Here is a 110,727-nt window from a genome sequence, read left to right as displayed (position 1 = left end):
GGCCGTGATCGGTCCGGCGCTCGCCAGAATGCTGCGAGGCCAGCAGATCATCTCCGTTCTGGGCCTGCGCCGCGACGAAAGCCACAACCGCGCCGCCACCCCGATCGCCAAGGCCGATCTTCGCCATGCCAAGGCCGGGAACCGGCACGGCACCGCGATCACCCTCTGGCACCCGATCGCGTATTGGAACAGCGAAGACGTATTTCGTGCTCACGGCACGCTCGGCATCACCCTGCACGAGGCCTATTCGATATGGGGCGCAACGCGCCTCTCGTGCCGCTACTGCATCTTCGCCTCGCTTCACGACCTGTCGGCTTCTGCCGCAGCCCCGGCGAACACCGAGGCTTATCGCGAGCTCGTCGGCATCGAGGCGCGATCGACCTTTCCATTCCAGCCGACACGCTGGCTCGCCGACATCTCACCGCATCTGTTGAGCGGCGGGCTCCGCGCGGACGTTGAACGCGCCAAGGCCGACCAGCTCGAGCGCCGGCATCTCGAGGCCTCGATGCCGGCAGGCCTCAGATACGTCAAAGGCTGGCCTCCGCGGATGCCCACCCTCGCCGAGGCCGAGGATATCGCCGCGGCACGGCGGCCCATCCTGGCGCGCCACAGGCTCGAGAACCGCTATCCGACAGGATCAGCCGTCCAGGCGCGCTTTGCAGAGCTGAGGGTCGCGGCCGGGCGGCAGATGTCGTCGTGACGACGATCCATGCCGCCGCCGGCTCCTTCCGGATCGTCGCCCGCATCGAGGACCCGCCGCCCCTGGGCTGGCGCTTCTGGATGCTTGCCGGCTTTCCGGGCGATCCACTGGATCCGAGCGCCTATGGCGGCTCGCGCTGCCTCGCGCTTACCGTCGTCGACATCGATGGCAGCGACCGCTGGCTCTGTGCGATGGAGCTCGACCACAGCCTCCGCCTGCTGTGCTCCCATGATCTTTTCCCCTGCCCGAGCCAGGCAGGTGCGGACGCCTTCGCACACGCGATCATCGCCCGCCACGCGCGCCGGCCCGCGCTCCTCTGACCCACGGACCACGTCCCATGCAGACCGACCGCAGCCAGCGCTGGCGCGAACGGCGCGCTCTGTGGGCGCGCGATCTCACGCTGATCGATCCCGGCGCCTACAGCGTCGACGTCATCGATCACGCCGCCGCGCGCGCCTTCATCGCGCAGCACCATTATCTGCCCCGCTATCCGGCCGCGCAGCTCGCGGTGGGGCTGTTCGCGCGCAAGGGCGCGCTCGAAGGCGTTGCCGTTTTCGCCGTTCCGACCACCAGCGCCGTCGTCTCGCGCCACACCGGGTTTGACGATCCTCGCCGCGGCTGCGTTCTCGCGCGCCTCATTCTGACCGACGCCGTGCCGCAGAACGGCGAGAGCTTCTTCGTCGCGCGGGCCTTTCGCCACCTGCGCCGGGAACGGCCTGGGATCGAGGCGGTGGTGTCGTACAGCGATCCAGGGGCGGGGCATATCGGCCGCGTCTATTGTGCGCTCTCGGCCGCCCACCGCGCAGTCACGAAGCCGCGATCGGTCCTTCGGGTCGGCAACATCACGATCTCGGGGCGCACGCTGTCCAAGATCCGCCTGGGCGAGCAGGGCCAAGCCGGCGCAATCGATCAGCTCGTCTCGCTGGGGGTCCCGAGGCCGCGTATCGGCGAGGAGCCGCGAAGCTGGTTGTGGCGGCTCCAGCGCGAGCGCCATCTCGTCACGCATCAGCAGGCTGGGCTGTTCGCCTATTGCTTCGAGCTGACGCGCGAGGCCCGCCGCCGCGGCCGCACCCTTCCGCGCCTGCCGTATCCCAAGGCCCTTCCGCCGCGAAACGCGCTGCTTCCGCTCATTTGGCGCGATCAGGAGACCCTCCATGGCTGACATCACGCAGCTGCCCGTCATAACCGCGGCCGATGCCGAAAGCATCGGCTTCGCCCGCTTCAACGACGTGCCGACGCTTCCGATCGACATCCCCGACGGCAACTTCACGATCAGCGCCAAAACCACCGACGGTCGTCGGATCACGTTCTTCTTCGGCGAATACAAGCGCGGCTCCCCGCCAAGCTTCGTCGACATCCAATATCACGACAACGGGACACGCATCGCCAACGCGAACGGCGGTACGTCACCGACCTTCGACATGCTGACGATCGGCCTGGGCGGCCGGAACGTCTTCGACAGCCGCAGGCTCGGACCCGACGACAAGCCCTCGATCGCCGTGATCCTGATGGGCGAACCGACCGTCCCGGCACCCCAGCACGACACGGCCGCCGGATAACTGGCGAGACCCGCTTTCGAGAGGCGGCCCGAAGACACCCGCCTCTCCGGCGATGTCGCATCGGACAAGCGAGGGGAGGGGGGCCTTGAGTTTGGCGGCATTCAGCCGCGTTCAAGCCCGAGGCCCCTATGATCACCTCTGCCACGCCGAGGCCGGTCGACACCATCATGGTGTGCGCGCCGCCGCCGGTCGTCCTCGCCTATGGTATCGGCGTGGACTCCACGGCCCTGCTCTGTGGAGAATCGATAATCTCATATGGCGCTGGCGGTTGAAGGCGGCATCCAGCGGCCGTCGAGAACCATTAATCTCATCTGCAGAATCGGTTCTCGATTCGCCGGTGGCTTCCGAGAATCGATAATTGATTCCGCCATAGGTTATTCGATGCTGTAGCCGAGCGCGCGATATCCGGCGTGGCGCTTGGCGGCCATGCGCGAGAGCATCGGGACCGCATCATCGGCATAGTCATAGACGAGCACGTCGGTTTTCCCCGCGTGCCGGCGATGCAGGCGCCCTACATACTGGGCGAGCGTCCCTTTCCAGGAGATCGGCATGGTCAGGAACAGCGTGTCGAGACGGTCGTCATCGAACCCTTCGCCGATGTAGCGGCCGGTTGCGAGGATGAGCCGCTCCTCGCTGTCAGGCACACGCAGTGCGGCGTCCGCTACCTTGCGTTCCGCCGCGCTCATTCCACCCCGCAACACCACCAGGTTCCGCACGAACCGGGATAACCGGCCCTGCAGATACTCGAGATGGTCCTTGCGCTCTGTCAGGATTATCGGCGACCGCTTCGCCTCTAGGGCACGCAGCACGTCATCGAAGATAAGATCGTTTCGGGCCTCGTCCTGCGCCAGCGCCGCATAAACCGCGGGCATCGGCGGTCGGTCCATGATGGCGAGCGTCTGCGGCAGCCGGAAGGCCGTGCGCCGTTGCCGTGTGCGATGGGCGATCCCGCGGCGGGCAGCCTGGGTTCGCGCATCCACCCGATAGCGGATCGGGCCGCACTGCATGAAGATGATCGGCTGATGCCCATCCTTGCGCGCAACCGTGGCGGAGAGGCCGAGCACGAACCTGGCCTTGGCGCGCCGGGCTACAAGTTCGAAGCTCGCTGCGGACAGGTGATGGCATTCATCGACGATGAGGTGACCATAGTCGCCAACCAGATCCGAGACCTCGCCGCGCCTTACGAGGCTCTGTATCAGCGCCACGTCGATCACGCCTGTAGGCTTCCGCTTGCCACCGCCGATTGTGCCGATCAGCTTCGGATCGATATCAAGGAACGTTCGCAACCGTTCGACCCATTGGCTGAGCAACTCCTTGCGATGGACGAGCACGAGTGCATTGACCTGCCGTTTTGCGATGAGGTGTGCGGCTACCACCGTCTTGCCGAACGCCGTTGTCGCGGCCAGCACCCCGTCATCATGCGGATCGAGCGCGTCGACCGCCTTTTGCTGGGGTTCTTCGAGATCACCCTGGAACGACAGACCGTCCGGGAGCGGAGTCCCTGCCATTCGCTGGTCGTCGATCCTGACAGTGCTTCCGTGAGCAGCTATAAGCGCGACCAGTTCGTCAAGGCATCCTCGCGGCACCCCGATATGTTTCTGGTGAAGCTCCGCGCAGGAGATGATCCTCGGCTTGCCGAACGTCGGCAGGCGCATGGCCTGCGCCCGATAGAACTCAGGATTCTGGAACGCCGCGAGCCTGACGATTTGCGCGGTTAGCGCCGCCGGCAACCCAGTCCGGTCGATGTAGACCTGATCGCCCAGCACGATATCGAGTGTTCCAGACAGCGGTTCGGCCACAGGCAACAAGGGCGGCCGCCGTGACGGTGTCATCCGCCAGGGCTCGGCGGCATGCTCGTCATCCACCGGTATCCGAACACCCAGCACCCGCCCGCGCATTTCCGCGTCGGCCACCATGCGCGCGGCGTCGTGCACATCCAGCTGCGACAGCGAAGACAGGAACGCCCATTGATCGGGATAGGGGCGCAACTGCTCATCCACGAACAGGCTGTTTCCCCGCCTGCGGGCGTGCCCCTGCAGCGGCAGCGCGATCAGATTGCCGAACCCGCCGAGCGGCATGGTGTCTTGGCTCGGGAAGAAGCGATCATAGGAGCCGAACCCGATCTCCGGACGCCGCTCCATCGTGTCGGTCAATAGCGATGCGCCCAGCGCGCGGGCGGTTCGTGCCGGCACGGCGTCGGCGAAGAAGATCCAGACATGGCCGCCATTGCCGGATCGGGATCGCTCGAGCGCGGCGGGCACCCCTCGCAGGCGGCAGGTTTCCATCATGGCGAGCGCGTCTTCGGCCCAGTTCGCCTTGTCAAAGTCGGCCGCGAGGAATCGGCAGCTCTCGTCCGCAAGCAGCGGGTAAACGCCCGCCACAAAGTCGCCGGCATCCGATCGCGATAACGCCCGCCCACGCAGATGTTTGTCGATCACCTCGTCCGTCACGGGCAGGAACGCCTGGTGTGCGCACTGGCCGCATTTGACCTGCGGCTTGTCGCAGAGTCCGCGTTTCCACTCATTGCCGCAGGCGGGTGCATAGCCACCGCGCCCGGTCTTGCGATTGTCCCAGCGCAGTGGGAAGACATCCTCGCGACCGGCGAACAACCTGCGGAACAACGCGACCTTCTTATCTGTCGGCGATGTCGCGGTCACCGGAGCGTCGGAGAATAGGGAGATCGCGTCAGCTTTTCGGTGCTCGGTCGATTTTTGCGTCGCGACGGCGTCCAGCGCTGCGATCACCGCTGCCCGCTCGTCATCCAGCGCCTTGAGCCGGGCCCGCAGCCGCGCCACCTCATCCGTGCCGGCAGATCCGTTCACATTGCTGCAGTCGTTTCGGGCAACCGATCACGATAGACCCCACGGATCACTTTTTCTGCGCTCTCGCGGTCATAGAAGGGCTGCAGCTTTCGGCTTCCAGCGATCGCCGGCACTAGGCCGGCATTTCGCAGATGGTGATGAACCCTGACGGCATGGGTAGCTTTCCTGGGGATACGCGCTAACTCGGCAGCGCTGACGAAGCGCGCGCCGAACGCTTCGACCTCTGCTCGCCGCAAGGCGGGCATGATCCTGAGCGGCGTCTGTTTCCTGTCGATTGTCAGCCATCCCATTTGCTTGAGCCTTGCAACCGTTGGGATGGTCACGGCGAGGTGCCGCGCAGCTTGCGCCATGAGCATAAACATCGGATCGTCCTCATATTCGAGGCCGGCGATCACCGCGTCGGTATCGACCAGTATCTGCGCAATGCCCCGTTCACAGCGCAAGCGGCCCGTAGCTTTGATCTGGCCACACAGCAGCCCGCCGATAATTGTCTCCGAGGACCGATAACAGATGCGCACGGCCCGCAGGATCGTCTCGCTGCCTGGCGGCGGCGCTGTGACGAAGGGCGCATCGCCGTGCAAAGCAGTAAGGAAGCGGTCGAGATCTGCCAGACGATACTGCGCCGGGATCGACGCTCCACCAAGCGGGAAGGCGCGGGGAAGATAGTGTCGCGCTATGAGCGCCTTGAATAGGCCGAGACCGACGCCAAGATAACGCCGTGCGTCCTCGGGAGAACAGGATTCGCGGAAGAAGGCCGTCAACGGCCCCTCGAGGGATTTCGGCACGACCATACCCCGGGCGTTGCTGGGCAGCGAGTCGATCAGCCTCAATGCCGCAGCTACGGTCGCGATACGTTCAGCGGATACGCCGCAGAGCTTCGCCAGACCGCCTAGCGTGGTGAGATCGCCTTCTGTTGCGGGTTGGCGGAACAACATCGTGCCTGCTGTTATCGGCACATTCTTCACCACATGATTCTTGAGGGTCTCCCGGATTGGGTCGAGAGCCGGATTGGTGGACAGACCGAGCCAGTATTGCAGACGCCCATAGACACCCACGGGCGTCAGACGCTTGAGCGGACATGCTGCCAGCATCCCGTCCAGCATCTTTTCGAACTGGTCGGGGAAGTCCTCGCAGACCGCAAAGCCCGCCGTCATGGTGCGGGCACGCTCCGCAGGCTCCTGCCGGCGCCAGCTGACGATTAATCTGCCCCAGCGTGCGACCGAGCCCACCCATTGCATGATCTCGGCGGCGTCCGCGAACGCCAGGCTGTCGAGGAATGCGTGGGAGATGCGGGGGCCATCACCAAGCCTGCCGACAAGATAGGCATCGCCGATCCTGCCGTCCGACGTGATCGCTTCAGTACATTCCTGCGTCAGATCGTGCCCACACGTGCAACGCGCTGGTGACAGGTTCGAACGGCGGAACGCGTGCCGACAGGCAGGACATATCGCCAGCAGTGCTCGACCATGATGAGGACAACTCGATACCTTCGCCAGATCCCACCAGGAGCGCCGCCACGGCCGACAGGCGACCGGCCCGTGACCCTGCTCGATATCCGATCGCATGCAGTCCGGGCAGATACGGGCGAAGTGACAACTATAACTGATATTGCCGCTGCGGCTCACAAGCTCACCTACAAGGGCGCTCCCACCCTCGGTCTGCATTATCGAGTTACGAAGCAATGTTTCGAGCGGGACGCCGCTGAGCCGCGCGATATCGTGAAAGCGTCGCCCACGCTCCATATCCCGAACGAAGTCGGTCCGATCGACCAGCGGCACTTGACGCGCAAATTCCAGCCGGGTTTCACAGCCATGCCGCAAGGCAAGGCGGTTGAACAGTGCCCAGCCTGGCTCGAACGCTGCCGGCCGCACCCGCAACGCAAGTCGAGTTGCCGATGCTGTCATAATCCCTCGCGCACGAAGGGCCGCAGGGGTTGCGCGCCCCTTCCGCGCAGCTTTGTGACGCGGCTCATGTTTTTGGGCGACGGAGGCACAGAGTCGCGCAGCCAGATTTCGCGCAGGCGTTCGGCCGAACACAGGAAGGGGTTGTCATAGCGGGCCGGGCCGCCGCTCGGAACTGACGGTTCATCCTCAAGGATCGCATCGAAGTCGAGCATATCCCTGACGTCGGGCTCATAAATCGGATGCCAGCCCGCGTGAACCTCTCCCAACAGGTTCAGATCGATCGACCGCTGGCCGATCGCCAGTGCCACGCTCAGGGCCTCGCTCAGATATTTGGAGACGATCCCGATCTCGCCGCCCGTTGCAACATAGATGCGTTTCGCCATCTCGTGCTTCGCGAGGCCGGACGCATCCGGCAACCCCATCATCTTTTCCATGACGCCGAGCACGCCAGAGAACATCGTGCGACCGCTCCGGGTCGCCCAGTCATAGGGCTTGAGGATGATCGTCGGTTGCAACCGACGGCGCAGTTGCATCGTCTTCTCGCCCGGGACGGAGATGTCGAGCAGCCGGGGAAGACCCGCGATCACGATCTGGACTTTCACACGGTTGAGCAAAGACTTGATGAACTCGGTCACTTCCGCCGTCATGTCGGGATTATTCTCGTTCACCATGTGATGCCCTTCATCGATGAAGATCATCTCGGTGCCCGTCTCCTCGGCATAGAAGGCGATCTTCTCGATCACCTCGCTGGTGTTCCAATGGTCCCGCGCACGATAGCCATAGGCGCCGAGGATCGCCCCCACCAGCGCCCGTCGCGTCGTCCGTTCCGGTGCTTCGACGTAAACGATGCGGCGGACATCGGCATCCTCAGTCGCGCTGTCGGGATAGTCGGCCATATAGTCCTCGAGCGCCGTCGTCTTGCCGGACCCAGCAGAGCCGATGATGAGCAGGGCCCGGGCCTTGAAGCGTCGGCTGTCCTCGCGCGGGCGGTATCGGCCATGTAGCTCGCGGATCGCTGCCTTCGCTTCCGTGTGGCGCGAATGTGGGATCACCGTGGTCTCGAACGCAAGCACGGCGTCGGGTGCCGCTGGCCGTGCCGATAACTTCGCGGCGCGAAGATGTGTCATCGCTTCGGGTCCGACCATTGTGCAACCAGAGCCTCGATGTCCGCGTCGAGATCTACGATGGGCGGCGATGGCGCCGGTATCTGCTTCGCCACAGGTGGTGCGGTCTCTACCGCCGGTCCCTGCGTTCGTATTTCAGGCGGTCGTTTCTGGCCTTCGATCGGCGTGAAGTAGCGACCGTCGGTCTCGTACCGCGCCGCCCGCGTCTTGCTGCGGACTTTGCTCGCCTTGCTTTGCAGCTCTTCCGCCGTCTGTTCGGCAAGACCGCGCGCCGCTTCGAGATCGGCGACCGTCACCGGCGCATTTTTCGGCAGGCTTCGCTTTGCTATCGAACGATGGATCTTGTGCTGATATTTGGAGACGCCCCGCGATATGCTCTGGTCGACACACGGGATCATCAGCCATTCGCCGCGCTCGTCGTCGAGCAGCCAGACCTCACCCAGATCATAGGGATCGTAGCGTAACTCCCAGTCCTTCTCCAACCCGCCGCGGCGCGCCAGCAGGGGTTCGAGCTTTTCCCGATCAGCATAGAGCAGTCCCTCATATTGGATGCCGATGTTGGAGATGCGCCGGAAGAAGGTCTCTCCGGTCAGCCGCACAATATGGTCGAAGTCGGGAACCGGGCGCACCGGGTAAAGCGCGCTGAGTTCTCGCCAGCGCTCATAGGGCGTGCATTTCAACGTATCGTGGACGTTGTGATGATAGTCATCGACGATCCACTTGAGGATGCGACTACGCATATCCTCGAGCGACAGTCTCGCCCGCGCCACCGGATCATAGAGATCCATGGTCCGCGACAATGTCGTCCCTTCCTCATGGCTGAACACCTGCACGCCGATGGTCTGGAACACGCGCTCGACCGCGCCCTTCAACCATGGCATTTTCACCGGCAGATTGACGATGCCGATATCGAGCATCCTGGCGGCCGACTGCAGCGATTGCGACCGGAACTCCTTGCCGTTGTCGCAGATCAGCCATTCGGGCACGCCGTGGCACGGCCAGTCATGCTCAATATGGGCGAGCCCGGAGAGATCCTTCTTCCATAAGGAATGCGCAAGCGCTCTCTGAAGTGAGGCATAGGACGGCGCCTCGAAGCTCAGATGCACCCCTACGATCATGCGGGTGGCGCGATCGAGAAGCGCGGTTAGCCAGGGCCGCCCCAAGGCGCGGCCGCTCTCCGGATGCACCACCACCAGATCGATCAGACAATGATCCACCTCCACTTCTTCGAGCGGCCGTTCGGGCGGGCTCCGCCGCTCGAAGATGCCGAACTTCAGCCAAGCGGCGCGCCGGCCGAAGCGACGCTCATATTCCTGCCGCTCGGTATAATTGTCGCGGATAAACACCCGGAAGGTGCGGTCGCTGACCGCAGGAACATCTTGTTCGCGGCACAGATCGACATAGCGGCGATAGGCATAGTTCTTCCGACGCCGCGGCATGCCCAGATACCAGACTTCCACGGCCTGCCGCATGAGCTTGTAGGTATCGGGGTGATCGCCGTCCTCGCGCGCATAGCGGGGTTGGCGTGCCCCGCGTCGATGATAATGCGGAATCAGGAGCCGGACATCCCGGCCGTGCCGGCTCCATACGCTATACCACGCCCGCACTGTATAGGGATTGGGCCGGGTCGCTGCCTTGGTGCGGCGCGGCACGCCGTTCCCTTTTCGCCGCTCCGCGGCCATCCGGGCCGCAAGCGCGGCATCCTCGCGTTCCCATTGTTCATGATGCGCGTCGAACACGGCCTCAGCGGCAGCGGCATAGGCGCCCATGAGTGTCGGATGCTCGCCGCGGATGGCGTCGACCATGCGTACATAGGTGTCCCTGCGCTCGGCCTCGCGGCGGATTTCTTCGGGCCAGAACTCCCAGGTTTTTTCGAGCGTCTCGGCGATCGCCTTGGGCAGGCCGTCCGCATTGCAAGGATGATGCGTCAGCCGCCGGGCACCATAGACGATGTCGATTTCATCGTCGCTCCATGTTCGCGCATCGCTGCCGCTCTGCGGTCGTAGCAGATAGCCACGGCGCTTGCGCTCGATCACCAACCACAGCGCCACCTGACCTTGATCGTCCCGGATCGAGAGCGTGTCGCCTTGCTGGAAGCGCATCGGCGTTGCGTTCATTTTGCATTCCTTCCCCGCATGAGGACGGTGTCGTCATCGAGCGGTCGATCGAGATCCACCGCAAGCTCGCCGACTGCCACCAGGCCGAGCACAATGTTGACATGCACGGGCCGGCCGCCGAGTGCCTCGGCGGCTGCGCCCAGGTTCGACGGAAAGGGGAGGCGGGTGATTATGGTCTGGATTGCGTGGAGGTTTTCTGCCGCCAGCACCGCCACCGTTGCGCGCAGCCGTCGCGCATTCGACAAGCGTGGCTGTCGCCGGATGTCCGTGTCGAGCCACATTTCGTGCCGGGAACCTCGGGCCGCGCACTCGGCTTCAATTGCTGGCAACCGTCCGCCCAATGTGGGGTCTGCCGCCAATCGCGTGGCCAGCTTCACCTGTCGGTAGATGACCTCGCCGCCCACCGTCTCCAGCCGGATATCGGGGGTATAACGCCGCTGTCTGCCCGCTTCCGTCCAAACGAAGGTTTCCGGTTGCACCCCGAACTGGGCAACATCGGGATCGAAGTCGAGAAGCAACAGCGCATCGCGCTCGAGCAGGCTCTCATAAGGTAGCGCATCGCTTGCCTTGATCGACTGATACCAACCCGTGCACGATCTTTGCCCCGGCCGTCGTGCCGGGTTTCGGGCGAACCGCACCGTTGCGCCAGAATGCAAACGGGCAGATTTGTCGGTCACGCTGGCATCCGCTATTTTCCTTACGAGGACGACTCGAATTGCCGGCTCAGTATAACTGCTTCCGCAAAGGGCGCTAATCGGTTCCGCTCAGACCTGCTCGTCGAACTCGATTCGCGGGGCGAGCCGCCGGACTTGGTTCTCACGGCCGATCCCGGCGCCGAGAAGCCTGATACGTACGAGTACCAGAAGTTGATCGCGGCGTGGATGGCCGCGCGGCGCATCCCCTATGAGGTGGTCCGCTACGTGCCGCAGCGCTTCAAGCACTGGCCACCCTATTACTCGATCCTGGCCAACGTGCTCACCAATGCGACGCTCCCCAGCATCAGCCTTGGCCGGCATAGCTGCCTCAAGTGGAAGGTCGCGCCGCAGGACGCCTACCTCAAGCAATGGGCGCCGGCCCAGGCCGCGTGGCAGCGAGGCCAGAAGGTCGTTCGGCTAATCGGCTACGATGCCTCGCCTGCCGACACGCGTCGCTACGCGCATGCGTCCGCGTTGAACGATCCGCTGTTCGAGTGCCGCTATCCGCTGCGCGAGTGGAACTGGAGCCGCGACCGGTGCGCCGCGCGTATCGAGCAGGCCGGTCTTCCGATCCCTCCGAAATCGAGCTGCTTCTTCTGCGGGGCCATCCAGCCGGACGAAGTACGGGCGCTGCCAACCTGGTGCCTCAGGCTGATCGTGCTCATCGAGGCGCGCGCGGAACCTCGGCTGCGCACCGTCGAGGGGCTCTGGCGGCGTTCGACCAGGACGAAGCCCGGCAGGATCACCGACTTCATCCGCGGCGAGCGGCTGCTCCCGGCAGCCGAGATCGAAGCCATTCGCCGCGATGCGCCCACTAATCTCATCCGGTTCCAGGATGCAGCGAGCATCGTACCGCTTTCCGAGCGGCCGACGATGGAAGCCTGGATCGAGACCTTCAACGCTGGCCTGATGGAGGCTGCATGACCGACCAGCTATCCCGCATCGCCGAACTCAACGACCGCTGCCGGCACGGCCTCGATCCGACTGCCCGCGTCGTCATCACTGCGGCTTGCCTCGCCGCATTTGCCGGCGAGCTCTCCGCCCAAGCCGAGCTGCTCTCGGCGATCCGAGGTTACGCATTCACGCGCGACGATGGCCCGGAACGCTCTCGCGGGGAGTTCACCGTCCGTGGTCAGGCCGTCCGTTTCGCGATCGACTATTACGACCGCGCGCTGGAATGGGGATCGGAAGACCCTGGCGATCCGCACGTCACCACGCGAGTCATGACGATCATGCTGCCCGAGGACGACTGATCCTGGGGAAAGGGAAGGGGAAGCGGGTCGGGGCCGTCGGCGCGTGAATGCAAGTCGGACTCTACCCTGCAAACGCCCCGGGCCCGCTGCAGACGCGCCTTTCCGCATCCATCGTCCATCCAAGGGAGAAGCCCATGCGCCGAATCGCCTTCGCCACGCCCGCTGACGGGCACGCCATTGCGATAGCCGTTGAGCGGCTGCGCGAAGCCCGTACCTTGCTTCGCCAGGCCGGAGCGCGTCAGGCTGCGTCGGCCGCCGGCAAGGCGATCAGCAGCGCAGAGGGCGCGGCGCGCCATGTCCAGCATCGTATCCGGAGGACGATGGAATGAGCCGTCACGACCTTCAGCCCAAGCCGGACAGACCAGACGTCGTCCGTGCGACGGTCGGATGGGACCGGCCGCTTCAGACCTTCTTCGCGCAAGTCTTCTTTCGCACCGAAGACGAGCCCGCAGAAGGCGAGCCCCTCGTCTGGATCGGCACGGAGCCGGGCGAACTCCTCTCCGCCGAGGCCGCGATCGCCGTGGTCGCGCCTCATGCCGTCATTCCTCCCGATCTCTGCCGGCAGCTCACTGCCGACATGCAGTCGTCCATCGGCATCGAGGATGGCAGCCAGCAAGTCGCCGCCAAGCGCTACCTGTTCGGCTCGACTCACTGAAGCTGCAATCAGACAGATGCCGGCGCGGCCGAGCCGCTGCCGCCACGATCCTTTCCAAAGCCCGATCATCACCGGTCCCCGCGATCACCGCGTGGTGGCCGAACGTGCGCGCTGCGTCGCGCCCAACCAGAGGAGACCATCATGGCCGACCGGGTATCCGCCTCCATCGTCATCGGCGGCGCGCTTGACGCTCCCGCCTTCGCAGAACTTGCCGAACTCATTGCCGCCGACCGGCTTGCCGTCGAGTGGGACGGCGATCCGTTCGAGCCGGAACATCGCGTCGACGGCGAGCCGCTTCGCCTGTTTGCGCACGAAGTCGCAGGCGGGCGCTTCGAGGAGATCGAGGACTGGTGCATTATGCATCGCGTCCCCTTCGTACGCTGGTGCGGGGGCTATTCCGGGCAGTGGGGACCCGAGCGCGTCGTTGCCATCGGCGACGGCAAGGCGGTGTCCTATGCTGTCACCGAGGACGACGAGGTTGTCATCAGCCGCAGCATCATCACGGCGCTTGGCTCGCTCGATGCGATCTTCGCTCATTTCGATGCAGCGGAATTCGTCGTGCCGGCGCTCGTCGTTGCGGATGCCGCTTCCGCGCTCCCCTCGACTGCCGGAACGCACCATGTCCAATAGCTACACCAAGGCGGCGTTCGACCTGACCGTCACCGTCGCCGAGGCCGGCATGCTACGCCGGGTCATCGCCGCGGTGGAACTGATCGACGACACCGAGGCCGGGAGCGACGTTCGCGAAGCGCGTTATGCCAGCCTTCGCCCGGACTTCGCCGCCCTGTTCCCGCGCGGCGACGAGGACCCGTTTGCGGGACTGCTCGACCTCTTCGAGGATCCGCAATATCCCTATCTCGATTTCCATGTCGCGTTCAGCGAGGCCGACCAGCTCGGCCAGGTGCTCGTGACCTTCTCCGGCGAGCAGTTCGGAATCGATGTCGCGGCCAAGCTGATCCAACGTTGCGCGCGCTCGGCGCTGCCCTTCGGGTTCGAATGGGCGTCGGATTGCGACAGGCTGCGGGTCGGGGAGTTCGGCGGCGGCTATGTCGTCATTACTGAACACCGCGTCAGCTATGGCCACACGACCCAATTGCTCGACCGTGCAATCGCCCGCGCGCGCGACGAAGGCGCCGATGGATTCGTCCTCGCGATCCGCGATCCGCAGCACGGGCTCAGCTTCTGGAACGACGATGCCGGCTTTGACCGATTGTCGCGCGCGCGGGTCTTCAGCGAAGCCGAGGCCGCGAACCATGACGTGCCGCTCGCGCACGACCAGCGCGAATGGCTGGCGATGCCGGAGCCCCTGCGCCTTTGATCCGAACGTCGCGATTGCGCGATCGGCACAGACGTATAGCATCGTGGCTGGAGATGCCGATGACTTCGATACCCACCGATCACGACGCGATGCTGGCGGCGCTAACCCGGCTGATACCGATCGCGATGAGCGATACCGGCCAGGCGCGCCGGGTCGCGAACTTCCTGATGGCGTGGTGGAACGGGCCGGATCTCGGCCATTTCGAGATCGCCGACCTGTTCGGATTGGATGTCGCTGTCGCCAACGATATTGCGACCATCGTCGGCTATCTCGGACAACGCCCCGGCGCTATCTACATCGATGCCCTCGGCTTCGCCGAGGAGATGCAGGACATCATTGCGCTCTGGCGCAAGCCGGTCTCGGCTTCGACCTGACCGGGCCTCCGTACCCGAATTTCTCGAACCGCGGCCGCCACAGACACCCCCCGAGGGGCGCCAAACCTTGCGCGGCATTCATCGCGCGCCATAACGTGAAGTCGTCGGGCGAAGATCGCCAGGGCGTATCCTTTCGTGGGAGGTGCGGTTGCCGGAAGAGAACAACCTTGTCGCGATGACGATCGAAGTCGTCGCAAGTTACGTGGCGCACAATAATATCCGACCCGAAGACGTGCCGGACTTCATCGCCAAGACCCACGCTGCGATCGCCGGCATCGCCAAGGAACCCGAAACACCCGCCGAAGAGACACCGGCGGCCCAGCCCGAGTTCACGCCGGCCGTCTCCGTGCGCAAGAGCCTCGCTTCGCCTGATCACATTCTTTCGATGATCGACGGCAAGCCCTACAAGTCGCTGAAGCGACATCTCAGCAGCCACGGCCTGACCCCTGCCGAATACCGCGTCCGCTATGGTCTCAAGTCCGACTATCCTATGGTGGCGCCCGGTTACTCGGCGCAGCGGCGCGAGGTAGCCAAGCGTCTCGGCCTGGGTCGCAAGCGGCAGGAGCCCGAAGCGCCCGCCAAGGCAGCACCGCCGTCAGGGGACGCCGCGCCCGCTCCGCAACCGAAGCCCCGCGCCCGCCGCGCCAAGGCCGAGGACACGCCCCCCGCCCAGGCCGGCGCCAAGACGCCGCGGCGGCGCAAGCAGCAACCCGCAGACGCTGGAGCAGTCGAAGCCTGAGCCTTAGGGCCGAGGCACCTGCGACGACGGTACGATCCCGACGGCGCCGAAGAGGCGCTCGTCGGAGCGGCGCTGACGCGCCTTACTCGGCCGAACGGCCGAGGAGCTGAGTGGGTGAGAGAGAGTGTTCGGACAAGGGGTTCGAGCGCTCAATCTCAGGAGACTTCCCATGAACATCGGCACCATCACCCAGAACGCCAGCGGCACCTACACCGGCAAGATCTCGACGCTCACCGTCGCGATCGTGATCGCGCTTCGGACGGTCCAGTCGACCAACCCGCGCGCGCCCAAGTTCGAAATCCTCGCACTGTCGGCCGCCCGCCAGTGGGTGCAGGTCGGCGCCCTCTTCGAGCTCGCCTCCAACTCGACCGGCGAGACCTTCCTCAACGGCAAGATCGAGGATCCGAGCCTCGACAAGCCGCTCTACATCTCGGCGTTCCGCCAGGAGGACGGCTCCTACAACATCGTCTGGTCGCGCCCCACCCGCCGCCGCGAGGCGCCCACCGACACGGTCGCAACCGACGACGGCCTGCCGCCGCTGCCGGGGACCGAGCAGCCGGCCGCACCCGTGGGAACCGACGGTCTGGGTGAGTCCTCGGCCGAAGGCGCGTTCGGCGGCAGCGAGCCCGCGCCGGGCGGCCGCCGGCGCCGCACGCCCGAGATGGCGGACTGATCGCCGCCAACCGATTGGCGCGCAGCTCCTCTGCGCGCCGACGCCACGACAGGGCCTGCTTCGCATCACCGCGAAGCGGGCCCTTTTTTTGCCAGCGTGCGACCACGTTCTCTTCCCGTCGGCAACACATCATTGAACAAACCCACCCAGTGATGTATATGCCTATGTATATGCAAAGGAGTCTGCCGTGACGCCCGATCATGAAGCAACGGTCACCAGAGAAGCGAAGCTGTTCCGCAACAACAAGAGCCAGGCAGTGCGCATCCCGGCCGATTTCGAGCTGCCTGGAGATCGGGTCATGATCCACCGGGAGGGAGATCGACTGGTCATCGAGCCGATCCGCCGCCGAAACATCGTTGAGGTCCTTGCGAGCCTCGAACCCCTTGGCCCCGAGGATGAATTCCCGGACATCGACAGCACCTTGCTTCCGGCCAAGGCCATCGAATTGTGACCCAGCTCTACATGCTCGATACCAACATCGTGTCGGAACTCGCGCGAAACCCGCACGGCGCCGTAGCCACCCGGATCGCGCAAGTCGGTGCCGATGCGATTTGCGTCAGCATCATCACCGCGGCCGAGCTGCGCTACGGCTGCGCGAAGAAGGGGTCCCCCAGGCTCCTGGCCCAAATGGAGGCGATCCTCGGCAGCGTGTCCGTGCTTGCGCTCGATGTCCCGGCGGACACTGAATATGGCGGTATCCGAGCCGAGCTGGAGAGCGCGGGCAAACCCATCGGGCCCAACGACCTCTTCATCGCGGCTCATGCCTATGCGCTCGGCGCCACATTGGTGACCGCCAACATCGGCGAGTTCTCCCGCGTCCGGGCCCTCAAGGTGGAGAATTGGCTGAGCGACGTCCATTGAGGCGTTCGCACCGAGTGACGATAGCTCCCCAAAGTCGCCGGTCCTCTCCGTCTGCCCGGCACGCCGTCCAACCCTGTTCCGCTCAACCTCCAAGACATGCCGATCCAACCGCCTCCCGCTGCGCACCCCTCGCTGTTCATGCCCCTGAACCGGCCGCCCCGCGTCCACCGCCCGCCGAAGATCGGCCGCAACGACCCGTGCTGGTGCGGATCGGGCAGGAAGTTCAAGGCGTGTCACGACGGGCGTGAGCGGCTGCCGCAATTCAACCACCACCATGTTGCCGAGGCGTTCCGCAAGGAGCTGCGCCGACGCTACTGCTCCTATGCCGGCGAGGCCGGCGAGCCATGTGGCGCCGAGATCATCGGCGCCCACACTGTCCAGAAGGAAGGCGGGCTGCGGGCGATCTCGCGCGCTGGGAAGGTCTATTCTCTCATCGCGACGATGGGCGGGCTCGAGAAGAATGGTGGCCGCCTCGACCCGCGGCTGGTGGGCATCGGCGACGCTTCGGTCTTCCCGGGCTTCTGCTCGACCCACGACAACGATCTCTTCAAGCCGATCGAGGACAAGGACTGCGCGATCGGCGCCTGGGAGGCGCTGCTCTTCGCCTATCGCGCGGTGTCGTTCGAAGCCTTCTTCAAGCGCGCCATGCTTGCCGTAGCGCCGCTCTTCGCACGGTTGGACGAGGGCCTGCCCGTCGAGGACCAGGAACTCGCCCAAAACATGGCGCGCAATTTCCATCACGGCGCTCTCGCGGGCGAGGCCGGCACGCGCGCCCGGAAGGCGGCCTATGACGCGCGGGTCCGAGCCCGGGACGCGAACGGCTTCTCCTATGCCTGGACACGCTTCAACGGGCTCCTGCCACTGGTCTGCTGCGGCGCGTTCCTGCCCGACAATGATCTGACCGGTCGCCCGCTCCAACGACTTGCCCATGGCACGGGTACGTTCGAACAGGTCACGCTCAACATCACATCCTATGGCGGCCAGTCGGTCATCGTCTTCGGGTGGACCGGCGGGCCCGAGGGCCCGGCGGAGCGCTTCGTGCGGTCCTACCAGGACCTCGGGGACGATGACCACGCCGCCGCCGCGGTCCGCCTTGGTCTCGAATATCTCGAGAACAGCTATCTGAGCCCAGCCTGGTGGGACGCACTGACCAACGCCGAGCGCCGCCGTCTCGTCCGCCATTCGATCGAGACCCACGGTCCGCGTACGGCGGCCGTCTCGCTCGGAGTGCGCCAGCCAGTCCCCCATCTGCACCTCCGCGTCATCGACCGGGGCGGGAGCCTGCCGACCCCGGTCTGAGCCGCCGGCCGGCGGTTGGTCGTTGCAGGGGCGCCGCGTCCCAGGGCGCCGCGGCCTTCCTCCGCCTGTTCCTGCCACCTGCGGCGTGACAGGCCGGCCCCGCAACCCCTGCCGGTCGCCCGTGTTGCCGCTCTCGCGGCTGCCCGCGCCAGCTCCCTTCAGGAGTTCCCCTCCGCTCGCGCTCCGGTGCGGAGCGGGCCTGCACGCCGCTCCCCGGTGGCACCGGCGGAAAGGCCGCTGGACCCAACAAGGAGCATCGCCATGAACAACGTCAACATCGCCGGCCGGGTCGCCAAGGATCCCGACACCCGCGGCAGCGTCACGACCCTCATCGTCGCGACCGACCGCGTGAAGCTCAGGGACGGGAAGACCTATGTCGACGAGGCGACCGGCTATACCGCCAAGGAAACCGAGTTCCACAAGGTCACCTGCTTCAACGGCCTTGGCAAGGCGGCCGCGTCGCGCGAGAAGGGCAATGTCGTCGCAGTGACGGGCCGGCTGCACTATTCGAGCTGGGAAGACCGCGACGGCATCACCCGCTATGGTTGCGAGATCATCGCGGACAAGCTCGACTTCTTCTGAGCGAATGCCCGGGCGGCGCTCCGGCGCCGTCCGGATCGGTCGAGCCCCGCTACCGCGCGTCAGCGTCAACGGGCGGCGCGAGCGGCGACACCGCGCTCGCATGGACCCACGCTCGGGCAAGCTGGCCGGTGAGCGGATCGCGATACACCACCAGGCGCCAGCGCCCCTGCCGCCTCTCGATCGCCAGCGCCATTCCGTCGGGCGCCTTCAGCACCACGGCGCCCTCGCGCCGCGGTTCGCGCCGAAACGTCGCATCCCGGCTCAGCTCGGCCCTTGGAAGGTCCGCGACATAGGCTTCGTCCGCGCGCGCCTCGGCCTCGTGATAGCGACGGGTCTCCTGTTGAAGCGCCTCCACCTTCTGGTTCAACGCGGCGAACGCCGCTTTCTCCTCGGGCGACTGATCAGGATGGAGGGCGGCGATCGCCAGCAACAGGCCGAGAATACCGGCCAGCCAGCCGGACCATTGGAACAGGCCCATCTCGTGCAGCTCGGCGATCGTCCGCGGACCGAGCTGCTGCACGAACCCGACGATGAGGTCGATCAGCCGGCCCTGCAGCTCGGCGCTTTCCTCGTCCGTCGACGCCGCAAGGATCGCTTCGGCGATCCGCTGCGTCTCAAGCACCATCTCGGCCGCGAGCGCCGTCGCCGACTGGACCACGCCTTCGCTCGCGCGAAGCGTCATCGCATCGAGCAGCCGCATCTGCTCGGCAATGGCCCCAAATGCCGACAGGCGCGGCAGCGCGTCCTCGATCATCCGGCGGTAGGTCCCGCCGGTCGCCGCGGCGGCGATCGCGCTCGCCATCGTCGACCGGTTCAGATCGAAGGTCTTCACGGTGTCGAGCAGGCTGCTCGAGAGGCGACGCTGGTCGTCGAGCAACCCTGCGTTCCGGTCGACGATGCTGCGCGCGGTTTCAGAGATCGACAGCGCCCAGGCACTGCTGGTGAGCTGCCGGAAATCGCGCTGGTGCCGACGATCCCGCTCGAGCATATCGAGGACGCCGCGATAGGGAGCGCCGAAGTCCAGAGCCAGCCGCTTTCGCACGTCGGTCGCCTCTAGGATAACCTGGGCGGCGGTGCCGCCGCCGAGCAGCTCGCGGTAGCGCCGGGTGCGATCGCGCTCCTCGCGCAGGAGGCGCTCGACGCTGCTCTCGGGAAAGCCAAACGGATCCTTCATGCGCGCGATCCTGTCAGATCGTCCCCCTCCGCGCGACCGGCAATCGCCGCACCAGAGCATCCGCTGGAGGGCGGCGCATCCCGGCCTTTCGCGCTGCTCAGGCCGGGACCGGCGCTCTACTCGCCTCCGGCTCCCGGAGCCCCGCGATGCGCGGGTCTCCGCCCTTCGGGTGACGATCACCTTGCGGGGGGCCTGGCTGCACCGTGGTGACCAAAAATCTCTCTCTCTGACTTCCTAGATATGACGTGCGGGGATTCGAGCCCGTCAAGGATGAGCGGTCCCCCCAATTTTCACGAGCCCGCAACGCCCGCTGCGCGTCCGTTCCGCGCCCGAGAAAATCGGCTCCCCCGCTCCCCGCTGGCGCGGCGCTAACCGGGGTCCGGCTGCGCCGGCTTCCCGGTTAACGTCCCTGACCGACCCGACCGCCGCACGTCGAAGGAGAAGCCTCATCGAGTGGATGAGATCCAACGGAGGCTATCATGCAGACCACTTTCACCAACTTCGCCGACCTCGCCAGCCACATCGCGGCAAGCCGAGAGAACGAGGAGCTGACACAGACCTACGACGGCGCTTTCATCGAGCCGAACGAGATGGCGAAGCTCAGCATCGTCGACGCGCCGGAGGCACTCGACATGCCCGATCCCGAGCAGGTCCGGGCCGCCGTCGACATGATGATGCAGACGATGTTCGATGTCCTTCGCGACACGCGCATGGAGCCCTTCGCGAACGATCTCGCCTGGGGGTTCGCCAACAGCTTCCACGTCGTTGCCAAGCGGATCGAAGGGCGCGAGGACGATGCCGCCAAGAAGCTCGGCGAACTCGCCCGCAACTACGATCCGTCCGAGATCTACGCGACCGAACTGGAGGACACGCAGCTGCTCTGCCAGACCCTCCAGGGGTGCCGCGAGGCAATGGAATGCATGCGCGATCACGCCGCCGAGGTGTACCGCGTCGAGACCGGCAAGCCCTTCTCGCCGGTCCGCGGCAGCAGGGTCTCCAGCGCCCTCAACGCCTCGATGATCGACGCCCGTGACTATCTCGCCTCGCGCGCGCGGGAACGCCGCGAGCAGTTCGCACCAGAGGGTCCCGTGGTCGCCTTCTCGGGCGGGCAGGTCTGGGAGGATGCCGACCTCCTGTGGAACGGCCTCGACAGCATCAAGGCCCGCATCCCCGAGCTGATCCTCGCGACGACGGCGCAGGCCAAGGGCTGCGATGCGGTGGCACACGCCTGGGCGGCATCGCGCGGCGTCAAGGTCATCCAGTTCCGTCTCGACCGCAGCCAGGGCAACCGCGCGGCCTTCGTCCGGAACGACCGCATCCTCGGCCTGAAGCCGGTCGAGGCGGTCATCTGCGAGGGCTCAGGCATCCAGCAGAACCTCGCCCAGAAGCTGCGCCAGGCAGGCGTGCCGCTGCACATCGTTCGGCTCGCCCACCAGCGCACCGCACGGCGGGCGTGAGGCCCTGGCGGAGAGGCTCCGGCTACGGCCGGGGCCTCTCCTCCTTTTGCTGCGTCACGGGCGGCGCTCGGGGGCATCGAGCCCCCTCGCGCCGCGAGGAGCCGGCGCCGACGCGCCGCCGACCTGCAGTCCCGCGAGGCGGCCAAGGGGAGAGGGATTGGATGGGAGCGTTCAACAGGGGAGGACGAGATGTCCATCACGTTTCGCATCGCCACCGCCGCTGACGACGAGGCCCGCCCGCTGGCGGTCATTACCGCGCGCCAGCTCGCCGCCTTTCGCACCTTCCTGCGCGCCGAGGGCGAGCGGATCGGCACCGTGCTGCTCGACCCGGACGCTCCCGAGGACGCATTTCTGTCCTACCGCTTCGAGGCTCGCGTCTGCCCGCTCTCACTGGCGTCGATCGCCCGCCTCTTCGACTTTGCCACGGACGTCATCACCGTGGTCGAGGAGGCACAGTTTCGCGGGCGGCGCGTCAGCGTCTTTCGCGACGAGGCGGCCGGCACGATCAACCTGGCCGTGGCACTCACCACCGATATGGGGCTCGAACTCGACCTCGCCTCGAGCAACGCGTTCGCGCTGCTCGAGAGCCTCGGCCTCGGCGCCGAAAGTGTGGGCGAGACCGCGATCGAGACCATCCGGGAACGCCTCGCCAGCCCGGCCGTCCGGCGGCACGCGGCCGAGCAGGGCATCGCCCACTATATCGAACGGCTCGAGCGCCTTGTCGCGGCGGCGGCTCCCGACGAATCCTGCCGGCTGGAATGGGCCTAGCCTCACCCAGAACCGGTCGCCAGGCGGGGCGCGCCAGCTCGCTGGCGCGCCCTCAGCGGCTCCGAAAGCCGGGCCTCTCACTCGCGTCAGGATGCCGCCGCACGATCCATCTGCGGAGCCCGCTTCAGCACTGCATCCACGGCGTCGCGGAGGTGCGCGGCAGCCTTCTCCTCGTCCGCCGCTTCCAGCCACTCCAGCGCCTGCCGCATCAGCGCGAGCGCCATCGCTTTCTGGAGCGTCGGGTCCGTATCGAGATCGTCCATTTCGATTGCCCGGGCGCACCTGATCCCAGCGGTCGCGTCGGAGCGCCCCGTCCAACGAACTCCCGCGCGCTGGGCGCGGGAGCCGGGGCTGGTAACACGTCGAGACATGCGCCTACGCTTTTAGTGCCGGGGCACCTGGACATATGCGCAGGCACCCCGGCGTGAGACCACACCGAGTTGCCGTTCTGGACGGGATTACCAGTCCCGGCGCTGCCGCTTTGCAGCGCCCCTGCGGACTAACATAGGCATATCGGCGAACCAACCCGCGACTGCTCGCCGGCTGTTTGCGCCTCCCGGTCAATGATGGTTGGGCGCGCCCGCGCGGCGGCCCCAAGATCGATCAGATCTCGCGGTCCCGCCGCACGTGGCCGGACCATTCCCGCGTGTCAAATCGAGCGCCGCGGTCGAGGCTGCTCACGCCAGCCGTCGCGCCCAGATCAGAGGATGAAATCTCTCACAGACTTCCCAGTGTGTCGTTGAGGGAGACGCCGCGTCAAGAATGAGCGGTGCCCCCAATTTTGCCGCCGCCTGCGCTCCGCTTCGCTCCACTCCGACCACGACAAAATCGGCACCCCCGCTCCCCGCTTCGCGGCTCCGGCTTCGCCTCCGTTCCTGACCCGGCGTCTCCCTCAACGACGGCCATTCCCCTGTCATTCAAGACGACAGGAGGCTCCGATGCAGATCAACCCCACCAGCGCTCACAACGATGCCGCCGCCTACCTCGCCGCCCTCGCATACGCCGAGCGCCGCGCACTCCACAGCTTCTTCGACCAGCACGTCATCGAGGACGATACGCGGGGCTACATCGCCATCGATGAGGGCGACTATGGCGCGCTGCCGATGGCGCTCATCGACCGGGTGGTGCACACGGTCCCGGGCGGCATGTCCGACGAGTTCTGAAACGACAGGGAGGGGCGGAAACGCCTCTCCCTTTTTTTGCTGCCGGGGCATACGGGCATGAGGGGCATCGAGCCCCCCATGCCCGTGCCGCGACTGCGTCGCGGCGGGTCCGGCTCAGGCCGCGAGCCGCCGCTCCACTTCCTCGATTCCGAGCGCCTTGATGCGCTTGGTCAGCGCTTCCAGGCGAGGGGCGGGGAGCCTGAGCAGCCCCGCCTTCTCGATCGTCCTGATCGCCTCCTCGCGCTCGCGTTTCGCGAGCTGCTCGCGGCGCTCCGCCAACCGGCGCTCCTCTTCCTCGAGCGCCTGTCGTTCCTGTTCCAAAGTCCGTGCCATAAGGGCCTCGCTGTTCAAAGCTGATCGGGCCGTGAACGCGGCCTATTGTTGAAGCGCCTTGATCGCGCATTCAAGGGGCTTGGCATGTTTCGGGCGGCTCGGCGGCACCTTCCGGCGCCGCCGCACGGGCTCTACTCGCGTGTCGAAGACACGCTCACGAAGCCGGCACGCGCCGTCTTCGCCCATTCGGGTGACGATCCCTGCCGATCGGGTTCGGCCTTCGCATCCGAGCCGCGGACGTTCCGGACAGCTGGCGACGCAGGCCGCAGGTTCCCCCTTTCGCGCCAGCCGTTCCCCGCGGCGCCGGTTCCGCGCGACGCGCGGCTCCATTCCCGGCCGGAGCCGGGACCCACTCCTGAACGACGATCACCAGGACCGCCCGGGACCTGGAGCAATCCTGATAGATTTAGCACACCCTACGCACCTGGCGGTGCAAGTTTCCTGGGTATGTCAATGGCTTACGAGCAATCTGGTGCGTGCCACGCCGTGGGACGGTCCGGCGCTTAGGGCCGATCCCAGCTATTCCAAAGGCTTAGGCGTCCCACGCGGTCACACGCAGTCCGTGCGACGGCAATACCCTTTGCGCCGAGTGCGGCGATCGACTATAAGGCTCGTCGCCTCTTTCGATCCCCACCAGCCTCTCTGCTAGGAGGCTGGTTTGTCCACTACCAGGCATTGCACGGTTCGGCTGAACCGCCAGCAGCACGATCGCATCCTCGCGCTCGCTACCGAGCAGAATTGCAATCCGTCGGAGGTGATCCGGGCGGCCGTTGATGCCTATCTCGGCACCGCCACGCTCCTCACGTCAAGCCATCGCCGGCTCGCGCGCATCAGCGAGTTCATGCAGCTCGCGCTCGACGTCATCATCAGCGAGCAATATCCCGAGTTCCGCGACCGGATCATCGCCAACGCCGACAAGCGCCTGGAGCAATACCATGGCGCGTAACGACATCCGCACCGACGGCCGGCCGATCCCGCTGACCCACCATTCCGCACGCGGAAAAGTCCAACGCAACTCGGGCAATTTCACCCGCGGCAGCCAGCTCCTGACCCACGAGCTGCTGATGTGGTTCGCCGGCGCAAAACTTCCCTTCGTCGTCTGGTTCTTCGTGTTCCTCGCGGCCTGGTTCGTGATCATGTCGCTCAAACTGGACGAGCACGGCTTCCAACTCGTCTGCATGAAGCTCTACGCCATGCTCTGGGACTGGGTCGGCTTCGACCCGACGAAGCGCGTCAACGTCAGGCTTCCGAGCGGCGAACTCCACCGCACGATCATGGCCGTGGTCCCGTTGATTCCCGAGGTCCAGCGGGCCTGGAGCATCGCCATGCGCGGCCTTCTCGGCGCGCTGCTTTTCTCGGTGTTCCTCACCATTCCCCTGTCGATCTGGTTCGTCGATCTCTCGCGTCGCCGTGGCAAGACGATCCTGCAGGAGCGGCACGAGCGCGGCGCTATGCTGGTCGATCGCGAGGTCCTCGTTGCCGAGGTCTCGCAGCATAACGCGGCCGCCTTCGCGACGGACGTGCGCAAATGCTTCCCGGGCCAGTCGCCCAAGCAGGTGCTCGCGCTTCCCTTCACGGCGCGCAAGCGTGCCGGAATCCACCATCCCTACACGCTCGCCGGCATCCCCTTTCCGCACCGGATGGAGCAGTCGCACACCATGCTGATCGGTACGACCGGCTCGGGCAAGACCACCGAGCTCCGGAGCCTCGTCCGGCAGATGCGCCAGCGCCAGGACAGCGCCGTGATCTTCGACCTGACCGGTGCCTATGTGGAGGCCTTCTACGACCCGGCGCGTGACACGATCCTCAATCCGATGGACCGTCGCTGCCCTGCATGGTCGATCTTCTCGGACTGCCGCACGCACAGCGAGTTCACCGCCGCCGCCGCCGCTCTCATCCCTGCCGATGGCGGCTCGTCCGAGCCGTTCTGGGCGCTCGCAGCGCGGACCCTGTTCATCGAGATGTGCATCCGCCTGGTCGAGCGGGGCCAGACGACCAACCTGGCGCTCTCCGAGAACCTGATGACCGCCGATCTGAAGCGGGTCCATCGCTTCCTCCAGAACACGATCGCCGATCCGCTGACCGCGCCCGAAGCGGCGCGCATGGCGGAGTCGATCCGCGCCGTCTTCAACACCAATGCGCAGGTCCTGCGCTTCCTTCCCGACACGGGCGAGCCGTTCTCGATCCGGGACTGGATCACCGGCGAGAAGCAGCCCGGGTCGATCCTCTTCATCACCTCCAACTACGTCGATCTGCCGATGAACCGGGCGCTGCTGACGCTTTGGATGGACCTCGCGATCAACCGCCTCATGACAATGCCGCGCACGCGTGAGCTGCGGACCTGGTTCATGTTCGACGAGCTCGGCGCGCTGCACAAGCTGCCGGCAATCGAGAACGGCCTCCAGACCGCGCGCGCGTTCGGCGGCGCCATGATCCTCGGCATCCACAGCTTCGAGAAACTGATCGAGGTTTATGGCGAGCAAGGCGCCCGCAACCTCGCCTCGCTTGCGCGTTCCAAGCTGATCCTTGCGACGGCCGATCTCGACACCGCCGAGCAGTGCGCGCGCTACATCGGCAATCGCGAAGTGCGGCAGATGGATGAAGCCTATAGCTATGGCTACAACAACACCCGCGACGCCTCGACACTGACTCCCAGGAAACAGGTCGAGCCGCTCGTGATCGCGGACGACATCACGAACCTGCCGTCGATGCACGGCTTCGTGAAGTTCCCCGACGGCTTCCCCGCCGCGCGCATCCAACTCCTCTGGAATGACTATCCGCAGGTCGCCGAGGGCTTCCTGCCGCGACCCAACCTTCAGCCGGTCCGGTCAAGGCGCGGAGAGGAGGTGTTCGACGATGGCGGGGAGGGCGACGCGGGCGGGCGGGATGGCGCCGGCCAGGTCGTGGAAGAGGCCGTCGAGCCGGTCAACATCGCCAAGGAAATGGCCGCGCGGATCCTTTCCGCGGAGGCAACGGAGGAGCACAACCAAGCGAGCCGCCCGCCAGCCGAGCGCACCGAGGATCGCGGCGAGGAGCAAGCTCCGCGCGCGCACGCCGCCGATCGGGCGCAGGCGGTCCGCAATGCGCCCGATCAGGCGCAGGCGCCAACGGAAGGCCGTGACGATCGCCGCGAGAGTCGCGCTGCCCGAACGGCGCCCACGCCCGAGGATCAGACGCTCGCCGAATTGCGGCAGGACTTCTCCGCGAGCCGCGATCATGACGGCGCAGACATGGGGATCTGACCCATGCTTTCGGTCGCATCGGTCCGTTCCGCGTCCGGCGCCGCCGGCTACTTCGCGAAGGACGACTATTACACGGTCGAAGGCTCGTCGGAGATCAGCGCCTGGGGCGGGGAAGGTTCCGCCGCGCTCGGCCTTTCGGGCGAGGTGTCGAAGGAGGCATTCGAGGGCGTTCTCAACGGAATCTTGCCGGGCGGCGAGGCCGTCGCCCAGGTCGAGAACCGGCGGGCCGGAGTCGATCTCACCTTTTCGGCCCCGAAATCCGTTTCGGTGCTCGCCTATGTCGCCGGCGACAAGCGCATCCTCGGTCCCGACGGCGCCAACATGAAAGCCGTGACCCGCGCAATGGCCTGGGTAGAGAGCAACCTCGCCGAGGGGCGCAAGGACATCGAAGGCCGCAAGGTTCCGATGCGGAGCGGGAACCTCGTCTACGCGCTCTTCCAACACGGCACGAGCCGCGCCCTCGACCCGCAGGCCCATGTCCACGCCGTCATCGCCAACCTGACCAAAATGCCCGACGGCAAGTGGCAGGCGCTCCACGCAGACAAGATCTGGTCTAACAACTCCGTGATCGGCTCGATCTACCATGCCTTCCTACGCGAGGAGCTCGAGAAGCTCGGCTACCAGGTGGAGCTCAAGGGCAAGCACGGCACGTTCGAGATCGCCGGCGTGCCCAAGCCGGTGCTCGACGCGTTCAGCCAGCGCCGCGAGGCGATACTCGAAAAGACGGCCGAGCTCGGCATTGTATCGGCCAAGGGGCGGGACGGCGTCACCACCAACACGCGCGATCCCAAGCTCAACGTCGAGGATCGCGAGGCGCTGCGGCAGGCATGGATCGACAAGGCGGCAGCGCTCGGTTTCGACGGCAAGTCGCTCCTCGACGCAGCCCTCGCCCGGGCGGCGCAACGCGATCCCGGCAGCGCGCTCGAACGCGGCTACCGCGCCGTATCGGAAGCGGTGTCGACGGCATGGGACAAGCTCGGGTCGGCCCTGCGCGCGCACGATCCTCTCGTCGATCGCGGCCTTGCGCGAGTGACCACCTCGCCGGCCGAAGCACGCGCGCAACTGGCGGTCGCCTCCGCCGTCCGGATGCTGTCCGAACGCGAAGCCGCCTTCAGTGTCCACCAGCTTGGCAAGACCGCGCTCGACCTCGGGCTGAAGGGAGTGACAGTCGACCATGTCGAGCGGCGGATCGAGCAGCTTGTCGGGCGTGGCCAGCTCATCGCGGGCGAGGCGCGGATCGGCGACACGCACCCGCGGATGGTCACGACCCGGGAAGCCCTTCTGACCGAGGAACGGATCCTCGGGGCAGTCGAGGAGGGCAGGGGGCTCGCCTCGCCCATCCTCGCCGCGCAGGACGCTCCAGGGCGGCTCCAGGCGGTCGCAGACAGGGAGCTCAACGCCGGCCAGCTCGGCGCGGCCGCGCTGATCCTTTCCTCTGAGGACAGGACCGTCGCGATCCAGGGCATCGCCGGCGCCGGCAAGTCGACCATGCTGCAGGCGGTTGCGCGTGTCGCGGAAGCCGAGGGCCGCTCCGTCATGGGCCTGGCCTTCCAGAACAAGATGGTCGCCGATCTCGCGGAAGGGGCAGGGATCAGATCCCAGACGATCGCCTCGTTCATCCTCGCCAACGAGCGCCACGTTCAGGCCGGGGGGCCCGCATACGACGAAGCCCGCGCCGCGCTCGCCGGCTCGATGCTCATCGTCGACGAAACCTCGATGGTCTCGTCCGACGACATGCTCAAGCTCCACCAGATCGCCGCCGCGCTCGGCGTCGACAAGCTCGTCCTCGTGGGCGACCGCCAGCAGCTCTCTTCAATCGACGCCGGCAAGTCGTTCGCGCTCATCCAGGCGGGTGGAGGCACGATGGCGCGAATGGACGAGAATATCCGGCAGCGCACGGATCAGCTCCGCACCGTCGCGGCGCTCGCCAACCTCGGCGAAGCGTCCAAAGCGATGAAGGTGCTGGGCGAAAGCGTCGTCGAGCATCAGAGTCCGGCGCTCCATGCGGCCGAGATGTGGCTCGGCCTTTCCGCCGCCGATCGCGAGGCGACGGCCGTGTTCGCGTCGGGGCGCGCGGCGCGAGCGGTCATCAACCAGCGGATCCAGGACGGCCTCGCCACCGAAGGCAGCGTGCGAGGGGAGGGCATCCACCTCACGGTGTACGAGCGCGTCAACACCACGCGCGAGGAGCTGCGCTATGCGGCCACCTTTCAGGCCGGGCAGACGCTCGAGGTCGGCCGCGGCGGCGGCCAGGACGTCGGCCTGGCCGCTGGCCGCTATGACGTCGCCAAGGTCCACCCGAACGGCAAGGTCGACCTGAAGCTCGGCAACCGGTCCATACGCTTTGATCCGCAGAAGCTGTCGCCGACCGAAAAGCGCGACCGGCTGCAGCTCAGCGAGAAAAAGGATCTCCACCTGCGTGAGGGCGACCGCATCCGCTGGACCGCCAACGACAAGGAACGCGGGCTCCACAACTCGGCGCTGGCGCGGGTGCTCGCGGTCGACGCCGAGGGCGTGACCGTTGAGACCGCCGGCAAGGAGAGGCTGACGCTCGATCTCGGCGACCCGATGCTGTCGCGGCTCGACCTTGCCTACTCGCTCAACATGCACATGGCGCAGGGCATCACGACCGACAAGGCGATCACCGTCATGTCGAGCCAGGAGCGCAATCTCTCCAACCAGCGCCTGTTCAATGTCGGAGTCACGCGCGTGCGCGATGAGCTCACGATGGTGGTCGACGACAAGGAGAAGCTCGAGCGCCAGCTCGACAACAATCCGGGCAACAAGACGTCGGCACTCGAAACCGTCGGTCGCCTCGACGTTGATCACGAACGCACACGCGGCAAGAGCAGCGGACCCCGCGAGAAGCTTCATGTCGGCCCGGTCGACCTGGCGGACCTGCCGCCGTTGCCGGGTGAGCTGCCGTCCCCGGCCCACACGCAAGGCGCCGCCGCCGCTGCCGGCGCTTCCAAGTCACCGCCCGACCTCAAGCCGGACCGTGGCGACGCTCTGCCGCCGCTGCCGGAACGGAGCCTGGGGCTCGACCTGTGAAGACCGGCCGGCCGGACGCCGGAGCTTGATGATGGAGACGACGATGAGTGGATGGGATTTTGACGAGGTGGGCAAGTTCGGCAGCGCCAAGGCCGCCGAGGATTTTGCCAAGCGCAACGATGTCGATCCGCGGGACATCCGGACGCGCGACACCCGGGACGGTGTCGAACTGGAGATCCGGCGCTCGAGCCTCGACCGGCGCGGGCTCAAGGACAGCGGCGAGGGCCGCCGCGACGGCTGGAGCTGATGAAATCATGCCGGCGCGATCCGCCACGTGGGCCGCGCCGGTGAAGGGGGAGACCTACGTCATGGGCATCGATGATCGTGACTACATGAAGGAACGCTATCGGCAGCGCCAAGGTCTTGCGCCGGGGAGGCGCTTTTGGGGCTTCGGCAAAGCTGCGCGCGAGGCTCGAGCGGAGAGAGCTCGAAAGGAACAGGCCGTACCCCTAGGGAGCGCCTCGTGGATCGACGCCAAGGGGAGAGGCGCGAACGGCGGGCTCTGGTTCGATGCGAAGAACCGGGGGTTCGACTATCAGAAGGGCCGCAAGGTGCGGTTCGGTCCCCACCCCATGCAGAAGTGGATCATTCTGCTCTTCGCCGCCTCCTTCCTTTATCCGATGTACCGGGAAGCGAGGCGCAGTGGCTGGCTCCCCGATCGGGAAGCAGCCTTGCCTTTTCCGCCCTCTGGAAGCGTCACGGTGAACGCGGCCATAGACCCGCACGATGCCACATCGCGCATGCGGGTGGTGACGGCATCGCCCAATGCTGTCGTCCAACTGTTCGACCCCGGATCCGACCACCACGTCATCTCAGTCTACGTTCATGGGGACGATGACGTCACTGTCCCGGTTCCGCCTGGCACCTATCGGATGCGTGTCATCGAGGGCGACAAATGGCATGGGCCCGTGAAGTTCTTCGGACGATCGACGACTTATGAAAGCGTCGTGAAGCTCATGACATTTACGCGACGGCATTTCGGAGGGATAGACCTGCATCGACGCCCCGATGGAACGTTGAAGACCCGGGTCAAGATAGGCGACCCGCCGCCTTTGCTTGCCGCCGAGGGGAAGGGGAGGTGACCCGCCGAGCCGGCGCGGTTCAGCGCTCCCCACCGATGGCGGCATCGAGCGCCGCTTCAAGTCGATCGATCACTGCGGCCCGGCTCGCCATTTTGGGGAGTTCGCGGCGCGCAAAATCCTGGAGCCGCCGCACATCCCGCACTGGCAGGCGCAACGTCAGGATCGTCCGGTCCAGTGCGGACGGATCAATCGCATCCGCCTCTTTGCCGGCTACGAGAAAGTGCTCGAGCAGACGCTTGCGGGCGGCGAAGCTCCAGCCCAGCGCGGCAAGCTCATCCGGCGTGAGTGCGAGGAGCGCGAGCGCGACATCCATGATATCTTCGAAGGGCAGCAGGAGGCGTACGACCCGTCCGCCCCGCTCGCGCCAGCGCCTAAGCGGACCGCGCTTCACTGCAAGGTCGGCCTTGCATCCTCACCGTCCAACGATCGTAGGGCCGCCAGTATCTCGTCGACGGACACGGGCTGTCGGGCCCCTGGCGGCCGGCGGAGCGCCGGCTGGCCCTCGACCGCGACGCGATCGGATGCCCAGGACGCGAGGATGGCGCGCTTCACCTCCGGTTCGAGCGTCGGGTGCCCCGCAACCTCGAACGGATGGAGATATCGGGAAACAGGCTGCGACATGAATACCTCCTTTCGCTTCGTCGCGGCTAGCTTCAGGCTCAGCTTATCGCCGAGATTTGGAAGCGATTTGAACCAGATCAAGAGGCGAGGGCAGGGGAAAGACACGGCTGCGATCCTCTCGGCGCAGGCGCTTGTAACGCCGCTGCCTTAGACGCTGAACCGATGCCTCGGGATGGGAGCCGCGCGCAGCCGATCAACCACGCTTACAGCGCCAGCATCTCCTGGACGGGTCCCGCTCCGATCTCTTCGATGAGGAACGTCCGCGCCGCGGGCGTCTCAAGCAGATCGATCTCCGGCACGCTATGGTCGAGCCACTGCATCACCTGGCGGCGATGGATGATCGCGCCGTGCCGTTCCTGGTAGCGCGCTACCTCAGGGTTCGCGGCGACGGTCACGACACGATAGCAGAGCGGCCAATCGCCCATCGGCGGCTCCCAAACCGCAGCGAGATAGAAGTGGTTGCCGCCGTCGAGCATGACGCGATAGCGCTTCCGTCCGACGGTCATATGGAACTCGCTTGCCGGAATCAGACAGCGATGGGCCGGGAACGTCCGCCCTTCCGCCCGCACGAAGCGGTAGCTGTCGCCGTCGCTGAACCGCGGGTTTGATCCCCAGGTCGCCTCGACCATCTCGATTTCGCTGGCATCGTTCGGATTTCGCCGGATGATGGCGCGGCGAGCGCCCAGCGGCGCGTCCGAATCGAAAGGTATTGGCGGTTCCATGTCAAAGAACATAATGGGAACGATAAAGCGTCGCAAGGAAGGCTGACGAACGGTGTGCAACGATTATCGCCTGGAGGTGGATATCGCCTCGATCGCCGAGGATTTCGACAATCTGAAGATCAAGATCAGTATGCCCGAAGGCACGCCGAACGTGCCGGCACGCGAGGATATCAAGATCAGCGATACCGCGCCGATTGTGCGCAGCGTCGAAGACGAGCGCGGCGCTGGCGAACTGGTCAACCGCAAGTGGAGCTGGCCAGGCCAAGGCGGCAGGCCGGTTTATAATTTCCGCTCGGAGGGCCGCGAGTTCACCAGCGGTCGCTGCCTCATATTGGCCGATGGCTTTTATGAATTCACCGATCCCCAGCCGGGCCAGAAGCGGAAAACCAAGTGGCTGTTCACGATGAACGATCATGACTGGTTCTGCATAGCCGGCATCTGGCGCTCGCACCCCCAGGCCGGCGAAGCCATCACCATGCTGACGATGGAGCCGGGCGAGGACGTGAGGCCGTATCATCATCGCCAGATCATCCCGTTGAAGCGCGATCAATGGGCGGATTGGTTGGACCCGTCGGTGCCGGCATCGGATGTGCTGACCGCGCTTCCGAAAGGCGCCCTGACGGTCACGCGCGTATTCCCGCCCAGCGAGCCGGCACTGCTCTGACGATGCCCGACGCGACCTCCCTCGACCGTTTCGTCGAAGCACAGACACTGGCCTATGCCGGCGCGCTTGCCGAGATCCGTCGCGGCGCCAAGCGTTCGCATTGGATCTGGTACATCTTCCCGCAGCTCGCCGACCTCGGTCGAAGCTCAACAGCAAAGCATTTCGGCATCCGCTCGGCCGATGAAGCGGCGGCATATCTCGATCATCCGGTGCTCGGAGCGCGCTATCTCGAGTGCGTGGCCGCGCTACAGGATTTGCCGACCAGCGACCCCGTAGCGGTGTTCGGCGAAGTCGACGCGATGAAGCTGCGCTCGTCGCTGACCTTGTTCGAGGCAGCCCGGCCGGCGGCATTGCTGGCGGCGGCACTCGACCGCTGGTTCGGCGGCGAGCGTGACGAGATGACGCTACGGCTGCTTGGCGGCGTCTGACTCTGCTTGACGAAGATCGGATAGAGGGGGAACATAGGGCGAACAAATGAGTCGTTAGCTTGCCCGATGTTTGCCCAACCGCCACCTCTCGATCGGCCGCGCGCCGATCAAATCGCTGCGCTTCGCGCACAGCTTGCGCACGCCCAGAGCCGGCACGGGCCGGCGCTGGCGTTCGGGCTGGCGGCGCTCGACGACCGATTAGCCGATCACGGCCTCGATGGTGCAGGCCTCCACGAGATCGCGCCGGCGCGGCCGTCGCTGAGTGACGACGCTGCCGCGACGCTGTTCGCAGCGGGTATCGCCGCCCGCTTCGCATCGCAATCCGGCTTCACCGTGCTGTGGGCGCTCTCGAAATTTGACTTGTACGCGCCCGGCCTCGAACAGGTCGGGCTCGGCCCCGATCGCATCCTCTATGCCCAAGGCCGCAAGGATGCCGAGGTGCTGGCGATGGCAGAGGACGCTCTGCGCGATGGCTCGGTCGCCTGCGTGATCGCCGAAGTCAGGGCGGCGGATCAGACCGCCACACGCCGCCTCCAGCTTGCGGCATCGGACGGCAAGACGCCGATGCTGCTCTACCGCCGACACCGCACTCGCGACCGATGCCCGCTCGATCAGCCCTCGTCGGCGATGACGCGCTGGCGGATCGGCTGTGCGTCGTCGGCGCGGCTGCCCTATCCCGGTGTCGGCCGCGCCCGCTGGTTCGTCGAGCTGGTCCGCCAGCGGAACGGCAATCCTTTTTCCCTCGAACTCGACGCATGTGATGATCAGGGTCGCCTCGCTCTACCTGCCGCAACTGCCCATAGAGCGACTGCGACGGCTGGAGCGGCCAGCCAAGCCGCCTGAGGCGCTGCCGGCCCCATCAAAGCCCATACCTCGAGCGCCGGTCGACGACGATTCCGGCGCCTGCTCGGTGCCGCGCGGCGGCGGCTGGCGGCCGGGCGCGCGATGGGCGCTCGCCAGTCACGGCGGCGCAACCTGGCCGCGCGTTGGCGCGCTGCCTGACAAGCCTAGCCAGGGCGAGAGCGGTGCACTCCCGGCGCACAAGCGGCCGACCATGCGCGAGATGGGACGACGCAGCGAGGCCGCCGACAATCCGTTCAAGGCAATGCCGCCCGACGAAGGCGCGCGCGGCGATGCGCCCGTCGCTGCCGCCCTCATCGGGACATGGGCGCGGCCGACCATCCTGGTCGAACGTGTCGGCCAGCGCGATGTCGTCACCGCCGCCTGTCCGCAAGCGCTGGACCTCGGCTTACGCCCCGGCATGGCAGCCGCGCACGCCCGCGCGCTCGTCGCCGAGCTCGATGTGCGCGACGCTGAGCCCAAGAACGATCGCGGCGTGCTCGACCGCCTCGCGCTGCATGCGGTCGGGCACTGGACACCGACCGCCAGTGTCGCCGGAGCCGATGGCCTGTGGCTCGACCTCACGGGCACGACCCACCTGTTCGGTGGTGAGCAGCGCTTCTGCCGACGGCTGCTCCGCTTCCTGCACCGGCTCGGATTTACAGCGACCATCGCAATCGCCGGCTCGCCTGGCGCGGCGCATGCGCTCGCACGCTACGGCGGCGAACGCGTCACTATCCTCCCGCCCGGCACCGAGACCCAGGCGATTGCCGACCTGCCGCTGGCGGCGCTGCGGCTTGAGCCCGACGCCCTGGCTTCTGCGGCACGCTTCGGGCTGGAGCGGGTGGCCGATCTCTATCCGATCGCGCGCGGACCACTTGCCCGGCGGCTGGGCATGAAGACCGTCACTCGACTCGACCAAGCGCGCGGGCTGGTGGCCGAGCCTATCGTGCCGGTGATGCCGTTTGAGGTGCCGCGCGTCGAGCGCCGCTTACTCGAACCGATCGGCACGGCCGAAACGCTCACGCAGGTCATCGGTGACCTCGTCGACGATCTGGTCTGCGTGCTGCAGGCGCGGGGGCTCGGTCTGAGGGCTGCGGTTCTCACCTGCGTTCGCGTCGATGGAGTCGAACAGCGGATCGGGCTCGGCGCCGCCAAGGCGACGCGGGAGGCCAAGCATCTCAAGCGGATGCTCGCCATGCGGGTCGAGCGGATCGAACCCGATCTCGGTATCGAGGTGATGTCGCTCTCGGCACCGCGGGTCGAGGATTTGATGCCCGTGTCGCTTGGCGCTGGGCTTGCCGAGCCCCGCGTTCCCGATCTGGCGCCGCTGGTCGACCAGCTCACCGTCCGCGCTGGTGATGGAGCGCTGTTCCGCATCGGGGCGCAGGAAAGCGACGTACCCGAGCGCGCCACGCTGCGCGCCGCCGCGCTGGCGTGCCCGGCGGGCTGGCCAAAGTGGAAGCGGCCGGCGCGACTGCTGCGCCGCCCTGAGCTGCTGTCCAGCGTCGTGGCGCTGCTCCCTGATCATCCGCCGCGCCGGTTCGTCTGGCGCGGCCAGCCCTATCGCGTGGTCGCCGGCGATGGCCCCGAGCGCATCCACGGCGAATGGTGGCGAACCGAGCGCGAAATGTGGGCGGTCCGCGACTATTTCCGGGTCGAGGTTGAGGGCGGCGAACGCTTTTGGCTGTTCCGTCGCGGCGATGGCGTCGAAGGCAGCACCGGCGATCTGAGCTGGTACATGCACGGGCTGTTCGGCTGATGGCGACCTACGTCGAACTTCAGGTCACGAGCCATTTCTCGTTCCTGCGCGGCGCGTCTTCGCCGGAGGAGCTGTTCTCGGCCGCCGCGCTGCTAGGTCACAAGGCGCTGGGCCTGACCGATTGGGGCGGCGTGCCCGGCGTCGTGCGCGGCTGGCGCGGCCAGAAAGCGACCGGCGTCCGGATGATTGCCGGAGCGCGGCTCGATCTGACCGATGGCCGCGCCTTGCTGGTCTATCCGACAGATCGGGCGGCGTGGCCGCGGCTCACGCGGCTGCTTTCGGTCGGCAAGGCGCGCGGCGGCAAGGGCTGTTGCATTCTCGACTGGAGCGATGTCGTCGCGCATGCCGAGGGACTGATCGCGGTCCTTGTGCCGGACGTGCCCGACGACACCACCGCCGGGCAACTCGCCGAGCTGCACGAGACGTTCGGGCCGCGTGGCTATCTAGCCCTGTCACTGCGTCGCCGCCCCGATGATGCCCAGCGCCTGTTCGAACTGGATAAGCTGGCCCGGCGCACCGGCACGCGCAGCGTCGCGACCGGCGACGTGCTGTACCACACACCGGCGGCGCGGCCGCTGCAGGACGTGATGACCGCGATCCGTGAGAAGACCACGATCGACGCGCTCGGCTTCCGCCGCGAGCGGTTCATGGATCGTGACCTAAAGTCGCCCCAGGAAATGGAACGGCGGTTTGCCGCATTTCCCGATGCCATTCGGGCAAGCGCCGACATCGCCGCGCAATGCACATTCGACCTCGGCGAAATCCAGTATCAATATCCTTATGAGCAAGCCATGGCCGGCCGTAGCGCTCAGGAGGCGCTGACCTTTCTCACCGAGGAGGCGGCCGCCCGCGCATTTCCCGAGGGCCTGCCGCAACGTTATCGCGATCAGATTACCCATGAGCTGCGATTGATCGATCAGCTCGGTTACGCGCCCTATTTCTTGACCGTCAACTCGATCGTTGCGGAAAGCCGCCGCCGCGGCATTCTGTGCCAGGGCCGCGGGTCGGCCGCCAATAGCTGTGTCTGCTACCTGCTCGGCATCACGTCGATCGATCCGATCAAGCATGAGCTGCTGTTCGAGCGTTTCGTGTCGGGCGAGCGCAAGGAACCACCCGATATAGACGTCGATTTCGAGCACGAGCGCCGCGAAGAGATCATCCAATGGATTTATGAGACCTACGGCCGCGACCGCTCGGCGCTGACTGCCGTCGTGACCCGCTTTCGAACGCGCGGCGCGGTGGCAGAAGTCGGCAAGGCACTGGGGCTCCCTCGCGATCTTACCAAGTTGCTGACCGGCCTCGTCTGGGGCTGGTCGGTCGACGGCATCACCGACGAGCAGATCGCCAGCCTCAACCTCAACGCCGAGGACCATCGGCTGAAGCTCACCCTGCTCCTCGCCCGCCAGCTCATCGGTACGCCGCGGCACCTGTCGCAGCATCCAGGCGGCTTCGTACTCACGCAGGACCGGCTGGACGATCTCGTGCCGATTGAACCGGCGCGGATGGAGGACCGGCAGATCATCGAATGGGACAAGGACGACATCGACGAGCTGAAGTTCATGAAAGTCGACGTGCTGGGTCTCGGCATGCTGGGCTGCATGAATCGCGCCTTCAATCTGCTGCGGGACTGCAAGGGCATCGAGATTGGTGTCAATCGGCCCGGAAAACTGACCCCCTATCGGCGTCCAAAAGTGACCCCCTTGGAATTGGCAGTTCGAGTTGTCCCGGTAGTCCATAGGAGGGACCCGCGGTCGACGCCGCGCGCCGTCAGGAGCGCAGGCGGCGGCGACCGTGGGAGGTACCTGTGGACCCACCGGGTCAACTCGGGGGATGGGGGTCCGGGGGAAGGGGTCAGGCGGCTTCGCGTGTCTTGAAGCGCCAGCTCTCGTTGCCGGTCTCGACAATGTCGCAGTGGTGAGTGAGGCGGTCGAGCAGCGCGGTCGTCATCTTGGCATCGCCAAAGACGGACGGCCATTCGCCAAAGGCCAGGTTGGTAGTGACGATGACGGAGCTCTGCTCATAGAGCCGGCTGACCAGGTGGAACAGCAGCTGCCCCCCGGACATCGCAAAGGGCAGGTATCCGAGCTCATCGAGGATGACCAGGTCGAGGCGCGACAGGTGGTCGGCGATACGCCCTGGTCTGCCAGCCCTGGTCTCGGCCTCGAGGCGGTTCACCAGGTCGACGGTGTTGTAGAAGCGGACCCTGGCGCCGGCGCGGACGCAGGCCCGCCCTATGCCAATGGCGAGATGGGTCTTGCCGGTGCCGGTCCCTCCGACCAGCACGACATTGCGCTGGGCTTCGAGAAAGGCCCCACTGCCGAGTTCGCGCACCAATCCCTCGTTGATGGGCGTTCCGGTGAAATCGAAGTCGGCCAGTTCCTTGGCCAACGGCAGCTTGGCGATGGTCATCTGATATTTGATGGAGCGAGCGTGCTTCTCGTCGATCTCCGCCTTGAGCAGATCCCCGACGACCCGCTGAGCGCTATGCTGCCGCTTCACCGCATCGGCGATGACCTCGTCATAGGCATGGCGCATGCCGGCAAGCTTCAACGTTCCCATCATCTCCAATATGTCGTGGCGTTCCATGGTGGCTCCTCAGGCTGTCATAGCGGGCACAGTCGGCGGCGGGCTCGTGGCGCAGCCGGAGCGCGTCGGGCGTCGTGATGTTGGCGGGTGGCGGCAGCTCGCGCTGGCGTGTCAGGATATTGAGCACCACGTCCCGGCTGACAGGGCCGCCCGCCAGCGCCTCGGCGCAGGCCGCTTCGACCGCCTCCAGCCCATCGGTCGTCACCGCGGCCAGGATGCCGACCATCTGACGGTCACCATCGCTATGGGCCGACAGGCGCCGCCTTATCCGTCCCAGCGCGGCGGGCAGCTCCCAGTCCTTGAACGGAGCGCCGTTTCTCAGCGCGCCAGGCTTGCGGGCCAGCACCGGCACATAATGCCAGGGGTCATAGATGGTCTGGTCGCGCCCGAACCGGCGGGCATGCTCGCCCACCACCTCACCGTCCTGCCGGATAACGATGCGCTGGGCATAGGCGTGGACCTCGACCGGGCGCCCGAGCGCCTTCGCATGGACTGAATATTTGTTGTGGTCGAAGCGGACCAGCAGGGTCCTCGAAACCGACGCCGGCAGCGCATGAAAGCCATCGAACGGCCCCCGGTAGGCTATCAGCGCCGGACGGTCAGCCCCCTCAAATATCTCCCAGACGGTCCGGTCCTTGATCTCCGGGTGGAGCGCCCGCCTGGCATGGGCGACACAGCGGTCGAGCAGCCAGGCATTGAGCTCGTCATAGCTCTTGAAGCGCAGACGCGGCGTGAAGAAGCGCTCGCGCACCAGACCGACCTGGTTCTCGACCTGGCCCTTCTCCCAGCCCGACGCCGGTGTGCATGCCACCGGCTCGACCAGATAATGCCCGCACATCTGTTGGAAGCGCCGGTTGTACTGCCGCTCGCGGCCAAGGAAGATGGCGTCCACCGCCGTCTTCATATTGTCGTAGATGCCGCGCTGGCAGGCGCCGCCGAAGAAGGCGAACGCCCTGTCATGGGCATCGAACACCATCTCCTGGCTCTCGCGGGGATAGGCCCGCACGAAGAACATCCTGCTGTGGCAGAGCCGCATGTGCGCGACCTTCACCGTAGTCGTCACACCCGCCAGCACGACGACCTCGTGGCTCCAGTCGAACTGATAGGCTTCCCCCGGCGCGAAGCTCAGCGGCACGAACGCCGCCGCCGTCATCGCCGACCGCTCGCGCTGCCAGCCCGCCGCATAGCGACGAACCGCGTCATAGCCGCCGCGATAGCCGAGCCCCTGGAGTTCTTCGTAAATCCGTATCAGCGTCAGCCGCTCACGGCGCTGCTTGCGCTCGTTGCTCTCCAGCAGCCGCTCGAGGTCCGCAGACCACGGCCCCAGCTTGGGCAGCGGCTGCACCGCGCGCTCATAGGTGAAGTCCGTTCGCTCCGACCGCACCACCTTGCGCACCGTGTTCCGAGACACCCCAAGGTCCCGGACGATTTCCTTGATGGTCTTGCCCTTGACGAAATATTCGCGCCGGATCCGCGCCACCGTCTCCACGACCAGCATTCTCCCCGACCGCCCTCGCACAAAAGCGACGAGCGTGAACCACGTCAGTTCAGGGGGTCAATTTTGGAAGCCGATCCGCCCTCAACGGGGTCAATATTCCACGCCGATTCACACCCAGGTGGAGCCGGCCGAGTGCCTCATTGACATTGGAGCAATGGAGTGAGGCATGAACAGAATTTTCGAACCGAATACCTATCGGCCTTTCCCGTCGGCCCGGGCCACAACCACGGCCGTCTATGATGAAGGCCTACGCCGGCACATGCTCGGCGTCTATCGCAACATGGCGCTCGGCCTCGGCATTACAGCGCTGGTGGCATTCCTCGTCGCCAGCGTGCCAGCGCTGTACCAGCCAATCTTTGGCACGCCGCTTAAGTGGGTCGCGATCTTCGCGCCGCTGGCATTTGTCATGTTCTTCTCGTTCAGGGTCGAGCGCATGACGACAGGACAGGCGCGAACGGCGTTCTTCGCCTTTGCTGCGGTCATGGGCGTATCGATGGCCAGTATCTTCCTGGTGTTCACGGGCACCAGCATCGCGCTGGCCTTCTTCAGCGCCGCGGCCGTGTTCGCCGCCATGAGCCTGTGGGGCTATACGACCAACGTCGACCTGTCGCGCTGGTCCACCTTCCTGATGGTTGGCCTGATCGGCGTCGTGATCGCGAGCATCGTCAACCTGTTCGTCGGCTCCTCGACGCTGCAGCTCGTCTTCTCGATTGTCGGCGTGCTCGTGTTCACCGGCCTGACGGCCTGGGACACGCAGCGCCTGAAGAGCGAATATCTGGCTTATGCCGGGTCGGAGCGAGCCGAAAAGCTGGCCGTGATGGGCGCGCTTTCGCTTTACCTGAACCTGGTGAACCTCTTCCAGCTGCTGCTCAGCCTGTTCGGGCAGCGGGAGGAATAATCCGGCTCTGAAACGTTGGGCCGGAAGACTAGGCAGCGCCGCCGTCGTCGACGGCAGGCGCTGCTCTTTCTGGTGTGTCCGGCGATCTACGGCCACTTCATCGGTCAGCGATCGCCCTTCAGCATTGCGGAGCGACGATCGGATTCCGATCGTTCAACCGCAGCGGCCTACCTAAGACGTCTGTCCGATAATCTTTCTTATCGGACAGACTTGAGCTTGCCGGGCGGGGGTGGCAATGTCGTTTTATCAAGATCGCCGGAGAATGACGTCCACGCCTCCTCGCTTCACACAAGTTCGCCGGACAGCCGCTCATTCTTATATGGAGATAGCTGGACTTTTCTGAGGATCGCCGGATGTCGCCACATTGCTCCGTTCGGCTGGCGCAACCGTGTTGCGAAATTTTGCCAAATGCCCATGTTGGCGCCGTGATCACGATGGACATTTCGCTGCCCGACACTCTCATGGCGTTCGTGGATGAACAGGTCGCGAGACGTGGCTACGGCACGAGCAGCGATTATGTGCGCGAGCTCATCGGTAAGGACCAAGACCGCCAGCGGCTGCGTCGGCTAGTGCTCGATGGCGCCGAGTCGGTCCCTGGCCCCTCGGCGGACGACGCTTATTTTGAGGAGTTGCGCGCGCGGGCTCGCCACACAGCATCATCGTAAGGCGGGTCCTCCAGCGGGATCAGGATCGTCGCGACGCTGAGGACGCCGTTGATCATTATGCTCGCGAAACCGGACCGGACACCTCGCTTAGCTTTGTCCCGACCGCCTGAGCCGCGTCGCTAGCCTAGGTTCGCACCCTTGAAAGCACCCGGGCTGCGACGTTGCTGCGCGCGGCGAGCTTACGCCCATACCGCAGTGCCGTGCTCGGTGAGCTCCAGCGCAGGGCTTGCGCGATACCAGCGCCATCTTCACCGGCGGCAAATAGATCCTGAGTAAGCCCCACCCGAAGCGAGTGGGTCGACAGGTCCTTCACCGCTTGAAAAACCTCCGCGACCGGTATGTTTACGAGGCCCTTGTCGAACGCGGCCATGGCAACTCGCCGGTAGATGCCGTTGACGCCTTGTCGGGAAAGCCGTGCCGTACCAATCGAGTAAGTCGTACGCGCCAGTTCAGCTGCGCGGCCATCCATGCGCTCTCGCCAGCGCTGCGTGTTCCCGGGAATAGCCTCGTAGGCGACCGGGGCGACGGCAGCGCGTGCACGGCGACGATCGATCCCGATCCGTCGGAACAGCGGCCCATCCCGGACGCCGCTGACCTCAAGCCAAGCCCCTATCCGCCGCATTGTGTCAGGCGACAGCCAAGCCCACGCCCCCTGCCGCTCCTGATCGGTCTTGGACGACGGGATGAGCAGCGTGGCCGAGCCATCCTCTTGTGGCTCGATATGCCGTTCTTCGACCGCCACTAGCTCACTGACGCGCAAGCCAGCGTCGTACCCCAGCGACAGCAATGCCGCATCGCGCAGACCCTGTAGATCGTACGAGCATGCATCGAGCAATGCCTGCAAGGTAAAGCCCGATGAAGCATGCGGATCGAGTGCTTTGCCGAGCCGTAAGGGCGCCGCCTGGCGTTGGGTTGATCCGCGGCGCCGTCGAACGGCTTTCAGCGCCGCGCGCACCATCGGCGCATTGGTCGGCGCACCGTCACCCATTCCCACGAGGCGATGGACCGTCGCCAAGCTGGCAATTCGCCGCGCGAGCGTCGATGGTTTGTGCCCCCGCCGCTCAAGCATCTGGACGTAGCGAACCAGCGTTTCAGGATCAGCCGGCAAGGCTGCGCGCCGCTCGCGCGCGCACCATTCGGTATAGCATGCTAGATCCGAGGCAATTGCCGCCTTGCTGTTGTCTGCCATGGCACTGAGCGAAGCTTCAAACCCAACCTCGCTGACCGGCGCTGCCCCTTCCGGCATCACGCTCGCGATTGCACGGGTCAGTCGCGCGTCGAGTGGCTCGGTCGTTCCCGTCGCGCGTCGTTGCGGCAGCCGGACATCGTCGCGGATGACGAGCATCTCGCCGGCGAGCGAACTATCGATGCTCTCGGCCATGGCGCTTTTCAGGCTCCCCTCCCCGTCGCTCCGACCCCCCTATTGTTACCATAATCTCCCATTATGGTAAGTGACTTTCCGAACTGTCCTGCAGCAGAAGACCACCTTCGCCTGAGCCCTTCGCCCATCGTGCCTCGGCGCTCGCATCGCTTACAACTCGGGCGTTGCCTGCTATCAGCCCTTCACGCCGCGTCGCATCGGCGCGTAATAAATCTCGGGGTACATCGTCGTGTTCAATGACCGGAATCGGGAAATGGGCGTGCCGAGTTCTCGCCTCTTCCGAAACAGAAAGCTGTTCGAGCTCACTGTTGATCGACTGCTGGGCGGCCGCATCAGGGCGGACGGCGCGGCTGCCATCGACCTATGGTGTGCTCTCGCCAACATCGAATGGATAGCTCCGGACGGTGACATCGTCAGCTACAGCCAGCGCGCAGCTGGAGAAATGGTCGCCTGGATTCGCGAGGAAGGCGATTACATAGACTGGTATTGCTCCGGCGTGGGCGGCCAAGTCGCGTCTTGGATCGAAACAGCGCTTGCCGAGGAAGGTTGGACTTGGCGGCTGATGTGACCGGCGGAGTTTTGGGCCGTTTGGAGGCTGACAGCTTCCGGATGCCGATCACTGGTTGGGGTTGTTCACGCGCAGGCTGGGCAGCGCTTCGCGACAGCGCCGATGATGGCGGCCCCTAGCGGCGAGACCCACTAGTGGACGTTCAGCGCGGCTTAGCAGCCACCCGAAATCCGCCCTTCGTTCATGGAAGTTAGACCTCTGCACCGACGAGCGTCAGAAGGTGCTGTGGGCGGCTTGAGATCAAATTTCAGCTACCGCCTTGTATCAGGCTGATACGCCACATCCGCCTTCTTCAACCTTGTGGGACCTAGTGGCGAGCCAGATGACGTGAGGCGGATCGCGTCCTGTACCATCTGGATCGATGCTGAATTCCTCTACGCCGAAGCCCGCTGCCTGAAGCCGGGAGTGGAAGCTGTCGTCGCGAAAGGCCGACCATATCGCCAGGATCCCGCCCGGGCGCAGGGCCGCGTAGGCCGCGCGCAGCCCCCAGTTGCAATAGAGTCGCTCGTTGGCGAGTGCGACCAGTCCTTCAGGCCCGTTATCGACGTCCAGCAGGATCGCATCGAACCCACCTGTCCGATCAACGATGACGTCATGAACGTCGCGTGGTTCGATGGCGACGCGAGGATCCTCGAACACGCCGGCAAACAGGTGTGCGAGCGCACCTCGAGCCCAGGTGATGATGGATGGCACAAGTTCCGAGACGATGATGCGCGCGTCTGCCGGAAGAGCGGATCGTGCCGCTGCCAGCGTGAAGCCCATTCCCAAGCCGCCGATCAGCATTGTCGGCGCAGGCGACGTAAGGCGCGGGCAAACGAGCAGCGCCAAAGCTGCTTCAGAGCAGCTGGCCCAGCTGCCCATCAATTGCTCATCACCGAGCAGGATCTCGTAATCCGAACCGTGGCGGATCAGATAGAGCTTTTCTCCACCGGGAACGTCGCCGCTGTCGATCAGAATGCCTGACGGCTCCGGTGCTACTTGGATGCGAATTCACCGGGCGCTGCGCCGAACTGCTGCTTCGCATGCGTTCGAGCTGCCGTAGCGCTCCTGAACGTCTCAGGCTGCAGTGTCGATGTGACGATCGGATAATTCTGTGAGTTGAAGCGCGTTTGACGGACCGTGATCCGGAACTGGCCTTCCTCATCTTTCGCGATCAGAAACGGTGCGATCGTGGGTCTCGACATAGTTGTCTCCCGCGCGGTCGGCGGCTCTGCCGCCTCAGCTGAACTCAACTGGAGCATTGGCTCACAGAAGACGTGGCGGACACCCGAGCATCCGCCACACTCAATCAGGCGTCCTGCAGGTTCACAGCGGACGTCTTGCCGCGACGGTCGGTCTCCAGCTCGTAGCTCACGCGCTGGTCCTTGTTGAGCGTGCGCAGGCCAGCACGCTCCACTGCCGTGATGTGAACGAAAGCGTCGTCACCGCCGGTCTCAGGCGCGATGAAGCCATAGCCCTTGTCGGCATTGAAGAATTTCACGGTGCCGGTGATCATGAGGATTTCCTCGTCCCATGGTGTCGAGCATGCGCCAAGGCGGCGCATCTCGGCGTCTTGAAGCTAGAAAGGGACAAGGGGAGCCTGAGCGGCCCAATATCCGTCGCAGGCGACGTTCAGCTGAACCCATATAGGGGACCTCCCTGAGAAACGCCAGCTGCTGAGTCGAAGTTTGGTCGCCGGCGCAGTTTGGAGAGATCGCAATCCACGTTCAAATTGGATTGAGCGACTTTTCTTCCTCTCAAGTTGGTACGCATCGCCCTTTACCGGCTGAACCTCCTCGATACATCGCGAGCGAAAGCTTCGACCGGATCCGCGGATGGCGAGTTAGTCCTCTTCAGTCTTTCCGCCCCTCGCCTCCGCTTGATCGATCGTTGCAAGTAGCGCGGCGAAGTCAGTGCCCTCCTGCAGGGAGTAGACGCGGCGGATCCCTGCCCCAAGAACGTCCAGATCGCTGCCGGCGAGCAGGCCGATCGCCACGATCCGCCCGCTTTTTGCTGTCATGGCTTCGTGACCCATCTTGTCGAATGAACCGTTCACCAGCCGATTCGCGTCAGCAGTTCGGCGATCCGCTTTGAACCGACCAGAACGACCGCTTCTTCCCAATTTGAGAGTTGCACTGCGTCAGCACACTCGATCCGAGCAACCGACTGCCGCTCGGCCTCCAGGAAGCTCCAAGCTCGAACACACCCCCGCAGCGTGCCAACTTGGGCTCCCGGTCCCCCTGCTTCGATCAGGCGGGCATTGGACGCCCACGGGATACGCATCTCGTCGCTCAAAGGCTTAGCTGCTTTTCACGGCAGCAGGCGTGCCCTTTGTGGATGGATTCGACGCATTCTGCTTAGGGGGACCAGCCTTCTTGGGCTTGCGTGCTTCCTTGTTACCCTTCTGACCCTTAGACATCGAACAATCTCCATTCTGCTGATCTGAGCGGTACAGCATCAGTTCTCGTGGCGGCGCCGGCTATTCCGTCGGATGCGCCTCGTTGAAGGCGGCCAAGCGTCCCTCTGCCTGTCGAAATATGCGCATGAGGTGCGCCATGCCGCCGCGCGCCGGATCGAGCTTTCCGGTCTGGAAGTCGTCCAACACACGGGAGTGGCGGCGGATTACTGCCTCCTGCAGCGAGTGGCGCTTAGCCTCTATGGCGCGCGAGCTGTTGTCGTTGTTGTGGATCATGAGATCGTTTCCTTGAGCGGAGATGGCGCTGGCGCTGCCGGGCCAGGTAGATTGGCTAGGGCCCTGCCGTCCGCTTTGGAGGAGCCAACCAACTTGTGGCAGTCGGGGCGTAGCCGAGCGGGCCAGTCTCACTTGGCGAGCGCCGAAGAAGCTAGCGGGCCGCAGCCAGCGGCGCGGATCGCTCAAGTTCCGCCGCGTAGAGGCGAGCCATCTGGCGATGGGCATGACGTGAGGCGACACAGGCAGCCGCATCAGCTCGCGTCATTTCGACCTGCTGACGGTGAAGAAGATAGTCGAGGGGCATAGAATGTGCTCCGGCATCAAGCGGGAGCGCATGTGTCTCTCAGGCGCTGGCGAGCTCAGGGACATCTGCCAGCGATAGGAGCTTGTAACACGTGCCGGGAGAAGCGCCTAATCAACACCGCCTACTTTGAATCTGACGGGTAGCGAGGGCATCAGGAGCTCCCTTCATCGCGCCCGGCGTGGCATGCGACTGACCGTGCCAGCGATAACTTTACCTGCATAAGCGTCAGCAATCGTCTGGGCCGCCGCGACGTTCTTCATGACGACGCGAGTGCCGCTAGGATGCAGTGGTTCGATCGAACTGATTGCCATCCTGTGCTCGGCGCAGGTCCGCTCCACGTGGTCCTGCGTAGCGTCGATGTTGATGGCGCGTGACATCCGAAAGCCTTTCTTCGCCGGCGGGCGAACCCCGCGGTGCCTCGGGGCGCGGAGACTGCGCGCCGGGTGATGAAGCATGAGAGGGATGAGGGAGGCTGGAGCTGCCCCGATCCATCGCAGGCGACGATCACGGTGATAGGTGGTGATCGCGGCCGGGTTCTGAAAGGTGAGGCGACGAATAGTTTCCGCGACGGAGTCCATGCGAGCATTGTCATGGTTCCGCGCCGCCGAACCCCCATATAGGCCTTATCGCTCCGCCCTCACGAGCAACGAAGCGACTGAGAGACGCGTCGCGCTCCCGCTCACTCCGAGGATGAAGAAGCATGAGCGAACCCAGCGTCCTAGTGCCTCCCGCGCCAACGGAGCTGTCGGACAGCGAACTGGCCGAGCTCGGTATCACGCGCGTGGCCGCCGAATTTTTCGAAGTTGGACCCTATCGCTACTCGAAACTGGTCGATGCGATTGCACAGGTGCAGCGCCAGCATCGGACCGCGTCTGTCGGATAGCGCCCCGTTCGCGCGGTCGCGCTGGGCGGTGCCCTCAGCGGCAACCGCTGTGACTCTCCGCCTCGCGGCTGGGTGGAGCGCCGTAGCCGTTTTCCTGTCCCCCAGCGGGATCGGCAAGGTTCAGCTGCATCAATCCGCGCTGGGCCCACTCGTCTTTCTATGGCTGCTGGGCGTAATCATCTGGTGCGCGTTCGGGGTTGTCGCCGAGGCGGAGAAGCTGGCTCACCGCCTCGGCGAGCCGATTGGCACGCTGGTGCTAACGCTCTCGATCGTGATCATTGAGGTGGTGCTGGTCGGCGCGGTCATGCTGAGCGGGTCGCACGTCCCGACGCTCGGTCGCGACACGATGTTCGCCGTGCTGATGATCGTCCTCAACGGCGTCGTCGGTCTTGGCCTGCTCGTTGGCGGCATCCGCCACCGCCAGCAGAGCTTCAACCTTGAGGGCGCGACCTCCTATCTCGCGCTGATCATTCCGCTCTCGCTGATCGCTCTGGTGCTGCCGAACTTCACGCTCTCTGCAGCGCACGGCCGGCTCTCGCTTCTACAGGCGCTGTGCTTCTCAGCCTTCACTGTCCTGCTCTACGGGCTTTTCCTGTGGCTCCAGACCGGACGGCACAAGGGCTTCTTCCGCCCGGCGGATGGCGTCGATCCGCTCCCGCCAGTCGCGGCTTCATCCGGAACAGACGCGATCGCCGTCTCGACGGGAAAGAGCGTCCTGTTCCTGCTGCTCAACCTGCTGCCGATCATACTGCTGTCCAAGAGCCTCGCCAAGCAGCTCGACGCCGGCATCTCGCACCTTGGGGCGCCGGCTCCGCTCGCGGGCATTGTCGTCGCGATGATCGTATTTACGCCCGAGGGCATCTCCGCCTTGAAAGCCGTGGCGCGCAACGAGCTCACCCGGGCGATCAACCTCTGCCTGGGCGCGGCCGCCTCTACGGTCGGTCTCACCGTGCCGGCCGTTCTCATCATCGGGCTAATCACCGGCGAGCCGGTGATCCTGGGGTGTGAATCGGCGTGGAATATTGACCCCGTTGAGGGCGGATCGGCTTCCAAAATTGACCCCCTGAACTGACGTGGTTCACGCTCGTCGCTTTTGTGCGAGGGCGGTCGGGGAGAATGCTGGTCGTGGAGACGGTGGCGCGGATCCGGCGCGAATATTTCGTCAAGGGCAAGACCATCAAGGAAATCGTCCGGGACCTTGGGGTGTCTCGGAACACGGTGCGCAAGGTGGTGCGGTCGGAGCGAACGGACTTCACCTATGAGCGCGCGGTGCAGCCGCTGCCCAAGCTGGGGCCGTGGTCTGCGGACCTCGAGCGGCTGCTGGAGAGCAACGAGCGCAAGCAGCGCCGTGAGCGGCTGACGCTGATACGGATTTACGAAGAACTCCAGGGGCTCGGCTATCGCGGCGGCTATGACGCGGTTCGTCGCTATGCGGCGGGCTGGCAGCGCGAGCGGTCGGCGATGACGGCGGCGGCGTTCGTGCCGCTGAGCTTCGCGCCGGGGGAAGCCTATCAGTTCGACTGGAGCCACGAGGTCGTCGTGCTGGCGGGTGTGACGACTACGGTGAAGGTCGCGCACATGCGGCTCTGCCACAGCAGGATGTTCTTCGTGCGGGCCTATCCCCGCGAGAGCCAGGAGATGGTGTTCGATGCCCATGACAGGGCGTTCGCCTTCTTCGGCGGCGCCTGCCAGCGCGGCATCTACGACAATATGAAGACGGCGGTGGACGCCATCTTCCTTGGCCGCGAGCGGCAGTACAACCGGCGCTTCCAACAGATGTGCGGGCATTATCTGGTCGAGCCGGTGGCATGCACACCGGCGTCGGGCTGGGAGAAGGGCCAGGTCGAGAACCAGGTCGGTCTGGTGCGCGAGCGCTTCTTCACGCCGCGTCTGCGCTTCAAGAGCTATGACGAGCTCAATGCCTGGCTGCTCGACCGCTGTGTCGCCCATGCCAGGCGGGCGCTCCACCCGGAGATCAAGGACCGGACCGTCTGGGAGATATTTGAGGGGGCTGACCGTCCGGCGCTGATAGCCTACCGGGGGCCGTTCGATGGCTTTCATGCGCTGCCGGCGTCGGTTTCGAGGACCCTGCTGGTCCGCTTCGACCACAACAAATATTCAGTCCATGCGAAGGCGCTCGGGCGCCCGGTCGAGGTCCACGCCTATGCCCAGCGCATCGTTATCCGGCAGGACGGTGAGGTGGTGGGCGAGCATGCCCGCCGGTTCGGGCGCGACCAGACCATCTATGACCCCTGGCATTATGTGCCGGTGCTGGCCCGCAAGCCTGGCGCGCTGAGAAACGGCGCTCCGTTCAAGGACTGGGAGCTGCCCGCCGCGCTGGGACGGATAAGGCGGCGCCTGTCGGCCCATAGCGATGGTGACCGTCAGATGGTCGGCATCCTGGCCGCGGTGACGACCGATGGGCTGGAGGCGGTCGAAGCGGCCTGCGCCGAGGCGCTGGCGGGCGGCCCTGTCAGCCGGGACGTGGTGCTCAATATCCTGACACGCCAGCGCGAGCTGCCGCCACCCGCCAACATCACGACGCCCGACGCGCTCCGGCTGCGCCACGAGCCCGCCGCCGACTGTGCCCGCTATGACAGCCTGAGGAGCCACCATGGAACGCCACGACATATTGGAGATGATGGGAACGTTGAAGCTTGCCGGCATGCGCCATGCCTATGACGAGGTCATCGCCGATGCGGTGAAGCGGCAGCATAGCGCTCAGCGGGTCGTCGGGGATCTGCTCAAGGCGGAGATCGACGAGAAGCACGCTCGCTCCATCAAATATCAGATGACCATCGCCAAGCTGCCGTTGGCCAAGGAACTGGCCGACTTCGATTTCACCGGAACGCCCATCAACGAGGGATTGGTGCGCGAACTCGGCAGTGGGGCCTTTCTCGAAGCCCAGCGCAATGTCGTGCTGGTCGGAGGGACCGGCACCGGCAAGACCCATCTCGCCATTGGCATAGGGCGGGCCTGCGTCCGCGCCGGCGCCAGGGTCCGCTTCTACAACACCGTCGACCTGGTGAACCGCCTCGAGGCCGAGACCAGGGCTGGCAGACCAGGGCGTATCGCCGACCACCTGTCGCGCCTCGACCTGGTCATCCTCGATGAGCTCGGATACCTGCCCTTTGCGATGTCCGGGGGGCAGCTGCTGTTCCACCTGGTCAGCCGGCTCTATGAGCAGAGCTCCGTCATCGTCACTACCAACCTGGCCTTTGGCGAATGGCCGTCCGTCTTTGGCGATGCCAAGATGACGACCGCGCTGCTCGACCGCCTCACTCACCACTGCGACATTGTCGAGACCGGCAACGAGAGCTGGCGCTTCAAGACACGCGAAGCCGCCTGACCCCTTCCCCCGGACCCCCATCCCCCGAGTTGACCCGGTGGGTCCACAGGTACCTCCCACGGTCGCCGCCGCCTGCGCTCCTGACGGCGCGCGGCGTCGACCGCGGGTCCCTCCTATGGACTACCGGGACAACTCGAACTGCCAATTCCAAGGGGGTCACTTTTGGACGCCGATAGGGGGTCAGTTTTCCGGGCCGATTGACATGGAGGACGATCTCGCGGTCTCGCGAGATGCCGAAGGCGAGCAGCAGCGCTGTTATCGCCGCAAGCGCGCCTGCGACCACGACCAGGAAGTTGCGCTGGCGAAGAACCCGCTGGTTGCTTGCGTGGCTGAATGCGAGGTCCATCTCAGCCCGCCATCAGTCGGAGATAAGAGGGTGGCGTGGCCCTCAGGCCGGTGAAGCCGGCCGGAAGATGCCAATAGGCCAGATGGAGCAGCCAAGACGCGGCACGACCCGCTTTTGCCTTTTTCAATCCCCACCAGCCGGCGAATGCCAACGCCGTTCCGATGACGATGTGCTGGGTCATGATCCCCCAGACGAATGGCGTAACCATCGCCAGGAACTCATCCAGCGTCCACAGCCCGATCAGTTCTGGATCGTCCAGATGAGATGGGATCGCGTACTTGTCTGCGGCCATTGCACCACCCTCCCCCTGTGCGGCGCCGAGGCTGCCACCCCGACGCGCCAGGCTCGTTGCGTTAGATCGTCGCCGTCACCGTCGAGGTGACGATCGGAATGCCCGTGCCGGCGCCGACACCGACGCCGACCGGAATGGCGATCTGACCCATGGAGAAGCGGCCCGAGGCGAGCGCCACGATGCCGCCGGCGAGCGACAGCACGGTAATGACCTTGCCGCCCGACCCCTCGAGAAAGTCGGTGAACTTCGTGAGGGCCGTGTCGAACGTGGTATCCGCCCCGGCAAAGGCCGGCCCGGCGAACCACAGGAGCGCGAACAGCATCACAGCGAGGGCGAGGATCGCCATCTCCATGCGCCCGCTCCGATTCAGCAGAGACTGCATAAGAGTTTTCCCTTCGATGGAGACGCGGCACCTCCGCGCCCAATTGAAGGGTGGGTCCCCAACGACTTTCGCTACAACCGGCTTTTGTTGGAACCGCCGGGCTCTCGGCGGATTTATCTAGCGGCCGTGCCTAAAGAACCTTCGGCAGAGCCAAACATCGTCCGCGAACAACGATTCTTCATCTTGATTCGCGGACACCTTGTCCCGGCTTTCAGGCGCGCTGTCCGCGGTTGCGGACCCAGGTCCGGCTTTGCGGGCAAGTCCCTGTGCGGGTACACTTGGCTCGCCCCGGACGAGTCGTATAGGGCGATGTCACTTCACCTTGGCGACTTCAGCCGAAGCCAGGCAAGCAAGGACATGCGGGAATGGGCGGGCAGGCAATGCGGGGGTACACCCTCGACGTATCCGAGTATCTGTTTCGGCTGACCACCGAGAGTCTGCGGATTCACTCCAATCAGACACGGCGCTACCAGTCGCTCGGGAACCTCGTGAACGCGCGCGCCACCGCCGGCGCCGCAGGCGCGATCGAGCAGCACGACGTGGAAACGCTGCGCAAGCACCTCGAGAAGGTGCCGACCAAGGGCCCGATCCGCATCCATCTAAGCATCACGAAGACGAGCGCGGAAAGCCTGACGGAGGCCAAGCGGCGACTCGAAAAGCATCTCGGATCGGCCCTGACGGTCGGCGACGCTATCTCCATGCTGCTGTTCGATTATGTGGTCGAGCAGGGCACCGCCAAGCTGTTGAGCAAGATCGGAATCGACGAGCAAAAGCCGCCAAAAGGCGCGCGCGGGCGTGGTCGTGACGAGGGCGAAAAGGTTGTGCGAATTAGATAAATTCGGTTGTGAGGGGTGCGCGGGCTTTTCTCGAAGGGCTTGCCAAGATCGATAAGGTTTGATTGTGTCGCTCTGTCCGCAAAAAGGACTGCGGGGGCGAAAAGTGTCATCGCTTACGAATCGAATGGAGCAGGAGCTGCCCCTCGAGGCAGAAGCTGAAGCAGCGGCCGACTATGTGCCGATGATCATGCGCGCGATGGAGGCCAACGACATCGGCATCCGGACGATGGCGCTGCGCTCAGGTATCAAGAAGAGCAGGCTCGGCACGATCCTTCACCGGGACCCGGAGAAGCGCGCCTCGATGACCTTGCCGGAATTCCAGGCGATCCTCAGGGCCCTTAACATCGACCTCATGCAGGCAGTCATCAGCGTCGAGATGACCCGCGAGATGGAGCTCGTGCAGGACGATCGCTTCACCGCACTCGTGGCGATGCTGAGCACCTTGTTCAAAGGTCTGCCCCACCGGCTCGTCGAGGCTCTTCAGGAGCTCGAGGGCATGGACGGCAGCGAAATCCGCAGCGAGTGGGGCACCTATTTCCAGTCGGCGGTCATCAAGCGGATGGTCACCGAGATCACGGCGGTCCTCCAGCGTCGCTCGCAATTCGGCTCGGGGCGCGACCCGCTTCTCTAGCGCGGCACCCGTGCGATCGGCACGACTTCTCAGAAGCTCGACACCGTGGCGGCGCGAACGAATGGTTCACGGCGCGGTGCCGGCGATGCACTCGTCTGGATGGTCGCAACTCTCGAAATGCCGCTGAGCCGAGACCAGTTGAGCAGGACGTTCGAGACATAATCCTGGGTCTCGACGATCCGCGGCACACTCCCGTTCCTGACGCGCCCGGGCCCGGCATTGTAGGCCGCCAAGGCGAGGTGATAGGCACCGAACCGGTCGAGCTGCTGACGCAGATACCGCGCTCCGCCACGAAGATTCTGCTCCACGTCGTAGCGGTTCACGCCAAGACCGGCGGCCGTCCCAGGCATCAGCTGCGTGAGGCCAAATGCGCTTTTCGGGGACACCGCGGAGGCGTTGTAGCGGCTCTCCCGAATGATCATCGCATCGAACAGCCCGACTGGAATCCCGTATTCGCAGGCGACGTTGCTCATCATCGAGAAATATGTCTGGCGGCGGACTTCGGCATCGGCGGGCAGGAAGCCGCTTCGCCGGTAACCCGTCGGCGAGCATCCGGGGACGAAGGTCGTGGCAGCCGCAGCGAAAACCGGGCCGCCGCGCATCCATGCCGGCACGGCGATCGCGGAAAATGGAGCAAATGCCGCCGTCTGACTGGCCGGGGCGCCGAGCTGGGCAACACCGACCGGGGCAAAGGGGTCCTCCTCCGCGACCGCCGTCGTTGCGCCGGCCTCTGCCGCGAGTCTTTCACCCATCTGATACTCGACCCAGCGACGGCTCAGATCGTGGACCCGGAAACCCTCCACATCCGCTATGACGGCCTCGGCCGGACCCTCCATGCTGGGCTCGGCCGTCCCATCCTTACCGTCGGCGGCGACGTCCGACCGCCCCGTCATGCTGATCAGCTGGACGCTGCGCACCGGCGAAGCGGCGCGTTGGGTCGCCGCGAGCGCGGCCCCGCTATCAACGATGAAAAGTGTGCTCGCGAGCAACAACGCACGCATATCAAACCTCCCTGACCCCTAGTTCAGGAAGTTGAGATCAGGCGATTTGTAGTTGTCAATTCCCCGGAGCGGGCAAACTATGGCTGCATTGGATCGCCCGAAACTGGATCATGTGGCTGATTGACCGAGACACGGATGGCGGCGGCCCCCGGATCGCGCTGCCCGCTCCGCTCCGCGAGGCGCTGGTGCGTTGGTACATCGGCCAGGGATCGCCTGGCGATGAAGAGGCAGGAATCACGCTCGTCCAGAACGCCCGCATCGGCGCCAAGTGGATCGCCTGTGATTGCCTGGCCGCGGACGATCCGCCGCCGATACTTACGCCCGCCTTCCTGTCGGAGGCGGAGACCTATTATCTCCGCCGGCTGACCAGCGCGAAGCGACCCGACCACCGCGCCGACTGCCCCTTCTTCCGGGATCAGGTCACCCATCGCATCTCGGAGGTCCGATCGCGCGAAACGCCGGCGGCGCCTCCCGAGGGCTTCTTCGAGGTCCTGCGGCCTGCCCCCAGCAAGCTCGCGCAACAGCCCGAGAGCGACGCCAGCGACGATCGCACGCGCCACGCCTCGGTGCCTAGGCTGGCCCGGCTGCTATGGCGCCTCCTCGACGTTGCAGGGACGACCCGGGCTTTTCCCTTGTCGGATGGCGCGGAGGAGCCTTCGATCAAGCGGGAGTTCGATGCTCTAGTGAAGGCGAGCAGCAGGATCGAGATCGCGCCCGGCGTCGAGCTCAGCCGCGCCTTCTGGACCCACGCCGATGCCCTGCACAGCCGGCGCGCCTATGCGGTTCTGAGGCGTCTCTCCGGAGACTGGCCTCCCGGCCACGCGCCGCAGGCGTTCTTCGCGCTCTTCTCGCATCAGATCACCGGCCATGTCATCGAGACCGCCGACAACCGGCCAGTGCGCGTCGCCAATCGGGTGCAATCCCCGTCGGTGCGGGGCAACCTGGTCCGTGGCCCCTTCCTCGTGATCGTCGTCGCTGGTCAATATCCCGAGGCGCGTGGCTATGCTCCGCTTCGCGCCTACGCGCAGCCGATCTACTCGGGGCAGCGCTTCATCCCGGTCGAGTCCGAGTTCGAGCGCAGCCTGCTGCGCGAATTGCTGTCGATCCAGCGCAACCTTCACCGGCATGGCATCGATGCCGCGATCGAAAAGCCCGTGTTCGATATTCTGACGCCGCTCGGCCCTGCGCGACCGGACTTCCTGATCGAGGCGCGCTCGCGGATCACCGGGGAGATCAAGCGTCTGGCGATCGACGCCATCGACCACGGTGACGACGAGCATGACGGATCGAGCACCAGCGGGCATTCCCGCATGCGCGAGATCGCTCCGCTGCTCTGCCTCAGTTCCGGCGACCTCGAGCTGGGCCGGGTAGCGCGAAAGGTTGCCGCCGCCCTGGACCTGTGAGTTGAGCCCCGTGCTTCTCAGCTCCAGCGAAGCGTCATCGCGAACCCGCCCACAATGGCGATGATAACCGGCGTCGAGCGAAAGTAGAGCCGTTGCCACAGCCACCAGAGCTTGGGCACGAAGAGGATTGCTTGTCGAACGCTCCGAACTTCTTCCCAGGCGCGTTCGCGGCAGACCTGCACTCCAGCGCCGACAATCGACAATGCGAGGGCGATCGCACAGCACATCGCCGTAGCAGCATAGAGGGCTGCCCAGTTCGCCAGTTCGAGTTGCGTTAGCTGCGCCATTTCGACCGTACCTACTCGCACCGCCATCCAGGTAAGTGTCTGCCCTCGTCTCGGTTCCTACAATCGTTGCTGGCCGCCAAAGTCTGGCCTCCGACCCTTGACGGGGCGCGGAAGAATACTAGCTCGACTGACGCCGAACGCCATAGCGGGTTCGGCTGGGACTAGAGGGCGCCGGCTCTCTCTCCGGCGCATCTCATGCCCGAATTGCTCATGTAGAGGATTTGGATATGAGGACGATTATTCGCGATCTGATCCGCGGGCGCCGGCGCGTTGCTGCCGATAGCTCCCACGACAACTCGCTCCGCCATCTGGAGAGCCAGACGCCACCCTCTCGATCGGAGGTGCGTCGCTGGCCTTCGCGCGCGATGAAGGTGCTGACGTCGGCAATCGTCGGTCTGCTGGCGCTCTTCGGCATGTCCCTTACCCCCGCCGCGGCTCAGGTCTGGGCGCCGCCGCCGGCGTGGGGGCCGGGCTGGCATCATTGGACCGGCCATCATCGCTGGGCGCCAGGATGGCGCGGCCCAGTGTGGATAGCTGAACCAGGCCCTCGTCATGGTTGGTATCGCTGGCACGGCCGGTGGTACCGGCATTGCGGGTGGCGCTGGGAAGCGCCGCATCTCCGCGTGTGGCGCTGCTACTGACGCGTTGGCCCGACCCGCGGCAGTCGGGCCAACATCGACCACGTGGCGATGGACCGCGACCATGCCCAGCAAACTGCGCATCGGGCTAGACGGATTTGCTCGCTAAGCATGCCTTCCGCCGACCGGAGGCCGAGGGAAGCTTTGATGTTCGAGTGTCTGATTCTTGGGGACAGCACGGGCGTCGGCACCGCGCAGGCGATAAACGCGCGCTACGAACGCCATTGTGACGTTCAGGCCGCAGAGCGGGCCACGGCCGCCCAGGTCCTTTCCTGGCGAAGACCGGGAAAGCGCTACAATACCTGCATCTTCTCGATGGGCTCCAATGACATGGCCGGACCGGCTCTCGCCGCCCGCCTCGCTGAGATACGTGCGCAGTTCTGCTTCAACCGTGTGATCTGGCTGCTGCCATACGCCCGCCCACAAGCCTACACCGTCAGCTCCGTCGCTGCTCGCTTTGGTGACGAGACCCTGGATCTCGGCCGCTTCCGCTCCCGCGACGGCGTTCACCCGCTTCGGTACGGGGACGTGGCCGCGGCCTTGCTAAAATAGCGTCGGAGCGGCGTGGCGCCGCTGACGATGGATTTTGGAGCGGGGAAGAACAGAGCGGGAAGTCAGCTATCGGCGGCAGCAGCCAGCCTCGTGCCCGCGATCCGTTCGACAACTCTCCGCGCAACGTCGGAAGGCACAGCGAGCCCGATGCCGACATTTCCGCCGCTGGGGCCGATGATTGCGCTGTTGATGCCGATGACCTCGCCGCGCATGTTGATCAGCGGCCCCCCCGAGTTCCCTGGATTGATCGGGGCATCGGTCTGAACATAGGGCGGCCCCCCCGCGGACGGCGCCCGTACCGCGCTGATGATGCCGGCGGTGACGGTCTGGCCCACCTCGAAGGGGTTGCCGATCGCCACGACATAGTCGCCGACATGGGCCTTCGCTGACTCGCCGAGCGGCAGGGCCTTCAGCCCTCTTGCGGGGATTCTCAGGACGGCGATGTCGGTCAGTGGATCGCTCCCGAGCAGTTCCGCCTCGACCTGTCGATCGCCGATGCCGACAGCGATTGCGCGCGCATGTGAGACGACATGCTGGTTGGTCACCACCAGCCCGCGTTCGGCGTCAACCACAAACCCCGATCCGGCCGATATGCGCGGCGCGAGGGCTTCGTCAGGAACACCAAGAAAGAGGCGGTAATAGGGATCCCGGAGCAGAGGGTTCTGCGCATAGGGCGAACTCTGCAGCACGGCGATGTTGACCACCGCAGGCGCGACCCGCTCCACCAGCGGCGCCAGCGTCAATCGGTTGAGGGGAACGGCATCGCTCGATATCGCCCGTTGCCCGGTCGCTTCAGCCGGGGCGGTGCTCGTCAGCATCTCGACGGCCGCGCCGCCAAGGGTTGCGCCAACGAACGTGAGCACCAAAGCCCATGCTGCCCAGATGCCCCTGGATTGCCGGTGGGATCGAACCATGACTGTTCCCTCTGCTTCGTCCTCCACCAGCCGGCGTAGCGAGCGTGTGTTTCGAAATCCGCGCACCGGCGGCGCCGGCGCGCGGTATCGATCAGTGCTGCGTCGCGCCGTCGCCGAGCGGTATCCTGCGACCGCGCGTCGTCCGCTGCGACTTGGGCATTCGCACCGTCAGCACGCCATCGCGTAGCACGCCCTGGCAGTTCTCCTCGTCGGCGCCGTCGGGCAGCACGATCGAGCGTTCGAAACGGCCATAGTAGCGTTCGGACCAGCCGCGATCCTTGTCCTGGTGCTCGGACTTCTTCTTGCCCCGAAGCGTCAGCACGCCATCGTCCACGGTGACGTCCACATCCTTCTCGGTCAGGCCGGGAAGCTCGGCGGTGACGATCACCTGATCATCGGTCTCCTTAACCTCCAGATACGGCCAGCTCTGCACATTGCTGGAGAGGCCGATGCCGCCCACGAGCGGTGCCCGGAAAAAGTCCTCGAACAGGCGATCCATCTCTCGGCGGAGCTGGACATAGGGGCTGCGCTCTTCGTCGCGGAAGAGCGCGGGCGCCGGGTTCTCCTGCCGGCGCCACGGAATCAAATCACGCATCGACATGATTCGTCTCCTTGGTTGCTGGCGAAGAGGGCTCGCCGCCCCGAACGGCGCGGCGAGCCCGGTTCGGCATCAGGCAGCTTCGCGCTGCTTGGCGCCGTCGTTGGCCTTCTCGTTATTGTTCGCGGACGAGTCCTCGATCCGGCGGGCATTTTCACCAGCCGCGCCGATGCTGATCTTCCGCGGCTTCATCGCCTCGGGGATCTCGCGCACCAGCTCGATCGAGAGCATGCCATCCTTGAGCTCCGCATTCTTCACCTGAACATAATCCGCCAGGCCGAAGCGGCGCTCGAAGTCACGCGCGGCGATGCCGCGGTGGATGTAGCGGCTTTCCTCGCTTTCCTGCTTGCGACCAGAGACCACGAGCAGATTCTGCTGTGCGGTCACTTCGATCTCGCCGGGGCGGAAGCCGGCCACCGCCATGTTGATGCGGTAGCGGTCCTCACCTTCGCTCACGAGATCGAACGGCGGATAGTTGTCGGTAACCTGCGAAGTCAGACCGTTCTCGAGCAGGTCGAACAGCCGGTCGAACCCGACAGTCGAACGCCGGAGCGGGGTGAAGTCATAGTTGGTCCTCATAAACAAGTCCTCCTTTGAGCAACGAGTGTATGAAGAGCGTCCGAGAGAGCGGACGCACTCTCCATGCCGGGTCCTGTCGGCACCCGGCAGGAGTTTATTTGGTTTCGTCAGAACGGCTTTCAAGACCATTCTCAACAGCCTGAAGTCGCTTCAGGCGGATGCCGAGGCTGATCAGCGTAAAGCCGGCGAAGAAGGCCCAGGCCGCAATCACCCACGCCACCGAGAGGATGCTAGCGATCGGGTAGAGCCACAGCATGGCCCACACCCACACACCCAGCAGGATCGACAGCGCGCCAGAGATCCCGAGCAGCCATTCGCCCTTGATCTCCTTGCGCAGCCGGATAGCGGCGGCGATCTCAAAAGCACCGGTAAGGAACGCCCAGGCGATCAGCACGCCCAGCGTGACCAGCGCATAGCTTAGGGTTGCGAGCTCGGGCATCAGCGCAACGGCCACCGCGGCCGCGATGCCGATCACGCCGCGCAGGACCATCGCCCACCAGCGATCCTCCTTCTTCGTCGCCCCCCGTACACCCGCGATCAGCGACAGGATGCCGTCTGCGCCGGCATAAGCGGCAAACACGAGGGTGAAAGCGAACAGAGCATTCAGCGGAAACAGGATAGTGACTACGCCCAGCAATAGGGCCAGGGCACCACGGAACACAATCCAACCCCAGTTCCGCCTCAGCAGCGCAGAACCCCGAGCATAAGCGCTCCCCGTGGAGAAGGGGGAGGCAAAAGACATTGCGGTCATATGATCTCTCCCAGTTCAACAGCGGAGGCCGACACGGGAGCCCTGATCAGGCACTTCCGCGCCGGCGACCATCACTCGCAGAAATAGGTGAGGCCGGTATGATTTGAATAGGAGGGCGCATACGAAAACAGCGGGCGCCGGCTGGCAATGAAGCACGGCAAGGATCTCCAACCCTTCGGCTTTGAAGAACGGGTGCTTGGCAAGCAATGCGACCGCCGCGCCGGATATCTTGGGTCGTCGCGCCCCCCCTGGAACCAACAGGGTAAAAACTGCGCACCTCTGGTAAAGATCAGCTACAACCCGAAATTCACTTCAGTAAACCGTTATCGCGATGCGCTGGCATTGTCCGCCTGCTGCATCGACACTCGAACGTCTCGCTCTCATCGCCCGAACGCAAGCGCGCAAAGCCGCCAATATCGGTCTGATCCGCGACTGTTCGGCCGAACAAGAAGCTGCATTGGAGCAGCTTGTCACCTCTGACGATCACGGCCGCACCCCGCTTGGCTGGATACGCGACTGGTCGGAATCTCCCTCGGCATCGAACCTGAAAGCCCTTGTCGCTAGGCTTGACACGGTGAGGGCCATCGGGATCACGGCGGACCGCGCCCGCCGCATCCATGCCGCACGCTATGCCGTGATCGCGCGAACCGCCGGCGTCGTCACCGCCCAGCACCTTCGCCGTCTCGAACGGTCTCGACGCCTTGCGATGCTCACGGCATTCGCCATCGAAATGGAAGCAGCGTTGACCGACGCCGCACTTGTCATGGTCGAAAAGATGGTGGGATCGCTGTTCCGCCGCGCCGATCGCACCCGATCGGATCGATTACTGGGGCAGGCAAAGCTGCTAAAGGACACCGCGCGCGTTCACGTTCAACTCGGCCGCCTACTGCTCAACGCCTATGCCGATGGGGGCGATGCCTTCGCGGCGATCGAGGATCGTATGGGGTGGGATGAACTCGTGCGCAGCGTCCGCTGCGCGGAGGATCTCACCCGGGCAGGCGACGACGGCCTTGAGGAAGTGGTGGAGCGCTACCCCCGCTGCCCGCAAGTTCGCGCCGACCTTCCTCGCCGCGTTCACCTTTCGCGCGTCGCGTGCAGGCGACCCGCTGCTCTCGGCCGTCGAGACGCTGAAGAAAATGTATCGTGATGGCCGTTCGGTCCTCCCGAAGCAGGTTCCGACGAGCTTCATCAAGCCGCGCTGGCGCAAGGTCGTGCAGTCGGAGGGAGGAACGATCGACCGGCGGGCCTATGAGATAGCGGTGATCGTCCATCTGCGCGAGCGCATCGGCTCAGGCAGTATCTGGGTGGACGGCAGCCGGGCCTACCGGACGCTCGACGACTATCTCCTGCCCGTGCCAGCGTTCGAGAACATGCGCGCGGACAACACTCTCAATCTGGCCGTGGTGCCCGACTTTACGGCATGGATCGACGAACGGCGGACACTGCTGACCAAGCGCATGAGCGAGGTCGAGCGGGCGGCGGAGGCAGATGAGTTGACCGATGTCACCATTGAGCGCGGGCAACTGCTGATTTCTCCCTTCCGCCGCATCGTATCCGACGATGCCGAGACATTGAAGGCCAGACTCTACGCGATGCTGCCGCGCGTGCGGATCACCGATCTGCTGGTCGAGGTGGCGGCTTGGTCCGGCTTCTCCGATCACTTCGTCCATGTCCGAAGCGGAGCGCCGGCCTCAGATCAATCCGCGCTGATGGCGGCGATCTTGGCCGATGCAACCAATCTTGGGCTGGGCCGCATGGCGGAAAGCTCACGCGGGCTGACCCTGGCGCGCCTGCGCTGGACGGCGGAATGGCATGTGCGCGACGAAACCTATCTCTCGGCGCTGGCGGCGATCGTCGATTGCCACACCGCGCATCCGTTGGCGAGCGTATGGGGGCCAGGCGATACATCGTCGTCTGATGGACAGTTCTTCCGGGCAGGCGGGCGCGGGGAAGCGCGGGCCGATCATAATGCCCGCTACGGTTCGGAACCCGGCGTGCTGTTCTACACCCATGTGACCGACCGATTCACGCCGTTCCACACCAAGGTCATCGCCGCCAATGCCGGAGAGGCCGCCCACGTTCTCGATGGCTTGCTGGATCATGAAAGCGAACTGGTGATCCGGGAGCACGCGACGGACACCGCCGGCGCCGTCGATCATGTGTTCGGGCTTCGCCATCTGCTCGGTTTCCGCTTCGCCCCGCGTATCCGCGATCTCAACGAGCGCCGCCTTTACGGCCTATCACCGCTCGACCCCTGGCCGACCCTTCGCGCACTTGTCGCCGGTCCGATCAATGTTCGCGCCATCGAAGAGAATTGGGACGAAACCTTGCGTCTCGCAGCTTCAATCCGCGCTGGCACTGTCAGCGCCTCGGCCATGCTGCGCAAGCTCTCCGGCTATCCGCGCCAGAACCCCGTCGCGCGCGCCTTGCGGGAGATCGGGCGGATCGAGCGCACCCTGTTCATGCTCGACTGGTTCGATGATCCCGAACAGCGCCGCCGCACCGGCAGCATTCTCAACAAGGGCGAGGCACGCAACGCGCTCGCCCGCGCGATTTTCTTCAACCGTCTCGGCGAGCTGCGCGACCGCACCTTTGAGAACCAGCGACATCGGGCATCCGGCCTGACCCTCGCTACCGCAGCCGTGACGTTATGGAACACCGTCTATCTCGATCGCGCCATTCGTCATCTGCGTAATAACGGCATCGAGGTGCCAGACGAGTTGGTTACCCATGTCGCCCCCCCTGGGCTGGGAGCATATTGGCCTCACCGGCGACTATCTCTGGAGCGAAATCGACAAACCCCGTGATCGGTTCAGACCCTTGCGCATCCAACCAACATGGCGCCAGCCTTAGACCCCATGACTGCCGGAGCCTCGAGGGCTCAAATCTGAGATGCTGACGATGGATTTGTCAGCACTGGAGGCGAGTCATGACGGAGACAGTAAAATACGTCGGTCTGGACGTGCACAAGGAAACCATCGCGGTCGCAGTTGCCGATGAAGAGCGCGGAGGCGAGGTGCGTTTCGTCGGTACGGTTGCCAACGAGGACGATGCGGTCAGAAAGCTGGTCAAGCGGCTGACGGCGCCGGGCGTGAGGTTGAGCGTCTGCTACGAGGCTGGTCCTTGCGGCTATGGCCTGCACCGGCTGCTGACGAAACTGGGGCAGGCTTGTATCGTCATCGCTCCCTCGATGATGCCACGACGGCCAGGTGATCATGTGAAGACCGACCGGCGTGACGCAATGACCCTGGCCCGACTGTTGCGTGCCGGCGAGCTTACCGCGATCTGGGTTCCGGACGAGGCGCACGAGGCGGTGCGTGATCTGATCCGCGCCCGACGCAGCGCACAGGAAGATGCCACCGGGGCCAAACAGACCGTGCGTAGCTTCCTGCTGCGGCACGATCGTCGTTTCGGCGGCAAGGCGGCCTGGACGAAGATGTATTGGCGGTGGTTGTCCGAACAGCGGTTCGACTTCCCCCATCAGCAGCTGGCGTTCGAGGAGATGCAGAAGCGGGTCCTGGAGGCGCAGGCGCGGGTTGGACGGCTCGAGGCGGCGCTGGGCGAAGCGGTGGATGCATGGCGTTTCGCGCCGCTGGTCCGCAATCTTCAGGTCCTGCGCGGCATCAGGCTGGTCAGCGCCGCGACGCTGGTCGCCGAGGTCGGTGATCTGACCCGCTTCGACAATCCCAAGCAGTTGATGGCCTATGTCGGCTTGGTGCCGTCCGAGCATTCCAGCGGTGCCCGGACCAAGCGTGGTCGGATCACGCGCGCGGGTAACGCGCAGGCACGCACCATGCTGATCGAGGCTGGCTGGTCGTATCGACTGCCCGCTCGCGAGGAACGCCGCTATCGTGAGCGCGTCATCGACTTACCCGAAGAGATCCAGGCGATTGGATGGAAGGCGCAGGTTCGTCTCTGCCAGCGCTACCGTCGCCTCGCGGCCGCAGGCAAGCCCCAGCCCAAGGTGACCACCGCGATTGCGCGTGAACTGGTCGGCTATGCTTGGGACATCGCCCGACGCGTACCACCGGCGGTCGCCGCTTGATCTTCCAAACAGCAGTGAGAGGAGGCGCCAGCACACCACCTGCATAGCCTTGGCCGGCGTGCCGCGGGCACCCGACTGTGATGGGCAATCCACGGTGTACGGTGGGGCAGGTTCGTCCGACGCCCGAACTTAGACGGAGGATAGGCCCAGCGACGGATACGGGTAGTGCGGTAACCAACCCGCGGATGAGAGCGTGATCAATCGTCGTCGATCAGGCGCCCGCGGCACACCCGCCAAGGTCAATGCGACCGCTGGTCTAGCGGCCAGCGAAGGAGTAAACTCGGCCAGCGTCTCGGACGGCAGTCATGAGAGCGTACGTTTTTGTCCATCCTCTCACCGGACCCCAGCCCTGGCGACCATCGGCCAACCGTAGCGCTCCGCATTCTAGCTGGAAATGGTTCAGCGGGACAGGATGCCGGCGGTCCCTTGCACGTCTGGCGTTCGCCTGTGAGCGCTACGGCGGCGATGGTCATGGCGCGCGCGTGTCGAAATGGACGCTCTGGAAAAGCCTCGCGCCAGATTTTCTCGGCCATCGATGCAAGCTCCTGCGGCGTCGGCGGCCGAGCCTCACGAATGCACGCTATCAAGGCGCGCGGAAACAGGCGCTCCATCGTCTCTCTCCGATTGCGATATGGAAGCCCCATAGCACGCGCGCAGCCCCGATCGACCGAGACGGGACGAAGCGGGCCTTGAAGCGGTCTGGCTGGCAACATCGGCGGCTCGCACCCCCTATATCTTGAGGGCAGGAGAGCCCTGCCCGGAGAATGAGATGCCGCCCGATGTGCCTGCCCGTGTTCCCTTGCCGATCGCCATGCCCGATGATGCGTTCGGAGCAGCGCTGATCGAGCAGGCGGCGGCGCTAAGCGCCTATGCGCGGCGACTGACTGGAGGCGGCGCCGATGCCGACGACCTTCTGCAGGACACCATGCTCCGGTGCTGGACCGCGCGCGCCAGCTTCGCGGCGGGAACAAGCCTCGCCGCCTGGGCGCGGACCGTGATGAAGAACAGCTTTCTCACCGGTCGCCGCCGCGCCCGCTTTCATGCCGACCTGCCCGAAGAGGCGCGCGACCGCATGCTACGGGTGGACGAGACCCAGAGCCTCGCCGTCTGGCTGCGGGATACGGATTGGGCGCTCAGCGAGCTTCCGCCCCACCAACGCGAGGCGGTGCTGCTGGCGAGCCAGGGCGTGTCCATCGAGGATGGCGCGGCGCAGCTCGGCATTGCCCCAGGCACATTCAAGAGCCGCATCGCACGCGGGCGGACTCGGCTGCGCGCCCTCATCGAGGAGCGATCGACGCCGCTGCTGGCCGACAGGACCGATCGCGATATGCACCCACCAGCGGCCAAGCGGCCCATCCACCTGCGGAAAAAACGGGACTGGCGGGGCGTCAAGATCGGCTGATCCCCGGTGTGCCTGTCAGCTTATTGCTTTTCTTAACAGTTTGCCGGTAGCGTGCGCGCACCTGCGGAGACGCGGGTGGAGGCGTGGAAACCTCCTGAAACACGAGCCGGTCGAGCTTCATCGACCGGGTGGCGGGCGCGCATGTCCAAGCCACCCGGCCAAAGGCGTCCGCGCCTGACGTGTTTCAGGTTTCCAACACCTGGTTCAGTGGCCGGCACGTCTCCGAAATGGGGCGTGCCGCCGGCTGAACAGGAACAGTTGGGGCGGGAATGAGCTTGGAGAACCCTTTGACCGAGTAGGACATGCGTGAGTAGTCATCTGCCTGTCGGCCGCCTCGCCGATCGTCGTCATTCCCTGCCGCGCGAACGCGCCTGGTTCGCGATCCTCCTCAGCGTCACGGCGCTGGCGCTGGCGAACGCGCATTTTCCCCGGATTGGTCTCGCGCCGCTCTATATCCCGATCGTCTGCGCCGCCTGCTGGGCGCTGGGAGGCCGCGCCGGCTATTTGGTGGCGATCGTCGCGGCGGTCCTCGCCGTCGTGCCGCATCTCGCCGAACTTCCAGGGCTCTCCCCCGCCCTGCTCGGGGCAAGGATGGCCGTGCGCGCCGTCACCTATGGTTTCGTCGCCGCCATCGTTCTCAGCTTCCGCCGGTCCTTTGATCGGGAGCACCACCTGGCGGCGCGCGACCGCATGACCGATGCGCTCAACAAGGAGACGTTCCGCGAACGCCTGATCCATCGTCTCGATCTAGCGGTGCCTGCCCGGCAATCCTTCCTGCTCGCGATCCTCGATCTCGACGATTTCAAGGGCATCAATAACCGCCACGGCCATGTTGCCGGCGACGAGGTGCTGCGCGCCTTCGCGCAGGGCGCACGGAAGACCATCCGGCGCGAGGACGATTTCGGCCGGATCGGCGGCGACGAGTTCGCCTTTTTGCTTCCCGTCCATTCGGCCGAGGAAGGGGTGTATTTCGCCCGCTTGCTCCACAAGCGCCTGTCATCGGTTCTGGCCGGCACGCCTCATCCGGTGACGTGCAGCATGGGCGCGCTGCTCATCTCGCCCGATACCCCGCGTGACGAACCCTCGTTGATGCATGCGGTCGATCAGCTCATGTACGCGGTCAAGCGCGCTGGGAAGAACGCCGTGGAGATCGGCCGCGCAATGACCGATCGAGACCGGGGCACCCCTGTTCCGTCAAGGCCCCGGGTTCCCATCGAGGCATGTCTATGACGAACGACGACACGGCCCTCTCGCTTATGAAGATGGCGTTGGCCCAACTGGATCGGAGAGGTCGAGGCGCGACGGCCACCGCGGTCCATTTGCAAGCCGCGATCGACGCCGCGACCGGAGCCGGCCCGATGCAACCCGGCGAGCTGCTGGACGACGAGGAGGCGTTTCCTTTTGAGCCTCTTGCATCGCGTCAGTGACGCAACCCTGTTAGGCAGGGTTGAGCGCGCGAGAAAGCGCACCGATCAGCAGCTCGCGCGAAGCGGGCTTGTGGCAGGTCGGGCGTGAGGCGTGGGCAGCCGGGATCATGCTGGCCGCACCCGTGGCGAAGATGAAGGGCACGCCGCGACGGTCCAGTTCGTCCGCGATCGGGAACGAGGTTTCGGAGCCAAGTTGCACATCGAGGCTGGCGACATGAGGCGACGAGTCCAGCGCCGCGAGGGCATCCCGCACGCAATCGACAGGGCCGACGATTTCCGCGCCGGCTTCAGATATTATCTCAACCAGCGTAGCCGCGACCCAATAATCATCTTCGACAACCAGCACGCGAAGGCCGCTGATCCCGTCTTGTTTAGTCATGCCGCACCAAGCATTTACGCAGCCGTTCCACCGATCAGCGCAGCAACGCGCCGTCTGGCTCTGTGCTCCACGCGAACGTGCAAAATGTTCGTCCTGGGCTCCCGATTGCTCTAAGTAGCCGGGTAGGGGGCACGTAGAGTTATGGTCGATACTGAAACCCGGATTCGTGAGCTTGAGCATCGGTTCAGGAACATTCTCACTGTCGTTCGTTCCCTTGTCAGCCAGAGCTTGCAGGCGGCCGATTCGATCGAAGACGCCCGATCGACCATTGACGAGCGATTGGCGGCGCTGGGCAACGCGACCGAGCAGCTTCTATCCCACAACTGGCAGGCGGCGCCCCTGCCCGCGCTGGCGGAAAATGCGCTGGGCCACTTCACCCTCTACGCGGAGCGGCTCCGCCTCGACGGCCCCACGGTCACGATCGGCCCCAAGGCGGCGATGACGTTGACCCTCGCCTTTCACGAGCTGGCAACGAACGCGATCAAATATGGTGCGCTGTCCAACGAAACAGGCACGATCGAGCTGACGTGGAAAGTGCTGGGATCGGGCACCGAGGCCGAGCTTTGGATGCGATGGGCCGAACGTGGCGGCCCGCCAGTCGTCAGGCCCGAGCGGCGGGGCTTTGGGTCGCGGCTGATATGCACGGCCGCGAGCCGCAGCTTGCGCGGTCGTGCCGAGCTGGAATTTCCCGTCTCGGGCGTCGTTTGGACCTTGCTCGCCCCTATGACTGCGGTCGAGCTATGATCGATCCGGATACAGGATACCCCGCCGCTAAGCCTTGGGTTCATCGCGCATGCCTGTCTCTCCGGCCCGCACTCCATGCCCGACTGGATCCCTCTCGCCACTTTGATCGTCTCTTTTGTCAGGGTCCTGAAATCCGGAGCACATCTGTATGTCCAAACCGCTCTCCCCCGAAACAATGGCTTTGGTGAAAGCTACGGCGCCTGCGCTCCAGCAGCACGGCGTGGAGATTACCACGCGCATGTATCAGCGCCTGTTCGTCGATCCGGAGATCAAGGCGCTGTTCGACATGGCCGCGCACGAATCCGGCGCGCAGCCTAAGCGGCTAGCGGCCGCGATCCTCGCCTTCGCGCAGAACGTCGATAAGCTCGACGTGCTGAAACCCGCGATCGAGCGCATCGCCGCGCGCCATGTCGAGACCCATATCAAGCCCGAACATTATCCTGCGGTCGCCAATGCGCTGCTGCCGGCGATCCGCGACATATTGGGCGAGGCGGCAACCGATGAGATTCTGAACGCTTGGGGGGAGGCCTACTGGTTCCTGGCCGATATCCTTATCAACCGTGAGGCGCAGCTCTACCAGACCGAGGCGGCATAATCGCCGCAGCGGACTACTCCTCCCAAAGGATGTGAGAAGCCGGTCCTAAAATTGGTGGCCGATGCGGCCAGCCAAGATGCTCATTGTTCAACGCCATTTGCGAGTTTCAGAAGCTTGGTCTCGATGCCTTTCAGGCCCGCAATGGCCTCATGGTCGGCGACTGACCAACCATCGCTTTTTGCGTCTTCTTGGTTCCGCTGCATCCTTGCGATGATCGAGGCTGCCTCATACACCTCTTTCGCCCCGCCGTGACCACCAATATCGAGTTGGTGCGCGAGCGTCGTAAGGCGATCCACAAAGTTCGTCCGGCCTGCGGCGCCAGTGCTGCGGGCGAGAGCCTTCGGCCCTGCTTTGAGGGCGTCTCCCAAGGTTTTCAGCGCTTCATGATGAGGGGAATCGGACACGGCAGCTCCGAGGGATCGTCATCATCGTTCATAATCACGAAAGCGGAGGACGACGGGGTTCCCCGCCGTCCCTCCGTCTCAGATGGGATAGGTCGAGCCGTAATAGCCATAGACCTGCTCGCCATAGGTCCGATCGAAGGCGGGTTCCTCGCCCGCCCGATAGCGCGGCGCGCCTTCGAGCCGTTCCTTCGTCAGATCGACGACATAGCCGCCCTGGTTCGTGTCATAGGTGAGCTGGTCCCAAGGCAGCGGATGATATTCCTCGCCGATGCCGAGGAAGCCGCCAAAGGACATGACCGCATATTCGACGCGGCCTGCGCGCTTATCGACCATGAAGTTGTAAACCGAGCCGAGCCGGTTGCCATTGCGGTCGTAGACCGCCGTGCCCTCGACCTTGTTGGAGGCGATCAGTCGGTTGGTTTCATCGGTAGCAATGTCGGTGTTGACGTGCTCCCCAAAGCTCTACCAATCATAACTGGAGTCCGGGGTTGGTATGGTGCCCTTGGGGGCGGTGTTGCACAACCCGCCTGGCAACATCGGCGGGCGTCAGCCCGCCAACACCACTATGCGGGCGCACATGGTTGTAGTCGTCGCGCCAGAGCCGCAGCACCGAGCGGGCATGGCCAAGTGACACGAACAGCGTCTCGTTGAGGCACTCGTCGCGCAGGCGGCCGTTGAAGCTCTCGACGTAGCCGTTCTGCTGAGGCTTGCCCGGCGCGATATAGTGCCACTCGACAGGCCGCTCCTGCGTCCATCTCAGGATCGCAAGGCTGGTCAGCTCGGTGCCGTAGCACATTGGGAAGCGGGCCCTCGAAGGGCCGCTTCGCCTTGATGAAGGCAAGGGTGCGTAGCGCCCGCCGCCTTCATCAAGGCGGTCATGACCGGCCAGCAGGTCTCTAAAAGTGAAGTTGTCGACTCAACACTTTGGAGACGGACCGACCATGACCAAGCGTACCTCTACTCCCGCCGACGCCGTGCTGGTAGCCATCGATATGTCCAAGCACCGCCAGGAGGTGCTGATCGAGCGCCCCGAAGGTGGGCGCCGGCGGCGGATGACGGTGATGGCGACCAAGGCGGACTATGATCGTCTCGCCTCGGAGCTCGGGGATGTCGCTCGTCCCGTGATCGTCGGCTTCGAGGCCACCGGCAACTACCACCGCACCCTAGCGCATCGCTTGCTCTCGGCGGGTTTCGAGCTGCGGCTGATTTCGTCGGTTGCCCTGGCCCGCACCCGCGAGGCGCTGCACAATGGCTGGGACAAGAACGATTCCAAGGATGCGCAGGTAATCCTGCACATGCTGCGGATCGGTGCCACCCAACGCTACGTCGATCCACTCGCCGCCGGCATCAACGATCTGCAGGAGATGTCAAAGACGCACGAGGCGATCTCCAAGGCCAAGACCCAGACGTGGCATCGCCTCCTGACGCACTACCTGCCGCTGTACTTTCCGGAGATCGAACGTTTCGCCGGCAACAGCCGGTCCGACTGGTTCCTGGCCCTGCTCGAGCGGTTCCCGACCCCGGCCAGCATGATCACGCTCGGCAAGGAGGCCTTCACGCGCGAGGCATGGGGCCTGGTCGGCCGCAAGGTGTCCAAGGCCCGGCTGCTCAACGATATTTACGAGACGGCCTGCGCCTCGGTGGCGCTCCCGGTCGATGAGGATTCCATCGCGATCGCCATGTTCCGTATGGTCATCGCTCAGGCCCGCAGCCTGATCCGGCAACGCGACGAGATCGAGCGAACTGCCCATGCTTTGCTCAGCGACAACCGCGATTACCAGCTCCTGCGCATGATCCCCGGGATCGGGCCGATCAACGCGCTGACCATCCTCGCCGAGGCCGGCGACCTTCGCCGGTTTGCCCACCATCGCCAGTTCCTCAAGTTCTGCGGGCTTGATCTTGCGACCTGCCAGTCAGGCACCTTTCGTGGGCGTACCAAGCTCTCGAAGTACGGTAATGCCCGGCTACGGCGCACCTTCTGGATGGCTACCCAGGTTGCCATCCGCCAACGCGACAACAGTTTCCGCGACAAGCTTGGTCGCTATGTGGCCGGACACGGCAACGACCCTGATCGCCGCCGCAAGGCGATGACCGCACTCACCGCCAAGATGGCGCGCGTCGCGCATGCCGTCATCAAGACGGGAGCCGAGTACCGTCCGTTCGTCGAACGGGCGGACACCAGATGGAAGGACCCCTCTCTGTCGTGCCGTGAGGGCGCTGCGGCGACCCTGTAGATAATGTTCGGGCCTTCCATCTGGCATCCGCATCTCATTTTAAGGACGGTGAGGACCACGACCGATGCGGCCGCTGGATCCTGTGTTTGCTATGGCCGAGAGCGCATTCCTTGACGATGGAAGCCATCTGGATCAGAACGACATCAGCGCTGATCATGATCGGCGCAACGAGACCTGCTGGCCGTTTTCCGCCGCTGCTTCCCGACCTAGGACGTTGTCGCTGACAATCATCAACGGCAACACCCCGCGGGCAGCGATGATGGCGTCCAACTCGCGGGCGACCCGCGCACCTGACAGCGAGGTGTCGACCACCAGCGCCAGGCATTCCCGCGTGAAGTCGTCGACCACCGCCAGGATGCGAATGCGCCGGCCGCTGATCAGCGTGTCGCTGACGAAGTCGAGGCTCCACCGCTGGTTCGGACCCTGCGGCAGCGCCATGGGCGCTCGCGTGCCCATGGCTCGTTTGCGGCCACGCCGGCGCCTCACGCGCAGGTTCTCCTCGCGGTAGAGCCGCAGCAGCTTCTTGTGGTTCATGACCAGCCCTTCGCGGGCGAGCATGATCCCCAGCCGCCGGTAGCCGAACCGACGCCGCTCGGCCGCGATCTCGCGCAGCCGCGACCGCAGGTCGCCATCATCACTACGCCGGGGCGCGTAGCGCACCGACGTCCTGTCCACGCCGAAGATGGTACACGCCCGACGCTCGCTGATGCCGAACAGCTGCCGAGCATGTTCGACAGCCTTCCGCTGAGCGGCGGGCTTCACCAGTTTTTTCCCGCCACCTCCTTCAGCACGGCGTTGTCGAGCATTGCATCGGCCAGCAACCGTTTGAGCCGGCCGTTCTCCTCCTCGAGCACCTTCAGCTTGCGCGCCTGCGACACGTCCATGCCGCCGTACTTGGCCTTCCAGGCGTACAACGTCGCGCTGCTGATGCCGTGCTTGCGACACACGTCGACGGTCTTCATCCCAGCCTCCTGCTCGCGCAGCACCGCGATGATCTGCTCCTCGCTGAACCTGCTCTTCTTCACGTCCGTCTCCTCACGAAGGCGGACTCTAGCTCAAACTGGCGGAGTTTCAGGGGAGCACGTCAGTGTCTGCCATTTTGGAGTCTCCTTTCGGTTTAAGGAGAACGACACAGCCCTGATGGGTTTCCGGCGAAATCGAGCAATGGGTGGCGCAGAACGATAGAGTGGGCGAGCGCCTTCAATTTGACGTCATCCCACAGATGACTAGCGGGCGCTCTGATCCAAAAATCAAAAATTTTGCATCAGGGCAATGGGGCCTGAAACGGCGACCCGGGCACCAGAACAGCGCCAGGATGTGCATCAGATTTTTGCATCACGGAAAGGCGCAGATTTCGGCGCTTTCCAGTCTGATGCAAAACTTGTAATTTGTGCATCAGACTAAGAGGATGGCGTTGCGGGCAAGATAACGGGAGTTTTGATAATCTCATGACCCCACGGACAAGCAGGTGCCTATCGGTTTTGTCATTTCCGCTTTTTGGGATGTTGGCGCTTGGTGGCTGTGCAATCGGAAACCAAGCCTCGCCAGTCGGGTCGGTTCCGAACTTTGTTCCCCGAGGCGCTTCAATCGGCCCTTCTGGCTACGCCACAATCCTGTCCGCGCCTGCTACAGGACCGATCAACGCTGCACCACCACCACCACCGCCCCCACCTGCGGATGGAAAGCCCACGCCACTGCCAATGACCAGCGAAGCAGTTATGGCCCGCGAGATGATGATGAACCCGGATGATAATGCGACTGCCGCAGCCCAAGTTCTTGATCAGCGTATCCAGGCAGCCGAGCGGGGCAATTACGTGGGTATGCGCATTGTTCGCGATCCGGCTCCGCGTTTCGCGTTTCAGTTTCGCCAGAACGCCGCAGCCACGCTTGCCCGCTACACCCGTGATCCACGCTTCACCTTCCGTGAAGGCGGAATCCCGACCGAGGAACTGCAACCGATCTTCGATGAATGGTGGGGGCGGTTCGAGCCCTATCGTCTTGTCGGCGGCGGCGGGGTGTACGAGTTCGATGGTAAGGTCATGTTCGACATGAACATTGATGAAGCTGGTTTTCGCGAGATCGCTGAGCGGGAGCGCTGGACAATGCCCGACCGGCTTGAGCTGCGCTTTTCGGGGCCGCGCAATTCGCGATCGATCGATCCCGCGCTTGAGCGCTATGTGCGCGTGTTTCCGCGTCAGGACCGGCAGCCGGCTGTCGTCAACCTGGCGCGGCTAAGCGGGCGGGTGATCCTCCGCGACGGGTGTTTTCGGCTGACGGAACATGGAGACGGCGGTGAGCCGCTTGTCATTTTCGGCCGGGATGTGGAGCTTGGTCTGGATGCCGAGGGCTATATGGCCTTGAAAGACAACAGTTCCGATGAGGCCATGCCCCGGATCGGAGAGCGCATGGCGTGGGCTGGCCCGCAAGGTTATTCGGAAGCTGATCCGGCGGTGGCCCTGCTGCGAGCGAAATGTGGGACTGGGCCGATTGTCGCAGTGGGCTCGCCTGAAAGTGATTATCGCACCAAGTAGGAAGTCATCATGTGCTCTTCCCGATACTATCCCAATCAGGACAGAGACCAGCAGATCAAAAGTTTTGCATCAATCCGAAAGTCCCGGTTTTCCGCGCTCTTCCCTGATGCAAAAATCTGATGCAGAATCGTTCCATGATTTACGGCTATGCGCGCGTCTCGACCAACAGCCAAGACCTGGCCCAGCAGCTCGCCCAGCTTGAGGCCGCCGGCTGCACGAAAACCTACCGCGAGAAGATCAGCGGCGCGTCGGCCGAGCGCCCCCAGCTCAAGCGCGCGATCGGCGCGCTCGATCCCGGCGACGTGCTGATGGTGACGGCGACCGATCGCCTCGCCCGCAACACGCGCGACCTGCTCAACATCCTCCACGCGGTCAAAGAGGCCGGTGCCGGCTTCCGCTCGATCGCCGAGCCGATGCTGGACACAACTTCGCAGCTCGCCGAGGTGGTCATTGCCGTTTTGGGCGTTGCGGCCAGCTACGAGCGCCAGCGGATCGCCGAGCGCACCAGCGCCGGTCGCGCCCAGGCCAAGGCGCGCGGCGTCAAGTTCGGCCGCAAGAGCGCCCTCACCCCGCACCAGCAGGCCGAGGCGCAGCGCAAGCTCGACGCCGGCGACACCCAGCGCACCGTTGCGGCGCTGTTCAACGTCAGCCAGGCGACGATTTCGCGGCTACAGGGGCGGCCATGATGACGGGCGGCAATAGTTCGGTGCCGTGATCGCCGGCAGCTTTGGCTTGGCATTGGGTCTGGCGGGATGCAGCTCGGTGAACGAGGCTGCCTTGAAGGATGGGCCACCCCAACAAGCACGCGCGTCGGAGTTGCCGCCATTCCCTCCCCCGCCGGTGCCCAGCCCGACAGAAGCGTGGCTATCCCCTTTTCGGGGGGGCACCAGCGGCCTCGACGAAGCGCAGGTCGACGCGATGTTCGACGAGGCGGTCGCGCGAGCGCGACTAGGGTCCAAACTCAATCAGCCTCTTGAAAATCGTTGGTCTCATTGATTCAAGGCGTTTTCGCTGAAGAGGAGGCCTTGGGGATGTCGCGTTCGTTGTTCTGGCTATCGGATGAAGCGTGGACAGCAATCGAGCTCCACTTGCCCAAGAACCAGCCAGGAGCACGACGTGTTGATGACCGGCGGGTGATCTCCGGCATCGTTCACATGCTCAAGTGCGGCGGTCGCTGGGCAGATTGCCCCGCCGAATACGGGCCGGCGACGACGGTCTACAACCGATGGAACAGGTGGAGCCGGCGGGGCATCTGGACACGCATCCTGGCTGCACTGACCGAAGAAGGCTGGATCGCCGAGACCGGGCAGATCGATAGCAGCTACATCAAGGCTCACCGTAGCGCCGGTGGGGCAAAGGGGGGGCGCGAGCCAATGCCATTGGGATCTCGCGTGGCGGCCGGACAACAAAGATCCACGCCCTTGTCGACGTCCTCGGACGGCCGCTTCGTCTCGTCCTGACGCCCGGCAACACATCGGACGTGAAGGGCGCCGACCTGCTCATCAACGAAACAGCGGGAATGAAGCGGGTGATCGCCGACCGCGGCTACGACGCCAATCGCATTAGGACCATCCTGCGCGAACAGGACACGACCCCGGTGATCCCCGGCCGCCGCAACCGCAAGCGCCCGATCCAATATGACAAACGCCGCTACAAAGATCGCTGGCGGGTCGAGGCTATGTTCTGCCGCCTCAAGGATTTCCGCCGGATCGCTACTCGCTACGACAAGCTTGCACGAAACTTCCTCTCAGCCGTAAGCCTCGCTGCCGCTGTGGCTTTCTGGCTCTGATTGAGTCTCAACCCTAGGAAAGCGTCAGAAACCTTTGCAATCAGAATGCATTATGTGTTTGACGTAATCGTGCTCTTCGCGAGAGGTGTGCCGATAGTGAAACATACTTTCGCGATTCTGATCGGTGGCGCGGCAATCTTGGCCAGTTGCACCCCTTCCTCACAGTCGGAAGCGCCCCCTCCTGAAGTTAAGAAGACATCATCCGCTGGCCTTGGACCATCAGCCGCACCAAAAAACCTGCCTGCGTTCGCAGTGAATGAGCTAGCCAACGGACTCATACCGGCTGCACCACAGATGGGCAGGCTCTCCGTCCGCAATGACTGCATCGTCTTCACGATGCGTGATAGCGACGCAACGCCACTCTGGCCCGCAGGATCGACGATCGAGCAGCACGATGACGCTCTGATCATCCGCGTGGAGGGGGGCGCCAGCTATCGGGTGCCGTCGGCCACCACGATCGCCGGAGCATTCGTGCCACTAAACAGCGTCAATATGACCAAGTTCAGCAAGCCACTTCCCGAGCGGTGCCCGAGTGCAATTTTCGCTGTCGCCCGGCAATAGGAGAGAGGAATGCGTACTAGACTCGTCATCGTTCTGCTCGCGGCAGCGGCCCATCCAGCATTAGCTCAGCAGGAAGTACCAGCACCAGCAGCTCCACCGGCTGCCCCTGCTGGCGCGGCCGGGTCATCACCGGCCGCCCAGTTCCTCGCGGACCAGTACGGGATTAGTTTGGCGGAAGCGACAGAACGCGCGCAGTTGCAAGATGCAATTGCAGAGCTGGTCGCGCAGGTAAAGCGAGACAACGACAGCGAACTCGGATCTATATGGGTTGAACACACACCAGTGTTCCGAATCAATATCTCATACGTTACGCCAGATGACCGTAAGCTCGTGAAGTATCGGATCGACCCAAAAATCCGGCGATATGTCAAACTTGTGAAGGCTAAGAAGTCTCGCGCCGAAGCCGAGGCGGGCGCCACCGAAATTTTCAAGACAATTGAGGGAAGCGGGATAAGGGACTTTGCCGGGTACGTTGAGGAAGATAGCGGCGATGTCGTTCTTGAGTTACCGTCTAACGACATGAAGCAGCGCGTGCTTAACCTCATCGGCAGCAAGCGCCAGAACATTCGAGTGGTCGTGAAGCCTATTGCCAAGCCAACGGCAGGACCGATCGGTGTTGTCAGCGGAGATTACATCGAAGGAGGGCACTATTTTTGGCAGCAGCGTGCATCCGACGAAGCCTCGAAGGGGTGTACGGTTGCATTTCAGGCGACATACCAAGGTCGCTTAGGGATTCTCACCGCTGGGCACTGCAACCCTGGCCCTGAAGGAACTGGCTATTGGCATGCGGTAAATGGCCATTGGGTAGAGATCCCGGCACCGGCAATCGCTCGCTGGGCCTACGGCACAAAGTACGACTTCCAATGGCACGATATCACAGGTTATTCGCGATCGAACGCGATCTACTATTTCAACCAAGCATCGGTGGTTGGTCTTCCTAAAAGTGGATGGGTCCGTGTTAACGGAACTGTTGGTTATTATGGGCAGACCAAGGGGATGGTGTCGTGCAAATCCGGGCGTGTAACTGGGATTACATGTGGAGCGATCACTAGCGGTAACTACTACTACAACGGCGCTAATGGCTGGATCAGAGTCTTTCGAGCTTCGGGTCAGCACCTTGGCAGGACCGGCGACAGTGGATCAGCCGTGTTTTCGGATGCTGCGCAGAGCACACAGGTGAAGGCGTACGGAATCTTGACCGCAGCGCAGGCATTCAGCGACGGATCAAGCGAAATGGTTTATTCGCCAATCGACTATATCGACCCGTGGGGTATCTCGCTCCTGACGCAGTAGAGCTGTCCAATTGCTTGGCGCGAGACCAGATTAACTTCCCTCTCTTGATTGAGAGACCGTGCCAGTGGCCCTGAGCGAGGGCTGTCGGGAGTCATGTATTACTCCGGCAGGAGAGGATCTTCCGATCAGCACGTGACCCATGGCGGACGGTATGCTGTAACAGTTTGAGATATTTCCTCGATCACCCAGGCACGGGGGGTGGCGAAGAGGGCGAGTCGGGCAGAATCAAACCGGAGCCAGGTCGCTCCGTGCGCAGAATGCGGACCCTCCGAAAGAATGTAAGTGCCTCATCGCAAGCCGGTTCGCTATCACACCTGGCAAACATGTTGAGCTTCAGACCATATCTCTCCGACACTGGTATGTGCACAAAATACCTAAATGGCTTTGGCTCATGTGCCCGCTCCTGTGGTCCGTGACGATATCGGCCGACGAGAGATGGCCTGCCCCCAATCATCTCCTTTGACAGGCTGCACGACGTGCTTGCTACATGGCATGTTGGGGGTCCGCTAAACTGCCCAAAGTCGGTACTAACGATCGTATCGGATGATTGCCATTCCTCTACTTTGCTGTCGATTCCTTGGACCCAATTCCGCTTGAACTTATCGGGAAGAACAAGCTGGTAGTCGTAAGCGATCTGCACCTCAGAAGGCATTGTGCGCTTCTCGGCTTTGTTGCAGGCAGTGATTGCAAGCAGCACGGCCATTGCGGATATCGAGCGTGCTGGCTGGACCGTCATGTAACAAACCACCTAATACAGTCGAGGATCGCGTTCCATCTGACTCAGCCCATGCACGGCAATCAGGTGATTCCCGCCATTATGCCGTGAACGCCGACGCACATTCCCAGCGCCCGCCTTGCCAGTGAAATTCTACCCGCTGCGCGTTGCTGATCGCGGGCGGCTCGCCCTTGCGCCAGAACACCCGCATCTTGGCCCGGTCATCCAGATGGGCGTCGGCGACGATCGCCCGCGCGGCCTGGATGAATTGCCCATGCCCGAACACATAGACCAGTGATCCAGCAGGCATGGCGGCGAGGCGGTCTAGGCCCGTCTTGCAGCGGCGTAGCAGGGTGGCGAAGCTCTCGGCCCCTTCCCCGTCGCAATAATCAGGATCGGCCGCGCTCCAATAGCGTTCGAGGTGCGGCATCCGCTCCGCACTGCGCGTGCCGTTCCAGCGCGCCGGTTGCAGATAGGTGAACTCTTCTATCGGCCACACTTCCACCGGCACGCCGGGAAAGCGCGCGATCGTCGGCGCGGCCGTCTGCTGCGTGCGCGTATAGGGTGACGTGACGATGAGCGCGGGCGCTTGCGTCCAGCTCGCCGCGACTTCGCGCGCCTGTTCGTGGCCGCGCTCCGTCAGCGCGATGGTCGCGAGATCATTGCAGGGCACGCCCGCGTTGCCGGTGGATTCGCCGTGGCGGATGAAGATTACGCGCATGGCTATTCAAACAGTTCCGCATGAGTGCCGGCGCGCACGAAGTTCACCAGATTCCCCTCAATCGTATAGATCAGCAGGAAATCGCCGCCGATATGGCACTCGCGATGATCGCTCCAATCGCCTTTCAGCGGATGATCCAGCCATTCCGGGCCTAACGGCGCATCGTTGGCGATGAGCATCATCATCGCCTCCTTGAGCTGTTTCATGTTGTAGCGCCCGCTGCGCGACAGCCGCTCCCAATCCTTGACGAACCTTTTTTCGTAGGACGCCTCTCTTGGGAACGAAGCCCGCTTACTGCTGGCGGGCTTCTTGGTCGAGGGCATCGAATAGTTCCTGAGCATCGGTGAAACGGGCGCGGCGGGCCTTCATCGTCGCGCGGGACGCCTCGATCGCGGCGCGCGTCTCGGCGTTCGGCACCTTCAGCTCGAACGGCAACGCATGATCCTTGGCGACCCGCGTGAGGGTCATGCGGACCACATCCGAGACGGTCAGCCCCAGCTCGGCCAGCACGGCGGCGGCTTCATCCTTCACTGTTTCGTCGATGCGCGCGCGCACGAAAGCGGTAGCGGCCATTGGAACCTCCTTGGTCAATCCCCCATGATGTAGCTCAGTTGAGCAACAATTTCAATCCAGGCAGGGGACATGCGCCTGCCGCTGGCGCGGCACCGTGGCCCTACTCGCTTCGCTCCCCAAGCCCGCAAGCGGTCTTGGCCCAAGGTGACGACCCACATGGCGGGGCGAGATCGCAAGCGGATCTCGCTTCATGGTGCCGGCGTGCGCCGGCGTCGATGTTCGTTCAAGGGGGAGAGGCGGTCCCGGCCGCCTCTCCCCCGCAACGGGATTAGACGGGGCCGTGCCTCGCTGCGCTGCGGCCGCACCACCCCCATCGAATCCCGCTGCCCCCTCTCTCGCCGGCGTTCTTGGGCGTCCGTGTTCCGGCCGATGGCATGGCCATCGCCGGACAGGCGATTTGAAGGGAGTAAGGACGATGACCCACCAAACCCGCGAAAGCTGGCTCAATGCCGTGGCGTTGGGCATGGCTCCGCTGTTCGAGGCGCTGGACGCCCCCCTGCCCGACCGCGTGCGCGTGGCGATCGGCTTCACCAGCAGTGCTCGCCTGGCTCGACGATCCCGAGCAGCGACGCCGCACGGGCAGCATCCTCAACAAGGGCGAGGCCCGCAATGCGCTCGCCCGCGCCATTTTCTTCAACCGCCTTGACGAGCTGCGCGACCGCACCTTCGAGAACCAGCGACACCGCGCCTCCGGACTGACCCTAGTCACCGCCGCCGTCGCGCTCTGGAACACCGTCTATCTCGACCGGGCCGTCCGTCACCTGCGGTCGACGGGCGCTGATGTACCCGACGAGCTGCTCGCCCATGTTGCACCGCTGGGCTGGGAGCATATCGGCCTCACCGGCGACTATCTGTGGAGCGAGATCGAGAAGCCGCGTGGGCGGTTCAGGCCGCTGCGCACCACTACGGCCGAGCGCCGAGCTTAGACCCCATGACTGCCGGAGCCTCGAGGGCTCAAATCTGAGATGCTGACGATGGATTTGTCAGCACTGGAGGCGAGTCATGACGGAGACAGTAAAATACGTCGGTCTGGACGTGCACAAGGAAACCATCGCGGTCGCAGTTGCCGATGAAGAGCGCGGAGGCGAGGTGCGTTTCGTCGGTACGGTTGCCAACGAGGACGATGCGGTCAGAAAGCTGGTCAAGCGGCTGACGGCGCCGGGCGTGAGGTTGAGCGTCTGCTACGAGGCTGGTCCTTGCGGCTATGGCCTGCACCGGCTGCTGACGAAACTGGGGCAGGCTTGTATCGTCATCGCTCCCTCGATGATGCCACGACGGCCAGGTGATCATGTGAAGACCGACCGGCGTGACGCAATGACCCTGGCCCGACTGTTGCGTGCCGGCGAGCTTACCGCGATCTGGGTTCCGGACGAGGCGCACGAGGCGGTGCGTGATCTGATCCGCGCCCGACGCAGCGCACAGGAAGATGCCACCGGGGCCAAACAGACCGTGCGTAGCTTCCTGCTGCGGCACGATCGTCGTTTCGGCGGCAAGGCGGCCTGGACGAAGATGTATTGGCGGTGGTTGTCCGAACAGCGGTTCGACTTCCCCCATCAGCAGCTGGCGTTCGAGGAGATGCAGAAGCGGGTCCTGGAGGCGCAGGCGCGGGTTGGACGGCTCGAGGCGGCGCTGGGCGAAGCGGTGGATGCATGGCGTTTCGCGCCGCTGGTCCGCAATCTTCAGGTCCTGCGCGGCATCAGGCTGGTCAGCGCCGCGACGCTGGTCGCCGAGGTCGGTGATCTGACCCGCTTCGACAATCCCAAGCAGTTGATGGCCTATGTCGGCTTGGTGCCGTCCGAGCATTCCAGCGGTGCCCGGACCAAGCGTGGTCGGATCACGCGCGCGGGTAACGCGCAGGCACGCACCATGCTGATCGAGGCTGGCTGGTCGTATCGACTGCCCGCTCGCGAGGAACGCCGCTATCGTGAGCGCGTCATCGACTTACCCGAAGAGATCCAGGCGATTGGATGGAAGGCGCAGGTTCGTCTCTGCCAGCGCTACCGTCGCCTCGCGGCCGCAGGCAAGCCCCAGCCCAAGGTGACCACCGCGATTGCGCGTGAACTGGTCGGCTATGCTTGGGACATCGCCCGACGCGTACCACCGGCGGTCGCCGCTTGATCTTCCAAACAGCAGTGAGAGGAGGCGCCAGCACACCACCTGCATAGCCTTGGCCGGCGTGCCGCGGGCACCCGACTGTGATGGGCAATCCACGGTGTACGGTGGGGCAGGTTCGTCCGACGCCCGAACTTAGACGGAGGATAGGCCCAGCGACGGATACGGGTAGTGCGGTAACCAACCCGCGGATGAGAGCGTGATCAATCGTCGTCGATCAGGCGCCCGCGGCACACCCGCCAAGGTCAATGCGACCGCTGGTCTAGCGGCCAGCGAAGGAGTAAACTCGGCCAGCGTCTCGGACGGCAGTCATGAGAGCGTACGTTTTCGGGCCTTCTCTCACCGGTCCCCCTTTTCCTCGACGCCCACGATGATGCGGGCTGCGCCCCGGTTCAGAAAGGCTACGACATCGTCGAGCAGCCGGGACTTGGCCTCCGGCTTGTCGATGTTCACCTCACGCTAGAAATCGAGTTCTTGCCCTTCCTCCAGGCCGCCCTCGGCGAGTTGCGCGACCGTGAGCGATCAAGAACCCGCCGGCGGCGCTCCGGCTTGGATGGTTCGGTCACACTGATCCTGACCATCGCTCAACGGCTCTCCTGAAAGCGCCGCGCGAGGCGCGCCGACGCCCCGCTCTTAGCCGCGAGCCGCGCACCGTAGCGCATGACCGTCTTGGGGTCCCGCCAGCGATAGGCCTGCATGATCGCCGGCAGGCTCTCGCCGGCGGCGAAATTGTCCTGCGCCACGCCAACCCTGATCGAGTGGCTCGACACCGCTTTCACCCAGCGCTCGAGCTCCGATTCGCTCATTCCTCCGAGCAGCTTCTTCTCGAAAGCGGCGCGGATCAGCCTGCGGTAGATCAATGTGATCGTGTTCGGATGCAGGGGCCCCTCTCCCACCGACCGCACCGAGCCGTCGAAATAGGTCTCGACGCGCCGGAAGAGCGGTCCGCCCGCGATCCCGCTGGCCCGCTTCCACTCCGCAATCGCCTGCATCGTCGCGGGCGAGAGATAGGCGATGGCGCCCGCGCGGTCGCGGTCGGTCTTGCTGGTCGCAATGAACAGGGTTCCCGAGCCGTCGGAATCGGGCCCTTCGACCGCGTCACAGACGATCGCCACCAGCTCGGAGCGCCGGCAGCCGCTGTCATAGGCGACGCGCAGCAGCGCGCGGTCGCGCGCGCCGAGCATGTCGCGGCGAGAGGCCTTGAGCAGATGCGCCAGGCAGATACCGATCGCCGGATCGTCAAGGTCGCTCACCTCACCCTTGAACCGGATGCCGCGCGCCTGGCGCTGGCGCGTGCCCAATAGCTTGCGCAAGCCCTTGAGCTCGAGCCGCACCAGCGGCGCCGCTGTCGGATCATCAAGCCCGGCCATGCGGTAGGCCCAGCCGATGTTCACCAGATAGCGCTCGATCGTCGCCGGCGCCCGTTGCTTCAGCGGATTGCGCGGATCCTGCTCGACCCCCGACAAGGCGCGCAGATAGGAAGCGACCGCCTCCGCATCGGCCCGCGCTGTCGCAAGTCCGCGCCGCCGACACCATTGGTCCCAGATCTTCAGGTCCGACAGGAAGGCGCGGATCGTGTTCGTCGACCAGGCCCGCGCGGCCGCGGCGACGAGCTGCGGATCGGCGAGCCGGCGGGCCGGCGCCAGCGCCTCGACCTGCGAGACGATCTCGCTGATCGGCGCCGCCTCGGCACGGTGGAGCGCAGGTTCAGCCATGATTGCGCGCGAAGCGCAACGTCTCGTCGGTGCGCACAAGCTGCACGGCCCGCCAGGGCGCCGAGGCCAGCGCATGCCGGGATTTGATCGCCCCGACCCGCTCGAGATAGCAGATCGCGCTGTTCATCCGGCGCGGTTCCCAACCGAGCGCCTCGGCAAGCCGCTTGGTGTCGGCGGCCCGCTCCTCGCCCGTCAGCATCCGGTTCGCCAGCGTCCGCGCATCCTCGCTGGGGCTGAACGGCATGAACGCCTCGCCAAAGTCCACGAACAGCGCCGGCTGCGGAGCATAGTGCCCGCTCACGTTCAACTCGCGCAGATAACCGCCGTCCTTCAGGTCCAGCAGCGCGATCCTGAGATCATCCGCCGCGATGTCGAGCGCGGCCGCGAGGTCCTCGAGGGTCACCACGGGGTCGACGGCCAGCGCATGCGCGCTGGTCTCGACGACATGCTTGCCGACCGCCACCGCCGCCGGCGACCAGCCCTCCAGCCCGCTCGGCGCCGTCTGGACATAGCGGGGCGCGGCGCCGAGCGCCGGCTTGCGGCTAACGCCGTGCAGGCGGTCCACCAGCCCCTTGAGATCCGCCTGGCTCGCTGGATCGATCTTGAGGAACAGCATCGCCTGCAGGAAGGGCGACAGCTTTGCGGGATCGAGGTCGACGACGAGCGGCACGAACCGGCTCTTGCCGCCGACCTGCTGGACGAGGCCGACGTCGATCTCCTTTGCGACCCACGGCTTGGCGATCGACGTTTCGGTCAGCACCACGACGAAATGGGTCATGCTGCCGAGGCCCTCCTCCATCTTCTGCCGAAGACTGTCGCCGGGCTCGATCTCCCACTCGTCGAACCAGACGTCGACGCCGTTCGCCATCAGATATTCCGCGACCGGACGCACTCGATCCTTGTCCTCGCTCGCATGCGCCAGATAGACTTTGGGGTGCGCGGCGCCGTCGGCGGCATTCATGACCTGAACCTTTCCCGGGTCGACACCCAGACGCTTTTCCAGAAGCCGCGCGAAAGCAGGCGAGCCGGTGGTGCGGATCGCCACCCGATTGCCCGACAGCCGGTCGACGAAGACGGCGGCATGGTGGCCGGTCTCGGGGTCGACGATCGACGCGGCGGCGCCCCTCGCCTTCTCCTCGAGCGCCTGCATGCCGAGCGCGATCGCCTTGGCCTCAATTTCGGCGGCAAACCTGCTGGCGTCAAACGGCCGGCCATTGTGGGTGAACCTGATCATTGGCTGGTACGCTGAACATATCGGCGCAGCTCGACCAGATCCTCGTCGGCGAGTAGGATCCCCATCGTCGGATAGTCGTCCTGCAGCGACTTGCGCACGCGGCCGTCGTGAACGCATGGGATCAGCAGCGCGAAGGCGGGGTTGAAGCGGCGGCGCTCCCAGCCCGCGGCCTCCTCGAGCTTCCTGGCGTTCCCGCCCAGTTCGGGCTGGTCGAGCAGCAACCGGGCGAGCACGACCGAATCCTCGACCGGGTCGTGCCCGGTGATCGCCGGATCGCTGGCGATGAACAGCTCTACCGTTGTGCGCACGCGCGGCAGGTGCGGCCCCAGCACGCGCGAGAGCGTCACGAGCCCATCGGCTTCGAGCTCGGCCAGCGCCATCCCCAGCGTCTTGCGGCTCTCCTGCGGGAACGCCTCGAGCAGCTCGTCGCCAAAATGCGTCGGCAGGCCCTTGGGGCTATGCTCGGCCATATGGCGGCCGAGCCGCTGCGCAAGGTCACTCAGATGATCGTACACGCCGCGTCTTCCCTGTTGCGCCCCGGTGCGGAGGCCCGCCGGCGCACGAACAGCCAGCTCCTATTCCTTACCGGGATATAGAAGCTTCAACAATGGGGTGTTGATAAGGGTTCATTATCAACACTAGGCGTGACTCCACGCTATACTCAAAGGGCGATCTCGGGATATGCTTGGGGATGGCTCGCCGCTCTTCCGCGCTGACATCGCTGCCGTGGAGCGACGGTCTCGCCGCGGCGCTCGAGCAGGCGAGCGCCGCCGTCGGGCGGCTCGATGCGCGGACTTCCGCCACTTCGGGTGCTCGCGCGTGGCAATTGCGCGCCGCCTGGACCGGCTACGCCGCCGCGCTCCAGCTCCAGGGCCACGAGATCGACGAAATCGATGTTTTTTCGTGGGGCTGCGCCCTCCCCGTCCCCGGCCGGCCACGGATCGCGACGCTCGACGATCCCTTCGAAGGCTTCGCCAGATGGCAGGCCCAGTTCGCCGGAAACACCCGGCGCCACTGGCGCGAGGACCTGGGCGCGCGGGTCGAACCCGACCCGAGCTACGCCGGCCCCCGGCTGATCCGCGCGCTCGAGGCTCTGCGGCAGATCAGCATCGCCGAGAAATCGAAGTGCAGCATACGCACGGCGGCTGTGCAGCGCATCGGCATGGGTCCAGAAAGCGCGGCTTAGCTCTATACTGGGTGCGATCTCGGGTGCAGTCATTCTCTTTCGCCGGAAAACCGGTGAAGGGGCCGTTCCTGGTAATGATCGTCGCAGGCGAGTATCCGGAAGCGCACGGCTACGCACCATTGCGCGCATTTGCCCAACCGATTTATTCGGGCCGTCGCTTCATCCCGGTCAATTCCGAGTTCGAGCGAGACGTTCTGCGCGCGCTTCTGGAAGCGAGGCGCGAGCTAGCCGAGGAGGGCCTTGATATCTTTGTCGAGAAGCCCGTCTTTGATCACCTCACTCCCGCCGGCCCCTGCCGCCCCGACTTCCTGATCGAAGCGCGTTCAGGCACGACCGGCGAGATCAGGCAATGGATCTTGGAGGTGCTGGAGTTCGGCGAGCCCGAGGTCCACCAACGCGAAAGGCTTCGGCGAGTAGCGCCACTGTTGACTGTCACCCCGGCCGACCGCAACGCGGCGCACCTGGTAGCCCGACTCTCAGACGCCTTCGCCCTTTAAACGATCAGCTCCACCTCAACGTGAATCCGAACGAACTGACGATCGCGAGCGTCACGGGCGTCGAAAGCAGATAAAGCTTCTGCCACCGCCACCAGGATTTGGGGAGGAACAGCGCCACATCCTTGGCGCTGCGAAGCTGCGCCCAGGCCTTCTCGCGCCAGAGGCGACAGGCGAGAACAAGGATCGCCAAGGCCATTGCGATCGCGCAGCACAGAGCGGTCGCAGTATAAAGCGCCATCCAGTTGATCATTTCAGCATCGCTCAGATGCGCCATGGTCTACCCCATCGCTGCCAAACGAAGTCTCGCCTGTTCAACTGCGTTCCAACCCGCCGCGCGACTTATCACTTTTCTTTATCATCATGCTTCTCCGGTTTCTGCCGGTCCGCTAGCCTGACGCGCTTGACCGACGCCGCTTCGGCCAACGCATGCAAAGAAGCACGGCCCCGCCAAGCCAAAGTCCGAGGCCGCCGAGCGCAAACCCTAGAAGCCATGGCGTGTTGAAGTCCTCGTGATTCTTCCAATCCATGATGTGAAGGCTCCAGAAGAAGTCATAAAGCCGCCACGTGCCTGTCCTCACCGCCGCAATCCGGCCGGTATCGGCCGCCACGAAGATCCGAGTGGAGTCCGGATCGGCGAACGTCACACGCCAGGCGGGAAGCGTGCCGCGATATTCGGGACTGGCGCGATCGATCAGTTCCACGTTCACACTTGGGTGATCGTTGCTCCGCCAGGCGGCCCTCGCTACCGCTTGGGCTTGCGCCGCAGTTGGGGCGGGCAACAGTGCGCCCGTTCTCGCGTCGAACAGCCGCGTCCCTCGGGCCGTTGTCGCCTCAGCGACCGGGCGGCCAAGCCACATGCGATAGCTCACGGTCTCGATCCGCGTCCCGGTCGCCGCGACGATCACTGATGGTGGGACGAGCGCCACGCCGCGAGGCAAGGGCGCCACGGCTTTGCGGTCCACAAGGTGATCGCCATGCACTCGATCGATGGGCAAGAAGCTCATCAACGCGCCGCTCGCGAACCACAAAAGAAGCTGCGCGCCGACAATGATCGCGAGCCACTTGTGAGTGCGGCTCGCGAGAAGGTGCAGCCGAAGTTTGGTGCTTCTCAGGGTCGAATCTCCATCCTTGCGTGTCTCATTTCGTGCCTGCCAGATTCTTCATCATCCCGCGTGGCCGACAGGTGCGCCCGCGACCAGCGCTTGTACGGCTCAGCCGTCATCCCCGAGAGTTAGCGCACGAACGCCACCGTGTCCCAGACAGGGGATCCGGTGCGTCTTGCCCCCCGCCGGCTCGGCCGTCAGCTTACACCATGCTTGATAATCCAGGGCTGCTGAGCGGGCGTGAGGCGTTGCGCCACCCCTCGCCAGTTCGGGGCTTGCCGTTAAGGGCCTTGGCTCACCTCCGATTCCTCCGCGCCGGGGCGATAGATGACAGCCGCTGCACATCTCTCCGTAGAGGCCGACACCGACTGACACCCGTTGCGCCGACGCAAAATCCGGCCGCGCCCTTGGCAATCAGCCCGCTGGCACGGCGGTCGAACAGGTCAGTTGCTTGTCCGGCTTACAGATAGCGCCCGATCGCACTGCCCGGGCTCGGTCACGTCCTGAACTTCGGTGACGTTCAGGACGTGGCTGCGATCTCGATCGGTGGGCGGCCCGGCGGGTCCCAGACAAGCTGGCTATCGTTGACGGGACAACCCGGCTGACGTTCGCCGAGCTCGATGCGGCGGTCGACAGCACGGCCGCCGCGCTCGTCGACGCGGGATTGTCGAAGGGCGACAGGCTGGCCCTGCTGTCGCACAATTGCTGGCAATTCGCGGTGCTGAATTTCGCTACTGCCCGCGTCGGGGTAGTGCTGGTTCCGGTCAATTTCATGCTCGGTGCCGATGAGATCGCCTTCATCCTCGACCATTCGGGATCGAGCGCCTTCGTCGTCGAAGACGCGCTGGTGCCGGTGGCCGAGGATGCCCTTGCCAGGTCGGCCGACCGCACTGTCCGTCTCCGCCACGCCATCAACCTGACCGGCCGACCGATCGCCGGCGGCTGGTCCGATGTCCAGGCGTGGCTCGATTACGGGGGAGCACCGCCCCATGTGGCCATAGCCGATGACGACCCGGTGCGGATGATGTTCACATCCGGCACCGAGAGCCGGCCGAAGGGCGCGCTTCTCACGAGCCGGGCGCTCCTTTGGCAATATGTATCATGTGCGATCGACGGGAATATGACCGGGGACGATGTCGATCTTCACACGCTGCCCTTCTACCATTGCGCACAGCTCGACTGTTTCCTGAACGTCGACGTCTATTTGGGCGCGACTTCGGTGATCCTGCCCTCACCCGATCCCACTGCGGTGCTGGCGGCCATCGCCGAGTATAGGGTAACCAGATATTTCGCGCCGCCGACCGTCTGGATCGGGCTGCTGCGGTCTCCCGATTTCGGGTCAGTGGATATTTCCAGCCTCCGCAAGGGCTATTATGGCGCGTCGCCCATGCCGGTCGCGGTGCTCGAGGAACTCGGCGTGCGTTTGCCCGGGGTGGATCTGTGGAACTTCTATGGACAAACCGAGATGGCGCCCGTCGCCACGATCCTCGGCCCGGAGCAGCAGTTTTCCCATCCGGGTTCTGCCGGGCGACCTGCCGTCAATGTCGAGACGCAGATCGTGGATGAAGAGGATCGTCCGGTTGCCCCCGGGGTTGTCGGCGAGATCGTTCATCGCTCGCCACAAGCCACGCTCGGCTACTTCAACCAGCCCGATAAGACCGCCGAGGCGTTCCGGGCAGGTTGGTTCCATTCCGGCGATCTCGGTTACATCACCCAAGAAGGCTACCTCTACGTCGTCGATCGCAAGAAGGACATGATCAAGACCGGTGGGGAGAACGTCGCCTCCCGCGAGGTCGAGGAGGCGATCTATACTCTTGAGGGCGTTGCGGAGGTTGCCGTCTTTGGCGTCCCTCACCCGTTATGGATTGAGGCAGTAACGGCTATCGTCGTTCCCAAGTCCGGCGCGGCGCTGACATCAGATCAGGTGATCGCGCACACCCGGGCCGTGCTCGCCGGCTACAAAACCCCGAAGCTCGTCGTCATGGTCGATGCTCTGCCGAAGAATCCGTCCGGAAAAATCCTCAAGCGCGAACTCCGCGACATTTATGCCCGTGCCTGGCCGGCCACGGCGGACGACTCCATGGTCGCGGCCCAATAGTTGGGCCGCGATGTCGGCGGGGTGCGTATTGCCTCGGCGGAACGGGCGCTGCGTGCGGATGACGCGATATCTGCGATGGGGCCCAAATGGGGCCCGGCACAGCATGTTTCCTGCCAATATATGATTTATTACTAGGGGTTTGAGTAGCAACGGAACAGAAAACCTACATAAGCCAAGCAGCCGCTTATCTCCGGTCCGCGTTGTCATGGACATAACGGCGCAGCACGCGGTTTATTTCGGTCTGGTATCCCCCCGATTGCGCGTGATCCTTGAACCAGCTCACCACATCGGTATCGAGCCGCAGGGTAACGGGTTTTTTGCGCGGCTTGTAAAGACCGGGACGCTTTGCCAAAGCCCAATTCTCAATCGGTGCCTCGGGAATATCCGCCGTGTCGATGTCAGTGTCAGGCATGTTCACTAGCTGCGCAATTTGGGCCGCTATGTCAGCCTCAGTCATCTTGTGCTTCATAACGTTTCCTTTCATCGGCTGTCGCTTTTCGGGCGCTGATAATACGTATGCTGTTCTCATCCGTGCCTATCCGCTTAAGGCATACACCCACTAGATATGGTATGGTGGGTCCATTGGCCTGAGTAGAGTTCGGCAAAGGTCGGCGCCTCGATATCACTGGCGATCCCGAGGAGGGATCGGAAGGCGTTGAACGGGTAGAAGCGGCGATTGAAGCGGAAAGTGAACTCGTTGAGGTAGGCTTGCAGATGCTTGGTGCTGACGCCGTGGTGGATGCCGTTGAGCCACGCTTTGAGGTTTGAGAACACCAGATGGACGATGGGCAGGAACTCTTCGGACACCTCCGGGTCGCCACACTGGGCGATGGCGTGATGGTCGTAACCGCCGCCCTGCAACCCGCTATAGCCGCTCCAATCATCGGTGATGACCAGCGTTCCCGGCTCGACCGCGCTCTGTACAAAGCCACCAAGGGCACCGGCACTGCGGTCTGCACCGATGGCCAATCGAACCCTTCCGGCATAGCGTCCGTTCCGGCGGCGGTCCTGGCCAGTGCCAGGCTCCCGGTGACGAACTTCGACGGCGGCGACCACCAGCGTTTTGTGGTGGGTTCCCCGGCCTTCGCCGCGCGTTCGCCCGCCGATCCAGGTCTCATCGACCTCGACATGCTGACCGCTCTGCCCGCCGATCCGATCCTGATCGGGGCGCACCATCGCGGCGCGCAGTTTATGGAGCAGGCCAAAGGCCGTCTCGTACCGGGTCAGGCCAAGCTGGCGCTGCAACTGGACGGCAGATATGCCGGTCGTCTGACTCGCAACCAGGTAAGCGGCCCAGAACCACACGCTGAGCGGGATGTGGCTTCGTTCCATGGCCGTGCCGACCATCAGGCCGGTCTGACGGCGACACGAGCGGCACATCAGGATGACAGGCCGAGTGGTGAAACGAAACGGATCGCCGACGACGCCACAGCGTGGGCACGCAAATCCATCAGGCCAGCGAGCTTTTTCAAGCCAGGACGCGCAAGCGCCATCATCCGGGAAAAGCCGCTGGAACTCGGGGAGGGATTTCGGGAACGGCAGCTTGTCGCGGTCAAGAACGTCCACAATCCCCACCCTTTACAACCGCTTTGGGTGGCACCAAGCCGCAGGAAAAGTCAGGCGCGCGCCACAAGGCAGCCACTAGATGTAGTGGGTGTATGCGTCAAGCGGATAGGCACGTTCTCATCGTCACCCGTGGGGAGCGTGTGGACGACCGTTAAGATCAATATGCCGCGTACCAAGCCAATCGCGTGCCAGCGTTCTTCGTCGTTTTCATAGCGATCAAACACGATGATATGGGCGGGATCATCCCAGACCAGCTCAGCCAGCTCGAATGCGACATGGTGCTTGCGCAGGTTGGCAGCGGCCTTGTCGTCGTCCCACTCAAATATCACAAAACTTCCTGTATTGACATTATCGTGCATACATTGCTCGAGGGCCAGATGCAACGCTGAACCATGCGGTCACAACAAACCCCGGTTTGATGCGAAGCGGCCCAGCGATTACGATCGAACTGCTGGATGGCCCTCAATCTCACATCTACCCGTCCAGAAACCTATAGCCGGTAAACCCATCGTTCGATAGATTGATGCAAGAGGGAGCGGGCGTCGATGCTGATCGGGTACATGCGGGTGTCGACGGGCGAGCAGAATCTTGATCTGCAACGCGATGCGCTGGATCGTGCCGGATGTAACCGGGTATTCGACGACGTGTGCTCGGGCCGTGCGACCGAACGGGCCGGGCTCGACAAGGCACTCGATATAATGCGTGATGGCGACACCCTCGTAGTCTGGAAGCTCGACCGGATCGGACGGTCGCTGCCCCACGTCGTCGGGCTGGTCGGCGATCTGCAGAAGCGCGGGGTCGGCCTGAAGGTGCTGACCGGCGATATCGACACGACAACTGTTACGGGTCGTTTGGTATTCGGTATTTTCGCGACCCTGGCCGAGTTCGAGCGCGATCTGATCCATGAGCGCACAATGGCGGGGCTGGCGGCGGCCAGGGCGCGGGGCCGTGCAGGCGGTCGGCCGCGGGTCATGACGAAGCAGAAGCTTAAGGCTGCGATGGCGCTGATGGCGGATCGCGACAATGCCGCACGCGATGTTGCGGTCCAACTCGGCGTGTCAGTGTCGACGCTTTATGCCTACGTCGATGCGAAAGGTCAGCCGCGAGAGCGGGCCAGCGAATTGCTGGGCAAGCGCGGGGTTCGGCCTAGAATAGCAGCATAGGCCGAGCGGTGCCCGTCAGCTTTCTCTCGGACGAGCAGGCGCTCCGCTATGGTCGCTTCGTCGGCGATCCTACATCGGACCAGTTGGCGCGCCATTTTCATCTCGATGATGCAGACCGAACGTTCATCGGCGCGCACCGCGGCGATCACAACAGGCTGGGTGTTGCGGTACAGCTTGGCTCTTTGCGGTTGCTCGGCACCTTTCTCGAAGATCCTGCACAGACACCGGCGGCGGTCATCCGGTTCGCAGGCAGCCAGCTGGCGATCAACGAGCCGTGCGAACTGATGGCGCAATATTGCGCGACCAAGGGACGATGGCGGCACGGCCCGCGCATCCGCGATCATTATGGCTACCAGGTTTTCTCCGATCCACGCATCGCGTTCCGATTGCATCGTTTTCTGTACGCGCTGTGCTGGACGGGCACCGATCGGCCATCGGCGCTCTTCGATGCAGCGGCGACGTGGCTGATTGAATCCAAGGTGCTGTTGCCAGGGCTGTCCGTCCTCGAGCGCGATATCGCACGAGTCCGCACACGGGTCGCCACGCACGTTCATCGCCGACTCATCGACAGGCTGACGTCGGAGCAACGCGCACGGCTCGACACACTGGTCGCTGTTATTGACGACGGGCGGCAAAGCCCGCTCGATCGACTGCGTGACGGTCCATACTTGCAAAGCGGCCCCGAGATCAGCCGCGCCGTTGATCGCCTTACCGAAATCCGCACGTTCACAGCGGGCTTGCCCGAACTTGACCGAGTGCCACCCGGCAAGGCGGTCGCATTGGCGCGATTTGCCGGTGCTGCGCGGGCGCAGGCCGTGGCCCGCCTCCCCGACGACCGGCGCGCAGCCACCCTCGTCGCGTTCATCCGCACCCTCGAAGCGACGGCCAGCGACGATGTCATCGACCTGTTCGACGTCGTGTCGACCAGAATGTTTTCCAACGCGCGCATCAAAGCCAGGGATGCCCGGATGCGCTCGCTACGTGATCTCGATACCGCATCGCTCCGGCTTCGCGATGCCGGCGCCGTGCTGCTCGATGACAACATCAGCGATGCACAGGTACGCGCGGCCGTGTTCGCGCTGGTCGACCGGGCAGCGCTGACCGACGCCGTCGCACAGGTGAACCTTCTCGCGCGACCGAACGACGAGAGCTATTTTGTCGAGTTGCGCCAACAGGCCGGCACGATGCGCTATCTGCCGAAGATGCTGGCAGCGCTCGATCTTGCAGCCGCGCCCGCAGGACAGCCCCTGCTGGACGCGGTCGACCACCTGCGGAGGGTTCACAGGGGCGAGAAGCGCCGTGGACCGGCACCAACATCGTTCGTCCCCAAGGCGTGGGGGCGCCAGCTAAAGAGTGATGACGGTACATTCGATCTGACCGGGTACCGGCTTTGTACGCTCGACCGGCTACGCCGCGCCATTCGCCGTCGCGACGTCTTTCCTGTTCGCTCGCTTCGTTACGCGGACCCGCGCAAAGGCCTGCTGACAGGAGCCGCCTGGGAAGCGGCGCGACCGACGGTATGCCGCACGGTCGGCGTGGCGGTCGCTGGCGACGAGGAGATCGCCAGGCTGTCCGCGCGGCTCGATCTCGCCTACCGCGAGACAGCCGCGCGCGTACCGGACAACGATGCCGTGACCATCACGAAAACGGCGAGCGGTGCCGACCTGTCGATCGCACCGCTCGACAGGATCGACGAGCCACTCAGCCTCACCGATCTCCATAGGGCGATCGACGCGCGGTTGCCGCAGCTGGATCTTCCCGAGCTGATCCTGGAGATGCACGCGCGAACCGGTTTCGCGGCGGCGTTCACGCATGCCAGCGAAGGCAATGCACGCGCCGAGGATATAGCGACGACGATCTGCGCGGTGCTTGTCGCGGAGGCCACCAATACCGGATTCGAACCACTTGTCCGTCCCGAGGTGTCCGCGCTGCGCCGGTCACGGTTGAGCTGGGTGAAGCAGAACTTCATCCGCGCCGAGACGCTGACCACAGCCAACGCGCTGCTGGTCGCGGCCCATAACAGGATACCACTGGCCCACGCCTGGGGCGGCGGCGAGGTCGCCTCTGCCGATGGACTGCGTTTCACCGTGCCGGTCCGCACTATCCACGCCGGCCCAAACCCGCGCTATTTCGGGCGCGAACGCGGCGTCACCTGGTACAATCTGGTTTCTGATCGCTTTTCCGGGCTGAATGCTCTGACGGTGCCCGGCACGTTGCGCGACAGCCTCTATCTGCTTGCCGTCGTGCTCGACCAGGAAACCGAATTGCGGCCAGGCGAGATCATGACCGACACAGCCGGCTACACCGACACGATCTTCGGCATTTTTCACCTGCTCGGGCTCCAGTTCTCGCCGCGCATCGCCGACATAGGCGGCGCGAGATTCTGGCGTGTCGACGGCAAGGCCCACTATGGCGTGCTGGATGACCTCGCGGCGAATAGGATCAACACCAGGCTGATTGTCGAGCATTGGGATGATGTCCTTCGTCTGGCTGGATCGCTCAAACTCGGCGTCGTACGCGCGACCGATCTCACCCGCGTCCTTCAGACCAATGATCGCCCCACCAGGCTGGCGCGTGCCCTTCAGGAGCTCGGCCGCCTCATCAAGTCACTCTACATGCTGCGGTTCATCGACGACGAAACCTACCGGCGCCGGATACTGGTCCAGCTCAATCGCGGAGAGAGCCGCCATCTGCTTGCCCGCACCATATTCCACGGCAAGCGCGGTGAACTTCGCCAGCGCTACCGCGAAGGGCAGGAGGATCAGCTCGGCGCGCTCGGGCTCGTCGTCAACCTGGTCGTGCTCTGGAACACGATCTACATCGACGCGGCGGTCAACCAGCTACGCGCTGAGGGCCATGTGATCCTCGACGAGGACGTCGCCCGCCTCTCGCCGCTTGGTTCCAGGCACATCAACATGCTCGGGCGCTACGCCTTCACCATTCCCGATATCGTGGCGCGCGGCGAGCTGCGGCCGCTACGCGATCCTGATGCCACAGGCATCGACGATGCGTGAAGCCCCTTATGTAGGTTTTCTGTTCCGTTGCTACTCAAACCCCTACTATCTCTTGCACTGATGTAATAAATCATATATTGACACGATTCAGTCTGCGGAAAGGCAGGCATCAATCAGGAATGAGGGGGATTTATGAGCAACCGCAGGCATCTTCTCGCTGGCGCAGCACTTTTTGGCATTCTGGCGCCGACGGTCGTCCAGGCCCAGGTTTCCGACGCAGATACGGCGGGCACCGGTGAGATTGTGGTCACCGCGCAAAAACGCAGCGAGCGTCTCAGCGAAACCCCGCTTTCGATAACGGCCGCGAGCGGCGAACAACTGGCCAGGGTCGGCGTCGCGTCGACAGCCGACCTGGTCAAGATCGTTCCCGGCTTCACCTTCCAGGCCAGCAGCTATGGGCCGCCGGTGCTGGGTATCCGCGGCATTTCGTTTTACGATCCATCGACATCGAACTCGCCGACGGTCTCGGTCTACGTCGATCAGGTCCCCTTGCCATTTCTCGTCATGACGTCCGGCGCATCGCTGGATCTCGAGCGTGTCGAAGTTTTGAAGGGTCCGCAGGGCACGCTGTTCGGCCAGAACTCGACGGGCGGCGCGATCAACTACATCGCGGCCAAGCCCACCGGCGAACTCGGCTTTGGCGGCAGTGCGGAATACGCACGCTTCAACCAGTTTAATCTGGAAGGCTTTATCAGCGGCCCGATTTCCGACACACTGAGAGTTCGCGTGGCTGCCCGCACTGAGCAAGGCGGCGCCTGGCAGAAGAGCGCGACCCGGCCCGGGGATGAACTCGGCGACCGCAATTTCACGACCGCCCGCATCCTGCTCGACTGGACCCCGAGCGACAGCGTCCGCTTCGAACTCAATGCCAACGGGTTCATCGACAAGAGCGACACCATGGCCGCCCAGTTCCTCAGATATGATGCAAGCTCTCCCGGGTCGCCGCTGGATGCGCCGACCAGAGATCTCGTCATAGCGAGAGGCAATCTCCGCGCTCCCGACAAGAGCCGGATCGCAGACTGGAACGCGGGCGACGATTATCGTAACGACACGGAATTCTATCAGCTGTCCCTGCGCGGAGACATCGATCTTTCCGATGCCGTCACGCTCACATCAATCACCGCCTATTCGGATCTCGACTATGACGCCCTGGTCGATGTCGATGGAACTACCGTCGGCCTTGTCGGGATCCGAACCGCCTCTACGATCGAAAGCTTTTCCCAGGAATTGCGCATCGCAGGCGAACTGTCTGGCGGCGATCTGAAGTGGATGCTCGGCGGCGTCTACAGCCATGATGATGCCAAGGAAACCATGTTCGGTTCTCAAGAGCTTTCATCGAACGCGGGGCTACCCACTGGCGTGTGGGCTAACTTCTTCCTCTCTCCTCCCGTCTCGACCTTCCTGCCGGCCAACAATGCCGTCAACAACCAGAAGATCGAAACGATCGCAGCCTTTGGTAGTCTTGACTATGATCTGACTGCCACTTGGTCGGTGTCGGGTTCCATCCGCTACACCGACCGCAAGAATGATGCGGAAGGCTATCTTGCCGATCCGGGCGATGGCCGGATTGCGGCCGCCTTCAATCTCGCGTTGGGAGGGAATACCCCACCGGGGGGCGGCGCCGTTTATCGGGCGAGCGACCTTGCATTCCTCGGCACCGCCCGCAAGACCTTGCATGAGGACAATCTCTCCTGGCGGGTCAATACGAGCTGGAAACCCAGATCAAATCTCCACCTCTATGCGAACGTGACGAAAGGCTACAAGGCTGGGGCGTTCACATCGCTTCCTGTTGTTCTCGACACGCAATACGAGCCGGCGAAGCAGGAGTCGGTTCTGGCCTATGAACTCGGCGTGAAAGCGTCGACGTCGGACAATCTGGTCCGTTTGGCTGGAGCGATCTTCCGCTACGACTACACCGACAAGCAGCTTGCAGGCTATGCCACGGTGCCGCCACTCGGATTCCTTCCCGCGCTGGTCTCGATCCCCAAATCGCGTGTCAACGGCGCCGAGCTCAATGTCGAGTTGCGCCCCATCGAGGGCCTCGTACTGAACACAAGCGCGACCTATGTGGATACGAAGGTCAAACGCGGCACGGTCCGCGACCCCAACGGCTTCCCGATCGACGTTGCGGGCGATGCCTTCCCCTACACGCCCAAATGGCAGCTCATGGGTGATGTTGAATACCGCTTTCCCGTCTCCGGTAACCTCGGTGCGTTTGCTGGTGTGAACGTCAACTATCGGACAAGCACGTTGGGGGCGTTTGGAGGCGATGCCGACTATGCGGTCCCTTCGTACACGCTCGTGGACTTGCGCGCCGGGATCGAGAGCGCGGATGGCCACTGGACAGCTCAGATCTGGGGGCGGAACGTCTTCAACGAATTCTACGTCGTCAACACGTCCCACGTCATCGACGCCGTAGCACGCACGGCCGGACGGCCGGCAACCTATGGCGTCAAGATTAGCTTTCGATACTGAGCGGGCCGCAAGAGCGCCCGAGGCCGTTCATCCACTAGCGTGACAGCTTCCACAAACACTCATGGTTTTAAAAACTGTAAAAGGAGAGGCTGGCCGCTGTTGCCCGCCTTTCTTTTCCGAAGCTGGCTGCGTTCAGTGCGTCTGGTATCAGAGCACGCGATGGCTATGGACCGGAATGCGCTGACGCACGCTATCGACGTAAGATCCATTGAGGCGCGCTGATACGTCGGGCCGACAACCGCATGGGCATGCGTACTGGCCAAGGCAAGAACTGGACTGGCCACCGCGTCAGCTCGCTGCGCCGTATCCACAAAATCGAGGGCTATAAATTGGCCGGTACATCGGCGGCGCATGGCTCACCATGTTGGTGGCCGCTACGAAGTTGGGCGTTACCAGCCACAAAATTCGGCGTGCCGTCGAAGCTGGGTTGCTTCCGACCGAGCAGATCATGCCCGGAGCACCTCATCAAATCCGCGCCGTTGACCTCGAAACGCCGAAAAGCCCGAAATCCGCGCTGCGATCTCGCGAAAAGGGGCCGTGTCGCGCTCACGACTGAAACCAGGAATCCCTGTTTTCCGCCATTTGAAAAGGAGCAGTACAATGACTCAGGCGTCGCGCTTAACCGCAAGAACGTCCTGTTCGCGGGCTCCGACGAAGGCGGCGACAACTAGGCTGTGATCGCCACGCTCATCGAAAACTGCAAGCTACCCGGCATCAACCCGCACGCCTGGCTGACCGATACACTCACCAAGCTCGCCAAGGGTCACCCTGCCAACGCCGTCGGCTGAGAACGCCGCATACGATTTTTATGCGCAATTCACAAGAGGTCGGTGTGTGGAGGCTTTCCATCCTCGATCCGCCGTGCTGCCTCTGGTCTATGACGAAAAGGATTGGGGCTTCATTGGCGCTTCATTGCCGCGCGTGTCTTCGAGGGACTGGGAAACTGGGCTTCTGGTTTTCACCTTTCATCCTCTGTACGCTTGGCATGACTGCCGGTATGATCGTGGACTTCCGTCAAATGCGCTATCTTGCCGGAGGTTTCTGTTCGGACGCCGATGGGCCGCTCATGGAATTCGAGCGGCATGTCGCATTGATGCCGGGCATGTACATGGGCGTCGGCGCGGCTGTCGCGGTGGGCCTGTGCCGTGACATCGGACGAGCCTGCAAAGCCGATCGGTCGGCGAAGAGCATTTTCCGGTTGCAGGTTGGCACTGGTCTCGTGCTGACAGGAATGCTGGCCGCAAGCCTGATCGACCTCCGGGTTGCGAGTTCCCGCCATTTGCTAGGCGAATGGCTCGTGATGATGGCAGGAATGCTGGTGGGGCATCTGTCGATGCTATGCGGCGGAATTTTCATTCGCATCGTCCAAGTGCAATGGCGGCAATGGGCGCGCACAAATTTCGGCGGCCTCCTTCGAATCGAGACCTAAAGCCATCACCATTAATGTCGCAAGGTGCCTAAGATAGTCTGGATGCCGTTTGCTGTTAAGGAGGGCCTGCATCCCCATTCGTGCGGTCGCGACGACGAGATCGCATGCGGCGCGCTGGTCAATCTCGGCGAATCTGCCCCTTGAGCATCCCGCGACGATGTAAGGCATAGGACGCTGATAGTTCTCGCCGCCGCTGGTTGCTAGGCATCAAAAATGAAAACAGCTGTTCTTCCGAGGAAAAGGTGCCAGTTTGGCATATGCCTTTGGATGTCAAAATCCTCAGTTCGGAGGAATGGCTAGCCAGCCGCCTGCTCCGACGGATCGGGCAGGGCATTGGTACGGATCGGCTTCAGGCAAGGCCATCGAGATCCTTCTTCGTATCTACGTCTTGAATGCAGCCCGGCTTGTCCGTTTCCACTCTGACGACACCATCCAGATTCTCGAGAACCGAACGAGCGCCTCGATCCCCATCCAACATCCCAAGCTGCTCGAATAAACCGCTCGACACCGCTACCGGATGGCCTGGCATCCGGCCGAACTCCGGTATCGCGGCAGGGGCTCCGTCGAGTACTTCAGCCAGCACCCGGCCCGCCAGTCGGGCGTCCAGATTTGGCATGTCTCCGAGAAATATCAGCGCAGCCCGGCAGTCCCGCGGCAGGGCGGCAAGGCCGCATTTCAGCGATGCCGAAAGGCCGTCGCTCCAACGCGCGCATCTGACAATGTTTAGGCGCGGCGTCTGAAAAGGCTTGAGAACCGCTTCGACCTCGTCGGCGTGCGACCCCAGGACGACGGTTACGCCATCGACCGGCGAATCGAGGGCGGTCCTGACCGGCCAGGTGATGAGCGGCTGGCCCCGGAAATCAGCGAGCAGCTTTACACCGTCAAAGCGTGTGGCGGCCCCTGCGGCCAGCACGATGCCATGACAACGAGCGTGGGCGTCAGGCTGCGACATGAGCTCCTTGCGTCATTTCGCGCGCCTGCGCGGGCATGGATTGGCGTCCGCTCTCGATGATCTCTGCGATAACCGACACGGCGACTTCCCACGGCGAATGCGCGTCGATGGTGAGTCCAATGGGCGCATGGAGACGGTCGATGTCCGCCTCGCCGACCCCTGCATCCCTGAGGCCGGCACGGCGCTGGTCGAGCTTGCGGCGCGAGCCCAGCACACCGACGTAGCCGGCGCGTGAGTGGAGAGCGGGCGCCAGCGCCTCCTGATCGATTTCCAGATCGTGGGTCGCCACGGCGACGGCTGTCCATCGATCAAGCCCAAGGTCCTTCATTGACTCCCGCAGGGGGCGCCGGTCGTGGCTTATGCCCCAGGGATGTCCGGTCGACGGGCCGAACGGGCTAAGCAGGATCGTTTGCCAGCCGATGGTCTTCCCGAGCCCCGCAATCGCCATCGCGAACGGATCGGTCCCGACCACCACCAGTCGTTGTTCAGGGTCGTACCGCCGCGAAATTGTCCCGTCGGCGAAGGGAGCCGAATCCTCGCGCGCTTCACACCGTCTGTTCGTTCCGTCGCTCACCCATATTGCAGACCGGCGTCCGGCGGTGCACCGCCGCAGTTCCTCCAGTGCCGGATCACCGGGCTCCACACGTTCAATCGCGACCTCGATGCGCCCACCGCATGGCAAGCGTATATCGATGAAGGGACTGCCCTTGCCGTAGATCAATGTTCGCACGCGCCCGTCGCGGATGACCTCCCGCCCGTTCCGTGCGACGTCGGATTCAATACAGCCTCCGGAAAGAAATCCCCAGCTATCCGTTTCGGTCACGACCATCTGGGCACCGACCGGGCGGGGTCCGCCATCAGCTGCAACGATTGTCGCCAATGCGAAGCTCAAACCTTCGTCAGCCGCCGCGAACATGCGCGGACGAATGTCGTCCTCCAGTCCACTGAAAAGCCAATCGTTCACCAAAACTCCTGTTCACCGTCATCTTGCGCTGTGCGGAGATGCAGCTACGACTGGACATACATAAGGGGTCTGCTGCTTGTACGGCAAGATCGCAACAGGCGGTGTTATGCACATCCCACTGCCAAAAAAATCCGATTCTGAGCCTCGCGACACAGGCGTATCGTCAAGTCGAAGAGTTGATCGTGCGATTGGAATTCGCCGTCCCTCTGGTTCAGGAAAGCGGCAATGTGCTATCCGGGCGCGCGACAGGTGAACACGAGGCGAATAATGACGCGCAGCGCGCAGAACAGCACGGCCCCGGCAGTGGTGACGAGCGATGCGATGGTCTGTGAGGTCCTGAACGGCGCGCTGGGCGGTTACCGCATGCTGCGCCAATGGGAAGCGAGCGATCCGATTGCAATGTTGCGGCAGGACGCAGCCGATGTGCGCGTACTTGTCGCCTTTGGCAGCGTTCCCCTGCGAAGCGATCTGATCGACGCATTACCGAATCTCGGCCTGGTTCAGGTTATGAGCGCCGGCTATGACGGCGTCGATCCGGCATTGTTGATCGAACGCGGCATCCAATTGGCCAATGTCGGAGAAGCGAACAGCGGCGTGGTTGCAGACCACGCGCTGGCGCTCGCGCTGGCGGCGCGGCGACATATCATCAACGGCGATAATTGGGTCCGCACCGGCCAGTGGGACAATGTTGGCCGTTACCCGCTCGTAAGCACCATCTCCGAGGAAAAGGCTGGAATCCTGGGGCTCGGCCATATCGGCCGCTCTATCGCCCGGCGGCTCGCAGGTTTCGGGGTTGAAACCGCTTGGTGGGGTCCAAGGCCGAAGCCCGACGAGTCGCTGCCGCGTGCGGATAGCCTGCTCGCGCTGGCAAAGGCGTCGAGCTTGCTCTTCATCTCCTGCCCGGGCGCGCCGGAGACCGAAAAGCTGGTCGACCGCAATGTGATCGAAGCGGTCGGAGCAGACGGCTTGATCATCAATGTTTCACGCGGATCGGTGGTGGACGAGGACGCGCTGATCGATGCCCTCCGCAACGGGCGGCTGGGCTGGGCCGCGCTTGACGTGTTCGAGAAAGAACCTGCGCCCGTAGCGCGCTGGGCCGATGTGCCGAATGTCGTGCTAAGCCCCCATCATGCCGGCGTTTCCTTCGGCGCGCTGGATGAGATCCGGAAGCGCGTGCGGGAAAATGTGGACCGCTTTCATGCCGGGGAACCAGTGCTGAACCGGATCATCTGACCTGAAGCTGAACTCTCCGGGCCGCCGTGGCACACATTCATCTCGACAGCGGCCCCGCTCTATTCTTCGAGCAGGGCGCGCAGCATCCAGGCGGCTTGCTCATGCACGCCGATGCGTTGCGTCAGCAGATCGGCCGAAGGCTCGTCATTCGCCTTCTCGACAAGCGGGAACAGCGCGCGCGCCGTGCGCGCCGTCGCCTCATGCCCCTTTGCGAGGACGTCCACCATCTCAAGCGCCTTGGGCGGAACTTCGGGGACATCGGGCAGCGAACTGAGCTTGGCAAACTGCGCATAGGAGCCGGGCGCGGGCTGCCCCAGCGAGCGGATGCGCTCGGCGATCGGATCGACCGCGTTCCAAAGCTCGGTATATTGGGTCATGAACATCAGGTGCAGGCTGTTGAACATCGGCCCCGTCACGTTCCAATGGAAATTGTGCGAGGTGAGATAGAGCGTGTAGGTGTCCGCCAGCAGGCGGCTGAGCCCTTCGGAGATCGCAACCCGATCCTCTTCGCCGATTCCGATATTCACTTGTCTCGTCATGGAGCTATCCTTCTCGGTAACAGTCGGGATTGGAGCCGAATCGTTCAGCGTCGCTCGGGCTTGATGCCAGTGGTTATACCCAGTCAGCGTCGGGCAGGACAAGCGGCCGAGCGCTGCGCGCCAGACTTTACAAGAGCGGCGATCGGGCGCTGATTCCGTCTGCAACGCCAATGGGAGGGATTTCGATGACCGAAGCCGGCAGGGATAAGGGCGGGCTGGCCGCGCACGATTGGGCAGGCGACGCGGGCGCCCGCTGGCTGGCCCAACTCGACCGGTTCGAGAGCATGATCGAGCCGCTCGGACAGGCGCTTCTTGCCCAGGCCGGCTATGCCCCCGGCGAGCGGGTGGTCGACGTCGGCTGCGGCGGAGGCTGGACGACGAGGCAGATCGCCGCAGCAGTGGGGGACAGCGGCCTCGCGCTTGGCCTTGACATATCGCCCGACCTCGTGGCCGCGGCCAGCGATCGGGCGCAGCGCGCCGGGCTTGCCCAAATCCGCTTCGAGCAGGGCGACGCCGCAACGGCAATGCCGGTGGAAGCGCCGTTCGACCGGCTGTTCTCGCGCTTCGGCCTGATGTTCTTCCCCCAGCCCTATCCCGCTTTCGCCAATCTGCGCAGGATGCTGCGCGATGGCGGGCGGCTCGACATCGCGACATGGGCGCCCATCGCCGAAAATCCCTGGCAGCGCAGCGTCATGTCCATCATCGGCGCGCATATCGACCTGCCGGCCCCGGAACCGCGCGCGCCCGGACCGTTCGCGCTCGGCGAGCAGGATTATGTGACCGACCTTCTCCAAAGCGCGGGCTTCACCGGCATCGCGTTCGACACCTGGAGCGGGAATCTGCGCGTCGGCGGCCCCGGCAGCGATCCGGCAAGCGCCGCGCAATTCGTGCTCGACGGAATGCAGATCGGCGACCTCATCGGCTCGAGCAGCGCGGAAGCACACGCAGCCATTCTCGGGAGCCTGGTCGAACTGTTCGAGCGCCACAGCGACGGTGACGGCGTTCGCATGGGGGCCAAGGCCTGGCTGGTGAACGCGCGCGCCTGAACAAGCGCAGGCCGGGCGCGCTCCGTACGGGCAGGACAGCTGCGTCCCGCCCATATGGTTTTCGGGCCCTGCTATTTGACCCGCGCCGATAAGGCGCTACATCGCCCCCATGTCTACAACGCCCAAGAAACTGAAAATCGCCTCCTGGAACATCAACTCCGTCCGCTTCCGGCTTGAGCTTGTCGAGCGCTTCCTGCGCGAAGAGCAGCCCGACGTCCTCTGCCTTCAGGAAACCAAGGTCATAAACAATGACTTCCCGGCGGGCCTCTTCCGGCAGCTCGGCTATAATTTCCACGTCATCCATGGCCAGCCCATGCATCATGGCGTGGCGATCCTGAGCAAGGTGCCGATTCGCGAGGATCACGCCCATGACTGGCAGGACAATGGCGAGGCGCGGCATGTCGGCGCGCTGCTCGATTGCGGAATCCGGATCGAGAACGTCTACATCCCCGCCGGGGGCGAGACGCCCGACCTCGAGGCCAACCCCAAGTTCCGGCAGAAGCTGGCGTTTCTGGAGCGGATGACGCGCTGGTCGGAAAAGCTCCGCCAGCCGACCGTCCTTCTCGGCGACTTCAACATCGCGCCGCTGGAATGCGACGTCTGGAATCACAAGGCGCTGCTCGATGTTGTCAGCCACACCCCGGTGGAAGTCGACCTGCTGACCGCGCTGCGCCAGAGCCACGACTGGATCGATCTTGGTCGCCAGTTCGTTCCCGCCCCCGAAAAGCTTTTCACCTGGTGGAGCTATCGCGCGCGCGACTGGCAGGCGTCGGATCGCGGGCGTCGGCTGGATCACGTCTGGGCCAGCCCGCAGATCGCGAGCGCCGCCAAGTCGCACCGTGTCCACCGCGCGTCGCGAAGCTGGCAGAAGCCATCGGACCACATCCCTCTCATCACCGAGTTCGCCTTCTGATGGCGAGCCCCGCGGAGCGGAGCGGCCGGCAGGTCAGCCGGGCGATCGACGCCTTGCGGCGGGGCCAGCCGGTGGTGATCCGGGACGGGAAAGCGGCGGTCACGGTGCTGGCCGTGGAGCTTGCCGAGGACGATACTCTTGCGGCGCTGGATGCCGCCGCTCCGGCTGATGTCCTGATCACCGCATCCCGCGCGGCCACGCTCAAGCTGGTGAACCAGCTTGCGGCGGCGTCGGGGCCGGTGCGGATCGGGCGCGTGCCATGGCTCGATCTGGCGGCCGCGGTCGCGCTCGCCGATCCTGTGTTCGACCTCACCCGGCCGTTGAAGGGGCCGTTTGCCGCCCGCGACGTGGGCGCAGCCGATGCGGCGGATGCAGCGATCCAGCTTGCCAAGCTTGCGGGGCTGCTGCCCGCGCTGTTCATCCGCGAGGCGGTGAAGGACGACAGGGAAGCGCCGCATGTGACGCCCGGCGATGTCGCCTCCTATGTTGCGCCTGACCGGCTGCGCATCGTCTCGCGCGCGCATCTGCCGATCGCCCAGTCCGACAAGAGCATGCTGGTCGCCTTTCGCGGTGTGCCGGAGCAGGGGGAGCATCTGGCGCTGCTGGTGGGCGGCGCGCCTGCCCATGACACAACGCCGCTTGTGCGCCTGCATTCGGAATGCCTCACCGGCGACGTGCTCGGCTCGCTCAAATGCGATTGCGGGCCGCAGCTTCATGCAGCGCTCGACGCGATGGCGGCAGCGGGCGGCGGCATCCTGCTCTATCTCCGTCAGGAAGGGCGCGGTATCGGGCTTTTGAACAAGCTGCGCGCCTATGCACTTCAGGATCAGGGGTTCGATACGGTCGACGCCAATCTGCGGCTGGGTTTTGCCATCGACGAGCGCGATTTCCGCATCGCCGCGCGCATGCTGAACCTGCTCAACATCGACACCGTGCGCCTGCTTTCAAACAATCCGGAAAAGGTGGAGGGGCTGCAGGCAGCCGGTATCAAGGTGGCGGAGCGGGTGTCGCTTGCCCTCCCCTCCAATCCGCACAACGCGCATTACCTAGCCACCAAGCGCGATCGGACCGGGCATATTCTATAGCCCCGGCGCTGAAACGCAGCCTATCGCTGTCGCTCGCCGAACAGCGCCGATCCGATCCGCACATGGGTGGCGCCAAGCCAGACGGCTGTCTCGAAATCGCCGGACATGCCCATCGACAGCTGATCGAGCCCGTGTTCGCGGGCAAGCTTGGCGAGCAGCGCAAAAAACGGCGCTGGCTCTATCTCCGCCGGGGGGACGGCCATCAGCCCCACCACAGGCAGGGCGGCCGCGTTCGCCTCCGCCAGAAGCGCGGGCAGGTCTTTCACCGCGCAGCCGCCCTTTTGCAGTTCGTCGCCGATATTGGCCTGGATGAAGCAGTCCGGACGCCTGCCGGTCTTTTCCATCGCCAGGGCGAGCGCCGCCACCAGCGACGGCCGGTCGACCGAATGGATGGCGTCGAACAGCTCGACTGCGTCTACCGCCTTGTTGGATTGAAGCTGCCCGACCAGATGCAATTCAACATCGGCATAGACGGCCTTCAGCTCAGGCCATTTCGCCTGCGCCTCCTGCACGCGGTTCTCGCCGAACACACGCTGACCGGCGTGGATCAGCGGGAGGATCGCGTCCGCCGGGTGCGTCTTGGATATTGCGATGAGCTTTACGTCCGCCGGGTCGCGGTCCGCCGTCTTCGCCGCGCGGGCGATCAGGGCCTGCACTTCGGCAAGCCTTGCCGCCGCCTGTTGTTCAATGTCCATGGCGCGCTGCTATAAAGGCCGCCATGCGCCGCCGCCACCCCGCTCTGCCCCGCTTATGGCTGATGACCGATGAGCGCATGGGTGACGATCTCCTTCGCGCCATTCGCCGTCTGCCGAAGGGAAAGGCCGGAGTGGTGCTGCGCAACTACAGCCTTGCCGCAGCCGACCGGCGGGCGCTGTTCGAGGCGGCGCGAAAAATCGCCCGACGCAATCGGCTGGTGCTTCTGCTCGGCGGCCCCGAACGGCTGGCAAGGCGCTGGAAGGCCGATGGGTGGCACGGCCCGGAGCGGCGGCGCAATCGCTCTCTCATTCACGGCATGGCCGTTCACGACCCGGCGGAGCTTGGCGCGGCGATCCGCGCAAAGGCCGATCTCGTCTTCCTTTCGCCCGTTTTCGCCACCCGGTCCCACCCCGACGCAGGGCCACTCGGGCGCATCCGCTTCGGCCTGCTCGCCCGCAGCGCCCGGATGCCGGTCGTCGCGCTTGGCGGCATGACGTCAAGCAAGTGGCGCAGCCTGAAGCGGCTGGGCGCTTATGGCTATGCCGCTATCGACGACTGGCTGAAGTGAAAATCGCAGGGAACTGCGCTGGCAGCGAATGGATCAGAAGCTGAAGCTGGTCCCGACGTAAACCGCCTGCGAATCGCGGCGGCCGTCGAAGGTCAGGCCCTCCGCCTCGTCGCGCTTCAGACGGACGCCGCCTGAAAGCGAGAGGTTGCGCGACACCGAATAAGCGCCGCCCAGATCGACGGAATAGCTGCGCTCGCGACCGATCGCCGGCGCGGCCTCGTCATTCTCATGATCCGCGCCAAGCTGCAGGGTGCCGCTCCAGTTGCGGCCCAGATAGGACACGCCGACATCGACCGATTCCCGCCCGAACGGCGCAAGCCCGGCGTCCACCTTGGCGATCCCGCCTGACAGAGCGAAACGACTCCAGCCGATGCTCACGCCCAGATTATAGGCGGATGGCGCGATAGCTTCCGTTCCTGCCACCATCGTCTTGGCGGCCTCGGCCTTGGAGACGCCGCGCGAACGCAACGCAACCGTGACCGACTTTTTCGATCCCGGCGATCCGGCAGGCGTGAAACGGAACATCTTTTCCTCGCCCGTCCCGCGTGAAAGCGTGGCGGCGAGCTTGGGGTCAGCGACCGAAGGCGTGAAGCCCAGCGTCCCCGGCGCAGCGGTAGACAGGGTGACGGGCGGCTTCTTCTTCGGCCTAGGCTGCGCGTCAGCCGCGGACAGGGCAAGCGGAAGCGTCGCAACAAGCGCGCCTGCCGTCACCAATATCCTCAAAGGCGTCTGAAAACGCACGAATCCAACACTCCCATCCCAAGACTTGGTCCAATATCACGCGAAAAGACCGAATCACCACCCCTTGTCCAAGAGATTCAACGCTTGTTGCGGGAATCACACACAGCCGCGCGCCGCTGCGCGGACATGGGCCGCCGGAACAGATCACCTTATCCTTTGCGCTTCGCGCGGCGGCTCCTATAACGGCGCGGTTTCAAAGGGTGGTAAGGGGCTTCAGGCCCGTTCGGAAGGTCCATTCATGTCGCTAACAAGAATCTCGGTCGGCCTGGCAATGGCGGTGGCGCTCGCGTCCTGCGGTGGCGGCAAGGAACGTCCGAAGGCCGATATCGCCGCGTCGCGGGTAACGACCATCGGTGTCAACGCCTATCTATGGCGGGCCGCGCTCGACACCATCTCGTTTATGCCGCTAGCCCAGGCGGATGCGAACAGCGGCGTCATCATCAGCGACTGGTACGCCAATCCCGCCGCTCCGACGGAGCGGGTGAAGGTCACCGTCTCGATCCTCGACAAGGATCTGCGCGCCGATGCGCTGCGCGTCGCCGCCTCGCGGCAGGTCTATTCGAACGGCCAGTGGCTTGACGCGGAACTGCGCGCCGGTACCGTCCAGCGGCTGGAGGAAGCGATCCTCGCCAAGGCCCGCGACCTGCGGCGCGCCGCCCTCTGACAATCCACCAGCCAAGAACAGTCCCTTGAACGCCCGTTTCAATCCAAAGGCTTCCGACACCCGCTGGCAGCGCGTGTGGGAAGAAAGCCGCACCTTCGTGGCCGACGACAGTTCGGCAAAGCCCCGCACCTATGTGCTTGAGATGTTTCCCTATCCTTCGGGGCGCATCCACATGGGGCATGTTCGCAACTACACCATGGGCGACGTCATCGCGCGCTACCGGCGGGCAAAGGGCTATGAGGTGCTGCACCCGATGGGCTGGGACGCCTTCGGCATGCCCGCCGAAAATGCGGCGTTTGAAAAGAAGGTGCATCCCGGAAGCTGGACCCGCGCCAACATCGCGACGATGCGCGACCAGTTGAAGGGACTTGGCTTCGCGCTCGACTGGTCGCGCGAACTGGCCACCTGCGAGCCCGATTATTACGGGCAGGAACAGGCGCTGTTCCTCGATCTTTACGCAGCGGGTCTCGTCTATCGCAAGGAAAGCTCGGTCAACTGGGACCCGGTCGACCACACGGTGCTCGCCAATGAACAGGTGATCGACGGACGCGGCTGGCGGTCGGGCGCGCTGGTCGAGCGGCGCAAATTGAACCAGTGGTTCCTGAAGATCACCGACTTCGCGGACGAGCTTCTGGACGGCCTCGATGCGCTGGAGGCATGGCCCGAAAAGGTCAAGCTGATGCAGGAAAACTGGATCGGCAAAAGCCAGGGCCTTCGCTTCCGTTTCCGCCTCGCCCAGCCTGCCGCCGGTTTCGACGGGTTCGAGGTGTTCACCACCCGGCCGGACACGCTGTTCGGCGCGAGCTTCGCCGCGATCTCGCCCGATCATCCGCTGGCGGAGGCGCTGGCCCGCGACAATGAAGCGCTTGGCGGTTTCATCGCAGATTGCCGCGCCACCGGCACCGCCGCGGCGGACATCGAAACCGCCGAGAAAAAGGGCTTCGACACCGGCCTCAGCGTCGTTCATCCGCTCGATCCGGACTGGAAACTGCCGCTGTTCGTCGCCAATTTCGTGCTGATGGATTATGGTACGGGTGCCGTGTTCGGCTGTCCGGCGCACGACCAGCGCGACCTTGATTTCGCCCGCAAATACGCGCTTCCCGTCAAGCGTGTCGTGGCTGGGGGCGACGATCCCGAAGCCCCGGTCGGGGACGAGGCCTATACCGGCCCCGGCAGGCTCATCAATTCAGGCTTCATCGACGGCCTCTCGATCGAGGACGCGAAGAAGGCCGTGATCGCCCGCGCCGAATCCGAAGGCTGGGGCCAGGGCACCACCGTCTGGCGGCTGCGCGACTGGGGCGTGTCGCGCCAGCGCTATTGGGGAACGCCCATCCCGATCATCCACTGCGAGGTCTGCGGCGTCGTTCCGGTGCCCAGGAAGCAGCTTCCGGTCTTGCTGCCCGAGGATGTCACCTTCGACGTTCCGGGCAATCCGCTGGACCGCCACCCCTCGTGGAAGCATGTCGAATGCCCGCAATGCGGAAAGCCCGCGCGGCGCGAGACCGACACGCTCGACACCTTCGTCGATTCAAGCTGGTATTTCATCCGCTTCGCCAGCCAGCCGGGCGACAAGCCGTTCGACAAGAAGGTGGCCGAGCAATGGCTGCCGGTCGCGCAATATATCGGCGGCGTCGAACATGCGATCCTGCACCTGCTCTACGCCCGCTTCTGGACGCGCGCGCTTCGCCATATCGGCATGCTGGACGTGGCCGAGCCGTTCACCGGGCTGTTCACCCAGGGCATGGTGACGCACGAGACGTACAAATCCGCCGAAGGCCAATGGCTTTCGCCCGATGATGTCGAAAAGCGCGACGGCCAGCTGGTCGAGATCGCCACCGGCGCGCCCGCATCTGCGGGCCGCGTCGAGAAGATGTCCAAATCGAAGAAGAACGTCATCGATCCCTCGCCGATCATCGACCAATATGGCGCGGATGCGGTGCGCTGGTTCATGCTTTCGGACAGCCCGCCCGAGCGCGATCTCGCCTGGTCGGAGGCTGGCATCGAAGGCGCATGGCGCTTCGTCCAGCGTGTCTGGCGGCTGGTGGACGGCACCGCCCCGGCCGATGGCGGCGACGCCGATCTCGACCGCAAGCTGCACAAGACCATCGCGGGCGTTGGCGAGGACGTCGACGCGCTTCAGTTCAACAAGGCCGTCGCCAAGCTCTATGAGCTGGTCAACGCCGTCGAGAAGGCGAAGCCCTCCGCCTCGCGCCACACGGCGGTGGACACCATCGTCCGCCTCGTCGCGCCGATGATGCCGCATTTGGCGGAGGAAGCATGGGCCAGGCTTGGCCGCGAAGGGCTGGTCGCCGATGCGCCCTGGCCG

The 110,727-nt window shown here is 64.4% G+C and carries 112 protein-coding genes and 11 pseudogenes (2 of these 123 cut by a window edge); 72 read left to right on the top strand and 51 right to left on the bottom strand.

What is annotated here, in order from left to right:
- The 4 genes in view from BSL82_RS13550 to BSL82_RS13535 are tightly spaced (at most 17 nt apart) and all read left to right on the top strand, a layout consistent with a single transcriptional unit that may run on beyond the window.
- Positions 1-700 carry the 3' portion of a phosphoadenosine phosphosulfate reductase domain-containing protein gene (locus BSL82_RS13550; protein WP_042469268.1) on the top strand. The gene continues 461 nt to the left of window position 1, outside the view, so only the last 700 of its 1,161 coding nucleotides appear in the window; its start codon lies off the left edge, out of view; it ends in the stop codon at positions 698-700.
- Entirely contained in the window at positions 697-1,020 is a 324-nt protein-coding gene (locus BSL82_RS13545; RefSeq protein WP_066518905.1) for a transposase, read from the top strand. The genes BSL82_RS13550 and BSL82_RS13545 overlap by 4 nt, the downstream gene beginning before the upstream one ends.
- 17 nt (positions 1,021-1,037) lie before the next feature.
- Positions 1,038-1,862 (top strand): Mom family adenine methylcarbamoylation protein, encoded by an 825-nt coding sequence (locus BSL82_RS13540; RefSeq protein ID WP_066518903.1) that lies wholly within the window; start codon positions 1,038-1,040, stop codon positions 1,860-1,862.
- A complete protein-coding gene (locus tag BSL82_RS13535; RefSeq protein ID WP_042469264.1) occupies positions 1,855-2,259 on the top strand; it encodes a hypothetical protein in 405 nt (134 codons plus the stop codon). Before BSL82_RS13540 ends, BSL82_RS13535 begins: the two co-directional genes overlap by 8 nt.
- Before the next feature lie 374 nt (positions 2,260-2,633).
- Here BSL82_RS13535 and BSL82_RS13530 read toward each other — a convergent pair whose 3' ends face one another.
- From BSL82_RS13530 to BSL82_RS13510, 5 genes are read right to left on the bottom strand one after another with little or no spacing between them, the layout of a single operon-like run.
- The gene (locus tag BSL82_RS13530) at positions 2,634-5,081 is read right to left on the bottom strand and encodes a TOTE conflict system archaeo-eukaryotic primase domain-containing protein (protein WP_072597916.1); all 2,448 of its coding nucleotides are present in this window, start codon (positions 5,079-5,081) and stop codon (positions 2,634-2,636) included.
- Complete coding sequence (locus BSL82_RS13525; protein WP_083579210.1) at positions 5,078-6,985, bottom strand: TniQ family protein; 1,908 nt, start codon at positions 6,983-6,985, stop codon at positions 5,078-5,080. Before BSL82_RS13525 ends, BSL82_RS13530 begins: the two co-directional genes overlap by 4 nt.
- Complete coding sequence (locus tag BSL82_RS13520) at positions 6,982-8,112, bottom strand: TniB family NTP-binding protein (RefSeq protein ID WP_158010897.1); 1,131 nt, start codon at positions 8,110-8,112, stop codon at positions 6,982-6,984. Before BSL82_RS13520 ends, BSL82_RS13525 begins: the two co-directional genes overlap by 4 nt.
- A complete protein-coding gene (locus BSL82_RS13515) occupies positions 8,109-10,226 on the bottom strand; it encodes a TnsB C-terminal domain-containing protein (protein ID WP_072597913.1) in 2,118 nt (705 codons plus the stop codon). The genes BSL82_RS13520 and BSL82_RS13515 overlap by 4 nt, the downstream gene beginning before the upstream one ends.
- Complete coding sequence (locus BSL82_RS13510; RefSeq protein WP_072597912.1) at positions 10,223-10,903, bottom strand: hypothetical protein; 681 nt, start codon at positions 10,901-10,903, stop codon at positions 10,223-10,225. Before BSL82_RS13510 ends, BSL82_RS13515 begins: the two co-directional genes overlap by 4 nt.
- Positions 10,904-10,954: 51 nt before the next feature.
- Here BSL82_RS13510 and BSL82_RS13505 point away from each other — a divergent pair, with 51 nt between their 5' ends.
- From BSL82_RS13505 to BSL82_RS13445, 13 genes are all read left to right on the top strand, one after another.
- Entirely contained in the window at positions 10,955-11,845 is an 891-nt protein-coding gene (locus BSL82_RS13505; RefSeq protein WP_072598791.1) for a hypothetical protein, read from the top strand.
- Positions 11,842-12,174 carry a DUF3768 domain-containing protein gene (locus tag BSL82_RS13500; protein ID WP_030541247.1) on the top strand — a complete coding sequence of 111 codons (333 nt, stop codon included), beginning with the start codon at positions 11,842-11,844 and terminating at the stop codon, positions 12,172-12,174. The genes BSL82_RS13505 and BSL82_RS13500 overlap by 4 nt, the downstream gene beginning before the upstream one ends.
- A gap of 134 nt (positions 12,175-12,308) precedes the next feature.
- On the top strand, positions 12,309-12,503 hold the full coding sequence (locus BSL82_RS13495; RefSeq protein WP_030541248.1) for a hypothetical protein: 195 nt from the start codon (positions 12,309-12,311) through the stop codon (positions 12,501-12,503).
- Positions 12,500-12,829, top strand: a complete 330-nt coding sequence (locus BSL82_RS13490; RefSeq protein WP_048574951.1) for a hypothetical protein — start codon at positions 12,500-12,502, stop codon at positions 12,827-12,829. The genes BSL82_RS13495 and BSL82_RS13490 overlap by 4 nt, the downstream gene beginning before the upstream one ends.
- A gap of 141 nt (positions 12,830-12,970) precedes the next feature.
- Positions 12,971-13,459: a hypothetical protein gene (locus BSL82_RS13485; protein ID WP_030541250.1), complete on the top strand. Its 489-nt coding sequence runs from the start codon at positions 12,971-12,973 to the stop codon at positions 13,457-13,459.
- Complete coding sequence (locus tag BSL82_RS13480) at positions 13,449-14,147, top strand: hypothetical protein (RefSeq protein ID WP_048574952.1); 699 nt, start codon at positions 13,449-13,451, stop codon at positions 14,145-14,147. The genes BSL82_RS13485 and BSL82_RS13480 overlap by 11 nt, the downstream gene beginning before the upstream one ends.
- 59 nt (positions 14,148-14,206) lie before the next feature.
- Positions 14,207-14,521, top strand: a complete 315-nt coding sequence (locus BSL82_RS13475) for a DUF7673 family protein (protein WP_030541252.1) — start codon at positions 14,207-14,209, stop codon at positions 14,519-14,521.
- A gap of 148 nt (positions 14,522-14,669) precedes the next feature.
- Positions 14,670-15,260 (top strand): Ros/MucR family transcriptional regulator, encoded by a 591-nt coding sequence (locus BSL82_RS13470; protein WP_226998468.1) that lies wholly within the window; start codon positions 14,670-14,672, stop codon positions 15,258-15,260.
- Between the two features lie 169 nt (positions 15,261-15,429).
- Positions 15,430-15,933 carry a DUF736 domain-containing protein gene (locus tag BSL82_RS13465; RefSeq protein ID WP_030541254.1) on the top strand — a complete coding sequence of 168 codons (504 nt, stop codon included), beginning with the start codon at positions 15,430-15,432 and terminating at the stop codon, positions 15,931-15,933.
- A 187-nt stretch (positions 15,934-16,120) separates the two neighbouring features.
- Entirely contained in the window at positions 16,121-16,384 is a 264-nt protein-coding gene (locus tag BSL82_RS13460; RefSeq protein WP_047100244.1) for an antitoxin, read from the top strand.
- An 11-nt stretch (positions 16,385-16,395) separates the two neighbouring features.
- Positions 16,396-16,794 carry a type II toxin-antitoxin system VapC family toxin gene (locus tag BSL82_RS13455; protein WP_197418072.1) on the top strand — a complete coding sequence of 133 codons (399 nt, stop codon included), beginning with the start codon at positions 16,396-16,398 and terminating at the stop codon, positions 16,792-16,794.
- A gap of 96 nt (positions 16,795-16,890) precedes the next feature.
- On the top strand, positions 16,891-18,093 hold the full coding sequence (locus BSL82_RS13450) for a YecA family protein (RefSeq protein ID WP_048574954.1): 1,203 nt from the start codon (positions 16,891-16,893) through the stop codon (positions 18,091-18,093).
- A 261-nt stretch (positions 18,094-18,354) separates the two neighbouring features.
- Positions 18,355-18,675 (top strand): single-stranded DNA-binding protein, encoded by a 321-nt coding sequence (locus tag BSL82_RS13445; RefSeq protein WP_042469252.1) that lies wholly within the window; start codon positions 18,355-18,357, stop codon positions 18,673-18,675.
- 49 nt (positions 18,676-18,724) lie between these two features.
- On the opposite strand, the gene BSL82_RS13440 is transcribed toward BSL82_RS13445, so the two are convergent.
- On the bottom strand, positions 18,725-19,849 hold the full coding sequence (locus tag BSL82_RS13440; RefSeq protein WP_066518892.1) for a hypothetical protein: 1,125 nt from the start codon (positions 19,847-19,849) through the stop codon (positions 18,725-18,727).
- Positions 19,850-20,328: 479 nt separating this feature from the next.
- Here BSL82_RS13440 and BSL82_RS13435 point away from each other — a divergent pair, with 479 nt between their 5' ends.
- Positions 20,329-21,306, top strand: coding sequence for a DUF2493 domain-containing protein (locus tag BSL82_RS13435; protein ID WP_048574804.1), 978 nt, complete (start codon positions 20,329-20,331; stop codon positions 21,304-21,306).
- 189 nt (positions 21,307-21,495) lie between these two features.
- Entirely contained in the window at positions 21,496-22,074 is a 579-nt protein-coding gene (locus BSL82_RS13430; RefSeq protein ID WP_048574805.1) for a hypothetical protein, read from the top strand.
- 86 nt (positions 22,075-22,160) lie between these two features.
- On the opposite strand, the gene BSL82_RS21115 is transcribed toward BSL82_RS13430, so the two are convergent.
- The gene (locus BSL82_RS21115) at positions 22,161-22,337 is read right to left on the bottom strand and encodes a hypothetical protein (protein WP_156029321.1); all 177 of its coding nucleotides are present in this window, start codon (positions 22,335-22,337) and stop codon (positions 22,161-22,163) included.
- Positions 22,338-23,012: 675 nt separating this feature from the next.
- Here BSL82_RS21115 and BSL82_RS13425 point away from each other — a divergent pair.
- On the top strand, positions 23,013-23,237 hold the full coding sequence (locus tag BSL82_RS13425) for a hypothetical protein (RefSeq protein ID WP_048574806.1): 225 nt from the start codon (positions 23,013-23,015) through the stop codon (positions 23,235-23,237).
- A 114-nt stretch (positions 23,238-23,351) separates the two neighbouring features.
- On the opposite strand, the gene BSL82_RS13420 is transcribed toward BSL82_RS13425, so the two are convergent.
- Positions 23,352-23,570 carry a hypothetical protein gene (locus BSL82_RS13420; RefSeq protein ID WP_042469246.1) on the bottom strand — a complete coding sequence of 73 codons (219 nt, stop codon included), beginning with the start codon at positions 23,568-23,570 and terminating at the stop codon, positions 23,352-23,354.
- 658 nt (positions 23,571-24,228) lie between these two features.
- On the opposite strand from BSL82_RS13420, the gene BSL82_RS13410 reads away from it, so the two are divergent.
- From BSL82_RS13410 to BSL82_RS13390, 5 genes are read left to right on the top strand one after another with little or no spacing between them, the layout of a single operon-like run.
- Positions 24,229-24,516: a hypothetical protein gene (locus BSL82_RS13410; RefSeq protein ID WP_030541282.1), complete on the top strand. Its 288-nt coding sequence runs from the start codon at positions 24,229-24,231 to the stop codon at positions 24,514-24,516.
- Positions 24,506-26,812, top strand: a complete 2,307-nt coding sequence (locus BSL82_RS13405) for a type IV secretion system DNA-binding domain-containing protein (RefSeq protein WP_072597911.1) — start codon at positions 24,506-24,508, stop codon at positions 26,810-26,812. Before BSL82_RS13410 ends, BSL82_RS13405 begins: the two co-directional genes overlap by 11 nt.
- A gap of 3 nt (positions 26,813-26,815) precedes the next feature.
- On the top strand, positions 26,816-29,863 hold the full coding sequence (gene mobF, locus BSL82_RS13400; protein WP_072597910.1) for a MobF family relaxase: 3,048 nt from the start codon (positions 26,816-26,818) through the stop codon (positions 29,861-29,863).
- A gap of 31 nt (positions 29,864-29,894) precedes the next feature.
- The gene (locus BSL82_RS13395; RefSeq protein ID WP_226998467.1) at positions 29,895-30,110 is read left to right on the top strand and encodes a hypothetical protein; all 216 of its coding nucleotides are present in this window, start codon (positions 29,895-29,897) and stop codon (positions 30,108-30,110) included.
- Positions 30,111-30,117: 7 nt separating this feature from the next.
- On the top strand, positions 30,118-30,945 hold the full coding sequence (locus BSL82_RS13390) for a hypothetical protein (RefSeq protein ID WP_193408584.1): 828 nt from the start codon (positions 30,118-30,120) through the stop codon (positions 30,943-30,945).
- A gap of 19 nt (positions 30,946-30,964) precedes the next feature.
- Here the strand turns inward: BSL82_RS13390 and BSL82_RS13385 are convergent, their stop codons facing one another.
- The 3 genes from BSL82_RS13385 to BSL82_RS13375 all read right to left on the bottom strand — a co-directional run bounded on the left by BSL82_RS13385 (position 30,965) and on the right by BSL82_RS13375 (position 32,288).
- Positions 30,965-31,258 carry a hypothetical protein gene (locus BSL82_RS13385; protein ID WP_223308181.1) on the bottom strand — a complete coding sequence of 98 codons (294 nt, stop codon included), beginning with the start codon at positions 31,256-31,258 and terminating at the stop codon, positions 30,965-30,967.
- 74 nt (positions 31,259-31,332) lie between these two features.
- Complete coding sequence (locus BSL82_RS13380; RefSeq protein WP_030541288.1) at positions 31,333-31,566, bottom strand: hypothetical protein; 234 nt, start codon at positions 31,564-31,566, stop codon at positions 31,333-31,335.
- A 203-nt stretch (positions 31,567-31,769) separates the two neighbouring features.
- Entirely contained in the window at positions 31,770-32,288 is a 519-nt protein-coding gene (locus BSL82_RS13375; protein WP_030541289.1) for an SOS response-associated peptidase family protein, read from the bottom strand.
- Positions 32,289-32,340: 52 nt separating this feature from the next.
- Between BSL82_RS13375 and BSL82_RS13370 the strand changes: the two genes are divergently transcribed.
- The 5 genes and pseudogenes from BSL82_RS13370 to BSL82_RS13350 all read left to right on the top strand — a co-directional run.
- Complete coding sequence (locus tag BSL82_RS13370) at positions 32,341-32,952, top strand: SOS response-associated peptidase (RefSeq protein WP_072597909.1); 612 nt, start codon at positions 32,341-32,343, stop codon at positions 32,950-32,952.
- A 2-nt stretch (positions 32,953-32,954) separates the two neighbouring features.
- Positions 32,955-33,380 (top strand): DUF1810 domain-containing protein, encoded by a 426-nt coding sequence (locus tag BSL82_RS13365; protein WP_072597908.1) that lies wholly within the window; start codon positions 32,955-32,957, stop codon positions 33,378-33,380.
- 66 nt (positions 33,381-33,446) lie between these two features.
- Positions 33,447-34,223, top strand: a complete 777-nt coding sequence (locus BSL82_RS13360; RefSeq protein WP_030541292.1) for an ImuA family protein — start codon at positions 33,447-33,449, stop codon at positions 34,221-34,223.
- A complete protein-coding gene (locus BSL82_RS13355) occupies positions 34,141-35,982 on the top strand; it encodes a DUF6504 family protein (protein WP_083579209.1) in 1,842 nt (613 codons plus the stop codon). Before BSL82_RS13360 ends, BSL82_RS13355 begins: the two co-directional genes overlap by 83 nt.
- Positions 35,982-37,634: pseudogene (locus tag BSL82_RS13350) on the top strand (PHP domain-containing protein); the annotation flags it as partial. The gene BSL82_RS13355 and the pseudogene BSL82_RS13350, both read left to right, overlap by 1 nt.
- Before the next feature lie 199 nt (positions 37,635-37,833).
- Here BSL82_RS13350 and istB (BSL82_RS13345) read toward each other — a convergent pair.
- Together istB (BSL82_RS13345) and istA (BSL82_RS13340) are read right to left on the bottom strand one after the other, a co-directional pair.
- Positions 37,834-38,568, bottom strand: a complete 735-nt coding sequence (istB, locus tag BSL82_RS13345) for an IS21-like element helper ATPase IstB (protein WP_048575050.1) — start codon at positions 38,566-38,568, stop codon at positions 37,834-37,836.
- Positions 38,501-40,066 carry an IS21 family transposase gene (gene istA, locus BSL82_RS13340; protein ID WP_048575051.1) on the bottom strand — a complete coding sequence of 522 codons (1,566 nt, stop codon included), beginning with the start codon at positions 40,064-40,066 and terminating at the stop codon, positions 38,501-38,503. Before istA (BSL82_RS13340) ends, istB (BSL82_RS13345) begins: the two co-directional genes overlap by 68 nt.
- A gap of 259 nt (positions 40,067-40,325) precedes the next feature.
- Here istA (BSL82_RS13340) and BSL82_RS13335 point away from each other — a divergent pair, with 259 nt between their 5' ends.
- Together BSL82_RS13335 and BSL82_RS21110 are read left to right on the top strand one after the other, a co-directional pair.
- Positions 40,326-40,964 (top strand): Bax inhibitor-1/YccA family protein, encoded by a 639-nt coding sequence (locus BSL82_RS13335; RefSeq protein ID WP_037471676.1) that lies wholly within the window; start codon positions 40,326-40,328, stop codon positions 40,962-40,964.
- A 434-nt stretch (positions 40,965-41,398) separates the two neighbouring features.
- Positions 41,399-41,629 carry a ribbon-helix-helix domain-containing protein gene (locus tag BSL82_RS21110; RefSeq protein ID WP_226998705.1) on the top strand — a complete coding sequence of 77 codons (231 nt, stop codon included), beginning with the start codon at positions 41,399-41,401 and terminating at the stop codon, positions 41,627-41,629.
- A gap of 124 nt (positions 41,630-41,753) precedes the next feature.
- Here the strand turns inward: BSL82_RS21110 and BSL82_RS13325 are convergent, their stop codons facing one another.
- On the bottom strand, positions 41,754-43,010 hold the full coding sequence (locus BSL82_RS13325) for a site-specific integrase (protein ID WP_072597907.1): 1,257 nt from the start codon (positions 43,008-43,010) through the stop codon (positions 41,754-41,756).
- Positions 43,011-43,269: 259 nt separating this feature from the next.
- Here BSL82_RS13325 and BSL82_RS13320 point away from each other — a divergent pair, with 259 nt between their 5' ends.
- Complete coding sequence (locus BSL82_RS13320) at positions 43,270-43,578, top strand: hypothetical protein (protein WP_158010893.1); 309 nt, start codon at positions 43,270-43,272, stop codon at positions 43,576-43,578.
- A 264-nt stretch (positions 43,579-43,842) separates the two neighbouring features.
- Here the strand turns inward: BSL82_RS13320 and BSL82_RS13315 are convergent, their stop codons facing one another.
- The 6 genes from BSL82_RS13315 to BSL82_RS13290 all read right to left on the bottom strand — a co-directional run bounded on the left by BSL82_RS13315 (position 43,843) and on the right by BSL82_RS13290 (position 46,249).
- The gene (locus tag BSL82_RS13315) at positions 43,843-44,406 is read right to left on the bottom strand and encodes a polyamine aminopropyltransferase (RefSeq protein ID WP_226998466.1); all 564 of its coding nucleotides are present in this window, start codon (positions 44,404-44,406) and stop codon (positions 43,843-43,845) included.
- 146 nt (positions 44,407-44,552) lie between these two features.
- Positions 44,553-44,762, bottom strand: a complete 210-nt coding sequence (locus tag BSL82_RS13310; RefSeq protein ID WP_072597904.1) for a hypothetical protein — start codon at positions 44,760-44,762, stop codon at positions 44,553-44,555.
- A gap of 104 nt (positions 44,763-44,866) precedes the next feature.
- Positions 44,867-45,073, bottom strand: coding sequence for a cold-shock protein (locus BSL82_RS13305; RefSeq protein ID WP_072597903.1), 207 nt, complete (start codon positions 45,071-45,073; stop codon positions 44,867-44,869).
- Positions 45,074-45,400: 327 nt separating this feature from the next.
- The gene (locus tag BSL82_RS13300) at positions 45,401-45,613 is read right to left on the bottom strand and encodes a hypothetical protein (protein ID WP_072597902.1); all 213 of its coding nucleotides are present in this window, start codon (positions 45,611-45,613) and stop codon (positions 45,401-45,403) included.
- A complete protein-coding gene (locus tag BSL82_RS13295; protein WP_072597901.1) occupies positions 45,610-45,852 on the bottom strand; it encodes a hypothetical protein in 243 nt (80 codons plus the stop codon). The genes BSL82_RS13300 and BSL82_RS13295 overlap by 4 nt, the downstream gene beginning before the upstream one ends.
- A 184-nt stretch (positions 45,853-46,036) precedes the next feature.
- Positions 46,037-46,249: a hypothetical protein gene (locus tag BSL82_RS13290; protein WP_072597900.1), complete on the bottom strand. Its 213-nt coding sequence runs from the start codon at positions 46,247-46,249 to the stop codon at positions 46,037-46,039.
- Positions 46,250-47,253: 1,004 nt separating this feature from the next.
- Between BSL82_RS13290 and BSL82_RS13280 the strand changes: the two genes are divergently transcribed.
- From BSL82_RS13280 to istB (BSL82_RS13265), 4 genes are read left to right on the top strand one after another with little or no spacing between them, the layout of a single operon-like run.
- On the top strand, positions 47,254-47,436 hold the full coding sequence (locus BSL82_RS13280) for a hypothetical protein (RefSeq protein WP_072597899.1): 183 nt from the start codon (positions 47,254-47,256) through the stop codon (positions 47,434-47,436).
- A gap of 49 nt (positions 47,437-47,485) precedes the next feature.
- The gene (locus BSL82_RS13275) at positions 47,486-48,508 is read left to right on the top strand and encodes a calcium:cation antiporter (RefSeq protein WP_072597898.1); all 1,023 of its coding nucleotides are present in this window, start codon (positions 47,486-47,488) and stop codon (positions 48,506-48,508) included.
- Between the two features lie 44 nt (positions 48,509-48,552).
- The gene (istA, locus tag BSL82_RS13270; protein WP_048575051.1) at positions 48,553-50,118 is read left to right on the top strand and encodes an IS21 family transposase; all 1,566 of its coding nucleotides are present in this window, start codon (positions 48,553-48,555) and stop codon (positions 50,116-50,118) included.
- Positions 50,051-50,785: an IS21-like element helper ATPase IstB gene (istB, locus tag BSL82_RS13265; protein WP_048575050.1), complete on the top strand. Its 735-nt coding sequence runs from the start codon at positions 50,051-50,053 to the stop codon at positions 50,783-50,785. The genes istA (BSL82_RS13270) and istB (BSL82_RS13265) overlap by 68 nt, the downstream gene beginning before the upstream one ends.
- 347 nt (positions 50,786-51,132) lie before the next feature.
- Here the strand turns inward: istB (BSL82_RS13265) and traL are convergent, their stop codons facing one another.
- Positions 51,133-51,423 carry a type IV conjugative transfer system protein TraL gene (gene traL, locus BSL82_RS13255; RefSeq protein ID WP_007406717.1) on the bottom strand — a complete coding sequence of 97 codons (291 nt, stop codon included), beginning with the start codon at positions 51,421-51,423 and terminating at the stop codon, positions 51,133-51,135.
- A 61-nt stretch (positions 51,424-51,484) separates the two neighbouring features.
- Positions 51,485-51,805, bottom strand: coding sequence for a TrbC/VirB2 family protein (locus BSL82_RS13250; RefSeq protein WP_030541416.1), 321 nt, complete (start codon positions 51,803-51,805; stop codon positions 51,485-51,487).
- Positions 51,806-52,170: 365 nt separating this feature from the next.
- Here BSL82_RS13250 and BSL82_RS13245 point away from each other — a divergent pair, with 365 nt between their 5' ends.
- Positions 52,171-52,641, top strand: a complete 471-nt coding sequence (locus BSL82_RS13245) for a hypothetical protein (RefSeq protein WP_066549635.1) — start codon at positions 52,171-52,173, stop codon at positions 52,639-52,641.
- 124 nt (positions 52,642-52,765) lie between these two features.
- Positions 52,766-53,272 (top strand): hypothetical protein, encoded by a 507-nt coding sequence (locus BSL82_RS13240; protein WP_047100311.1) that lies wholly within the window; start codon positions 52,766-52,768, stop codon positions 53,270-53,272.
- A 29-nt stretch (positions 53,273-53,301) separates the two neighbouring features.
- Here BSL82_RS13240 and BSL82_RS13235 read toward each other — a convergent pair whose 3' ends face one another.
- Positions 53,302-54,273: a lytic transglycosylase domain-containing protein gene (locus BSL82_RS13235; protein WP_066549636.1), complete on the bottom strand. Its 972-nt coding sequence runs from the start codon at positions 54,271-54,273 to the stop codon at positions 53,302-53,304.
- A 110-nt stretch (positions 54,274-54,383) separates the two neighbouring features.
- Here BSL82_RS13235 and BSL82_RS13230 point away from each other — a divergent pair, with 110 nt between their 5' ends.
- Positions 54,384-55,676 carry a DUF8535 domain-containing protein gene (locus BSL82_RS13230; RefSeq protein ID WP_066549637.1) on the top strand — a complete coding sequence of 431 codons (1,293 nt, stop codon included), beginning with the start codon at positions 54,384-54,386 and terminating at the stop codon, positions 55,674-55,676.
- Positions 55,677-55,693: 17 nt separating this feature from the next.
- On the opposite strand, the gene BSL82_RS13225 is transcribed toward BSL82_RS13230, so the two are convergent.
- Positions 55,694-55,990 (bottom strand): hypothetical protein, encoded by a 297-nt coding sequence (locus BSL82_RS13225; RefSeq protein ID WP_007406701.1) that lies wholly within the window; start codon positions 55,988-55,990, stop codon positions 55,694-55,696.
- A 200-nt stretch (positions 55,991-56,190) separates the two neighbouring features.
- Here BSL82_RS13225 and BSL82_RS20550 point away from each other — a divergent pair, with 200 nt between their 5' ends.
- Complete coding sequence (locus BSL82_RS20550) at positions 56,191-56,604, top strand: hypothetical protein (protein ID WP_125970947.1); 414 nt, start codon at positions 56,191-56,193, stop codon at positions 56,602-56,604.
- Positions 56,605-56,748: 144 nt separating this feature from the next.
- Entirely contained in the window at positions 56,749-57,153 is a 405-nt protein-coding gene (locus tag BSL82_RS13220) for an SGNH/GDSL hydrolase family protein (protein ID WP_066549656.1), read from the top strand.
- Between the two features lie 62 nt (positions 57,154-57,215).
- Here BSL82_RS13220 and BSL82_RS13215 read toward each other — a convergent pair whose 3' ends face one another.
- The 4 genes from BSL82_RS13215 to BSL82_RS13200 form a co-directional block, all read right to left on the bottom strand.
- A complete protein-coding gene (locus tag BSL82_RS13215; RefSeq protein WP_226998465.1) occupies positions 57,216-58,094 on the bottom strand; it encodes a trypsin-like peptidase domain-containing protein in 879 nt (292 codons plus the stop codon).
- 64 nt (positions 58,095-58,158) lie between these two features.
- Positions 58,159-58,668: an Hsp20/alpha crystallin family protein gene (locus tag BSL82_RS13210; protein WP_066549638.1), complete on the bottom strand. Its 510-nt coding sequence runs from the start codon at positions 58,666-58,668 to the stop codon at positions 58,159-58,161.
- Positions 58,669-58,737: 69 nt separating this feature from the next.
- Positions 58,738-59,244 carry an Hsp20 family protein gene (locus BSL82_RS13205; protein WP_066549639.1) on the bottom strand — a complete coding sequence of 169 codons (507 nt, stop codon included), beginning with the start codon at positions 59,242-59,244 and terminating at the stop codon, positions 58,738-58,740.
- A 94-nt stretch (positions 59,245-59,338) separates the two neighbouring features.
- Positions 59,339-59,995, bottom strand: a complete 657-nt coding sequence (locus BSL82_RS13200; RefSeq protein ID WP_174609209.1) for an HdeD family acid-resistance protein — start codon at positions 59,993-59,995, stop codon at positions 59,339-59,341.
- An 899-nt stretch (positions 59,996-60,894) separates the two neighbouring features.
- Between BSL82_RS13200 and BSL82_RS13195 the strand changes: the two are divergent.
- The 5 genes and pseudogenes from BSL82_RS13195 (at position 60,895) to BSL82_RS13175 (ending at position 66,869) form a co-directional block, all read left to right on the top strand.
- Positions 60,895-62,848 (top strand): annotated as a pseudogene (locus BSL82_RS13195) (Tn3 family transposase).
- A 76-nt stretch (positions 62,849-62,924) separates the two neighbouring features.
- Positions 62,925-64,040, top strand: a complete 1,116-nt coding sequence (locus tag BSL82_RS13190; RefSeq protein WP_030092861.1) for an IS110 family RNA-guided transposase — start codon at positions 62,925-62,927, stop codon at positions 64,038-64,040.
- A 769-nt stretch (positions 64,041-64,809) separates the two neighbouring features.
- On the top strand, positions 64,810-65,442 hold the full coding sequence (locus BSL82_RS13185; protein WP_066550609.1) for an RNA polymerase sigma factor: 633 nt from the start codon (positions 64,810-64,812) through the stop codon (positions 65,440-65,442).
- A 306-nt stretch (positions 65,443-65,748) separates the two neighbouring features.
- Complete coding sequence (locus BSL82_RS13180) at positions 65,749-66,672, top strand: GGDEF domain-containing protein (RefSeq protein WP_066550607.1); 924 nt, start codon at positions 65,749-65,751, stop codon at positions 66,670-66,672.
- Complete coding sequence (locus BSL82_RS13175) at positions 66,669-66,869, top strand: hypothetical protein (protein ID WP_066550605.1); 201 nt, start codon at positions 66,669-66,671, stop codon at positions 66,867-66,869. The genes BSL82_RS13180 and BSL82_RS13175 overlap by 4 nt, the downstream gene beginning before the upstream one ends.
- Positions 66,870-66,879: 10 nt before the next feature.
- Here the strand turns inward: BSL82_RS13175 and BSL82_RS13170 are convergent, their stop codons facing one another.
- Entirely contained in the window at positions 66,880-67,248 is a 369-nt protein-coding gene (locus BSL82_RS13170) for a response regulator (RefSeq protein ID WP_066550604.1), read from the bottom strand.
- 141 nt (positions 67,249-67,389) lie between these two features.
- Between BSL82_RS13170 and BSL82_RS13165 the strand changes: the two genes are divergently transcribed.
- Positions 67,390-67,992: a sensor histidine kinase gene (locus BSL82_RS13165; protein ID WP_066684958.1), complete on the top strand. Its 603-nt coding sequence runs from the start codon at positions 67,390-67,392 to the stop codon at positions 67,990-67,992.
- A 148-nt stretch (positions 67,993-68,140) separates the two neighbouring features.
- On the top strand, positions 68,141-68,587 hold the full coding sequence (locus BSL82_RS13160) for a globin domain-containing protein (protein ID WP_044663640.1): 447 nt from the start codon (positions 68,141-68,143) through the stop codon (positions 68,585-68,587).
- An 80-nt stretch (positions 68,588-68,667) separates the two neighbouring features.
- On the opposite strand, the gene BSL82_RS13155 is transcribed toward BSL82_RS13160, so the two are convergent.
- From BSL82_RS13155 to BSL82_RS13145, 3 genes and pseudogenes are all read right to left on the bottom strand, one after another.
- A complete protein-coding gene (locus BSL82_RS13155; protein ID WP_047169142.1) occupies positions 68,668-68,991 on the bottom strand; it encodes a hypothetical protein in 324 nt (107 codons plus the stop codon).
- Between the two features lie 78 nt (positions 68,992-69,069).
- A complete protein-coding gene (locus tag BSL82_RS13150; protein ID WP_072597897.1) occupies positions 69,070-69,426 on the bottom strand; it encodes a PRC-barrel domain-containing protein in 357 nt (118 codons plus the stop codon).
- 34 nt (positions 69,427-69,460) lie between these two features.
- Positions 69,461-69,778 (bottom strand): annotated as a pseudogene (locus BSL82_RS13145) (integrase core domain-containing protein); the annotation flags it as partial.
- 154 nt (positions 69,779-69,932) lie between these two features.
- Between BSL82_RS13145 and BSL82_RS13140 the strand changes: the two are divergent.
- A pseudogene (locus tag BSL82_RS13140) lies at positions 69,933-71,229 on the top strand (IS110 family RNA-guided transposase).
- A gap of 209 nt (positions 71,230-71,438) precedes the next feature.
- Here the strand turns inward: BSL82_RS13140 and BSL82_RS20070 are convergent.
- A pseudogene (locus BSL82_RS20070) lies at positions 71,439-72,250 on the bottom strand (IS3 family transposase); the annotation flags it as partial.
- A 675-nt stretch (positions 72,251-72,925) separates the two neighbouring features.
- Between BSL82_RS20070 and BSL82_RS13125 the strand changes: the two are divergent.
- From BSL82_RS13125 to BSL82_RS13100, 5 genes and pseudogenes are all read left to right on the top strand, one after another.
- Positions 72,926-73,756 (top strand): hypothetical protein, encoded by an 831-nt coding sequence (locus tag BSL82_RS13125; RefSeq protein ID WP_075153448.1) that lies wholly within the window; start codon positions 72,926-72,928, stop codon positions 73,754-73,756.
- A 134-nt stretch (positions 73,757-73,890) separates the two neighbouring features.
- The gene (locus tag BSL82_RS13120; RefSeq protein ID WP_044663662.1) at positions 73,891-74,442 is read left to right on the top strand and encodes a recombinase family protein; all 552 of its coding nucleotides are present in this window, start codon (positions 73,891-73,893) and stop codon (positions 74,440-74,442) included.
- A 345-nt stretch (positions 74,443-74,787) separates the two neighbouring features.
- Positions 74,788-75,545, top strand: a pseudogene (locus BSL82_RS21825) (IS5 family transposase).
- Positions 75,546-75,590: 45 nt separating this feature from the next.
- Positions 75,591-76,106, top strand: coding sequence for a hypothetical protein (locus tag BSL82_RS20545; protein WP_125458962.1), 516 nt, complete (start codon positions 75,591-75,593; stop codon positions 76,104-76,106).
- A 9-nt stretch (positions 76,107-76,115) separates the two neighbouring features.
- Complete coding sequence (locus tag BSL82_RS13100) at positions 76,116-77,399, top strand: chymotrypsin family serine protease (RefSeq protein ID WP_044663645.1); 1,284 nt, start codon at positions 76,116-76,118, stop codon at positions 77,397-77,399.
- A gap of 815 nt (positions 77,400-78,214) precedes the next feature.
- On the opposite strand, the gene BSL82_RS13095 is transcribed toward BSL82_RS13100, so the two are convergent.
- The 3 genes from BSL82_RS13095 to BSL82_RS13085 are packed head-to-tail and all read right to left on the bottom strand — an operon-like array spanning position 78,215 to position 79,408.
- Entirely contained in the window at positions 78,215-78,835 is a 621-nt protein-coding gene (locus tag BSL82_RS13095) for a histidine phosphatase family protein (protein WP_044663646.1), read from the bottom strand.
- 2 nt (positions 78,836-78,837) lie between these two features.
- A complete protein-coding gene (locus tag BSL82_RS13090) occupies positions 78,838-79,158 on the bottom strand; it encodes a type II toxin-antitoxin system YafQ family toxin (protein WP_044663647.1) in 321 nt (106 codons plus the stop codon).
- The gene (locus BSL82_RS13085; protein WP_066550599.1) at positions 79,127-79,408 is read right to left on the bottom strand and encodes a type II toxin-antitoxin system RelB/DinJ family antitoxin; all 282 of its coding nucleotides are present in this window, start codon (positions 79,406-79,408) and stop codon (positions 79,127-79,129) included. The genes BSL82_RS13090 and BSL82_RS13085 overlap by 32 nt, the downstream gene beginning before the upstream one ends.
- Before the next feature lie 415 nt (positions 79,409-79,823).
- Between BSL82_RS13085 and BSL82_RS21105 the strand changes: the two are divergent.
- From BSL82_RS21105 to BSL82_RS13070, 3 genes and pseudogenes are all read left to right on the top strand, one after another.
- Positions 79,824-79,952, top strand: a pseudogene (locus tag BSL82_RS21105) (transcription elongation protein SprT); the annotation flags it as partial.
- Positions 79,945-80,380 (top strand): annotated as a pseudogene (locus BSL82_RS13075) (Tn3 family transposase); the annotation flags it as partial. The pseudogenes BSL82_RS21105 and BSL82_RS13075, both read left to right, overlap by 8 nt.
- A gap of 30 nt (positions 80,381-80,410) precedes the next feature.
- The gene (locus BSL82_RS13070; protein ID WP_030092861.1) at positions 80,411-81,526 is read left to right on the top strand and encodes an IS110 family RNA-guided transposase; all 1,116 of its coding nucleotides are present in this window, start codon (positions 80,411-80,413) and stop codon (positions 81,524-81,526) included.
- 333 nt (positions 81,527-81,859) lie between these two features.
- Here BSL82_RS13070 and BSL82_RS21100 read toward each other — a convergent pair whose 3' ends face one another.
- The 5 genes and pseudogenes from BSL82_RS21100 to BSL82_RS21920 all read right to left on the bottom strand — a co-directional run.
- Complete coding sequence (locus BSL82_RS21100) at positions 81,860-81,973, bottom strand: ATP-binding protein (RefSeq protein WP_221885348.1); 114 nt, start codon at positions 81,971-81,973, stop codon at positions 81,860-81,862.
- A 131-nt stretch (positions 81,974-82,104) separates the two neighbouring features.
- Positions 82,105-83,235 carry a tyrosine-type recombinase/integrase gene (locus BSL82_RS13065; RefSeq protein ID WP_066550593.1) on the bottom strand — a complete coding sequence of 377 codons (1,131 nt, stop codon included), beginning with the start codon at positions 83,233-83,235 and terminating at the stop codon, positions 82,105-82,107.
- Positions 83,228-84,469, bottom strand: coding sequence for a toll/interleukin-1 receptor domain-containing protein (locus tag BSL82_RS13060; protein ID WP_066550591.1), 1,242 nt, complete (start codon positions 84,467-84,469; stop codon positions 83,228-83,230). Before BSL82_RS13060 ends, BSL82_RS13065 begins: the two co-directional genes overlap by 8 nt.
- Complete coding sequence (locus tag BSL82_RS13055) at positions 84,466-84,984, bottom strand: hypothetical protein (RefSeq protein WP_066550589.1); 519 nt, start codon at positions 84,982-84,984, stop codon at positions 84,466-84,468. The genes BSL82_RS13060 and BSL82_RS13055 overlap by 4 nt, the downstream gene beginning before the upstream one ends.
- Positions 84,985-85,583: 599 nt before the next feature.
- Positions 85,584-85,676: pseudogene (locus tag BSL82_RS21920) on the bottom strand (DUF8535 domain-containing protein); the annotation flags it as partial.
- 32 nt (positions 85,677-85,708) lie between these two features.
- Between BSL82_RS21920 and BSL82_RS13045 the strand changes: the two are divergent.
- On the top strand, positions 85,709-86,152 hold the full coding sequence (locus BSL82_RS13045) for a DUF8535 domain-containing protein (RefSeq protein WP_179948864.1): 444 nt from the start codon (positions 85,709-85,711) through the stop codon (positions 86,150-86,152).
- Between the two features lie 4 nt (positions 86,153-86,156).
- Here the strand turns inward: BSL82_RS13045 and BSL82_RS13040 are convergent, their stop codons facing one another.
- On the bottom strand, positions 86,157-86,426 hold the full coding sequence (locus tag BSL82_RS13040; protein WP_037448046.1) for a hypothetical protein: 270 nt from the start codon (positions 86,424-86,426) through the stop codon (positions 86,157-86,159).
- A 112-nt stretch (positions 86,427-86,538) separates the two neighbouring features.
- Positions 86,539-87,243: a PepSY domain-containing protein gene (locus tag BSL82_RS13035; RefSeq protein WP_331386562.1), complete on the bottom strand. Its 705-nt coding sequence runs from the start codon at positions 87,241-87,243 to the stop codon at positions 86,539-86,541.
- A gap of 562 nt (positions 87,244-87,805) precedes the next feature.
- Here BSL82_RS13035 and BSL82_RS13030 point away from each other — a divergent pair.
- Positions 87,806-89,353: pseudogene (locus tag BSL82_RS13030) on the top strand (acyl-CoA synthetase); the annotation flags it as partial.
- Between the two features lie 184 nt (positions 89,354-89,537).
- On the opposite strand, the gene BSL82_RS13025 reads toward BSL82_RS13030, so the two are convergent.
- The 3 genes from BSL82_RS13025 to BSL82_RS13015 all read right to left on the bottom strand — a co-directional run bounded on the left by BSL82_RS13025 (position 89,538) and on the right by BSL82_RS13015 (position 91,248).
- On the bottom strand, positions 89,538-89,822 hold the full coding sequence (locus BSL82_RS13025; protein WP_048577375.1) for a BrnA antitoxin family protein: 285 nt from the start codon (positions 89,820-89,822) through the stop codon (positions 89,538-89,540).
- Positions 89,823-89,896: 74 nt separating this feature from the next.
- Positions 89,897-90,919: an IS1595 family transposase gene (locus BSL82_RS13020; protein WP_048575010.1), complete on the bottom strand. Its 1,023-nt coding sequence runs from the start codon at positions 90,917-90,919 to the stop codon at positions 89,897-89,899.
- 50 nt (positions 90,920-90,969) lie between these two features.
- A complete protein-coding gene (locus BSL82_RS13015) occupies positions 90,970-91,248 on the bottom strand; it encodes a BrnT family toxin (RefSeq protein WP_083579205.1) in 279 nt (92 codons plus the stop codon).
- Positions 91,249-91,464: 216 nt separating this feature from the next.
- Here BSL82_RS13015 and BSL82_RS13010 point away from each other — a divergent pair, with 216 nt between their 5' ends.
- The 5 genes and pseudogenes from BSL82_RS13010 to BSL82_RS12985 all read left to right on the top strand — a co-directional run bounded on the left by BSL82_RS13010 (position 91,465) and on the right by BSL82_RS12985 (position 99,000).
- The gene (locus tag BSL82_RS13010; RefSeq protein ID WP_030091684.1) at positions 91,465-92,082 is read left to right on the top strand and encodes a recombinase family protein; all 618 of its coding nucleotides are present in this window, start codon (positions 91,465-91,467) and stop codon (positions 92,080-92,082) included.
- Positions 92,083-92,090: 8 nt separating this feature from the next.
- Positions 92,091-95,096: a Tn3 family transposase gene (locus tag BSL82_RS13005; protein WP_048577376.1), complete on the top strand. Its 3,006-nt coding sequence runs from the start codon at positions 92,091-92,093 to the stop codon at positions 95,094-95,096.
- A 132-nt stretch (positions 95,097-95,228) separates the two neighbouring features.
- Positions 95,229-97,571, top strand: a complete 2,343-nt coding sequence (locus BSL82_RS13000; RefSeq protein WP_072597892.1) for a TonB-dependent receptor — start codon at positions 95,229-95,231, stop codon at positions 97,569-97,571.
- A gap of 617 nt (positions 97,572-98,188) precedes the next feature.
- Positions 98,189-98,359: pseudogene (locus BSL82_RS20530) on the top strand (transposase domain-containing protein); the annotation flags it as partial.
- 209 nt (positions 98,360-98,568) lie between these two features.
- Positions 98,569-99,000: a hypothetical protein gene (locus tag BSL82_RS12985; RefSeq protein ID WP_072597889.1), complete on the top strand. Its 432-nt coding sequence runs from the start codon at positions 98,569-98,571 to the stop codon at positions 98,998-99,000.
- Between the two features lie 349 nt (positions 99,001-99,349).
- Here the strand turns inward: BSL82_RS12985 and BSL82_RS12980 are convergent, their stop codons facing one another.
- A complete protein-coding gene (locus BSL82_RS12980) occupies positions 99,350-99,952 on the bottom strand; it encodes a nucleotidyltransferase family protein (RefSeq protein ID WP_072597888.1) in 603 nt (200 codons plus the stop codon).
- Positions 99,939-100,916 carry an XdhC family protein gene (locus BSL82_RS12975; RefSeq protein WP_072597887.1) on the bottom strand — a complete coding sequence of 326 codons (978 nt, stop codon included), beginning with the start codon at positions 100,914-100,916 and terminating at the stop codon, positions 99,939-99,941. Before BSL82_RS12975 ends, BSL82_RS12980 begins: the two co-directional genes overlap by 14 nt.
- Before the next feature lie 267 nt (positions 100,917-101,183).
- Between BSL82_RS12975 and BSL82_RS12970 the strand changes: the two genes are divergently transcribed.
- Complete coding sequence (locus tag BSL82_RS12970) at positions 101,184-102,149, top strand: NAD(P)-dependent oxidoreductase (protein ID WP_072598786.1); 966 nt, start codon at positions 101,184-101,186, stop codon at positions 102,147-102,149.
- 59 nt (positions 102,150-102,208) lie between these two features.
- Here the strand turns inward: BSL82_RS12970 and BSL82_RS12965 are convergent, their stop codons facing one another.
- Positions 102,209-102,688, bottom strand: coding sequence for a Dps family protein (locus BSL82_RS12965; protein ID WP_072597886.1), 480 nt, complete (start codon positions 102,686-102,688; stop codon positions 102,209-102,211).
- A gap of 185 nt (positions 102,689-102,873) precedes the next feature.
- Here BSL82_RS12965 and BSL82_RS12960 point away from each other — a divergent pair, with 185 nt between their 5' ends.
- The 3 genes from BSL82_RS12960 to ribA all read left to right on the top strand — a co-directional run bounded on the left by BSL82_RS12960 (position 102,874) and on the right by ribA (position 105,732).
- Positions 102,874-103,734 (top strand): class I SAM-dependent methyltransferase, encoded by an 861-nt coding sequence (locus BSL82_RS12960; protein ID WP_072597885.1) that lies wholly within the window; start codon positions 102,874-102,876, stop codon positions 103,732-103,734.
- 109 nt (positions 103,735-103,843) lie between these two features.
- Positions 103,844-104,647 (top strand): exodeoxyribonuclease III, encoded by an 804-nt coding sequence (locus tag BSL82_RS12955; protein WP_072597884.1) that lies wholly within the window; start codon positions 103,844-103,846, stop codon positions 104,645-104,647.
- Positions 104,647-105,732 carry a GTP cyclohydrolase II gene (gene ribA, locus BSL82_RS12950; protein WP_072597883.1) on the top strand — a complete coding sequence of 362 codons (1,086 nt, stop codon included), beginning with the start codon at positions 104,647-104,649 and terminating at the stop codon, positions 105,730-105,732. Before BSL82_RS12955 ends, ribA begins: the two co-directional genes overlap by 1 nt.
- A gap of 20 nt (positions 105,733-105,752) precedes the next feature.
- Here the strand turns inward: ribA and BSL82_RS12945 are convergent, their stop codons facing one another.
- On the bottom strand, positions 105,753-106,427 hold the full coding sequence (locus BSL82_RS12945) for a YggS family pyridoxal phosphate-dependent enzyme (protein WP_072597882.1): 675 nt from the start codon (positions 106,425-106,427) through the stop codon (positions 105,753-105,755).
- Positions 106,428-106,450: 23 nt separating this feature from the next.
- On the opposite strand from BSL82_RS12945, the gene BSL82_RS12940 reads away from it, so the two are divergent.
- Positions 106,451-106,996: a thiamine phosphate synthase gene (locus BSL82_RS12940; RefSeq protein ID WP_072597881.1), complete on the top strand. Its 546-nt coding sequence runs from the start codon at positions 106,451-106,453 to the stop codon at positions 106,994-106,996.
- A 33-nt stretch (positions 106,997-107,029) separates the two neighbouring features.
- Here the strand turns inward: BSL82_RS12940 and BSL82_RS12935 are convergent, their stop codons facing one another.
- Positions 107,030-107,737, bottom strand: a complete 708-nt coding sequence (locus BSL82_RS12935) for a hypothetical protein (protein WP_226998462.1) — start codon at positions 107,735-107,737, stop codon at positions 107,030-107,032.
- Between the two features lie 238 nt (positions 107,738-107,975).
- Here BSL82_RS12935 and BSL82_RS12930 point away from each other — a divergent pair, with 238 nt between their 5' ends.
- Positions 107,976-108,401 (top strand): DUF3576 domain-containing protein, encoded by a 426-nt coding sequence (locus BSL82_RS12930; protein ID WP_072597880.1) that lies wholly within the window; start codon positions 107,976-107,978, stop codon positions 108,399-108,401.
- A gap of 25 nt (positions 108,402-108,426) precedes the next feature.
- Positions 108,427-110,727, top strand: partial view of a leucine--tRNA ligase gene (gene leuS / locus BSL82_RS12925; RefSeq protein WP_072597879.1) — the 5' portion only. Its footprint extends 216 nt past the window's final position; only the first 2,301 of its 2,517 coding nucleotides appear in the window; its start codon is at positions 108,427-108,429; its stop codon lies off the right edge, out of view.

This window comes from Tardibacter chloracetimidivorans (genome assembly GCF_001890385.1).
GTDB classification, from domain to species: domain Bacteria; phylum Pseudomonadota; class Alphaproteobacteria; order Sphingomonadales; family Sphingomonadaceae; genus Tardibacter; species Tardibacter chloracetimidivorans.
Note: the sequence above shows the minus strand (reverse complement) of the source record. Positions and strands in the feature narration are given on the sequence as shown.

Coding starts and splice junctions, on each gene's coding strand:
- BSL82_RS13535 (WP_042469264.1), top strand. CDS start 1,855: ATGGCTGACATCACGCAGCTGCCCGTCATAACCGCGGCCGATGCCGAA.
- BSL82_RS12960 (WP_072597885.1), top strand. CDS start 102,874: ATGACCGAAGCCGGCAGGGATAAGGGCGGGCTGGCCGCGCACGATTGG.
- BSL82_RS21110 (WP_226998705.1), top strand. CDS start 41,399: ATGGACATTTCGCTGCCCGACACTCTCATGGCGTTCGTGGATGAACAG.
- ribA (WP_072597883.1), top strand. CDS start 104,647: ATGGCGAGCCCCGCGGAGCGGAGCGGCCGGCAGGTCAGCCGGGCGATC.
- BSL82_RS12955 (WP_072597884.1), top strand. CDS start 103,844: ATGTCTACAACGCCCAAGAAACTGAAAATCGCCTCCTGGAACATCAAC.
- BSL82_RS13500 (WP_030541247.1), top strand. CDS start 11,842: ATGACCGACCAGCTATCCCGCATCGCCGAACTCAACGACCGCTGCCGG.
- BSL82_RS13120 (WP_044663662.1), top strand. CDS start 73,891: ATGATTTACGGCTATGCGCGCGTCTCGACCAACAGCCAAGACCTGGCC.
- BSL82_RS13165 (WP_066684958.1), top strand. CDS start 67,390: ATGGTCGATACTGAAACCCGGATTCGTGAGCTTGAGCATCGGTTCAGG.
- BSL82_RS13525 (WP_083579210.1), bottom strand. CDS start 6,985: ATGACAGCATCGGCAACTCGACTTGCGTTGCGGGTGCGGCCGGCAGCG.
- BSL82_RS13060 (WP_066550591.1), bottom strand. CDS start 84,469: ATGATCAGGTTCACCCACAATGGCCGGCCGTTTGACGCCAGCAGGTTT.
- BSL82_RS13355 (WP_083579209.1), top strand. CDS start 34,141: ATGATCAGGGTCGCCTCGCTCTACCTGCCGCAACTGCCCATAGAGCGA.
- BSL82_RS13455 (WP_197418072.1), top strand. CDS start 16,396: ATGCTCGATACCAACATCGTGTCGGAACTCGCGCGAAACCCGCACGGC.
- BSL82_RS13160 (WP_044663640.1), top strand. CDS start 68,141: ATGTCCAAACCGCTCTCCCCCGAAACAATGGCTTTGGTGAAAGCTACG.
- BSL82_RS13305 (WP_072597903.1), bottom strand. CDS start 45,073: ATGATCACCGGCACCGTGAAATTCTTCAATGCCGACAAGGGCTATGGC.
- BSL82_RS13170 (WP_066550604.1), bottom strand. CDS start 67,248: ATGACTAAACAAGACGGGATCAGCGGCCTTCGCGTGCTGGTTGTCGAA.
- BSL82_RS12980 (WP_072597888.1), bottom strand. CDS start 99,952: ATGTCGCAGCCTGACGCCCACGCTCGTTGTCATGGCATCGTGCTGGCC.
- BSL82_RS13040 (WP_037448046.1), bottom strand. CDS start 86,426: ATGGCGCATCTGAGCGATGCTGAAATGATCAACTGGATGGCGCTTTAT.
- BSL82_RS13430 (WP_048574805.1), top strand. CDS start 21,496: ATGTCCATCACGTTTCGCATCGCCACCGCCGCTGACGACGAGGCCCGC.
- istA (WP_048575051.1), bottom strand. CDS start 40,066: ATGCTGGTCGTGGAGACGGTGGCGCGGATCCGGCGCGAATATTTCGTC.
- BSL82_RS13100 (WP_044663645.1), top strand. CDS start 76,116: ATGCGTACTAGACTCGTCATCGTTCTGCTCGCGGCAGCGGCCCATCCA.
- BSL82_RS13125 (WP_075153448.1), top strand. CDS start 72,926: ATGACCAGCGAAGCAGTTATGGCCCGCGAGATGATGATGAACCCGGAT.
- BSL82_RS13325 (WP_072597907.1), bottom strand. CDS start 43,010: ATGGCCGAGAGCATCGATAGTTCGCTCGCCGGCGAGATGCTCGTCATC.
- BSL82_RS13540 (WP_066518903.1), top strand. CDS start 1,038: ATGCAGACCGACCGCAGCCAGCGCTGGCGCGAACGGCGCGCTCTGTGG.
- BSL82_RS13435 (WP_048574804.1), top strand. CDS start 20,329: ATGCAGACCACTTTCACCAACTTCGCCGACCTCGCCAGCCACATCGCG.
- BSL82_RS13375 (WP_030541289.1), bottom strand. CDS start 32,288: ATGGAACCGCCAATACCTTTCGATTCGGACGCGCCGCTGGGCGCTCGC.
- mobF (WP_072597910.1), top strand. CDS start 26,816: ATGCTTTCGGTCGCATCGGTCCGTTCCGCGTCCGGCGCCGCCGGCTAC.
- BSL82_RS13290 (WP_072597900.1), bottom strand. CDS start 46,249: ATGATCCACAACAACGACAACAGCTCGCGCGCCATAGAGGCTAAGCGC.
- BSL82_RS13495 (WP_030541248.1), top strand. CDS start 12,309: ATGCGCCGAATCGCCTTCGCCACGCCCGCTGACGGGCACGCCATTGCG.
- BSL82_RS12940 (WP_072597881.1), top strand. CDS start 106,451: ATGCGCCGCCGCCACCCCGCTCTGCCCCGCTTATGGCTGATGACCGAT.
- BSL82_RS13090 (WP_044663647.1), bottom strand. CDS start 79,158: ATGCCCTCGACCAAGAAGCCCGCCAGCAGTAAGCGGGCTTCGTTCCCA.
- BSL82_RS13185 (WP_066550609.1), top strand. CDS start 64,810: ATGCCGCCCGATGTGCCTGCCCGTGTTCCCTTGCCGATCGCCATGCCC.
- BSL82_RS13095 (WP_044663646.1), bottom strand. CDS start 78,835: ATGCGCGTAATCTTCATCCGCCACGGCGAATCCACCGGCAACGCGGGC.
- BSL82_RS20550 (WP_125970947.1), top strand. CDS start 56,191: ATGAGGACGATTATTCGCGATCTGATCCGCGGGCGCCGGCGCGTTGCT.
- istB (WP_048575050.1), top strand. CDS start 50,051: ATGGAACGCCACGACATATTGGAGATGATGGGAACGTTGAAGCTTGCC.
- BSL82_RS13205 (WP_066549639.1), bottom strand. CDS start 59,244: ATGAGGACCAACTATGACTTCACCCCGCTCCGGCGTTCGACTGTCGGG.
- BSL82_RS13225 (WP_007406701.1), bottom strand. CDS start 55,990: ATGGCGGTGCGAGTAGGTACGGTCGAAATGGCGCAGCTAACGCAACTC.
- BSL82_RS13200 (WP_174609209.1), bottom strand. CDS start 59,995: ATGACCGCAATGTCTTTTGCCTCCCCCTTCTCCACGGGGAGCGCTTAT.
- BSL82_RS13250 (WP_030541416.1), bottom strand. CDS start 51,805: ATGCAGTCTCTGCTGAATCGGAGCGGGCGCATGGAGATGGCGATCCTC.
- BSL82_RS13175 (WP_066550605.1), top strand. CDS start 66,669: ATGACGAACGACGACACGGCCCTCTCGCTTATGAAGATGGCGTTGGCC.
- BSL82_RS13475 (WP_030541252.1), top strand. CDS start 14,207: ATGACTTCGATACCCACCGATCACGACGCGATGCTGGCGGCGCTAACC.
- BSL82_RS13210 (WP_066549638.1), bottom strand. CDS start 58,668: ATGTCGATGCGTGATTTGATTCCGTGGCGCCGGCAGGAGAACCCGGCG.
- BSL82_RS13385 (WP_223308181.1), bottom strand. CDS start 31,258: ATGGATGTCGCGCTCGCGCTCCTCGCACTCACGCCGGATGAGCTTGCC.
- traL (WP_007406717.1), bottom strand. CDS start 51,423: ATGGCCGCAGACAAGTACGCGATCCCATCTCATCTGGACGATCCAGAA.
- BSL82_RS12985 (WP_072597889.1), top strand. CDS start 98,569: ATGATCGTGGACTTCCGTCAAATGCGCTATCTTGCCGGAGGTTTCTGT.
- BSL82_RS13485 (WP_030541250.1), top strand. CDS start 12,971: ATGGCCGACCGGGTATCCGCCTCCATCGTCATCGGCGGCGCGCTTGAC.
- BSL82_RS13480 (WP_048574952.1), top strand. CDS start 13,449: ATGTCCAATAGCTACACCAAGGCGGCGTTCGACCTGACCGTCACCGTC.
- BSL82_RS13440 (WP_066518892.1), bottom strand. CDS start 19,849: ATGAAGGATCCGTTTGGCTTTCCCGAGAGCAGCGTCGAGCGCCTCCTG.
- BSL82_RS12945 (WP_072597882.1), bottom strand. CDS start 106,427: ATGGACATTGAACAACAGGCGGCGGCAAGGCTTGCCGAAGTGCAGGCC.
- BSL82_RS13220 (WP_066549656.1), top strand. CDS start 56,749: ATGTTCGAGTGTCTGATTCTTGGGGACAGCACGGGCGTCGGCACCGCG.
- BSL82_RS13065 (WP_066550593.1), bottom strand. CDS start 83,235: ATGGCTGAACCTGCGCTCCACCGTGCCGAGGCGGCGCCGATCAGCGAG.
- BSL82_RS12930 (WP_072597880.1), top strand. CDS start 107,976: ATGTCGCTAACAAGAATCTCGGTCGGCCTGGCAATGGCGGTGGCGCTC.
- BSL82_RS12965 (WP_072597886.1), bottom strand. CDS start 102,688: ATGACGAGACAAGTGAATATCGGAATCGGCGAAGAGGATCGGGTTGCG.
- BSL82_RS13240 (WP_047100311.1), top strand. CDS start 52,766: ATGGAGCAGGAGCTGCCCCTCGAGGCAGAAGCTGAAGCAGCGGCCGAC.
- BSL82_RS13465 (WP_030541254.1), top strand. CDS start 15,430: ATGAACATCGGCACCATCACCCAGAACGCCAGCGGCACCTACACCGGC.
- BSL82_RS13025 (WP_048577375.1), bottom strand. CDS start 89,822: ATGAAGCACAAGATGACTGAGGCTGACATAGCGGCCCAAATTGCGCAG.
- BSL82_RS13445 (WP_042469252.1), top strand. CDS start 18,355: ATGAACAACGTCAACATCGCCGGCCGGGTCGCCAAGGATCCCGACACC.
- BSL82_RS13085 (WP_066550599.1), bottom strand. CDS start 79,408: ATGGCCGCTACCGCTTTCGTGCGCGCGCGCATCGACGAAACAGTGAAG.
- BSL82_RS13395 (WP_226998467.1), top strand. CDS start 29,895: ATGGAGACGACGATGAGTGGATGGGATTTTGACGAGGTGGGCAAGTTC.
- BSL82_RS13365 (WP_072597908.1), top strand. CDS start 32,955: ATGCCCGACGCGACCTCCCTCGACCGTTTCGTCGAAGCACAGACACTG.
- BSL82_RS13420 (WP_042469246.1), bottom strand. CDS start 23,570: ATGGCACGGACTTTGGAACAGGAACGACAGGCGCTCGAGGAAGAGGAG.
- BSL82_RS21115 (WP_156029321.1), bottom strand. CDS start 22,337: ATGGACGATCTCGATACGGACCCGACGCTCCAGAAAGCGATGGCGCTC.
- BSL82_RS13520 (WP_158010897.1), bottom strand. CDS start 8,112: ATGACACATCTTCGCGCCGCGAAGTTATCGGCACGGCCAGCGGCACCC.
- BSL82_RS13000 (WP_072597892.1), top strand. CDS start 95,229: ATGAGCAACCGCAGGCATCTTCTCGCTGGCGCAGCACTTTTTGGCATT.
- BSL82_RS13490 (WP_048574951.1), top strand. CDS start 12,500: ATGAGCCGTCACGACCTTCAGCCCAAGCCGGACAGACCAGACGTCGTC.
- BSL82_RS13310 (WP_072597904.1), bottom strand. CDS start 44,762: ATGTCGAGACCCACGATCGCACCGTTTCTGATCGCGAAAGATGAGGAA.
- BSL82_RS13425 (WP_048574806.1), top strand. CDS start 23,013: ATGCAGATCAACCCCACCAGCGCTCACAACGATGCCGCCGCCTACCTC.
- BSL82_RS13515 (WP_072597913.1), bottom strand. CDS start 10,226: ATGAACGCAACGCCGATGCGCTTCCAGCAAGGCGACACGCTCTCGATC.
- BSL82_RS13450 (WP_048574954.1), top strand. CDS start 16,891: ATGCCGATCCAACCGCCTCCCGCTGCGCACCCCTCGCTGTTCATGCCC.
- BSL82_RS13380 (WP_030541288.1), bottom strand. CDS start 31,566: ATGTCGCAGCCTGTTTCCCGATATCTCCATCCGTTCGAGGTTGCGGGG.
- BSL82_RS13390 (WP_193408584.1), top strand. CDS start 30,118: ATGCCGGCGCGATCCGCCACGTGGGCCGCGCCGGTGAAGGGGGAGACC.
- BSL82_RS13190 (WP_030092861.1), top strand. CDS start 62,925: ATGACGGAGACAGTAAAATACGTCGGTCTGGACGTGCACAAGGAAACC.
- BSL82_RS13360 (WP_030541292.1), top strand. CDS start 33,447: ATGTTTGCCCAACCGCCACCTCTCGATCGGCCGCGCGCCGATCAAATC.
- BSL82_RS13280 (WP_072597899.1), top strand. CDS start 47,254: ATGAGCGAACCCAGCGTCCTAGTGCCTCCCGCGCCAACGGAGCTGTCG.
- BSL82_RS13010 (WP_030091684.1), top strand. CDS start 91,465: ATGCTGATCGGGTACATGCGGGTGTCGACGGGCGAGCAGAATCTTGAT.
- BSL82_RS13245 (WP_066549635.1), top strand. CDS start 52,171: ATGGGCGGGCAGGCAATGCGGGGGTACACCCTCGACGTATCCGAGTAT.
- BSL82_RS13405 (WP_072597911.1), top strand. CDS start 24,506: ATGGCGCGTAACGACATCCGCACCGACGGCCGGCCGATCCCGCTGACC.
- istA (WP_048575051.1), top strand. CDS start 48,553: ATGCTGGTCGTGGAGACGGTGGCGCGGATCCGGCGCGAATATTTCGTC.
- BSL82_RS13335 (WP_037471676.1), top strand. CDS start 40,326: ATGCTCGGCGTCTATCGCAACATGGCGCTCGGCCTCGGCATTACAGCG.
- BSL82_RS13235 (WP_066549636.1), bottom strand. CDS start 54,273: ATGCGTGCGTTGTTGCTCGCGAGCACACTTTTCATCGTTGATAGCGGG.
- BSL82_RS13230 (WP_066549637.1), top strand. CDS start 54,384: ATGTGGCTGATTGACCGAGACACGGATGGCGGCGGCCCCCGGATCGCG.
- BSL82_RS20545 (WP_125458962.1), top strand. CDS start 75,591: ATGCATTATGTGTTTGACGTAATCGTGCTCTTCGCGAGAGGTGTGCCG.
- istB (WP_048575050.1), bottom strand. CDS start 38,568: ATGGAACGCCACGACATATTGGAGATGATGGGAACGTTGAAGCTTGCC.
- BSL82_RS12970 (WP_072598786.1), top strand. CDS start 101,184: ATGACGCGCAGCGCGCAGAACAGCACGGCCCCGGCAGTGGTGACGAGC.
- BSL82_RS13070 (WP_030092861.1), top strand. CDS start 80,411: ATGACGGAGACAGTAAAATACGTCGGTCTGGACGTGCACAAGGAAACC.